The organism is Micropruina sp. (genome assembly GCF_047606665.1).
Classification (GTDB): Bacteria; Actinomycetota; Actinomycetes; order Propionibacteriales; family Propionibacteriaceae; genus Micropruina.
Genome location: NZ_JASGEF010000033.1, coordinates 1 through 85,473, shown reverse-complemented (window position 1 = coordinate 85,473; position 85,473 = coordinate 1). Strand labels below are relative to the sequence as shown.

The window sequence follows — 85,473 nt, the reverse complement described above, 5'->3', positions numbered from 1 at the left end:
CTTCCCCGGCTGCATCTTCCCCGGCTGCAACCGCCCAGCCGCTGATTGTGACGCCCACCACATCATCCCCTGGGCCGACGAAGGGCCGACAGCACTGCACAACCTGTGCTTGTTGTGCAAACACCACCACAATCTGCTCGAACCCGACAAGAAACGAGCACCCGAACTCCAATGGGAGATCAGAATCGCCACCGACGGTATTCCCGAGATCATCCCACCCCGCTACGTCGACCCACACCGACGACCTCGACGACACCAACGATTCCGACAACCTGCCGGATAGCGGCACCCGCCGGGACGAGTGGTGCCGGAATGAAGAGAAATGTCGTCATCACGGGCTTGTCCGGGATCTCGGTTGACGGTCGGGCGCGGGGAGATCCCGGCGCGATTCGCGCCTTCCGGCAGCGGACCGGTATCAGTCCAGGGATTCCGGGGTTGATCGCGATGCCGGGCGCAATGACTTGATCATCACCAGGGTTGGGCCCGCCCAATCCAACCCGTCGAACTCGTGCATCGGTGCGAATCCGACCGCGCGATAGAAGGCACGCGTCGCGGCATAGCCGGCATGCTCGAACGCCGGGCCGACCGTGTGTACCTCGAGGAAGTCGCAGCCGTCGGCGCGCAAGTGATCCTCAATCGTCGTGACGAGTGCGCGGCCCACACCGGTCGCGCGCAGCGGCGCACTCACCGCGATCAGCGCCAACTCAGCGGACTCCGGAAAGTGCCGCTCGACGAGCGCCACACCGGCGACCTCGCCGCCGGCGACGGCCAGGAACGACTCCAGATCTCCGCCTTCGCCACGTAACCGAGGATCGCCTCCTCGATGCCGAACCAGTCGGGCAGGGTCCGGAGCACTCGCTCGACGGCCAGCGGGTCGCGGCGGCGTTCGACAGTGACGGGCACGGGTGTTCAGCCGTCGACCCACAGGCAGAACGGGTGCCCGGCCGGATCGATGCAGACCCGGACGTTCGCCTGCGGCTGGTAGCGGGCCATCCGAGCGCCGCACTGCCGGGCGTGCTGCAGACCGGCCTGCAGATCGTCCACCTGAACCTCCAGATGCACCTGCATCTGCTGGTCGCCCGGCCCACCCGGCCAGTTCGGCCTGACGTGGTGCTTCTCCAGCTGGCAGGCGAGTCCGATGCCGCCGTCCGGGTTGCGCACGGTCACCCAGGTCGGGTCGTCGGTTGGCCCCAGCGTCCAGCCCAGCAAGCGGGCGTAGAACCGGGCCAGCGACACCGGGTCGGATGCCCCCAGCGTGACGGTGCTCAGACGGATTCCCTGCATGGGCCAACCTAATCACCGGGGTGCCTGATCCGTCGAGCGAGCACTCAGAATGCGGTGCCACGGGCAATCGGGGGCTGCCTGGTCCGCCTTCGGACGCGGGCAGATGAGCTTCATGCAAGCAGGAGGTGACCGATGACAGCCCAGAACGTCCGGCTCACTGAGCACGGCCAAGAGTTCGTTGATTCTGTCCTCAGGCGCGGCGAGCATAGCGGCGCCGAGTCAGATGATGACGTGTGATGGAAACCTACGACGGCTGAGCGAGCACTCAGAATGCGACGGCCGACGCTTCAATGATGCCCAACGAACTCCTGGCAATTCCAAGCTATAGCGCATGGGGGGTCTTGCCGCAAGGCCCCCCACCGGAGGCAGAATCGTCCGCCATGTCCCCTGTGCGCAGTGCTTTCAACCTTCCCGGACGCCTCGTCGCGAAGGCTGATCCCCGCCTGATCGGTGCCGACGAACGGCACCTGGCGGCGATCGCCGACTGTGTCGCCGAGCAACTGACCGAACTCTCCGAACGGCTGGACGAATTACGCAAAGAGCGTGCGGTCCGCGGCCGTCAAGCGCTCGACCGCGACCTGGAGATCCACCGGCTCAGCGCCCGGCAGCGGCTGCTCAGCAGGTTCACTCAGGACGCCTGCCTGGGCCGGATGGTGCCCGCCGACGGCAGCGAACCCACCTATATCGGACGGGTCGGGCTGGCCGACCGCTCCGGACGCCAACTGCTCGTCGACTGGCGCACCCCGGCCGCCGAGCCGTTCTTCGCCGCCACCCGGGCCCACCCGCTCGGACTGGCCAGCCGGCGCCGCTACCGCTGGACCGACCGCCGCGTCACCGACTACTGGGACGAGGTGTTCGCCGCCGACGGGCTCGACGACAACGCCGCGCTCGATGATCAGTCGTCCTTCCTGGCCAGCCTCGGCGAATCCCGCACGGCCCGGATGCGCGACGTGCTCGGCACCCTCGCCGCCGACCAGGACGCCATCATCCGGGCCGGTTCGGCCGGTGCCCTGGTGGTGGACGGCGGTCCCGGCACCGGCAAGACGGTGGTGGCGCTGCACCGGGCCGCCTACCTGGCCTACGCCGATCCGCGGCTCAACGGCCACCGCGGCGGGCTGCTGTTCGTCGGTCCGCACGAGGCCTACCTGGCCTACGTCGCCGACGTGCTGCCCGGCCTGGGCGAGGAGGGCGTCCGGACCTGCACGGTGCGCGACCTGCTGCCCGAGGGTGTGGACGCCGTCGCCGAGCCCGATCCGAAGGTGGCCCGGTTGAAGTCGTCGGTGCGGATGGTCGGGGCCGTCGATCCGGCGGTCGCCCTCTATGAGGAGCCGCCCACCACGGCCCTGCTGGTCGAGACGCCGTGGGGCGACGTCCGGTTGCGGCCGGCCGACTGGGCCGAGGCGTTCGAGGCTGTGGACGAGGGCGCGCCGCACAACGAGGCCCACGACCAGGTCTGGGAGGCGGTGCTGGAGATCCTGATCGACAACTTCCCCGACCCCGAGGTGCCCACCGAGACGCTGCGCGCCGCACTGGAACGGAACCCGAAGCTGCGCCGCGAGGTCCGCCGGGCCTGGCCGCTGCTGGAACCCACCGACCTGGTCGCCGATCTGTGGGCGGTGCCCGCCTACCTGCGCCGCTGCGCGCCCTGGCTGAGTCCGGACGAGGTGCGCGCATTGAAGAGACCCGAGGGCTCGCCGTGGACGGTCGCCGACCTGCCCCTGCTGGACGCCATGCGGCACCGGCTCGGCGACCCGGAGGCGTCCGACCGGAACCGGCGCCGTCGTGCCGAGGAGGCCGCCGACCGCTCCTACATGGACGACGTGGTCGAGGACATCCTGGCCGCCGACGACGATCCCGAATCGGGGCTGAAGCTGCTCAACCGGGACAGCATTCGCGACGCACTGGTGCACGATGACGCGTGGGCGTCCGACGACGGCGACCCGCTAGCCGGCCCGTTCGCGCACATCATCGTCGACGAGGCCCAAGAGTTGACCGACGCCGAATGGCAACTGCTGCTGCGTCGCTGTCCGTCCCGCAGCTTCACCGTGGTCGGCGACCGGGCGCAGGCCCGGCACGGCTTCACCGAATCGTGGACGGAACGTCTGCGGCGGGTCGGCTTCGACGACGTCACGGTCGCCACGCTGACCATCAATTACCGGACGCCGGCCGAGGTGATGGCGGCAGCCGAACCGGTGATCACCGCCGCGCTCCCGGACGTCGTGGTGCCGACCTCGATCCGCAGCACCGGCGTTCCGGTGCGGTATGCGCCGGCGTCCGAACGGGACGCCATCCTGCGGGATTGGCTGGACAGCCACGACAAAGGGATCGTCTGCGTCATCGGCGACCCGGAATTCCCCGGCACCGACCGAGTCATGTCGCTGAGCCCGCAGAACGCCAAGGGCCTCGAATTCGACCTGGTGCTGCTGTTCGAGGACGATTCGGAATCGGGCATCACTGCGGCGGTGGATCGGTATGTGGCGATGACCCGAGCGACACAAGAGTTGGTGGTGCTGCGCCCGTGATCGCAGCGTCCAGATCTGAACTCACCTGGCCGGATAGGAAACTGCGAAGTGGCCGCATAGGAGGTCCGAGCGTCTGCTCTGTGGTTCGATGGCAATGTCCCGGTCGCACGAAGGAGTGCACCCCCAAACACAGGAGACCGCATGAACACCCCCTCGACAGGCTTCCGCGCCCTCGATCACTGGCTGGTCGTGATCGATCCGCAGAACATCTTCGCTGCGCCCGATTCCGACTGGGCATCGCCGTTCTTCGACGATGCCGTGGCGAACATCCGGCGTCTTGCCCCGGCGTTCGGCGACCGAGTGCTGATCACCCGTTGGCTGCCGACCGCCGACCGCGACACCTCGTGGGGCGAGTACTTCGCCGACTGGCCGTTCGCCGACCGTCCGCCCACCGATCCGATCTTCGACCTGGTGCCCGCCGTCCAGGACCTGACCACGCGTCCGACCCTCGACCGACCCACGTTCGGCAAGTGGGGTCCGGAGATGGAAGCCATCGTCGGCCACGCCCCACGCGTCGTGCTGACCGGCGTCTCGACCGACTGCTGCGTACTCTCCACGGCCCTGGCTGCCGCGGACGCCGGGGCCTACGCGATCATCGCCGCGGACGCCTGCGCCGGCTCGACCGCCGAGAACAACGCGGCCGCCCTGCAGGTGATGGGCCTCTACCCGCCTCAGCTGACGATCTCGGACACGGCGTCCATCCTGGGCAGCTGACGCGCGGCGGCTCCCGCTCCGGGCAGCGACATGCCGACCCCCTGGACGAGTTCGACATAGCCGGGGTGCTCCCAGGGCGAACCGATCGCGCCCAACAGCACCACCAGTCCGAGGGCCGGGAGGATTCCCAGCAGGATGCGGCCGCCGACGCCCAGGGGGTTGGTGCTCGTCCACTCCACATATGAAATCCCCACTGGGCACACTTGAACTTCAAGTGTGCCCAGTGTGGCCGGTCTTGGCGGCGACTCGCCATGGACGAGTGGGCAAAAGTCCTAGTGAGCAAAGGGTTGTTGGTGTACTAGGTGGTGACGCTGAACCTTCCGAACCCCGTCACATATGAAAATCTGGGGCTTCACATCTCGTCGAGCGGCTCGTAGGCCTGCGGATCGGGCGGCGCCTGAGGGTCGGACGCCGTGACCCGCAGGTGGCGGCGCCACATCAGGTAGCCGATCGTGGTCAGCGCCAGCGCGGTGCCGGCCAGCATCGGCAGCGAGAACGCCACCGCCGGGGCCACCACGCCGGCGATCACCGCGTTCGACACCAGCGAGACGAAACTCTGCACCGAGGACGCCGCACCTCGGTTCGCCGGGAACAGGTCGAGCATCGCCAGGGTCAGGATCGGGAACGCCAGGGCGATGCCGAAGGTGTAGACCGGCAGCAGCAACACCGCCCAGGGCAGCGTCTGCGCCGCCGGCACCAACATCAGCACCAGATTGGCGGCACCGGCGGCCAGGCTGATCCAGTAGCCGGCGGTGGCCATCCGACGTCCGCTGACCCGGCCGGCCAGCCGTCCGGAGAACCAGGAGCCGAGCACCATGCCCGAGATCAGCGGCACGAACAGCATCCAGAAGTCCCGCTCGCCCTTGCCGAGCAGGTTCACCACGATCATCGGCGCGGCCGAGATGTAGACGAACATGCCGGCGAAATTGATCATCGCGGTCAGCGCCAGCCGGCGTCCGTCGCGGTCGATCCACACCGACCACAGCGAGTGGAACAGCGGGCCGACCCGCAGCGGCGTCCGTTGAGCGGCGGGATGGGTCTCGGGCAGGAACAGCCCGACCAGCACCAGCAGCACCACGCCGACGACGGTCAGGAACCAGAAGATGCCCCGCCAGTCGCCGTGCGCCAACAGCCAGCCGCCGACGATCGGGGCCAGCGCCGGCGCGAGGCCGAAGATCATCGCGATCTGCGACATCACCTTCTGTGCCCGATCTCCGGCGAAGATGTCCCGCACCATGGCGCGGCTGATGATCTGCCCGGCCCCGGCACTGAGGCCTTGCAGGGCGCGTCCGGCCAGCAGCAGACCCAGGTTCGGCGCCACCGCGCAGGCCAGCGACGACAACACGAACAGTCCGGTGCCGACCATGATCACCGGCTTGCGGCCCAGGGCGTCCGACAGCGGACCGTGGAACAGGCTCATCACCGCGAACGACAGCAGATAGACGCTGATCAACTGTTGCAGGGCCAGCGGCGTCGTGTTCAGGTCGATCGCCATCTGTGCGAACGCCGGAAACATGGTGTCGATCGAGAACGGTCCGACCATGCCCAGGCCGGCCAGGATGGTGAGCAGCAGCCACTGCGCGGGCAGCGGCCGCTCGGACGTCTTCAGCACCGGGTCATTGTCGCAGCCCGGTCAGACAGGCTGCTCAGGCAGATCGGACGCTGCTCAGACAGATCGGACGCCGGTGCGCAGCTGCACCGGCTCCCGCTGACCGCCGCAGTGGATCACGTCGCGTCCGTTCACGGTGAACTGGGACGCGTGGGCGCGCAACGCGGGCAGCAGGGCGTCGAGGCGGTCGGTCAGGTCGTACCAGGTGACCCCGTCGGAATCCGGCGGACTGCCGTCGCGGGGGATCGAGATCACCTCGGCGAACCGGACGCCGGCCAGCGCCGCCGCGGCGACCGCGACATGGTGGGCGTGCACATGGTCGGGATGTCCGTAGCCGCCGTCCGCCTGATAGCTGACCACCAGGTCGGCGTCCCACGCGGCCAGGAACGCGGCCAGATCGGCGGACGCCTCCGGGACGCTCGCCGAGGTGAAGGCGTCCGGACCGGCGTCCTCACCCGGACCGGCCACCGTCGGGGTCACCCAGCGCATCCCCGAGTCGACGTAGCGTCGCGGCGGCAGGCCGGACGCCCGTGCCGGCGGTTCGCCCAGAAAGAACGGCCCTTCCGCGCCGAGCGTCCGCAGTGCCGTTGTCAGCTCAGCCTCGCGGTGGACGTCCAACTCGGGGGTGCCGACCAGGTGGCTGAGCGGTCCGGGCACCACGTCGCCGCGCTCGCCGCGGGTCGCCGTCAGCACCGCGACCGTCACGCCCGCGCCGGTCAAGTGCTGGATCAGCGCCCCGGTCGCCAGCGTCTCGTCATCGGGATGGGCATGGGCGAACACGACCCGGCGAACCTCGGCGAACGGCGTAGTCACAGCAACTCCCGGTAGTGCAGGTCTAGCAGCCGGGCGGTCCAGTCCCAGTCGAACCGGCGGGCATGGATCTGCGCCACCACACCCATTCGGGCCAGCCGCTCGGGCTTGGCCAGCAGCCGGGTGATCGCCGTTCCCCAATCCTCGGGCTGCCGGGAATCCATCAGCTGCCCGGTCTCGCCGTGCACCACCGCCTCGCGCAGCCCGCCGGCGGCGGACGCGATCACCGGCGTCCCACACGATTCGGCCTCCAACGCGATCAGTCCGAAGGTCTCCGAATGGGACGGCACCAGCACGATCCGGGCGCCGCGCATCAGCCCGGCGAGCTGCTCCCGCGGTTGCGGGCCGATGAAATGGACGGCGTCGCCGAGACCCTGAGCGTCGACCAGGGCGTGCAGATCGGCCTCGTAGGCGGCGAAGTCGGCCGAGACGTCCCCGGCGATCAACAGGTCGGGACGCAGCTCGGCAGGCACCTCGGCAAGCGCCTTGATCGCCAGGTCGGGTCCCTTCAGCGGTTGCAGCCGGGCGGCGTAGAGCAGGTAGCCGCGGGGATTGGTCGACGGTGTCGACTCAGGGGTCTCGACAAGCTCGGCCAGCAGGCCCGTGGTCTGGGCACGCTCGACCGACGGGGTCGGAGCCTCCGCGTGGAAGATGGTCCGGTCGACGCCCGGCGGCACGATCATCACCCGGTCCGGGTCGGCGCCGCAGCGTTCCACCACGGTGCGGGCCTCGGCGGCGCTGATCGCGATCACGGCGTCCGATTCGCTGGCGACCAGCCGCTCACCCGGCACCCGTGCCGGCGACTCCGGCGGCTCGCCCTCCGACAGTGCCGAGCCGGGCAGCGCCGCCACCGAGTGGAAGCTCTGGATGTGCGGGACCTCCCGCAGCCGCGCCACCGGAAGGGCGGCGACCCCCGACATCCAGTGATGCGAATGCAGCACGTCATAGCCGGCGCTCAGCCCGGTCAGCCCCGCCGCGAACTCGCCGATATGGGCGTCGATCAGGCTCTTCGCCAGCCGCTCCGGCGGGCCGGCCGGCAGATGTATCAGCCGGACGGCGTCCGACAGCTCGACGACATCGGGTTGAGCCGGGTCGCTGCGCCGGGTGATCAGGTCGACCCCGTGACCCAGCCGGGCCAGTGCGAACGCCTGGTGATATTCGACGACGTTCATGCCGCCGGCGTCCCCGGAACCGGGCAGATCGGCGGGGGAGGTATGCATCGACACGAAGGCGATGTGAAGCGGATCGGGCACAGCTGAACCCTAGTCCCAGCCGCCGTCCCGATTCAGGCGCTGCGCCGCCGGACGGTGTCCAGCAGTTGCCGATGGAAGACTGGCTCGCCGGTGAGTTCCGGATGGAACGCGATCCCGGTCACCGTTCCTTGCCGGACGCCGACCACCTGGCCCTGGTGCTGGGCCAGCACCTCGACGTCCGGACCGACCCGGGTGACCACCGGCGCGCGGATGAACGCGACCCGCACCGCCCCGAGGGTGCTCTCCAATTCGACCTCGGCGGAATCGACCTGCGGACCCAGGCTGTTGCGCCGGACGGTGACGTCCAGCACGCCCAGCGACTGCTGGCCGGGTGCCCGGTCGTCCACCTCGGTGGCCAGCAGCACCAGTCCGGCGCAGGTGCCGAGCGCCGGCAGCCCGTCTGCGACCGACGTCCGCAGCGGCTCGAACAGGTCGAACATCCGCAGCAATTTGTCGATCGTGGACGACTCCCCGCCGGGCAGCAGCACCGCGTCGACCCGCGGTCCGTCCGGGCCGACCAGGTCGGTGGCGCTGCGCAGCGGCACGACCTGGGCACTGAGCGATTCCAGCATCAGCCGGTGCTCCCGGACGCCGCCCTGCAGCGCGACCAGCCCGACGGTGACCGGGCCGGCGAAAGGAGTCACCAGCCCCGCTCGGCCAGCCGGTGCGGCGCCGGCAGGTCGGCCACCGAGATGCCGACCATCGCCTCGCCGAGCCCACGGGACGCCTCGGCGATCACCGCGGCGTCGTCGAACCGGGCCGTCGCCTTGACGATCGCCGCGGCCCGCGCGGCCGGATCGCCGGACTTGAAGATGCCCGAGCCGACGAAGACGCCGTCCGCGCCCAGCTGCATCATCAGCGCGGCGTCGGCCGGGGTGGCGACGCCGCCGGCGGTGAACAGCACCACCGGCAGGGCGCCGGTCTCGGCCACCTCGCGGACCAGGTCGAGCGGCGCCTGCAGCTCCTTGGCCGCCAGGTACAGCTCGTCGGGGGACGCCTTCGCCAGCGCGCTAAGCTCGGCGATCTGCCGCCGGATGGTGCGAATGTGCTTGGTCGCCTCGGACACGTCGCCGGTGCCGGCCTCGCCCTTGGAGCGGATCATCGCCGCACCCTCGGCGATCCGCCGCAGCGCCTCGCCCAGATTGGTGGCGCCGCAGACGAACGGCACCGTGAACGCGTGCTTGTCGATGTGGTGGCTGTAGTCGGCGGGGGAGAGCACTTCGGATTCGTCGATGTAGTCGACCTTCAGGTATTCCAACACCTGGGCTTCCACGAAATGCCCGATCCGGGCCTTCGCCATCACCGGAATCGACACGGTGCCGATGATCGCCGCGATCAGATCGGGGTCGCTCATCCGGGCCACGCCACCCTGCGCCCGGATGTCGGCGGGCACCCGCTCCAAGGCCATCACGGCGACCGCGCCGGCGTCCTCGGCGATCCGCGCTTGTTCGGGGGTGACGACGTCCATGATGACGCCACCCTTGAGCATGTCAGCCAGGCCCCGCTTGACCAGGGGCGAACCGATCACTGTCGTCATCGCGCCATGGTCCGGCCGATCCGGCCATCCACCCGCCGAGTCTGAGGGGCGAGACGTCGGACGCCTCCGGCTCAGCCGTGCCCTTGGTCCGCGGGACGCGAGGAATAGCCGACGATGGTGGTTTCCAGAGTGAAGCCGAGGCCGCGGTAGAGCGCGACCGCCGGCGCCCGGTGATCTTGCACGGTCAGGTTCACGTCGCGGTTGGGCGCCGCGGCCATGATTCGGCGGCAGACCGTGACCATCAGGCCCAGTCCGGCACCGGTGCCGCGTGCCGCGGGCGGGACCGCGATGAAGTCGAGGTATCCCGCGCCGTCCGGCTGGACGCGTCCGCAGGCGTAGCCGAGCAGCTCGCCGTCCGATTCGCTGACCAGGGTGATCCGTTCGCCGGCGATGCCGTCGTCGATCATCTGCCGGGTGCTCAGGTAGGTGTCTGGGAACTCCTCGTCGTGCAGCGGGTCGATGGCCGCGAAGTCGTCCGGTGTGGCCGGACGCACCCGCCGATCGTCCGCCGGCCAACCTGCGGTGGCGTCCGCGGTCGCCACGAAGACGTGGTTCGGCACGGACGCCGTCCAGCCCAGTTCGGCGGCCAGAGCCGCCATGCGCCGGTTCGCGACATCGCCGGAGAACTCGTGATGCGTGACCCCTGCCGGACACGACGCCACCGCAGCCTCGAGCAACGGCCTGGCCAAAGCGTCCCAACGATCGCCGAGCACCCACGGGCCGTGAATCCAGCTGCGACCCAGTTCGGCGTCCACTTCGGACATGGACGCGGCGACGATCGTGCCGTCGCCGTCGGTGACGATCAGCGCGGAATCGGGCCAGGCGTCCAGCTCTTCGAGTTCCAGCCGCAGCGATTCGCGCTCGGTATCGAGATAGCAGGTGCCGGTGGCGGGATCGGCCTGACGGCCGGCGATGAAGTCCAACAGTGCGCCCACCTCACCCGCGCCCACGGGTCGGGGCACGGACGAGGTGGTGGTCATGCGCTCAGTGTGGCATTTCGAGCAGTGTGCCGCCGGTCTCCCAGGCGACCGCTCGCGCCACGTCGAGGCCCAGCGGCATCTGTTCGTCGTCCACGGCCAGCTCGGTGCGCCACATCGAGAATCGGGACGCCTGCCGCCCGTAGGACGAGTGTGTCGACGGTGTCGGATCGCCCAGCGGCGTCGACACCAGAACCCGGAGTACCGGCTGGTCGCAGTGTAGGACGGCGAGCTGATCGCCGTCGTTGGTCACCTGCCATGGCCGAACCTGATGGACCGCCGATACGCCGGCGGCCAGGTCGGATGCAGTGAGTGCGCGTTCGCTAACGATCAATAGATCGTGTGTCATGAAGTCCCCCATGCTTCAGATCACCCGAAAAAAGTCTTGCCCGCCCATTCTGGCAAATCGCAAGCAATTTAGAAAGCCCGCCCGGCCGGATGTTGACCGCATTGCACTCGATGATCCGACCGTGACCCGTGCCTTCTTCGCCGAGGTGCTGCGCTGGCCGTTCGTCTCCGAGGGTGAGTCCGGCGACAGCGGCGTGGGTGGCGCGGGTACCGGCGGCAGCGATCCGGCCGAGTGGCTGATCTTCCGCAGCGGACCCAGCGAGGTCGGCGTCCACCCCACCAGCGGCGTCCATCGCGGCGAGAGATGGACGGCACTCCGGCGACACACCATCGCGCTGATGTGCGACGACCTGGACGCCACCATCGCCGAATTGCGCGGATGCGGCGCCGAGTTCAGAGCGGGGAGCCCGCCGAGTTCGGTTTCGGCCGCGGTGTCCGGCTGAAAGTGCCGGGAGCCGACGATCTGCTGCTGTACCGGGCGCACCAAGCGATCGCCTATCGTCTGCCGGCCACGGATGCGACCGCCGAAGGCCCGAAGCGAGCGCAGTGTGATGATGCCCACGCCGGCGATCATGCCTCGTCGCACGGCTCCACGTGCTCCTCTCGCCCGGAGACGTCGACGGGGCTACGGCCTGGGACGAACGCGATCTTGCCGCCTTCGTCCAAGCTCTCTTGGCCCCAGCGAAGGTGCTTCTGACGGAGTCCGTGCTCGATGAGCACAGGGCAGCTGCGTACTGCCCAGCCGGGGCCCTGCTGCCGATCCGGCTGGAACGGTCGATCTGCATCACGGGGTCCCGTGCGGGTCTGCTGCCACCAAAGGTGCGGATCGCCAGATTTGTGCCGACACTATTGCGGTCGACTCGGCCTACCTCATCACGACTGGCGTCGGATGACTCTCCCAAGTTGATCTCGTTTCCGAGGAGGTCGCTCGAAATAGATCACGACATGATCGCTATGGCCCACCGGTTCCGGAGCCTTCCGCCGGAGTGGGAATTGCCATGTGTAGCAATGCCAGGAGATAGAACACGCTCACACCGATCGCCACACCAATCAGGAGCCAAGTCCCCCATCGCATCTGCCTGCTGACGCCGAGGAGAACGATGGACACGACCATCGCAATTGCTCCCACCATTAGCGCAACGATGGGTCGAAATTCGGCCAGAACCAGACCCGTGAGACCGCCGAGAACTACCATCAGCGCATTCTTGCGCGAATGACGCGACACGCTAGGCGAACTAGTCATCATCATGGAACATAGATGTAGTGATAGTGAAGCAGGTTCGCACATCCGCCCGATTTGCTCATGGTGTACGCCCAAATCGAATTTCCGGAGGTTCGCCCCTCGAGCCAAGTCTTAGAGTGGCTTGTGTAGGTAGTAGGTCCACCGGATATGATCCGGCAGAACGTTGAATTCTTGAAATTGGCCTTCGTGTCGCCCCAGACCTTAGTAGAACTCGTGCGTCCGCGTGTCGCCGATTCCCAGGTCTTTTCCCAACCAGTTCCGCTCAGCCACCAGACATCATGGTTGGTGGTGTAGCTCCCTACCGTCGAACTGTCCGCGTTCCACAGCAGCTGGACACCCGTCTCCGACGTGGCCAGGTTGATTGGGTCATGAATCCGCGCCCACATCCGCGCAACATGTTGGTAACTGGACTTTGGTGCAATGTCACCTTGGCCCTCCGGCGACGGTGTTGACGATTCCCCCCCTTTCACTCCTCTTTCCTCGATCATCCGAGTCACGCTGTCAGGCACAGCACCCGGCTTGTAGCTGGCTGTGGCGATCCTGTGCGTGCAGGTCGAGGGATCATACGACAACTCGGTGACAACTACGACCATGCCGTGCGATCCCTGACCGGTGCCGCGACTGCGACTAGAAGTTTGGAGTAGCGGCTGAGTTTCATGGGGCTGGACCTTCTACAATCTCAATCAGTAAGTGGGGGGCGACCGACGAACGGCGTGAGCCCTTGTCGCGGTGGTGAAGAGCGGCGGAGCCGCATGTCACATAGATTTACTTGTCCACGACGATTCACTCAGTCGCCGAACTCTGCATTGAGTCGCAACGGCGATGCGGATGAACGTCGCAACGGCGATGCGGATGAACCAAGTGGGGCTGACCGTACACTTGACCTCGAGGATCCGTCAAGAACCCCGCCCGGTTGATTCGGACGATGAGACAATGCGGCAATGGCCGAACGTGACATCGCTTGCGCGATCATCGAGGGCCGGCTGTCGTCCGAGATCGTGCTGCGCACCGACGAGGTGATCGCGTTCCTCGACCACCGGCCGGTCTTCAAGGGACATGTGCTGGTGTGCCCGGTCCGGCACGTCGACACCCTGCTCGACCTGCCCGACGAGTTGGTGCTGCCGCTGATCGGCGCCTGCCGCCGGATCGCCGCCGCGATGGGCCCCGCCCTGGGCGCGCAGGGCAGCTTCGTCGCGATCAACAACGTGATCAGCCAGTCCGTACCGCACCTGCACATCCACGTCGTGCCCCGCTCCAAGGGCGACGGACTGCGCGGCTTCTTCTGGCCCCGGACGACCTACGGCGCCGGCGAGCAGGCGGAGTACGCCGAGCGGCTGCGTCAGGAACTCGGGTAGGTCAGACCCGGCGCTCCCGGACGTCGGTGAGGGTGCTCAGGTCAGAGTCGGTGTCTTGGCCGAACTGCGCGTCCGGCTTCATGCCCTCGCCAGGGAGCGGGCGGTGATGAAAATCCCGCGCCGTCGGAATTCCTCGGGGCTCTCCTTGTCGGCGTCGGCGCGGAAGACCGCAGGAACGGCCGGGTACCACGCTTCAGTGCGCCGCGACGGGTCGGACACCCAGGCGGAAGCGGGCCAGCCGTCGCGGTTGGCGAGGTAGTCGGCGAGGGCTGCGAACGCCGCGTCGAGCTGTGCCGCCCCGGTGCGGGGTGGCTCGTCGGTGAACACGTCGGCGGCGAGGCCGGGGCCGCCGCGGCGCAGGACGGATGCGTAGTCGTCCAGGGTCTGGAGAATGCCGAACCGCCAGCACCCGCCCAACGACTCGCCGTCAGCCAGCAGGGCGCGGCATGCCTCGGCGTTCTGCGCCGCCGTATGACGCACGCCTACCTGGGTGCTCGGCGGCGTCTCGGGGGTGGCGCGGGCAGCATCCAGCAGCGCCGCAACCGAGAGCACTTCGCCCTGGAACACCATGGCCACGCCCTCCTTCCCGGCTTCTATTCTCGCAGGCCCTCCTGCGAGCGTCGCCAAGTCGTGGTCCAGCGCCTTTACATCGCTGAGGGTTTGGCAGGCACTCAGACGGTTCTGGCCTTGTCGGCCGCACGCAGCCGCTGCCACTCCTCGAAATCCCAGTCACGCGCCCGCTGTAGATAGCTGTCGAACTCGTCCGCACGGCGCAGCGTCGCCGAATGGTCCTGCGGGGCGTTCTGTGTGGTCGTCCTCCAGGGGATCCATCGGCAGCCTGCTAGGCGCTGACGGCGTCCGTTACGTTGGGTGCCGCCGAGCGGGCCTCGGCCGCGGTGGCGTCGTCCGGCTGGGTGGCGGCGGCGCGCTCGGCTTCGACCCGGGCGGTGTAGGCGGCGATCTCGGCGTCCCGGCGCTTCTCGTCCCAGCCCAGCTTGTCGGCCGCCAACTCGGCGATCTCGGGCAGGGCGGCCAGACCGGAGTCGGCGATCTCGTAGGTGAGCCGGGTCCGGTTCACCAGCAGATCTTCCAGGTGCAGCGCGCCCTCGTGGGTGCAGCCGTAGGCGAACTCGACCCGCAGGTAGTCGGGGGCATGCTCGACCGGATTCGCCAGGTCGGCCTGCTCCCGGCACTGCGCGATCAGGGTGTTGATCTCGCTGCCGTAGCGGTTCAGCAGGTGGTTCACCCGGGTCGTGTCCCAGCCGAATTCGCGGCCCAGCGTGTCGGCCTGCGCCGACAGCACCGAGTAGCCTGCGGCGCCCAGCAGCGGGGTCTTCTTGGTCAGCGACGGGCGGGCCTTCGCCTGCGCCTCGCCCAGCGCGAAGTCGACCGCGTCCTCGGCCATCACCCGGTAGGTGGTCAGCTTGCCGCCGGCGATGGTGACCAGGCCGGGGGCCGCCTCGGTGACGGTGTGCTCGCGGGACACCTTGGTGGACGCCGTCCCGTCACCCTTGGTGGCCGGCTGCAGCAGTGGCCGCAGCCCGGCCCAGGTGCCGATCACGTCGTCGCGGGTGATCGGCTTCTGCAGCACCACATTGGCGTGGTCGATCACGTAGTCGATGTCGGCCTGCGAGGCGACCGGATGGACGTAGTCCTGCTCGTAGGGGGTGTCGGTGGTGCCGATCACCCAGTAGCGCTCCCACGGAATGATGAACAGCACCGACTTCTCGGTCTGCAGAATGAAGCCCACCTCGCCGTTCAGCCGCTCCTTCGGCACCACGATGTGGATGCCCTTGGACGCCAGCACCTTCAACCCGCCCTGCGCCTCGGCGAGATCCTGGGTGGCCTCGGTCCACACGCCGGCGGCGGCGATCACGTGCTTGGCCTTGATGGTGAGGTTCTCGCCGGTCTCCAGGTCCGTGACCTCGGCGCCGCTGACTCGTCCGTTGGTCTTGACGAAGTCGGTGACCCGGACGCGGTTCGCGGCCAGCGCGCCGTACTCGACGGCGGTGCGGACCAGGGTCAGGGTGAGCCGGGCGTCATCGACGCGGCCGTCCCAGTACTGGATGGCGCCGACCATCACGTCCGGCCGGACGTCGGGGAACAGCTTCTGCACGCCGGCCAGCGTGTGGTGCCGGTGGAACGGCGAGGTGGCCTTGGCGCCCAGCCGGGCCATCACGTCATACAGCGTGATGCCGGCCGCCACGTAGGGCCGCTCGACGAACTTCTTGGTCAGCGGGTACAGGAACGAGACCGGCTTGCCCAGGTGCGGGGCGAGCGTCGCGAGCAGAAGTTCGCGCTCGTGCAGCGCCTCGTTGACCAGCTTGAAATCGAGCGCCTGCAGATAGCGCAGGCCACCGTGCAGTAGCTTGCTCGACCGGGACGACGTGCCGCTGGCCCAGTCCTGACCCTCGACGATGCCGACCCGCAGCCCGCGGGTCACCGCGTCCAGGACGATGCCGGCACCGGTGACACCGCCGCCGACCACCAGGACGTCCAACTCCTCGGCGGCCATTCGGCGCAGGGCGGCGGCGCGGGAGGACGGGTTCATGGCGGTTGCGGACATGGCGACTCCTTCGGGCTGGCGAACGTGTGACAGTCGCGATCTAACTGAAGGTCGGAGAATTTCGCAAGCGCTGCGTTCGGATAATCGGGCGACTCGCCGATGCGGTCGCGGGTGTTGCCCGCGGACGATGACCAATAGACTCCCCGGATCCCCCGCGACCCAGGGGGGTTGCCGAGGAGGATGCATGGTCGAGTTGGGCCCCACGAGCCTGGCCATTGTCTGGACGATCGCCGGTGTCGCGGCAATCAGCCTGCTCTACGCGGTGGTGCTGCGCCGCCAGGTGCTCGCCGAGGACGAGGGCACGACGCGGATGCGCGAGATCGCCAAGGCAGTCCAAGAGGGCGCCGCGGCCTACCTCAGCCGGCAGTTCCGCACCCTCGGCATCTTCGCCGCGATCGCCTTCTGTCTGCTCTTCCTGTTGCCCGGAGACACCTCGGTGCGGGTGGGCAGGTCGGTCTTCTTCCTGGTCGGCGCAGGTTTCTCGGCCGCCATCGGCTACCTCGGCATGTGGCTGGCGGTGCGGGCCAACGTCCGGGTGGCGGCGGCCGCGATGCGCGCCAACGGACGCGTCGAGGGCGCCAAGATCGCCTTCCGCACCGGCGGCGTGGTCGGCATGAGCGTGGTCGGGCTCGGCCTGCTCGGTGCCGCCGCCGTGGTGCTGCTTTACCGCGAACAGGCGCCGTCGGTGCTGGAGGGTTTCGGCTTCGGCGCCGCCCTGCTGGCCATGTTCATGCGGGTCGGCGGCGGCATCTTCACCAAGGCCGCGGACGTCGGGGCCGACCTGGTCGGCAAGGTCGAGCAGTCCATTCCCGAGGACGACCCGCGCAACGCCGCGACCATCGCCGACAACGTCGGCGACAACGTCGGCGACTGCGCCGGCATGGCCGCCGACCTGTTCGAGTCCTACGCGGTGACCCTGGTCGCGGCGCTGATCCTGGGCAAGGCCGCCTTCGGCGAGCAGGGCCTGGTCTTCCCGCTGCTGGTGCCGGCGATCGGCGCGCTGACCGCGGTGCTGGGCATCGTGATCACCCGGATCCGCGGCAACGAATCGGGCCTGACCGCGATCAACCGCGGCTTCTACACCTCGGCCGCCGCCGGCGCAGTGCTGGCCGCGATGGCCGCCTTCGTCTACCTGCCGGCCAACTTCGCCGACCTGCCCGCCGTCCCCGACCTGGTCCGTTCGCTGCCCGGCGATCCGCGGCTGATGGCGGCCTCGTCGGTGGCGATCGGGATCGTGCTGGCCGGCGTCATCCTGTGGTTGACCGGCTATTTCACCGGCACCGACGCGGCGCCCACCCGGCATGTAGCACGTACCTCGCTGACCGGCCCGGCCACCGTGGTGCTGTCCGGCATCGGGGTCGGCTTCGAATCGGCGGTCTACACCGCCGGCATCATCGCGGCCGCTGTCTGCGGCGTCTTCCTGATCTCCGGCGGCTCGATGATCCTGTCGCTGTTCATGATCGCGCTCGCCGGCTGCGGCCTGCTCACCACCGTCGGCGTGATCGTCGCGATGGACACCTTCGGCCCGGTCTCGGACAATGCCCAGGGCATCGCGGTGATGAGCAAGGACGTCGACGAGCAGGGCGAGATGATCCTGACCGCGCTGGACGCCGACGGCAACACCACCAAGGCGATCACCAAGGGCATCGCGATCGCCACCGCCGTGCTGGCGGCCACCGCCTTGTTCGGCTCGTACACCGACGCGGTCAACCATTCGCTGTCGTCGCTCACCCAGGACGCCGGCAACGCCATCACGACCGCCATGCTGACCTACGAGATCGTCTCGCCGATCACCCTGGTCGGGGTGATCCTGGGTGCCGCGACCGTCTTCCTGTTCTCCGGCCTGGCCATCGATGCGGTCACACGGGCCGCCGGTGCGATCGTCTTCGAGGTGCGCCGCCAGTTCGCCGAGATTCCCGGCATCATGACCGGCGAGGGGCGTCCCGAATATGGTCGGGTGGTCGACATCTGCACCAAGGACTCGCTGCGCGAGCTGGCCACACCGGGCCTGCTGGCGGCGTCCGCGCCGATCGCGGTCGGCTTCGGGCTGGGCGTCGGGCCGCTGGCCGGCTTCCTGGGCGGCGCGATCGTCGCGGGCGTGCTGATGGCGGTGTTCCTGGCCAACTCCGGCGGCGCCTGGGACAACGCCAAGAAGCTTGTCGAGGACGGCAACTACGGCGGCAAGAATTCCGACGCGCATGCCGCTACCGTGATCGGCGACACCGTCGGCGACCCGTTCAAGGACACCGCCGGGCCGGCGATCAACCCGCTGATCAAGGTGATGAACCTGGTGGCCGTGCTGATCGCCCCCGCCGTGGTGGCCGTCTCGGTGGGCGCGGGGGCCAATCCGACGCTGCGCATCGGCATCGGCACCGCCGCCGGACTGATCGCCATGGGCGGCGTGGTGCTCTCCCGGGTTCGGGCGCACAAGGCGGACGTCGAGGGCCGGCTGGAGCACGAGATGCACCTGGTCGATGACGATCCGACTCCTGAGGTAACAAACGGATAACGCCTCGCTCACGGCAGGTACGAAACAAGGCATTCGTGGTTTCCTACTGGTGGACAGCGACCAGGGGGGAAACATGTTCGACGAAGATTCTGCCGCCGTCACCGCGGCCATCCGGGCAGGAAACATCCAGCAGATCCAGGCCGAGCCGACGCACCGGCGTCCGTCCGCATCGAATGCGACGCCACGCGTCCTGATCGGCGCTCGTGCCGGTGCCGCGGGTGCGCGACGCTGACAATTCCGCAATTCCCGTCCGCAGATCAGCGGCACCGCCAGGCGTCCAGTTCGGCCTCGACATCGACCAGTCGGACGATGATCCGCGGCCCGGTGCCGGGCCGCAGGTAGTGCTCGCGGATCCGTGCCTTCAGGTCGTCCAGGATCTCCCGTGCGACCTCTTCGCGGGTCACGTCGGCGAGCGTGTCCTGGATGCGCTCGACCTCGCGCCGCAACTGCAGGGGGCCCGGTAGCAGCGCGCCGAGATCTTCGCGGGCCAGTTTCGCCTTGATCCACCAATCCTCGTCGGGGTCGAGGTTCAGCGGCTTGCCCGCGCCGGGCAGGTTGTCGAACGCTCCGCGCTCGGTCGCCTCACGGATCTGCCGGTCGATCCACGACTCGTACTGCATCCTGCGAATCTAGCCGCACCGGCGCTGCACGGACCCGCGGAGCCGGCTGCGGCCACGGTGTGCGGAACCGTTCCGCAGGAGTGGGGGCGCTAAGGTGCTGGCGAAAGCCCCGTCCACAGCGAGGAGAGTCATGGCCGAGCGATCCGCGCGCAAGCGGGTGCTGTTCCTGTTCTCCGACACCGGTGGCGGGCACCGTTCGGCAACGCTGGCGCTGATCGAAGCCCTGGGGCTGGAGTATCCCGACACCTTCGACTGCAAGATGGTGGACGTCTTCCGCGACTATCTGCCGGCCCCGCTGCGGTACGCGCCCGAGATGTACCCGCCGATGACCAAATTCCCCGAGACTTGGGCGATCTCGTACAAGGCGACCGACGGCAAACACCGCTCGCGCGCGGTGATCCGGGTGCTGTTCCCCTACGTGGCGCGGGCCATCCGGCGGCTCTACCGGGAGAACCCGGCCGACATCATCGTGTCGGTGCACCCCCTGGTGAACACCGGCGTGCTGCGCACCATGAAGTCGAACCCGACGCCGTTCATGACGGTGGTCACCGACATGGTCACCACGCACGCGTTCTGGTTCGACCGCCGCGCCGACCTGGTCGTGGTGCCCACCAAAGAGGCCCGCGAGGTAGCCGTCGAGTACGGCATTCCCGAGGGCAACGTCCGGGTGGTCGGTCTGCCGGTCGCCGAACGCTTCCGGGTGCCGCCCGCCGACCCGATGGCGTTCCGGGACGCCCAGGGCTGGCGCCGCGACCTGCCGGTGATCCTGGTGGTCGGCGGCGGCGACGGGATGGGGCCGATGGAGGCCGTCGTCCGCGCGATCAACGAGGCCCGGATGCCGGCCACCCTGGTCGCCATCTGCGGTCGCAACGAGGCCCTGCAGGAACGATTGCGGGCCCTGCCCTGGACCATGCCGCACCACATCTACGGCTTCACCACCCAGATGCCCGAGTTCATGGCGGCGTCCGACATGCTGGTCACCAAGGCGGGTCCGGGCACGATCAGCGAGGGCCTAATCGCCGGCCTGCCGCTGGTGCTGTACTCGCGGCTGCCCGGTCAAGAGGACGGCAACGTCGCCTACGTGGTGAAGAAGAAGGCCGGCGTCTGGGCGCCGCGTCCGCATCAGGTGGTGGAGGCGGTGCAGCGCTGGGTGAACGATCCGGCAGCCATGCGGGCCGCCGCCGAGGCCAGCCGCCGGGTGGCCAAGCCGGACGCCGCCCGGCAGATCGCCCGGATCATCGCCGACCGGGCCGGGGTCTACTCCTAGGCTCGTCACGAAACCCGATCCGGCTCGCGCCGGGATCCCGCGCCACGACCGTCGTCGTCACGGGGAACGTTGCACTCCGGCGTCATCCCGGCGAACGCCGGGATCTCTGGACGGATCCGAGCGCAGGAATGAGATCACGGATCAGGACGTGTCGGTCTGGAGCAAGTCGATCAGGTGCGGGATGACTACTACTCGTCGAAGCTGTTCACCATGAAGTGCGCCGCCCGGACCAGGTAGTCGCGGATCTCGGCATCTGCCTCGGGATCGAGGTCCAGGCCGTCCAGGGCGGCCAGCATGTGGTGCAGCCAGCGGTCCCGCTGGGTCGGCGTGACGGCGTAGGGGGCGTGCCGGATCCGCAGCCGCGGGTGGCCGCGCTGCTCGCCGTAGGTCTTCGGGCCGCCCCAGTACTGTTCCAGGAACATCCGCAGCCGATCGGCGGCCGGTCCGAGGTCTTCCTCCGGGTACAGCGCCCGCAACGGCGGGTCGTCGGCGACGCCGGCGTAGAAGGCGTCGACCAGGGCCACGAAGGTCGGGTGTCCGCCGACTCGCTCGTACATGCTCTGCGGGGCAGACTCCATCCCATCATGCTATCGGTCGACACGCCGGTCCTTGGGAATATTGGTGGAGTTGACTAGTCTGGTTTGCCGGGTTGTGTTGAGCCCATAGACGTAGACGAGTGACAAGTGACTGAGACGAAGACCGCAGAGAAGACCGAACCCAACAAGATCGATCCCACCAAGGCCGAACCGACCAAGACGGCCGCCGAGGCCGACGACAAGCCCAAGCTCTTCAACCTCACCCAGATCGCCGGGGGCGCGCTGGCCGCCATCACCACCGCGGCCGTCGGCTCCCGATTGGGCTACGGCGGCACCCTCGCCGGTGCCGGCATCGCCAGCGTGCTCGCGGCGTTGGCCAGCACCCTCTACACCAAGGGCCTGGAACGGACCCGCGACGGGGTCAAGAAGATCGTCCGCCGGGACGCCGACGGCGAGCCCGAGCCCGAGGTCGAGCTCGTGGCCAACGCGGAGCCGGCCGCGCGGAAGGCCCGCTGGGTGCGTCCGGTGGCCGTGGTCGGCGGAATGGTCGCCACCGCTGGAATCACCTTCGTGGTCGCGATGGGCGTCGTCACCGGCTGGGAGTTCGGCACCGGCAAGACGCTCGACGGCCGCACCGGCACCACGATCGGCCAGGTCAGCAACCGGCAGACCGCCAAGCCGACGCCGTCAGCGAGCGTCAAAGCGACCACAAAGCCCACGGTGAGCGCCACCCCGTCCGCGACCGAGACGCCCACGGCGGCCCCGTCCGCGACCAGCACGCCGACGGCCACCCCGACGCCGAGCGCCACCAGTTCCGCGTCTTCGCAGGCGCCGGCGGAGGCCGACAGCCTCCCCAGCAGCAACGACTGACACACTGACCGGGTGACCATTCACGACAGCCATCCGTTCGCCACCGGACAGCCTCGGCGTCCGCTGCGGCGGTTCCGCGGACGCCTCCCGGCGCCGGTCACCATCTGGGCGGCACGAGGCGGCGAGGGGCCGGCGGGGCTGACCGTGTCGTCAATGCTGGTCGCCGACGGCGAACCCGGCGAGGTGGTCGGGCTGATCGACCCTGCTTCGGAGCTCTTCCAGGCGTTGCTCGACAACCGGCGCTGGGCGGTCAGCCTGCTCTCCTACGGCGACCGGCGCCTCTCGGACGCGATGGCAGGCCTGACCCCCGCGCCCGGAGGGCCCTTCCGGCTCGCTCAATGGCGCGACACCGAATGGGGACCGGTGCTGGCCACGTCGCCCGGTTGGCTGGGTGCCCGGCTGCTCGACGAACCGGTCGAGTCGGGCTGGTCGATGCTGGTGCGAGGCGTGGTGGAGTCCGTCGAGATCGACGAATCGGTGGCTCCGGTGGCCTACCTGCGGGGGAGTTACCGGCAACTCTGAGTTTCCTCGCCCAAAGTGGTGTATTGCCTAGCAGGACTAATGTTCAGGCTCTTATGTCGCGCGCTCGGCAAATCCCGCGGATCCTGGTTTACTGGGCACTGATCGGATCCGGCGGACGACCAGAGGAGCGCGATGAGCCCCGGTTGGATGATTCTCGCCTCGTTGGCCGGAGTGCTCGGAGTGAGCGGGATCTTCGTCGTCCAGGACGCCCTGCGCCGGCACCGCTCCGCGCGTCGGCGCCGGCTTCGCGAGGCCGGACGGCTGGAGCCGCTGGAGGTCTTCGACGCCGCCGACTCACCACCTGGTGCGGCCCCGATCCAGGCTGTTCAGCGGCCCCTCGCCGGTGGTCGAGAAGGCGTCTGGGAGCCACAACAGGTAAAGGGCCACGGCGGTGATCAGGGCAACCACGCCGATGGGCGGCCCGGCAAGGGCGACCACCGCCGGTAGCGCGCCGTCACGGCGGATCGGCGAGCGGCTCAGATAGCCGGAGCCGGCCAGGAACGCCACCAATCCGACGAACGCGAGGAAGCCCGGCACGCCGACGCCGAACAGCGGACGAAGCGGAAGGGCCAGCCAGCCGGCCGCGATCAGCAGCAGGATCGCCGCGATCGCCAACCCCCTGACCACCCAGATGTCGCTGGCCCGGACCACCGGGGCCTGGCCTTCGGGGAGGAACGAGGCGTCCTGCGCACGGGGCGGGAGGGCCGTCGGATATGCCGGATCGGGTGCCACGCCATGCGGCTGCAGCCGGCTCAACCGGGTCGCGAGGACCCCGGCGACCCCGAGCACGACCAGGGCCATCGCCAGCACGATCCAGGCCGCCAGCGGAAACGGCCGCCCGCCGACGTTCTCGGCCAGCCAGCCCAGGGCGAGCCAGGCCCCCACGGTCGCCGCGGCCAATGCGGCGAAACCGGCTCGGCGGTGCCGGTAGTAGCGGGTCAGCGAGACACCTGCCCAGAGCACCAGCGACCGGAACCAGGGAGCGCGGTACTGGCCGGCCTCCGGGTCGCGCAGTGCGGCATAGAACACCTCGTCGGCGGCCGACGACCGGTCGAACCGCTCCGCCTCGGGGGCGGGATCGGCCAGCGAGGCGACGTGATCGTGAACCAGGACGGCCAGCGTGTGGCGTCCGTAGCTGGCCACCAGCCCCCACAGCACACCGGGGACGCTGGCCAGGTCCGTCGAACCGGACGGGATGTGCAGCCAGTGCTGCTCGCCGTCCGCGGGCTGCCCGGCCGGCCGCTGCTCTGCGCTGGGCAGCAGGGCGTCCAGTTGCGGCGGCAGCGGACGGAAGGGCGCGTACCAGAACGGCGTCGTCAGGGTGAACCGGCGTGGGGTGTCCACCCGCAGTTGGACGCCGGTCGTGCCAGGCCCGGCGCCGTCGGGAAGTGCGTACGGCATGCCCGACTATCGACCGGCGCCGCAGTCGGTGGCAAGTGCGGCGCTTGCTGTCGGACCCACCTGGCACTATGGGCGGATGAGTGACGACCCCGGCCCATCGGCGCTTGCCGTCGAGATCGCCGGGCTGTGCAAGAGCTACGGAGCGATCAAAGCCGTCGACCAGCTGACCATGACCGTGCCGTCCGGAGGCGTCCATGGCTTCCTCGGCCCGAACGGCTCCGGGAAGACCACCAGCATTCGCATGCTGCTCGGCCTGATTCCCGCCGATTCGGGGACGATGCGGCTGTTCGGCGAGCCGGTGCCGCAGCGGCTGCCGCAGGTGATCGACCAGGTGGGCGCCATCGTCGAGCAGCCGAAGTTCTTCGACACCTTCTCGGCGCGGAAGAACCTGGCCTTGCTGGCGCAGGCGATCGGTGCGCCGCTGTCGCGGGTCGGCGAGGTCCTCGAGCAGGTCGGTCTGGCCGGACGCGAGCGCGGGGATTTCCGCACCTACTCGCTGGGCATGAAGCAGCGGCTGGCGGTCGCCGCCACCCTGCTGAAGGATCCGCAGCTGCTGATCTTCGACGAGCCGACCAACGGCCTCGACCCGCAGGGCATCCACGATTTCCGCGCCACCATTCGCCAATTGGCCGACGGAGGCAAGACGGTGCTGGTCTCCAGCCACATCCTGGCCGAGGTGCAGCAGGTGGCCGACACGGTCACCATCATCGCCCGCGGCCGCACCCTCGCCGAGGGCCCGGTGGCCACCCTGTTGGCGGCCGGCAGCGACCCGGTCCGGGTGGTGGTGGCCGATCCGCAACGGGCGACCGGCGTGTTGCAGGCGGCCGGGCTCGGTGTGCAGCCGGCCGCCGGGGCGCTGCTGGTGACCAGGTCCGACGGCCCGCTCGACCCGGCCGTGGTGGCCCGGACGCTGGGCGAGCAAGGGCTGTGGGTGAGCGAGCTCGGCGTCCAGCGCCGCAACCTGGAACAGGTGTATCTGGAACTCACCGGAACGGTCGGGGGTGCGGCATGAACCGGCTGATCGGTGCCGAGCTGAACCGCTGGTTCAGCCGCCGGCTGGTCTGGGTGGTGCTGCTCAGCGGCGCGCTGCTGGCCGTCCTGATCGTGGCCGGGGCGGCCATCAGCACGCGTCCGATGCAGGGCGCGGAGCTCGCGGCGGCCGAACAGGAATATGCCGAAGCGCTGAAGGAAGCCGAGCAGATGCATGCGGAGTGCCTGAAGGAGGCGACCTTCCCACAGGAGTGCGACGGCATGTGGACGCCGGAGCGGGACGACTTCGTCCGGCAGCCGCCGGCGTACGCCGACCTGGCCGGCGGCATGGCACAGGCCGGCACGATGATCGCCGCCTACGCCGCGCTGCTGCTCGGGGCGTCCTTCATCGGTGCCGAGTTCAAGACCGGCAGCCTGGGCACCTGGCTGACCTTCGTACCGTCCCGGATACCGGTGCTGGTCAGTAAGGCGGTGGCGACGCTGGTCGGAGTGGTGACGCTCGGAGTGGTGGTGATCGGCCTCTTCCAGGCCGGGGCGGCCGGCATCGTGCTGGCCTGGTCGGGCGCGGACGCCTTGCAGCCGGCACCCGATGCCTGGGCTGTCGCCGGCCGGGGTGTGGTGCTGACGCTGCTCGCGGGCCTGACCGGTTTCGGCTTGGCCGCCCTGTTCGGCAGCACGGTCGGGCCGATCGGCGTGCTGCTCGGCGCGATGGTGTTCCAGTGGGTAGCGGTGCCGATCATCATGCTGTTGGGCCTGCCCGGCTACCTGCAGGCGGTGCTGCCCGACCCGAATATGCAGGCCTTCCTGAACGGCGGCATCGACATCGACTACAGCGAGCGCGGTCCCGACGGCATGACGATCGACCGCACCTTCGAACTCGGTCTGGGCCAGGCGTCCGCATACCTCGGCGGGCTGCTCGCCGTACTGCTGGCGCTGGCCGGCTTGCGGTTCGCCAAGCGCGAGATCCGCTAGTCTTCGCTGTCGCGATCAGCGCGCCGCCAGCCGGCGGGTGAGCAGAGTGCCGGCGGCGGTGGCGATCGGGAACACCAGCAGCGACACCACCGGCACCGACAGCAGCAGGAAGACCGGGACGCCGAAGCCCAGCGCCAGCCACGGGTCGCGGGCGAGCAGCCGGTGACGTGCCGCGAACGAGCGGATGCCGCGGCGCCCGGCCGGCGAGCCGGTCATCTCCAGAGTGATCGTCCAGCCGCCGAACAGAGCCGAGGCGATCGCGGCCAAGACGCCGCCGACGCCCGGAATCAAGCCGACCAGCAAGATTCCGGCGCCCGCCGGCAGGCTGATCGCCACGGTCTTGAGCAGATGGGTGAAGGCGGACCACAGGGCGCGCAGCAGACCCTCGTCCGGTGAGGACGCGTAGCTGCCGGCGTATGCGTCCACCTCTTCGGAGATTCGGTCGTACAGGGGCGCGCCCAGCGCCAGCGTGGTTGCGGTGAACAGCAGCACGAGCAGGACGCCGCTGACCGCGACGACCAGCACCGACACGACGGCACGCAGCGCGGCCACGCCCGGCCAGCCTTCCGCGAACGGGGTCAGCCAGACGGCGATCCCCGGAGAGAGGAAGCTGGCACTGGCGAACAGCACCAGGAACAGCACCGTGGTGATCAACGGCGGAATGAGTCCCAGGCCGAAGAGCCGGCGTCGGCGCAGCACGAGGCCGGCGCCGGTGACCACGAGCCCCAGGCCGGACAACAGTCCGGTCGTCGGCTTCGTCCGGGCGCGGGCGGTAGCCGTCGGATTGCCCACGGCCCCCCTCTCCTCAGGCCGAATGCTGCCTGTCACTGTAGGGCACGGTCGCCGATAGTTGTGCAGTCAACAAAAACTCACAGGGCGTTCACAAGCTCGGAGAGGGTCTCCGAGCAGCCGGCGTCCAGACGCAGCGCGGCCAGTTCGTCGGCTCGGGTTGCCCCGCGATTCACGATGGCCACCGGCGTGCCGGCCCGTGCGGCGTACCGGGCGAACCGTAGCCCGGACATCACGGTGAGCGACGAGCCGGCCACCAGCAGGACGTCGGCGGCGTCCACCGCCGCGTAGGCGTCGGCGACCCGCGGCGCCGGGACGGATTCGCCGAAGAACACCACGTCGGGCTTCAGCACCCCGCCGCACACCTCGCATGGCAACACCACGAAGTCACCCCAGTGCTCGACCACGGCGTCGCCGTCGGGACGCAGCCGTCCGTCGTCCATCTCGGCCCGGCCGGCCGGGAGCGAACCGTCGAGGTCGGGGTTGGCCGCCTCCAGCCGGCGCTGCAACGTCGTCCGGGACGACAGGGCGCCGCAGTCCAGGCAGAGCACCCGGTCGATCCGGCCGTGCAATTCGAGGACGTCGGGGGTGCCGGCGGCGGTGTGCAGCCCGTCCACGTTCTGGGTGATCACCGTGGTCAGGCCACGGTCGGCGAGCGCCGCCAGCGCCCGGTGGCCGGCGTTGGGCCGAGCCTGGCCGAAGCTGCGGAAGCCCAGCAGCGAGCGCGCCCAGTAGCGGCGCCGGACGTCCGCGGAACGCAGGAACTCGTCGTACTGGATCGGGCTGGTGGGACGCGACCCCGCCCCGCGATAGTCGGGAATGCCCGAATCGGTGCTGATCCCGGCACCGGTGAGCGCCACCCAGCGTCGCCCGCGCACCAGTGCCGCCAACTCGTCCACGCTCACGCCCGTATTATCGCCGCCCCCGCGACGGCGGCGGACGCGGCGCTAGTGTGGCCGGATGCCGGTACCTGACTTCATCCTCGACCTGCGCGCCAAGGTCGGCCACGACATGCTTTGGCTGTCCGGTGCGACCGCGGTGATCCTGCGCGACGGCACGGACGGTGCCGAGGTGCTCCTGGTGCGGCGCAGTGACGACGGGGCATGGTCGCCGGTGTGCGGCATCGTCGATCCGGGCGAGGACCCGCATGTCGCCGCGATCCGCGAAGCGGCCGAGGAGGCCGGTGTCCTAATCGCCGTGGAGCGGCTGGCCTGGCTGAACGTGACCGATCCGGTCGTCTACGCCAACGGGGACGTCACCCAGTACATCGATCACACCTTCCGCTGCCGGTGGCTGTCCGGAGAGCCGGTGCCGGTCGACGGCGAGGCCACCGAGGCGCGTTTCTTCCCGCTGGACGCGTTGCCCGATATGCCGCGCAACTACGCCGAACGCATTCAGGTCGTGCTCGCCGACCGCGCCGAGACGGTGCTCGGCCGCGACTGGCCGGCAGCGTCGACCGAGGTACCGACCGAGGTTCAGCGTCCGGGCCGCGCGATCTCCCAGCGGAACCCGACCACGGTGTGATCCAGCGCCGGATAGTTGCGGTGCACGGACTTCTCGGCGTCCAACTCGACGCTCTCGGAGTAGGCCGGCGGGGCGTCGAGGGCCGACCATTCGCTGCTCCAGACGCGTCGGGGCAGGCGCAGATGATGGAACTGCACCCGCATGTCGACGTTCGAGATGCGGTCGACGGTCGCCCGCCGGAACTCCGGGGGCGGTGGGGTGCGGTACCAGAAGGTCGTCTCGTACTCGACGAGGGTGGCCTGACCTGCCCGGAGCGGTTCGTTGAGCAGGATGTCGACCGCGTACAGGCCGTCGCCGACCGCGTACGGCTCGCCGCAGCGGCCGCCGCGAACCACCCGGAAGCTGGCGGCGTCGGTGTCGAAGACGCACGGGTAGCGGTCGAGGTCCTCCTCGGCGCGAATCACCTGGACGGTGCGGTGCGACTCGGGCAGGCCGTCCGGGCCGATCCTGTGGCAGTCCTTCAGTGAGACCGTCCGGTGCCGTCGCGGCGGCAGGACGCCGGGGCGGACCAGTGCGCGGCGGGCGCCGATCAGCGTGCCACCGGCCCCAGCCGAGCCGGTCAGGTGCAGCAGGGTGGCGGTGTCGCCCGGCTTCATCTCGAATGCCTCGGTGAACCAGCGCAGGGTGGCGAGGCTCAGCGAGTTGCCGCCCAGGGCGCGGTAGACCCGGTCTTTGAGCTTGCGAGGCAGTAGTTCGTCGTCGGCGGACTCCAGTCCGTTCGCCCACATGTACTCGGCGAGGACCTGGCAGATGCCGCTCTGATGCAGGGCATGCGCTTGCCGACGCCCGATCCGTGCCTGCCACCTGCACGCGTAGTCGGGTTCGAGCAGTAGTTCGCGGAGCTTCTGCGAGGTGTCCGCGAGAGCTTTCCTGTCCAACGGGACCTTCTTCTGGGGGTGGTTTTTAGGAGAATGTTAGTGACAGAAGGTTTGTTCGACTAACGATCTTCGGAGAAAACCTCAGGGCTGGCCGAACGGATAGCAGGACACGCCCGAGCCCACCCCGATGGGGGTGGTGCGCCTCACCCGTGCCGTCGCACACTCGGAACAGGACGACCGAAGGAGGCAGACCATGACCACGCAGCCACCCATTCCGCCCACCAACGCCGTGCCCGACCTGATCGCAGCCGTGCCAGAAGTGATCGGATCCGCGCCCAGTGCCGACTCCGCCGACTCTTTCGACGAGGGCCTGGTGATCATTCAGGACACCCCGGTGATCGACGCCACCAAGCTGAGCGAGTCGTCGTCCGACCAGGGCTGACTAGCAGGGAAGCGCTTCCCTAGAGTTCCGGCGTCAGTCTCCGGATGAACTGCTCGGACTCGGTGAAGATCAGTTCGGCGTCGTTGTCCATGGTGGCGACGTGGTAGGAGTTCTCCAACATCACCTGGGTGACGTCGGTGGAGCCGGCCCGCTTCAGGAAGGTCTGCCACGAGATCGGCGGAATGACGTGGTCTTCGCGCGAGGTGAACAGCAGCACCGGCAGCCGCAGTTGGGGCAGGTCCTCCACCACGATTCGCCAGAGCCGGGTCTGGCTGTACATCGACTGCAACGGGTTGCGGTCGTAGGCCAACTCGACCACGCCCGGCTTCTTGATGTCGCCGGCGATGCCGCCCAGCGACGGAATCACGTGCCGTAGCACCGGCAACACCTTCAGGGCGGGGCTGGTGTGCGCGAAGATCGGGTTGACCAGCACCAGGCCGGCCAGAGCCGGCTTCTCCTGAGCCAGCTTGGTGGCGAGCAGCCCGCCCATCGACAGCCCGCAGGCGAAGACCGTGCGGCACCGGCCGGCCAGTTGCTCGTAGGCGAGGGCGAGTTCGCCGTACCAGTCCTGCCAGCCGGTGGCATTCAGGTCGCGCCAATGCGTCCCCATGCCGGGCAGCAGCGGCACCCGCACCGAGTAGCCGGCGGACGCCAGATGCTCCGCCCAGCCGCGCATCGACTGCGGGGTGCTCGGGTAGCCGTGGCACAGCACCACCCCGACGTCCGAACCGTCCACGCTGATCGGTTCCGCTCCCGGCATGATCTTCATGGCGTCATCATGGCGCACCGGACGCGAAAGCCGGCGGCATCGACTCGATGCCGCCGGCTCGGCGTTCAGAAGACGAACGTGGCCTTCAGAGTGATCGGAATGCTGGCCAGTGCGCCGGACACCGGGCAGCCGGTCTTGGCGTTCTCGGCGAACGTGAGGAACTCCTCTTCGGTCAGGCCGGGCACCTTGGCCACCACGGTCAGGTCGCTGCCGGTGATGCCCTGGCCGGGCTGGAAGCCGACGACCGCCGTGGTGTCGACCGACTCGGCCGGGGTGCCGTTGCCGGCCAGTGCATGTGACAGCGCCATCGAATAGCAGGCTGCGTGGGCCGCTGCGATCAACTCTTCGGGATTGGTGGTTCCGGCACCGGCCTCGGCCCGCTTCGCCCACTTCAGGTCGAAGTGGGCGACGCCGGAGGTGACCAGATCGACGCTGCCGGCGCCCTCGATCAGGCTGCCTTCCCAGTGGGCCTGTGCAGTGCTCTGTGTTGCCATGAAGCTGCTCCTTCTGTGCGGAATCGGCGGACGGACGTCCCCCTTTGTCGTCCCGAGGCTGGCCTACCTCCTGACCTTCACAGTGCCCGTCGCGGCGGTCAGCCCGGTCACATCCGTCACAGTACCGCTGCCGTCGCGGGCGTCGGCCTTGAGCGTCCAGGTGTAGCTGCCGGCGGCTACCTTCTTGCCTTTGGCGTCGCAGCCTTCCCAGTTCGCTTTGCGGAGCCAGGGCGAATGCGGCAACCGGTTCGCGAGTTCTCATGAAACTTTCAGCTGGCCAGGAGATCGTCGATCTGGCCCATCGCGGCCGTCGCGCCCTCGATCATTCCCATGTCGAGCACCTGCTGCAGCGCCTCGGCGCTGCGATAGGTCGCCACGAAGGTGGCACGGGTGCCGCCCTCGTGCGGCGCGAACGAATAGACGTTCTGCGACTCGGGCAGGTCGGTGTTGGGGGTGAACTCCTGATCGGCGAAGCCGTCCGCGAAGGCGAAGAAGTCCGGTTCGGAGACCTCGGTGATGCGCCAGTAGCCGCAGAACTTCTCGCCCTCGGGGCTGGTCATGTAGTAGTTCATCACCCCGCCCGGGCGCAGATCGTGGTCGACGAAGGTGGCGGGATACCCGGGCGGCCCCCAGATTCGCTCGAGCTGGCGGGGGTCGGCATAGATCTGCCAGACCCGCTGCACGCCGGCGGCGAAATCGGCGACGATCGTCAGGGACAGGGCATCGAGGTCGGTGGTGACGTCGACAACAGGCATGGTCACTCCTTGAGTTGGTTGAGTAGGTCGTCGATCCGGGCGACTCGGGCGCGCCAGACCTCTTCGAGTTCGGCCAGCAGCCGGCCGGCCGAACGAACCATCTGCACGTCGCCGCTGGCCAGCGCCTCGCGGCCCTGCCGACGCTTGGTCAACAATCCCGCCCGCTCGAGGACGGCAACGTGCTTCTGCACGGCGGCAAAGCTCATCTGGTAGCTCGTCGCCAGCGTGCTGACCGAGTGTTCGCCGGCCAGCACGCGGCGCAGGATGTCGCGCCGGGTGCGGTCGGCGAGCGCATGGAACAGGGCGTCCGCCCGGTCGTCGTCGCTCTCGATCACGCAACAAACCTACAACCGAATGGTTGTAGATTGTCAACACCTGCCGCGTTTACCAGCCGTTTATGGATCGGCGGAAGCCTTGACCAGGCAGGACGCGAGTAGGGGGGCTTGCGAAGCCGCGCGGGGGTGCGGCCGTGGTGGGGAGCCGTACGGGGGTTCGGCTCCTCACCAGCGAGCGGACGCCGCACGTAGCATGGCGTCGATGAGAACGAGCCGGCTGCAGTGAGCGAGAACGACCCAGGCGAACCGCTGGACCCGATTCGCACCTTTGCATCGCTGGCGGTCCCGAACTACCGGCTGCTCTTCTTGGGCTCTCTTAACTCCAACGTCGGCACCTGGATGGCGCGGGTCGCCCAGGACTGGCTGGTGCTCACTCAGCTCACCGATCACTCCGCCACCGATCTGGGCTACATCACCGCGCTGCAGTTCGCGCCCGGCGTCCTGGTCGCGCCGTTCGCCGGGGTGGTGGCCGACCGCTTCGGCAAACGCCGGATCATGCTGGTCACCCAGTCCGGCACCGCGCTGGTCTTCGCCGTGCTGACCGCGCTGGTGGCCACCGGCGCCGTCCAGCTGTGGCACGTCTACGCCAGCGCGACCATCGCCGGAGTGCTGTGGGGTTTCGACGCGCCGGCGCGGCAGGCGTTCGTCTCGGAAGTGGTGCCCGACCACCTGCTCGGCAACGCCGTGGGACTGAACAGCGCCTCGTTCAACGGTGCCCGGCTGCTCGGCCCGGCCATCGCCGGGGTGATGATCGCCTGGATCGGCATCTGGCCGGTGTTCGCCGTCAACACGGTAAGTTTCGCCGCCGTGCTGCTCGGCCTTTTCCTGATGCGGACCGATCACCTGCATCCGGCGCCGATCCGTCGCGGACGCGGTGCGATCCGCGAGGGCATGGCGTACGTCGCGCGCCGACCCGACCTGCAGCTGGTGCTGTTCTGCATCTTCATGCTCGGCACCTTCGGGCTGAACTTCCAGATCACCAACGCGCTGATGGCCACCAAGGTGTTCGGCGTCGGCCCGGACGGCTACGGCCTGCTCGGCTCGGTGATGGCCTCCGGCACGCTCGCCGCCGCACTGCTCGCCGCCCGGCGGAGGCGTCCGCGACTGCGGCTGGTGGTCGGCGGCCTGGCCGCCTTCGCGGTGGTCACCACCGCGCTCGCCTTGGCCCCCGACTATTGGAGCTACGCCGTGCTGCTGGTGCCGACCGGACTCACCTCGCTGACCGTGATGACCGCCGCGAACACCACCGTGCAGCTGACCACCGCACCCGAGATGCGCGGCCGGGTGATGAGCCTCTACATGGCCATCTTCACCGGCGGGACGCCGCTGGGCGCCCCGCTGATCGGCTGGGTCGGGGACGCATGGGGGCCACGCTGGACGCTGCTGGTCGGGGCGATCGCCACCGGGCTGGCGGCGCTGGTCGCGGCCGGCTACCTGTGGAACCGGATGGGACGGCCCACCCGCCTGCCGGCCTGAGATTTTCGCCAGGTTTACGCCTGGTTTATCCACCGTCGAGACGCTGAGCCATGGCTGAGCACAAGGTCCCCAGGTCGCACCTGCCGTGGGCGGCTGGCGGGGGGCTAGGGTACGGATCGGCAGATTTCCTCGTCCCCCGGAGGTCAGATGGCTGCGGTCGACTTCCGTGTGCTCGGCCCGGTCGGCGTGACGGTGGACGCCGAGCCGCAGCGGCTGCGTCCGATGGAGGCGACGGTGCTCGCCGTGCTGCTGGCCGACCACAACCATCCGGTCACCCTCGACGTCCTGATCGACCGGGTCTGGCGCGGGCGTCCGCCGCGGACGGCGAGCACGGCGATCCGGGTGCACATCGACCGGTTGCGAGCGGCGATGCGGCGCCAGGAGGTGTCCAGGCTGGTGTCCACGGCCGGCGGGTACCGGCTGGTCGTCGAGCCCGACGAACTGGACGCCCAGCGCTTCGACGACGCGCTGCGCCGCGGCCGCGAACTGGCCGGGCTCGACCCGCGCGCGGCCGGGCAGCAGCTCCGCGACGCGTTGGTGCAGTGGCACGGGACGCCGTTCGGCGCGATCGAGGGAATCGAGTCGATCGATGTGATGCGTAGCTACCTGGAGAGCCGGCGGGCCGAGCTGCTGGTCGAACTGGCCGCGGTCGAACTGGCTGCCGGCCGGCACGCCGCGGCGGTCGCCGACCTGCGGCGTTGGTGCGTGGAGTTCCCCGAGTCGGAGGCGTTGGCGTCCAGCCTGGTGCTGGCGCTGTACCGCAGCGGCGACCAGGTCGCCGCGCTGGAGGAATGCCGAGCGTTCACCGAACGCTTCTCGGCCGACTACGGCCTGGACGCCGGACGCGCCTTCCGGCGGCTGGAGAACGATCTGCTCAACCAGCACCCACGGCTCGACCCACCGGTCCAGGCCGCCGTCACGGTGTCGTCCGCGCCGATCGGCCGGCAGCATCTGGTGGACGCCGTGACTCGCTTGCTGGCGGCCCCGCGGCCGCCGGCGCTGATCGCGCTGGGCGGACGCCCCGGCATCGGCGTGACCACCGTGCTGAACCACCTCGCCCGGGCGCTGCCCGGCGCCGTGCTGCTGCCGCCGGATCCAGGTGCGGTCGCCGGCCTGGCGGACGCCGTCGGCGTCCCCTTGACCGGAAGGTCGGCCGGCGACCACGCCACTGCGGTGGCGGGTGCCCTGAGTCGCCCGGGCCGGGTACTCATCGTCGATGACCTGGACACCCTGGCTCCGGACACACTGGGCCTGCTGCGGGCACTTGCCCGCTTCCTCGGCATCTGCCCTTTCGTCACCGGTGGGCCCACCCGTCCGCTGGTCGACCATCCGCTGCTCGCCGACGGCTCGATCGCCGCCACCGACTGCGTCGCGCTCGAGGTCCAGCCGCTGGATGACACCGCCGCCCGTGCGCTGGTCGAGTCGCTGGTCTCCGGCGTCCACCCCGGACGGGAGGCACTCATCGAGCGCGTGGTCGCGTCGGCCGGCGGCGACCCCTTCTTGCTGGCAGCGTTGGCGCGCGAGGCCGAGGCGACCGGACGCTGGGTCGACGCCCCGGCGAGCCTGGAGGAATTCGTCCGGCGGAGTGTGGCCAGATTGCCCGCCGGAGGCGCCGAACTGCTCGCTCTGGCCGCCTCGGACCGGCCTGCCTACCTCGATCTGCCGGTGCTGCGCGCGGCGCTGCAGCTGTCTGGCATGGAGTCCGCCGCGCTGGCCGAGGCGGCGCTGGAGGCGGGCCTGCTGATCGAATCGCCGCACGGCCTGGCCTTCCGGCATGCGGGGTTCCGTGAGGTGCTGGCCCGTGGTCCGGTGCCGACAGCCGCGCGCCGGCGGATGATCGATCTGCTCGCCGCCCGTCCCGACCCCGACATCGCGCGGATCGCCCACCAGGCTCGGCAACTCGGCGACACCGGCACCGAGGCGGCGCATTACACCGCCGCGGAGGCTGCCGCCCTGCTGACTGCGGGGTCGCCGCTGGCCGCCGCGGACCGCTATGCCCAGGCGGTCGACCTGGCCCAGCGGGCACACCTCGGGCCGGCACGCTGGCTGCCCTGGGCGCTGGACGCGACGACGGCGCTCACCCTCGGCGGACGCGTCGAGCAGGCGACGACTCGGGCCGGAGAGCTGGCCGCGGTGGCCCGCCGCGCCGGTGCCCCGGCCCTCTTCGCGCGGGCGGCACTGGCCGCGGCCGGACCGTGGGGGGTGCCGATGGGGGCGGACGCTCGGCGGGCCCAGCTGCTGCTCGGCGAGGCGCTGGAGTGGCTGCCTGCCGACCAGGCCGCGTTGCGCGTCCGGCTGATCGAGAGCTACCTGCGGGTCGGGATGACCGGCGACGCCACCATGTTGGCCGCCCTGGGCGAGGTGGAGCCCGAGATCGCCCAGCGAGCAACCGACCCCGACCCGGCGATCGCCCTGGATGCGCTGCGGGCATTGCACTCGTTGACTTGGCCGCGGCAGCAGCCGCCCCGGCGCCGTCTGGAACTAGCCCAGCGAATGGCCGTTGCCGGCGCTCGGGTCGACAGCGCCGGGGCCGAGTTGGAGGCCCTGCGCCTCGTGGTGGGCGCGCACGTCGCGCTCGCCGACCGGTTCGGGGCCTCTGCCGCCGTCCACGACTATGCCGGACGTGCCGAGGCAACAGGTTCGGTGCTGCACCGCTGGTGGGCCACGCTCCAGGCCGAGATGCTCGCCACTCTGGCCGGGCGCCGATCGTCCGCCGAGCGCCACGCCCGCCAGGCGCAGGCGCTGCAGGCGGGTGTCGACCCCGAGACGGTGGTGATCGCGAGCCACGAACGGATGCTCAGCGACGCCTTGCGCGACGGTCGGCTGGCCGACCTGGCGCCGGTCCTGGACACTCTCGACGACGAGATCTCCGGCTTCGATCCGCTGTACCAGATCGCAGCCGCCGCGATAGCCGCCGCAGTGGGGGAGCCGGTGTCCGTCGATCACCTCGAGCAGCTCTGGGGTGACGTCCGAGGCACCTTCCGGGCGGCTGCCGGTGCCGGTCTGATCGTGTCGGCACTCGGCCGCACCGAACCTCCGACCGGGTTCGCCGATGAACTGGCCGGCGAGCTGGCTGTCTACGGTGGCGGCTGGCTCGTCATCGGTGGGTCTGCGGGGATCGGTCCTGCGGACTTCCACCTGGCCCGGTTGCTGAGGCTGCGCGGGAGGCTCGACGAGAGCATCCGGCACGCCCGGTTGGCGACGTCCGTGGCCCACAAATTCGCACCCACCTGGGTTCGGTTCACACAGAAGGAGACCCCCGATGCCTAAAGGCGGACCGATCGAAGAGTACTTCGACGACGACACCACGCAATTCGTCCTGCAATGGAACGACTGGTCGACCGATGACGACCGACAGCAGGTCTATCGGGACGCCTGGGAGGAGGTCCGGCGTGGGCGCTCGGCGCTCGCCTTCATCACGGCGGTCGCGAACGTCAAGAACGTTCCCGTACCGGAGCACATCCAGCACTATCTGACCAGGCACCGGGACTTCTCCGACACCTTCCAGAAGGCATTCAAGAAGGTGCGCAAGCACAACTGGCGGCTGGGTGTCGTGGTCGATCAGACCAACGTCACCGAATTTCCACCGGAGGTGACGCTGCTGAAGGACCGCGCCGCGCAACTGGTGGTGCTCTACGTGGTCGGCGACGCCTCCCTCTGAACTCCGGCTCAGCCTCCGGACTTGCGCCGGAACTGCCGCTTGCCGCCCTGGGCGTGGGTGCTCTTGCCCGTGCCTCGGGCGGCATCGGTGTGGTCGGCGCCGGCGTGCTGGCTCTGCTGCTTGCGTTCCAGGGCGGCCTTGAAGGCGGCCTTGGTGTCGGCGTTCGGATCGGTTTCCGGCATCGTTGCCTCCTTGCTCTTTGGCCTTGCTCTTTGGCGCGAGGACACCACTGTAGGGGGTGAGTCGCGATAGCCTCGGGCCGTGCTGCTCTCCGACCGCGACATCCGCGCCCAAGTCGACGCGGGACGCGTGCGATTCGACCCGTGGGATCCGGCGATGATCCAGCCCAGCAGCGTCGACGTCCGGCTGGACAAGTACTTCCGGCTGTTCGACAACCACAAATACCCGGTGATCGACCCGTCCCAGGATCAGCCCGAGCTGACCCGGCTGGTCGAGGTGAACCCCGCCGAGGGGTTCGTGCTGCACCCCGGCGAGTTCGTGCTGGGCAGCACCTGGGAGACGGTGACGCTGCCCGACGACCTGGCCGCGCGGGTCGAGGGCAAGTCGAGTCTGGGACGCCTCGGGCTGCTCACCCACGCCACCGCCGGCTTCGTCGACCCCGGCTTCAGCGGCCACGTCACCCTCGAGCTGTCCAATGTGGCGACCCTGCCGATCATGCTGTGGCCCGGCATGAAGATCGGTCAGCTGGCCTTCTTCCAGCTGACCAGCCCGTCGGAGAATCCGTACGGCTCGGCGGTATACGGCTCGCACTACCAGAATCAGCGCGGCCCGACGTCCTCCCGGAGCTTCCAGAACTTCCACCGCGCCGACGTCTGAGGGCGCGATATCCGGCTGTGTCATCCCGGCTTGCCATTTCGTCATCCCGTGCTTGCCACGGGATCTCCGTTCGCCAGCGTGCGAACGGAGATCCTGGCGTTCGCCAGGATGACGACGTTCCGGTCAGCCGAGGACGTCCGGCAGCCCCGCGCTGGGTAGGTCGGCGAAGGCGTCCGTGACCCCGGCGCAGGTGATCGTGCCGGCCACCGTGTTCAACCCCAGCGCCAATGCCGGCGAGTCGACGCAGGCCTGCCGCCAACCCTTGCCGGCCAACTGCACCGCGTAGGGCAGGGTGGCGTTGGTCAACGCCCAAGTGGAGGTGTTCGGCACCGCCCCCGGCATATTCGCCACGCAGTAGAAGATCGAGTCGTGCACGGTGAAGGTGGGGTCGTCGTGCGTGGTGGGGTGCGAGTCCTCGAAGCAGCCGCCCTGGTCGATCGCCACGTCGACCAGCACCGATCCGGGCCGCATCTGCGCCACCATCTCGTTGGTGACCAGCTTCGGCGCACGAGCGCCGGGGATCAGCACGGTGCCGATCACCAGGTCGGCGGCCAACACCTGCTCGCGGACGCTCAGGCTGCTCGACACGATGCCCTGGACCCGGTTGTCGTAGCGCCAGAAGGTCATCCGGAGCTTCTCCAGGTCGGTGTCCAGGATGGTCACGTTGGCGCCCATGCCGAGCGCGATGTTCGCGGCGTTCTGGCCGGCCACACCGCCGCCGAGGACCACTACCTTGGCATTCGGGACGCCGCCGACCGCACCCATCAGCACGCCGCGGCCGCCCTGGGCCTTCATCATCGCGTGCGCCCCGACCTGCGGCGCCAGGCAGCCGGCCACCTCCGACATCGGGTAGAGCAGCGGCAGCATCCCGTTCGGCAACTGCACCGTCTCGTAGGCGAGCGCCGTGGTGCCGGCGGTCAGCAGCCGCTTGGTGAGCGGCCGGTCGGCGGCCAGATGCAGATAGGTGAACAGCACCAGGTCGTCGCGCAGATAGCCGTACTCGGACGCCACCGGCTCTTTCACCTTCATCACCAGCTCGCCGGCGGCCCAGATCGCGTCGGCGTCCGGCACGATGGTGGCGCCCTGGGCCGCGTACTCGGCATCGGCGATCGACGAGCCGAGCCCGGCACCGGCCTGGACGAACACCTGATGGCCGCGCCGGACGAGCTCATGGACCCCGACCGGCGTGATCGCCACCCGGTACTCGTTGTTCTTCACCTCGGTGGGGATGGCAATCCTCATGGCGCTCCTTCGGTCGGCGCTGATGGTGCCAGCAGTGTAGGACCGGCCGCCGACCAAAACCGGCCGCCCAGCAAAACGCCGTGCGCGACGCGCCCGGCGTCCGTCCCATCCCCCGAAGGGTCGGTCGGCCGGCGCGTCGCGCACCATGCGTCCCCCGAAGAAGTCAGACCGCCGAACTGCGCCCCCCAGCTGTTCGGGATCAGTGACTTACAACGACTAGGTAGGGCCGCCCACGGGCCTGATACATCATTCGGCGGGCAATTTCAGGAATTGTCAGCCGCGCAGCCAGACGGTGGTGTCCGATGGCAAGCTGCCATCGGCGTCCAGCTCGCCGGAGGCCAGCAACAGCTCGCCTTCCGGGAGTGCGACCGGGGCGCTGCCCAGGTTCGTCCAGCACTGGAACCTCGCGCCGTCGGCGCCTGCCGGACGGGCGAAGGCCAGCGTCCCGGCCGGGCTGGTCAGCCACTCCAGGGTGCCGTCGCCCAGCGCCGAGAGCTCACGCCGCTGCTGCAACGCCGCCTTGTACAGCTCCAGCGTCGAACCGGGGACGCCGTCCTGGGCGTCCGCGGCGAGCGGTGCCCAGTCGTCGGGCTGGGGCAGCCAGGGCGCGGCCGAACCATCCGGCGAGAAGCCATAGCTGTCGCCCTGTGACGTCCACGGCAGCGGGACGCGGCAGCCGTCGCGGCCCTTGTCGGTGCCGCCGGACTGCACCCAGGTCGGATCCTGCAGCGCCTCGGCGGGGATGTGCTCGGCCTCGGGCAGCCCGAGCTCCTCACCCTGGTAGACGTAGGCGCCGCCGGGCAGCGCGAGCATCAGCAGGGCGGCGGCGCGGGCGCGCCGACGTCCGAGATCGAAATCGGCGGGCAGGTCCTGGAAGTCGAACAGGTGCCGGTCCATCGGCTTCAACAGCCGCTGGTCGCGGGCGTAGCGGGACACCGGACGGCAGACGTCGTGGTTGCCCAGCACCCAGGTGGGCGGGGCGCCGACGGCGGCGTGCGAGGCGATGGTGGCGTCGATCACCGACCGCAGCTGACCGGGCAGCCAGGGCGCCATCAGGAAGTCGAAGTTGAACGCGGTGTGCAGCTCGTCGGGCCGCAGGTAGGCGGCCAGCCGCTGCGGGCGTCCGACCCAGATCTCGCCGCAGAACGCCCGGGCCGGGCTGTACTCGTCGGCGACAGCACGCCACTCGCGGAAGATCTCGTGCACGGCCGGCTGATCCCAGTGCGGATGGTCGTGCTCGGCGTCGTCGGCCAGCGGGAAGGCCAGGCCGTTCAGGTCGGGCAGCTCCCAGTCCTTCTCCAGGCCGTGCGCGACGTCGATCCGGAAGCCGTCGATGCCGCGGTCGAACCAGAACCGCAGGGTCTGCTCGAACTCGGCCCGGACCGCGGGGTGCCGCCAGTTGACGTCCGGCTGGGCGGGGGCGAACAGGTGCAGGTACCACTGGCCGTCCGGGACACGGGTCCAGGCCGGACCGCCGAAGTTGCTCTGCCAGTCGTTGGGCGGCAGTTCGCCGTCGCTGCCGCGGCCCTCGCGGAAGACGTACAGCTCACGTTCCGGGGAGCCCGGAGCGGCCGCCAGGGCGGCCTGGAACAGCGCGTGCTGGTCGGAGGTGTGGTTCGGGACGATGTCGATGATGACCTTGATCCCGGCGGCGTGCGCCTCGGCGATCAGCGCGTCGGCCTCGGCCAGTGTGCCGAAGACCGGCTCGATGTCGCGGTAGTCGCTGACGTCGTAGCCGGCGTCGGCCATCGGCGAGGGGTACCAGGGGCTGATCCAGATCGCGTCGACACCGAGCGCCGACAGGTGCGGCAGCTTGCTGCGGATGCCCGCGATGTCGCCGACCCCGTCGCCGTTGGCGTCGGCGAAGCTGCGCGGATAGATCTGATACACCACCGCATGCCGCCACCAGTCGTCGCCCGCGTTCCGCCCGTTCATGGATCCCCTTTACCGGTATAGTTCTGTATCGGTAAAGATAGTCAGCCGGACGGCCGGCGGCAAGTCGCGGAAGGGAGCCATGCCGAGAGTCACGCTGCAGTCCATCGCCGACCGGGTCGGGGTCAGCCGGATGACCGTGTCCAACGCCTTCTCCCGGCCCGATCAGCTGTCCGCCGACCTGCGTGAGCGGATCCTCGCCACAGCCGCCGAACTCGGCTACCACGGACCCGATCCGGCGGCCCGGTCGCTGGCCACCGGCACCACCGGCGTGATCGGGGTGCTCTGGACGCAGCCGCTGCGGCTGGCGCTGTCCGACGCGGTGACCGCCCGGTTCCTGGGCGCGGTGGCCGACGAGCTCAGTGCGGACGCCCTGGCGCTGACCATGCTGCCGCCCACGGTGCCCGCCCACGACGTCGCGATGGACGGCGCCATCGCCTACTCCTGCGACCTGGACGCCCCCAGCGTGGAGTGGCTGCGGCGCCGCGGGGTTCCGGTGGTGGGCGTCGACATGGCCTGGGACGACGGCGTCCGGGTGACCATCGACGACCGCGGCGGCGCCCGGCAGGCCGCCGCTCATGTCGCGTCGTTGGGCCACACGCGGGTGGCGATCCTGTCCCCGCCGGGCGGCGAACGGATGGCAGGATGGATCGAGGGGTTGGCCGGCATCAAACCGGTGATCAGCTTCGTGCAGGTGTTCGGCGACAACCGTGCCTCGATCGCCGAGCTGCTGCGTCGGCACCGGCCGACCGCGCTGCTGTGCTTCTCCGACCTGGTCGCCGCGGACGCCCTGGCGGCCGCTGGTGAGCTCGGCCTGCGGGTGCCCGAGGACCTCTCGGTGGTCGGGTTCGACGATCATCCGGTGGCGTCCGTCCTCGGCTTGACCACGATTGCCCAAGACCCGGACGCCAAGGGCCGCGCCGCTGCCCAGGCGATTCAGCAGACGCTGGCCCATCGGGCCGACCCCGCGGTGACCGCGCCGCGCGATGTCGAGCTGCCGGTGCGGCTGGTCGTCCGCGGCAGCACCGGAGTTGTCGGAGCCGCCGATTAGCATGCCGCTCATGAGCACGACAACCACCTCGCGGCGACCTGCGCTGTGGCTGGTCGTGCTGCTGGCGGTGCTGCTGGTCGGCGGCGGCTGTCTGGTGTGGCGCACGGTGACCGATCCATTGCCGGGGGCGAGTGCGGCGGCCCGGCGAGCGGCGGACGCGATCGCCGGCCGAACCATCGGCGACGGCGCCTTCGGCTCGACGGTCGGGCCGAAGGAGGCGGCCGATCTGGAGGCCACCCTGCGCGGCATGGGCACGCTGCGTCCGGCCATCGAGGTCGTCGATGTCCAGCTCAGCGACGATCAGCGGGAGGCCACCGCCCGGCTGCGCGCCGAATGGGTGATCCACGCCGGCAAATCGCCCTGGGTGCAGGACGCCTATCTGCGTCTGGTTCGCGGCACCGACGGCTGGACCGGGGTGTGGCAACGCGATCTGATCGCCTCGGGGCTTGATGCCGACGACCGGTTGCGCGCCGTCCGGCTGGCCCCGGAACGCGGCGAGATCCTCGGGCAGGACGACGAGCGGCTGGTCTGGAACCAGGACGCGAAACGCATCGGGCTGGACAAGACGCTGATTCCCGCAGACGCCCAACCCGCGGCGGCGGCCGCGCTGGCGAAGGCGGTCGGCGTCGATGTCGACAGCTTCGTGGCCAGGGTCGCCGCCAACGGCCCGAGGGCATACGTCGAGGCCGCGGTGATCCGTACCGTCGGGCAGGTCGAGTGGCGCATTCTGGACGCCGTCCGCCGCCTCGCCGGCGTCCGGGTGTTGGACGCCGTCCGGCCGCTGGCCCGCTCCGGCACCTTCGCGCGGCAGCTGCTGGGCAGTGTCGGCGAGGCCACCGACGACGCGATCCGGTCCGGCGGCGGCAGCATCCGGGCGGGCGACATGGTCGGTCTGGCCGGCCTGCAACGGGTCCACAACGCGTCGCTGATGGGTGTCACCGGGTTCGTCGTCCAGGCTTATCCGGATGGCCACCCGGAAGAGGCGCGCGACCTCTTCCAGGTGCCGGCCGTCGCCGGCCAGCCGCTGCGGACCACCCTCGACGCGGACCTGCAGACTCGCGCCGAGGCGCTGCTGACCCGATCGTCGGGCCGGGCTGCCGTGGTGGTGATCCGGCCGTCCGACGGCGCCCTGCTGGCGATCGCCAGCAAGCCGGGGGACACCACCGCCACCACCCAGCGGGTCTATCCGGACGACTTCGCCCCGGTCAGCGCGATCGCCGACGGCGACCAGGCGGAGGCGGTGCGGGCGCTGGGGCTGAACGGACCGTTCGGGCTCGGCATCGAAGTGTTCGGTGCCGAGACCGACGGCGGGACGTTGCGGCTGTCACCGTTCGCGATGGCGTTGGCCACCGCGTCCGTGGCCCGCGGCGGCACCATCGGTCCCTGGTTGATCGTGGACGCCCGCCCGGCGGCGCCGGCGTCCGGGATCAGTCCGGCCCAAGCCGAGACCGCTCGCCACGAACTGCGCCGCCGGGCCCGCGACGGTCTGCCGTCCGACAGCGACGGGAAGCTGTGGATGGTCGCGGTCAAAGCCGACCTGGTCGCGGTGACCTATGATTCCACCGGCGGCGCGGTCGCGCTGATGCAACGGCTCCTACACTGACCGCATGCGTCGCCTCGGCTGCCTGTTTGCGTTCGCCCTGGTCAGCGCCTGTTCGATGACCACACCGCCGACAACCCCAGAGCCGCGGCAGAGCGTGCCCAACCCGCAACCGGGCCGTTTCGCCTCCGCCGGGCCGCTGCCCACTCCGTCCGGCGGTCCGGCCACAGTGTCCGACGCGCGCCTGGACGCGATCCGCGCCGACCTGGACGGTCGTGGCGTCCCGACCGATTCATTGCGGATCGTCTCGGCCGAATCGCTCGCCTTCAACGACGGGTCGCTGGGATGCCCGCGACCCGGCGTCCACTACACACAGGCGCTGGTCCACGGCATGCGGATCGTCGTCGAGGCCGACGGACGCCGCTACGACTACCGTTTCGGCGGCAGCGACGTCGCCCGGCTGTGCGAGCGGTCCGGTCCTCGCGCGATCGGAAGCTGATCAGAACGTCGGCGTCGGCAGCAGTCGCGCCTCGTCCTTGCCCGACTTGTTGTCGAGCACGACCACCATCGTTCCGAGGGGCTTCTGGCTCTTCAGCGCGTCCTGGTCGAAGGTCAGCTGCACCGTGGTCGAGCCGTTAGCCGGCACGAAGGCGAAGTCGCCGTTGCTGATCGCCGGATTCCATGGGTTGTAGCGTGCCCAGCCGTCGATCTCGTCCTCGGCGGCATCCAGCTGCGAATAGCTGGCCACCGTGTAGTCGAAGGTTCCGGCCTTGCTGGTCAGCCCCAGGTCGGCGGCATTCACCGGGAGCAGAATGGTGCTGCTGTCGGTCGGGGCCTGCGCCATGAACCCGGCGGCGCTCAGCGTCTCCTCGGCGACGTCGTAGATGAAGACCTCGCTGATCCCGTTGACGGAATCGTCGCGGACCTGCCCCGAGTCGACCGCATACAGGACGTAATCGGGCTTGCCGTCGCGGTCGGTGTCGATGGCGACGTCGAATTCCTGCGCGGCGGCGTTCGACCAGCGGTCCCAGGTGTTGACCGCGAAGACCAGGAACTGCTTCCCGTCGTCCTCGAACGACTGGACGCCGGCGGCACGCAGGTCGATGCCACGCGGAGCGGACTTCTTCACGTCCTGCGGATCCTGCAACCCCCAGGTGTAGACGTCGGCACCGGCCCGCAGCGCGCCCTTGGGGTTGGTCAGCGTGACATTGGCATAGCGCAGCGGCGAAGCGACGTCCGACGATTCCGCCAGAGCCTTGGCTGGCGTCTCCTGCGTCGCCGTGGTGTTCGCGCTGATCAGTCCCGACTCCACCACTGTCTGCTTGGCTGACACCTTGGCCTGGGCACGCGGCACCATCAGGTAGGGCACCCGCAAGGTGCCTTTGCCGTTGGTGGTGATCGTGATGTTGCCGGACGCTTGGCGGAATCCGAACCGGTCGCTGCTGTCCAGCGACGAGCCGACGGTCTTCGCCGGCACGCTCAGGGTGACCTTGACCGTCTTGCTGCTCTTGGCGGCAACCGTCACCTTGGTGCGGCTGAGCGACACCTTTGCCGGCACCGACGCCGCGGTCGTGGCGTTCTTCAGCGTGAAGGCGACCTTCTTCGCTCCTTTGTTCACCAGCGTCAGCTTTTTCGCGGCGCTGTAGCTGCCGGTGAACTCGTGGAAGCCGAAGCTGAGCGTGCCATCGTAGACCGTGCCGGCCGAGGTCGAGTAGCGATCGCCGACGGCGTAGATGCTGGTGGAGGTGACCTGCTTGGCGTCCACCAGGCCGCCGCCCAGGGTCAGCCCGTACCCGGTCACCTTCGCAGGATCGGCCGTGGTGACCAGTGCCGCGCTGAGTTCGCGGGCCGACCACTTCTTGTGTGCCTGCTTGGCCAGTGCCGCGACGCCGGCCACATGCGGCGACGCCATCGAGGTGCCCGAGTTGACCGCCATGCCGTTGCCGGTGCCGACCGCGACGGACCGGATGTTGACCCCCGGCGCGGAGAGAGAGGGCTTCAGCCCGCTGTCGCCGGTGAGGGGCCCGGCAGAACTGAAGCTGGCGTATTTGCGGAAGTCCGCGTTGGCGACGGGGTCGCCTGCGGCAAGGGTGAGCGGCTTGCCGTCGGCAGCCTTCAGTGCCGCTGCGTCAGTGCTGCGGACGCCGACGAACGGAATGGTGACCGTGTAGTCCTCCTCGTCGTCCGGGTTGGTCAGGATCTCGCCCTCGTACGGCGGGTATGTGGCAGACGTGTTCACCATCACGACCGCCTTGGCGCCGGCCTTCTGTCCATACACGCCGCGGGCAACCCGTGCGCAGACGCCGCGGGTCGTCACCGCGATCTGGTTGCCGCTCTTCTTGATGCCGACCCGGGTGTAGTCGCTGACCTCGCAGCCGAGCGACTCGTCGTCCTCGGTCTTCGGGTCGTCGGTCAGGTTCACGATGGTCAGCGGCGTCGACGGCATCGTGGCGCCGTTGGCGTTCGTCGCCGCCATCGTGGTGCCGTTGAACGTCAGGGTGGCACCGGGGAAGGTGGCGGTGGAGTCGATGGCTCCCACGCTGATCACGCCCTGCCCGGCACCGGGGGATCCGGCCAAGTAGGGGTTGGGCCCTTCGTTGCCGGCCGCGGCGACCACGATCACACCGGCGGCCTGCGCGTTCCGGGCCGCGATGGCGTCCGCGTCGTCGGCCCGGCCAAAGGGCGCGCCCAGCGACATGTTGATGACGTCCATCCGGTTCTTCACCGCCCAGTCGATGGCCTCGGTGATCACATCGGTCGACACCTCGCCGCAGCCGAAGACCTTCAACGCGTACAGGTCCGCTTGCGGCGCGACGCCCGGTCCGACGGTGAAGCTTCGCTTCGAGGTCTCCTCGCCGTAGGGACCGGTGAAGGCCTTGCCGTCCGCGGTGACGCCGCCGCCGGCGGCAGTCCCGGCCACATGGCTGCCATGTCCCTGGCAGTCCAGCGGATTCGCGTCCGGTTCCGGCTTCGATCCTGCCTTGTCGGGGTCGTAAGCGTCGCCGACAAAGTCGTAGCCGCCCTTCACACGGGGGGCCTTCGGGCCGAACCACTTGGGGTTCGGGGTGTTGCTTGCCTTGGCCTTCTTGTACGAGGCCACGGTGCCCGGACCGCCGAAGTCGGCGTGGGTGTAGTCGATTCCGGTGTCGATGACCGCCACCTTGACCCCCTTGCCCCGGTATTTGCTGTTCTGCCAGACCTGCGGGACATCGAGGAACGGCACGCTGGTCGCGTTCTCGATGCGATAGGTCGGCACGGCCTGGACCGAGGCCACCCCCGGCAGTTGCGAGACCGCCGACAGCTGTTTGCGAGGCAGCGACACCCGCATGCCGTTGAAGGCCGACTGCATCTGCGAGAAGACCGTGCCGCCGCGGCTCTGGATCTCGGACTTCACCCGGTCCTGGGACTTCTTCAGCCCCGACCTGAGCTGCGCCGCGCGGGACGCCGTCAGCGGCTTCGCCGATCGGGCCTCGACCACCGCCACCGGATCGCCGGCCAGCTCGACCATCACGGTGACCGGGCTGTCCGAGTCGAGAAAGCCGGGGGTGAAGGAGCTGTCGATCTGCGACGAACTCGGTGCTTCCTCGAATCGATCGGCGCCGGGCTCGGCGTAGGCGACGGTGGGAACGGTCAGGGCCAGTGCGCCCGTGGCAATCAGGATTCTTCGGCGTAGCAAGGTCTGCCCGGCCTTTCTGGATGGGGGGCGACGGAGGGAACGGTAGGCCTCCTGTCGCGAGGCTACGGAGCACGTCGGGGAGAGTCAACGTGTCATTCAAGAGTGCGTGCGGCCAGTTGTGGTCGCGTGATGCAATGGTTGGGGCCTGCGATGCCGACCCTAGCTCGAATCCGCGCGACCTGAGGGAGTCCATGACGTATCCCACCGACACCTTTGCTCAGCAGACCCGCCGATTGGCCTCCGAGTTGCAGCGTATTCGCGACTGGGCGGGCGGCGATCCGGCGCGGTCGGGCGCCGTCGCCGACGCCCTGGTGGAGTTGACCGCCCACCGGCTGTCCGGGCATGCCTGGGCCGAGGCGGCGTCCGGCGTCCAAGAGGCGGTGACGCTGTCGGCCAGGGTTCTGGCGCAGCACGGCCCGCTCGGCCCCTACACGCCGCGGTCGGACGCCGTCCGATCGATCATCTCGCTGGTGCAGCTGGCGTCGATCCAGTCGGCGGCCGGGTTGCACCCGCAGGCCGAGCAGGCTCTGGACGCCGCCCTCGGCATCCGCGGACAGCTGAGCCGGCTCGATCTGGACGCCGCGCTCAGTCCGCAGACCGTGGCCTGGGCGTTGCTGGTCTGGGCCCGCGCCGGGCTCGCCGCCGGTGACGTCCCAGCCGCCAATGCCCGTGCCGACGTGGCGGTCGCGGTCGGCGCCGACGACGGCGAGTTCGTCCCGATCGACGTCGACCGGATGGCCTCGGACGCCCGCTGGGCCGCTGGCTGGCCGGAACCTGCCGTGGAGTACGTGCTGCGCGCCGTCGAACGGTACGAGGCGATGGCGCGGGAGTGGCTGGAGCAGCCGGCGCAGCTGCCGCCGGCGATGCTCGACCGGCTCAGCGAGCCCCTGTTCGGGTTGTACAGCGAGGCGGCCGACCGGACGCTGGCGGTCGGTGCGTCCGGGTTGGGGTTGACCCTGCGCCGCCGGCTGGTGGACCTGCTGGGAGCGGTCGCGGTGCGCAAGCCCGAGGTGCAGCAGGTGTTGGTGGTCGCGCTGTCCGATCTGTCGGACGATCTGCGCGGGCTGGGCCGCGCGGCCGAGGCCGACGATGTCGCCGAGCTGGCGGCGTCCCTCATCTCGGACGCCGACCGCGAGGCACTGCCGCGCCGAGAGCGGGCTGCGCTCGGGGCGCAGGTCTGGTGGACGGCGCTGCCGTCCGAGGACGTGTTCGGCGTGCGGACCGGGGGGCAGGGCGAGCCGTCCGGATGCCTGGCCGTGCAGCGCGACGCCGCGGATGCCGCTGAGGAGAACCGGCGCGCCGAGGCCGAGGCAGAGCTGGGACGCCGGGCTCGCGACGCGGCTGCCGAGGCGACGCGGCGGGCCGAGGAGACCGCGCGGCGGCGGGCCGACGAGGAGCGGAAGGCGGCCGAAGCCGCCGAGCGTGAGCAGCGGGAGGCCGCGGAGGCGGCCGAGCAGGAACGGCTGGAGCGGCGCCGCAAGCGCGCCGAGCGGATCGCCGAGCATGCGCTGCAGCTGGAACGCGAACGGGCCGAAGCCGAGGCCGCCCTGCGCGCCCGGGTCAGCGACGAGACCGACGCGGAACGCGCCGAACGCGAAGAGCTGGAGTGGCTGGCCGCCGAACTGGCCGCGTTGGAGGCCGCCGAGGCCGTGGAGGCGGTCGCCGAAGAAGAAGCCGAGGACGATCGTGCACCGGAGGGTCAGTCCCCACGGTCCACCGAAGAGGAAGCCGAGGAGGTTGCCGCGGACGAAGCGGAGCAGGCCCGGCTGGTCGAGTTTGTCGAGACCCGGCGGCGCGCCGCGGAGTTGGCCGAGGAGCAGCGCCGGGCCGAGGAGGAGCGGTTGGCCGAAGAGGAAAGGCTGGCCGCGGAACAGGCGGAGCGCGAGCAGGCAGAGCGGGCTCAGCAGGAGGCCGAGCGGGAAGCGGTCGAACGGGAGGAAGCTCAACGGGCAGCGGCCGAGGCGGAGGCCCTGGAGCGGGCCCGTGCGGAGGTTGAGCAGGCCGCCGCGAGCGGGAAGCGGCGCGACGTCCGGGAGGCCAGCGAGGCGCTGGTGGAGGAGCTGCGCGGACGCTATGAGGCCGACCCGGAGCGCTACCTGGACGAGTACCTGGAGGCGCTCGACCAGCTCGCGACGGCACGCTGGCAGGCCGGCGACTGGTGGGGGTCGCGAGGCCCCGCAAAGGAGGCGAAAGCGCTTCGCAAGAAGCACGGCCGCTGAGCTGCCGAGTCTGAGAACGACCCGGCCGGCGTTGTGGGATCCCGCCAAAGCTCGGACGGCCGAGTTGGCCTGTCCGCACAGCCCCGCCCGGCGTCAGCCGGCGAATCTGAGCTGTGTCGCTCGGGTCGCCTCGCCTTGACGGCGCAGAAGTGGAAGATTTCGGGGGCAAGATCGTCCAAGGTGAAGGAGGCGCCAGGTGTTCCAGCGCATCGCGATCGTCAATCGTGGCGAGGCCGCCATGCGGCTCATCCACGCCGTCCGGGACCTCAACGCCGAGCGTCCCGGTGACGAGCCGATCACCGTCATCGCGCTGTACACCGACGCCGAACGCACCGCGATGTTCGCCCGCGAGGCCGACGAGGCCTACCCGCTCGGGCCGGCGGCGGACCGTCCGTACCTGAACCACGAACTGCTGATCGACGTCCTGCTGCGGGCCCGCGCGGACGCCGTCTGGGTCGGCTGGGGCTTCGTCGCCGAGGACGCCGCCTTCGCCGACCTGGTCGAATCGCACGGCATCGCCTTCATCGGGCCGTCCGGCGAGGCGATGCGCAAACTGGGCGACAAGATCGGCTCCAAGCTGATTGCCGAAGAGGTCGGGGTGCCGGTGGCGCCGTGGTCGCGCGGCGGTGTCGACACTCTGGACGACGCGCTGGCGGCCGCCGAACGGGTCGGCTACCCGTTGATGCTGAAGGCCACCGCCGGTGGTGGCGGACGCGGCATCCGCAAGGTGACCAACGCCGACGAACTGACCGACGCCTACCAGCGCACCCGCGACGAGGCCGAGCGGGCGTTCGGATCGGGCGTGGTGTTCCTGGAGAAGCTGGTCACCGGCGCCCGGCACGTCGAGGTGCAGGTCATCGCCGACGGCCAGGGCGCGGCCTGGGCGCTCGGCGTCCGGGACTGCTCGGTGCAGCGCCGCAACCAGAAGGTGATCGAAGAGTCGGCCTCGCCGCTGCTGACCGCCGAGCAGACCGACGAGCTGAAGGCGTCCGCCGAACGGCTGGCGCTGGCCGTCGGCTACGCCGGCGCCGGCACCGTCGAGTTCCTCTACCATCCCGCTGACCAGGCCTTCGCCTTCCTCGAGGTGAACACCCGCCTGCAGGTGGAGCACCCGATCACCGAGGTGACCAACGACTTCGACCTGGTCAAGGCCCAGATTCGGGTCGCCTCCGGCCAGCCGCTCACCGAGCGTCCCACCGAGTTCGGCCATGCCGTCGAGGCCCGGCTGAACGCCGAGGATCCCGACCGTGACTTCGCGCCCGCTCCCGGACGGATCACCCGGCTCGACCTGCCGGCCGGGCCCGGCATCCGGGTCGACACCGGCGTCGCCGAGGGCGACCAGATTCCGGCCGACTTCGACTCGATGATCGCCAAGATCATCGCCTGCGGACGCGACCGCGACGAGGCGCTCGGACGGCTGCGCCGCGCCATGAACGAGACCACCGTGGTGATCGAGGGCGGTGCCACCAACAAGAGCTTCATCCTCGACCTGCTGGGCCGGCCCGAGGTGGTCGGCGGCTCCGGAGTGGAATTGGCCGACACTGGCTGGATCGACCGGGTCCGGGCCGAGGGCGGCCTGGTCGCCGACCGGCATTCCGGGATCGCGCTGGTGGCGTCCGCCATTCAGGCCTACCAGGACACCGAAGAGGTGGAGATCGCCAGGCTGTTGGAGACGGCGCACGGCGGACGCCCGCAGGTGCAGCATTCGGTCGGACGCCCCGTCGACCTGAAACTGCGCGGCGTCACCTATCAGGTGACGACGTTCCGGATCGGTCCGGAGCGTTATCGGGTGCGGGTGGCGCAGGGTGAGCAGTCCAGCACTGTCGAGGCGTCTCTGGAGCGGCTGGACGAGTTCCACAGCCGGCTGCAGGTGGGCGGCCAGCGGTATCGCCTGGTCACCGCCACGCACGGGCCGGTGCACCTGATCGAGGTGAACGGCGTCGCCCACCGGGTCAGCCGCGACGAGGGCGGCGTATTGCGCTCCCCGGCCCCGGCCCTGGTGGTCGCGACCCCGGCCGCGGTCGGCGAAGAGGTCGCCGCCGGGGCGCCGGTGCTGGTGCTGGAGTCGATGAAGATGGAGACCGTCCTGGTCGCCCCCTTCGCCTGCCGGGTCAAAGAGCTGTTGGTGATGACCGGCAGCCAGGTCGAGACCATGGCGCCGCTGCTGCGGCTGGAGCCGCTCTCCGACGCCGCCGACACCGACGAGGTGGTGGCGACCGGGCCGGGCCTGGAGCTGCCGGCGATCGAACCGATCGCCGACCCCAGCTCTCGCGCCCAACGCCTGCTGGCCGACCTGTCGGCTCTGCTGATGGGCTTCGACGCCGACCCCGACTACCGGCCGCTGGCCGGATACCTGGCCACCCGCGACGAGCTGTGCGCCGCCGGAGTGGACGTGATGACCGGCGAGATCGCCCTGATCGGCCTGTTCGCCGACCTGGCCGAACTGAGCCGCAATCGGCCGGCCGGCGAGGACGCCAGCGCCGAGCTGCGGGTGCACAGCGACCGCGAGCACTTCCACCGCTTTCTGCAGAGCCTGGACGTCGACCGCGCTGAGCTGCCGATGCAGTTCACCGAGCGGCTGGCCAAGGTGTTCGCGCACTACTGGATCACCGATCTGATCCGGACCCCGGCCGTCGAAGAGGCGGTCTTCCGGATCTTCCTCGCCCAGCAGCGCTTCGCGTCCGACCTGAAGGTGATCACCTCGCTGCTGGAGCGCTGGATCACCGAGCCCGCCCCGCAGCCGCAGGTGGCCAGCCATGCCCGCGCCGAACTGGAACGCCTGGTCAGGGCCACCCAGCGGCGCTTCCCGGTGGTCGGCGACCTGGCCCGGTCGATCCGGTTCCGCTGGTTCGATCAGCCGCAGGTGGACGCCGAACGCGACGCCGTGCTGGCCGGGGTGGCCGATGAGGTGGCGGCGCTGGTGGCCGACCCGCAGGCCCCCGATCGCGACCGGCGGATCGCCGCGCTGGCCGCCATTCCCGAGCCGACCGTCGGCTTCCTGTCCGAACGGCTGGCTGACGGCGTCCCGGCCGACGAGCCGATGCTCGAGGTGCTGATCCGCAAGCACTACTCCGACTTCGAGCTGACCGAATTGCGCCACCTCACCATCGACGACCGGGCGGCGGCGACCGCCGACTACCGGTTGGAGGGCCGTCCGACACGGGTGGTGTCGACGCTCGGACGCCTCGACGAACTGGCCGGCGACGGCCCGGTCAGCACCCTGGTCTCCGAACTGCTGCGGGCACGGGCCGGCGACGAGGCCGTCGTCGAGCTGTATGTGTCCTGGCCGGACGCGCCCGACTCCGACCGGGCCAGCGCCTACCTGGAGCAGGTGTTGGCGACCTGGTCGCTGAGCCAGAACGTCCGACGCGTCGTGGTGGCTGTCTGCGACCACCGCTCCGAGCCGCGCTACCTGACCTTCCGCTGGACGACGTCCGGCGAGATCGCCGAGGACCAGCGGATCCGCGGCGTCCATCCGATGGTGGCCCGGCGGCTCGACCTGTGGCGGCTGCGCGAGTTCGACGTGACCCGGCTGCCGGCCCCCGAGGATGTGCTGCTGTTCGACTGCGTCGCCAAATCGAACCCGGCCGATCGGCGCCTGGTGGCGATGGCGCAGGTGCGGCAACTGGCGCCGGTGCGCGACGCCAACGGCCGGATGCTCGGCCTGCCGCACGCCGAGCGGGCGGTGGAGAACTGCCTGGAGGCGATCCGGCGCACCCGCGCGGCGCGCGGCAGCGAGGGCAACCGGCTCGACATGAACCACGTCTGGGTGCACGTCTGGCCGGTGATCGACCTCGACCACAAAGACATCGTGTCGTTGCAGACCAAGATCACCCCGCTCGGCGACGGCGCCGGCATCGAGGAGGTGCTCGCCCAGGGCCGGTTCGATCAGCCCGGCCAGGGCATCATCCCGCTCGCCGTCCGGTTCCACTACCGGGCCGGCGCGGGCGTCACGGCGTCCATTCAGCCGCCGCCGACCGAGCCCCTGAAACCCCTCGACGACTACGCCGGACGCGTCTTGCGCGCGCGCCGTCGCGGGCTGGTCTACCCCTACGAGCTGAGCGACGTGCTGGCCGGACCGGGTGGCACCATCACTGAGCTCGACCTGGACGCCGACGGCCACCTGGTGCCCGTCCAGCGCGAGCGCGGGCTGAACGAGGCCGGCATCATCTGCGGCCTGGTCACCACCCCGACCCCGCTGCACCCCGAGGGGATGACCCGTGTCGTGCTCTCCGGCGACCCGACCCGCGGTCTGGGCGCGGTCGCCGAGCCGGAGTGCCGCCGGATCATCGCCGCCCTCGACCTGGCGGAACGGATGCGGGTGCCGGTGGAGTGGTTCACGCTGAGCTCGGGCGCCCGGATCTCGATGGATTCCGGCACCGAGAACATGGACTGGGTCGGTGCCGCGCTGCGCCGGATCATCGAGTTCACACAGGACGGCGGCGAGATCAACATCGTGGTCGCCGGCATCAACGTCGGTGCCCAGCCGTACTGGAACGCCGAGGCGACGATGCTGATGCACACCAAGGGCGTCCTGGTGATGACGCCCGACTCGGCGATGGTGCTGACCGGCAAGGACACCCTGGACTTCTCCGGCAGCGTCTCGGCCGAGGACAATTTCGGCATCGGCGGCTACGACCGGGTGATGGGACCGAACGGTCAGGCCCAGTACTGGGCGCCCGACCTGCCGGGTGCCTTCCGGATCCTGATGGGCCACTACGCCCAGACCTACGTGATGCCGGGCGAGGCCGGGCCGCGTCGCGCGCCGACGTCCGACCCTTGTGACCGGGACGTCTCCAGCTACCCGCACGGCGGCGAGTTCGCCACCGTCGGCGAGATCTTCACCGCCAACCCGGATCGGAAGAAGCCGTTCGACATTCGCACCGTGATGGCGGCCGTCGCCGACGCCGACCATCCGCACACCGAGCGCTGGGCCGGCATGGTGGACGCCGAGACCGCGGTGGTGATGGACGCACGGGTCGGCGGGCATTCGATCTGCCTGATCGGCATCGAGTCCAAGCCGGTGCCGCGGGCCGGGTTCCCGCCCACCGACGGTCCCGACACCTACACCGCGGGAACGCTGTTCCCGCGGTCGAGCAAAAAGGTGGCGCGGGCGATCAACGCGGCGTCCGGCAACCGTCCTGTGGTGGTGCTGGCGAATCTGTCCGGCTTCGACGGCTCCCCGGAGTCGATGCGCAACCTGCAGCTCGAATACGGCGCCGAGATCGGCCGGGCGGTGGTCAACTTCGACGGCCCGATCGTCTTCGTGGTGATCTCCCGCTACCACGGGGGCGCTTTCGTGGTGTTCTCCAAGAAACTCAACGAGAACATGACGGTGCTCGCCGTCGAGGGCTCGTTCGCGTCCGTCATCGGCGGCGCTCCGGCGGCTGCGGTGGTCTTCGCCAGGGACGTCGCGAAGCGCACCACCGCCGACCCTCGGGTCGCCGAGCTGGAAGGCCAGGTGCGGTCGGCGCTGCCGGCCGAACGTGCCCGGCTGCAGGCCCAGCTGGACGACGTCCGGGCCGTGGTGCGGGCGGAGAAGATCAGCGAGGTGGCCGCCGAGTTCGACGGCGTCCACAACATCCAGCGCGCCCGCGAGGTCGGTTCGGTGGACAAGGTGATCAGCCCCAGCCGGATCCGTCCCGAGATCATCGCGACCATCGAGGCCTATCAGTCCCGCTGACGGTTTCGTCATCCCGGCGGCGGCTTCCGTCATCCCGGCGAACGCCGGGATCTTGTCGTCGGCTGACCTGTGCTGCCGAGGTCCCGTGTCAAGCGCGGGATGACCAGACCTGGTCGGGCACCGGTTACGGGGATGCTCGCGGGGCCACTACGCTCCCGACATGGCCACCCTGGTGCTGACCGTGATCGGCGACGATCGCGCCGGACTCGTCAACGCGCTCGCCGATGTCGTCACCGCCCACGGTGGCAACTGGGAACGCAGTCAGCTCGCCGAACTGGCCGGCAAATTCGCCGGCATCGTGCTGGTCCGGGTGCCGGACGACCGGGCCGACGAGTTGGCGGCGGCGCTGAAGCCGCTGAGCGGGCTGCTCGAGGTGGCCCTGCACTCGGCGGACGACGATGCGGCACCGGCCGAGGCGGCGCAGCACATTCAGGTCGATCTGGTGGGCAACGACCACCCCGGCATCGTCCGCGACGTCTCCGGGGTGCTGAGCCGGCACGGCATCAGCATCGAGAAGCTGATCACCGAGACCAGGGACGCCCCGATGGCCGGCGGACGCCTCTTCGAGGCCCATCTGACCGCGCCGGTGGCCGCCGACCAGGATCTCGGTAGCCTCCAGGCCGACCTGGAGCGGCTGGCCGCCGAGATCGTGGTCGACATCACCGTCGCCGCGGGCTGACCTCGTCTCCGGGCGGCGCGGTAGCCTGCTTCGGTGCTGGTTCTGCTGTCGCCCGCGAAGTCGCTGGACTTCGACTCTCCGCTGCCCACCCGCAAGTACTCCGAGCCCAGGCTGCTCGATCGCTCGTCCGAGTTGATCGAGGTGATGCGGGGCAAGTCGACGTCCGAGATCGCCGGCCTGATGCACATCTCCGACGACCTGGCCGCCCTCAATGCGCAGCGCTACGCCGACTTCTCGCTGCCGTTCACCACCCGCAACGCGCGTGCCGCCGTGCTCGCCTTCGCCGGGGACGTCTACCAGGGCCTCGCGGTGCGTGAGCTATGGGACGCCCGCGACTACACCGAGGCGCAGAAGACGGTGCGGATCCTGTCCGGACTGTACGGGGTGCTGCGTCCGCTCGACCTGATTCAGCCGTATCGGCTGGAGATGGGTCTGCCGCTGGCGACCGAGCGCGGCAATAGCCTGTACGCCTACTGGGGCTCGACCGTCACCGACCTGCTGCGAAGCGACCTGGCGGAGTCGCCCGGTGCCGGGGCCGTGCTCAACCTGGCCTCCGAGGAGTACGCCAAGTCGGTCCGCTTCGGCGACCTCGACTGCCCGGTGATCTCGCCCCGGTTCGAGGACACCAACGCCCGCGGCACCCGCGGCGTGATCTCGTTCTACGCCAAACGGGCCCGGGGCGCGCTGGCCTCCTGGCTGGTCCGCGAACGCGTCCGGACGCCCGGCGCGGTGAAGCGGTTCGCCGAGCACGGCTACCGCTACGACCCGGACGCCTCGACCGCCCAGCAACCGGTGTTCGTCCGGAGCTTCGAGGACCGGCCCACCGTCGGACGCTGATCGGCCTCGCGGCTCAGCCGTGACAGACGGCCTCCACGTTGTTGCCATCGGGGTCGCGGACGAAGGCGCCGTAGTAGCCGGGGTGATACTCCGGCCACTCCCGCGGTGCGTGCAGTACCTCGGCACCCAGCTGGCTGGCGGCGTCGAAGAAGGCCTGCACGGCGTCTCGGTCGGACGCGGAGAACGCGATGTGGCTTTCCCGGTTGGAGGTGCCGCTGGCCGCCGAGCTCACCCAGAAATCCGGATGGCCCGGCGTGCCGTAGCCGATCGCCTCCCCGAAATCCATCTGGCGGGTGAAGCCGAGCGTGCCCAGCACGGTGTCATAGAAGCGGACGGAGGCGGCCATGTCGGCCACGTTGACGCCGAAGTGATCAATCATGCGACCAGTCTGTCGGCCGGCACTGACAGTTTTCGGGCCGGCGCTGGGCCGACGCGCTCGACGCCCTCGAGCTGCATCTCGATCGACAGGAGGAGGCATGACCACCGAACGGCTTGGCGAGGTTCTGCGCGAGGACGGTCGCTACGGCCTGCGCTACGAGCGCCGTTTGCGCCACCCTCCCGAGAAGGTGTGGCGCGCACTGACCGGATCGGAATCGCTGCGGCATTGGATGCCCGCCGACATGGTCGGCGAACGACGGACGGGCGCCGACCTGGTGTTCCCGTTCTGGCCGGCCCACGTCGAGCGCTTCGGCATTCCGGCCGAGCAGGTCGCACTCGCTGGCCGGATGCTGGCCTGGCAACCCCCGCGTCTGCTCGAGTACCGCTGGGACGCCGACCTGCTCCGCTTCGAACTCGAACCGGACGGCGACGGCACTCGGCTGGTCTTCACCACCTGGCTGGGCGATGTCGATCAATACCCGGCGCACGGCACGGCGGCCGGCTACCACGCCGCCCTCGACCAACTGGCTGAACTGCTCGACACCGGCTCCGTCGCTGTGCCGGTGATCGACATCCCGGTGGGAGACCTGGAGCAGCGCTACGCGGCCCTGCTTGCCGGCGACGGGAGGAGAGCATGATCTCGTCCGCTGCGGCTGATCACTGTGTGCCCAGGAGTTCCATATCCCTCAACACGCGCGCGGCTTCCCGACGATCGTCCGCAGTCGTACCCATCGGCGCTCGCGGAGGGTAGGCGGCCACGCTGCGGCCGGCCTGCCTTGCCGGAGATGCATTTCTTTAACTAGCCTGTTTCTCACGATGAGAAACGATGCTGTTAGAGAAACGCTGCTGGCGGACGTCGCCCTCCGCAGCATCGCCAAGCTGCTGCCTGCCTCGTGGAGCATCCGCCGACGCGACGAAGTGGCCTCTGGCGGCGCACCACGGGACACATTGATCGAGTTGCACGGACCTGCGGGCGGCAAGATCACGTTCCTCACGAACGCTCAACGCTCGGGCACTATGTCCAACGAGCTGCTGCTTCTCGCTTTGCGTACTCGGCTGTTGTCACGCGGCTGGCCGGTGCTGTTCCTATCGGACTATATCGGCCCGTCCCTTCGAGCAGCCTTGACCGAGGCGGGGATCAGCTACGCCGACGCCACCGGATGGGTGCGGTTGGCCACCGACAGTCCGCTGATCCTGCTCACCAGCGAGGGGGCCAAGAGATCACCACGAACCCCCGGCAGCAAAGCGGTCGTCCGACTCAACGGGCTCGCCGCATGCCGCATAATCCGCGCGCTCTCCACCACGAGCCTGCCCATCGGGGTCCGAGACCTGGCCGGTCGAGCCGAGGTCTCGCCTGGCTCTGTCTCCAAGCTGCTGACCACGCTGGCGCGCGAGGGTGTCGTCGACCGCGACGATCGTGGAGTGGTGACCGCCGTCCGTCGGCGCGCGCTGATCCAGCGATGGGTCCGGGACTACAACTTCACCAAGACCAACGCCTCCGTCGGCTACTGGATCGCCCCGCGAGGCCTAGAACGCACCCTCACCAACCTAGAGAGAACAGGCGCGGTGGCGCTCACCGGTTCGGCCGCGGCACGCAGACTTCTGCCTGATGGCGCCACACCAGTGGTGCCGCTGCGCCTGCTCGCTCTCTACACCGCAGTTCCCGACGTCCTGGCCCGCAGCCTCGGCCTGATCGAAGCAGACCCCGTGACGGCCAACGTGGTGATCGCCGTGCCGCAGGACAGCCAGATCCTCCCGAAAGCGGACGGCCCGCCTGTTTCGATCGCTCCAGTGGCGCTGGTGCTCGCCGACCTGCTCACCCTGCCCAACCGCTCAGACGCCGAGGCTGAACAGCTCATGGACTCACTCCAGCGCTCCGACCCGGCCTGGAAGGCATGACATGACCCAGCCCGCCCCCGAATACGTCGCCGCTCGCCGAGTCCTCCTCGACGTCCTCGCCGCGCTCGAAGAACACCTCGACAGCCTGGTCCTGGTCGGCGCCCAGGCCGTCTACCAGCACACCGGTGACACCGACCTCCGGGTACCACCGATGACCACCGACGCCGACCTCGCAGTCAACGCCACAGTGTTGGCCGACACCCCGGAGATCGCCGGGGCACTGCGAGGCGCCGGATTCAGTCCCGGATCGAACCCCGGACACTGGATCGCACGCAGTGACGTAGCCGTGGACCTTATGGTGGTCCCCCACCAAGCAGGCACGGCGAGAGCCTCTGCGCGCGCTGCCCGCCTTCCACCTCATGCCAAGTCCACGGCCCGCATCGCCCGTGGCCTCGAACCTGCACTCGTAGACAACACGCCCGTCACCATCACAGCCCTCGATGCCAACGACGCCAGAACCTTCAACCTTGCCGTCGCCGGGCCAGCCGCACTCCTGGCGGCCAAGATCATCAAGATCAGCGAACGCTTCAACCAAGCCAGCCGGCAACCCGAGCGTGTCAAGGAAAAGGACGCCCTCGACGCCTTCCGCCTCCTACAGGCCATCGACACACCCGAACTGGTCGAGGCTGCTGGGTGGGCTGATCGGCAGCGGTGCTGGCGTACTGGTGATCGTGGCCACCTGCGCAGCCAACGACTGGACACCCGTGCTCGACCTGCGCATCGTGGCGGCCGCGGTTGGGGTCGGGATGCTCGCCGGCGTCGGCTCCGGAATCCTGCCCGCACTCAAAGCCAGCCGCATCGAACCTGCGACCGCGCTCCAGTCCGGAACCTGAAGCGTTCGGTTGTCGGTGACCTCGGTTTGACAAGGCCGTCGGACGTGAGTTCGTTCAGGGCGCTCTGCGCCTCGTCGTCGATGCGGACGGTGATCAACATGGCGCCAATGTAGGGCGATGCGTCATTCGACTCGATATTCCTCGCCCCAGATCGCGGCGATCGGCATGGCCCAGATTCGGTCGTCGAGGGGATAGGTGGTCGTGCCGGTGTGAAACACGACACCCCGGTGAAAGGTCGCTCCGAGTTGATCGCGCAACCATGCCAGGTGCCGAGCGTCGCGAGGGTGTACCGCGTCGGCAGCCTTGATCTCAATCCCGACGACCTGACCCGCCGCCGATTCGAGCAACAGATCGATTTCACGGGTCTGGTTGGTGTCGCGAAGATGAAATGCGTTGATTGCAGGCGAGGACAACCCTAGGAGCGGTCGCAATTGAGCGGTCACGAAAGTATCGATGAGTCGTCCAAGCCGGTCTCCGTTGCGCAATGCCCCGGCCCGGCTATCACCCGCAAGATGCGTAGCCATCCCCGGATCGACGATGTAGTACTTCTGTCGCTTCACCATGCGGCTGAGGCGGTTGGCGGTCCAAGCAGGCAGGCGCTCGACGATGCGCAGATCTTCGAGCAGGTCGAGGTAAGCCCTCGTCGTGCGGTGATCTAGGCCGGCTGAGACTGATAGCGTGCCGATTTCCGGTTGGCCTGCGGAGTTGAATGCCAGCGCCCGCAGAAGCAACGCCAACCCGGTCGGGTTCCGGACGTCGGCGGCAGCTGGCACATCGTGGCGAACCAGTTGGTCGACATAGCCCTCGTACCAGTTCGAGCGAGCGAAATCACTGAGTCCGTAGGCGTCCGGAAATCCACCTCGGACGGCGTGGTCGACATAGTCCACGAGCGTGGGGGCGGGATCGAGTCTTGAGGTGGGAAAGGGCTGATCCGCGAAGAGCCGCTCGAGGAAATCCGCGGCGTGGCCACGCTGTTCCAGTTCGCCGACGGTGAGTCCGTACATCGGGAGAGGGACGACCCGGCCGGTTCCCGGCCACCCGGTCGACCCCAATCGTGCTCTGACGCTACCGGTGAGCAGAAAGCGTCCTGGGCCGGACTCGGCGTCGACGGCGCGCTTGACCGCCCCCATGGACTCAGGCTCAGACTGCCACTCGTCGATCAGGACCGGAGTGGGGTAGGTGGCCAGCACGGCATCGGGAGAGCCTCGGAAAGCCGAGGCCTGCTCGGGACGATCGAGCCGTAGTACCGACCGCGCACGTCGAAGTGCGGTTGTCGTCTTGCCGCAGCCGCGGGGGCCGACCAGCATCAAGGCCGGCAGTTCGTCCAGCAGCAGGTCCAGTGCTCGATCGACGTAGCGCGGAAGGTAGCCCCCTTCGTTCGTCATCCGGAAGCCTCTCTGATGCAGATCTAGCAGCAACTCTAATGTAGTTTTAGCACGGTATCTAATGCCGGTCTAGCACGGGTCGAGCATCCGATCCTGCTGTGGGCAGATCTGCTCAGGGCAGCGCGCACTGTTCTCACGGTCGCAGTGCCAGCAGGCTCGCGCCATGACCGACACCACCACCGAGCGACTCCGTCTCGACCACCTGTTGCATGACCGGCTCTTCGAACAACGCACCATCGTGCTCAGCGGTCCGTTGGAAGACGACAACACGCTGCGGCTGTGCAGTGCGCTGCTGGTGCTGGCCGCCGACGATCCGGACGCCGACATCCGGTTGCTGATCAACTCGCCGGGCGGCTCCGTCCCCGGCATGTTGGCGATCCGGGACTGCATGCGGACCATTCCCAACGACGTCGCCACCATCAACCTGGGCATGGCCTACAGCGCCGGGCAGTTCCTGCTGTCGTCCGGCACCAAGGGCAAGCGCTTCACGATGCCGCACGGACGCGTGCTGTTGCACCAGGGCTCGGCGGGCATCGGCGGCACCGCGATGGACATCGCCATTCAGGCTGACGATCTGCGGCAGACCCGTGACACTGTGCTGGCCTGCATCGCCGAGGACGCCGGTCAGCCGCTGCAGCGGATCGAGGCTGATTCCCGCCGGGACCGCTGGTTCTCGGCGTCCGAGGCGCTGGACTACGGATTTGTGGACGCCATTGTCGACGGGCCCGAACTGCTGCCGTCGCCGCGGACCCGGATCGGGCTGGGCCAGGCGGGAGGCCTTCGATGAGCAGCTATCCGATTCCCTACGTCACCACCCGCACCGACCGCGGCGAACGGACGGTGGACATCTACAGCCGGCTGCTGGCCGACCGGATCGTCTACCTCGGCACCGCCATCGACGACGGGGTCGCCAACACCGTGATCGCGCAGCTGCTGCACCTGGCCAACGACAACGGCGACACCCCGATCGCGCTCTACCTCAACTCGCCGGGCGGCTCGATCCCGGCCACCTTGGCGATCTACGACGCGATGCAGTTCGTCAAGCCGCGGGTGGAGACCACCTGCGTCGGGCAGGCGGCGGCCACCGCCGCGCTGCTGCTGGCCGGTGGGGCGTCCGGTGGCCGGCAGATCCTGCCGCACGGACGGGTGGTGATCCACGCTCCCGCCGCCGAGGGGCGCGGCACCATTCCCGACCTGATTCTCGAAGCGGACGAGGTCGCCCGCGTCCGTGCCCTGCAAGAGGAACTGCTGGCCCGGCACACCGGCCGGACGCCGGAACAGATCCGCGCCGACCTGGAACGCGACCTGATCCTGACACCGGCGGACGCCGTCCGCTACGGCGTGGTCGACCGGGTCCTGGGGGTGGTTCCGGCGTTAGGGTGAGACGTCGTCCCCTGGCCGGTGGATCGCGACGCGAGCCGGCAGTGAGGAGTTATGGGTATGAGCCAGACCACGGCGCCGGCCACGGCACGCGAACTCACCTTCCGAGGGATCGTTCTCGGCGGGCTGATCACCCTGGTGTTCACCGCCGCGAACGTCTATCTGGGCCTCAAGGTCGGCCTGACCTTCGCCACGGCGATTCCGGCCGCGGTGATCTCGATGAGCGTCCTGCGCTACTTCAAGGACCATTCGGTCGTCGAGAACAACATCGTCCAGACGATCGCGTCGGCGGCCGGCACCCTGTCGGCGATCATCTTCGTGCTGCCCGGCCTGGTGATGATCGGCTGGTGGCAGGGCTTCCCGTACTGGACCACCGCCGCTGTCTGCGCGATCGGCGGAACTCTCGGCGTGATGTACTCCATTCCGCTGCGTCGTGCCCTGGTGACCGGCTCGGACCTGCCCTACCCCGAGGGGGTCGCGGCGGCCGAAGTGCTGAAGGTGGGCGACAGCAGCGGCGGTGCTGCCGACAACCGCAGCGGCGTCCGGATCATCTCGCTGGGCGCCTTCGCCTCGGCCGGCTTCTCGCTGCTCGCCTCGCTGAAGGTGGTCGGCAGCTCGGTGGCAGGCGCCCTGCGGCTCGGCAGCGGCGGCACCATGTTCGGCGCCAGCCTCTCGTTGGCCCTGATCGGCGTCGGGCATCTGGTCGGCCTGACCGTCGGTGTCGCGATGCTGGTCGGCCTGCTCATCTCGTACGGCATCCTGCTGCCGATGCGGTCGGCGGGCCAGCTCGCCGCCGACGAACCGCTGCTCAGCGCGGTCGGCAGCATCTTCTCCTCCGAGGTCCGCTTCATCGGCGCCGGCACCATGGCGATCGCCGCGATCTGGACCCTGGTGAAGATCGCCGGCCCGGTGGTCAAGGGCATTCAAGGAGCGCTCGTCTCGGCCCGGACGCGGCGGCAGGGCACCGCTGTCGACGTGACCGAGCGGGACGTCCCGATCACCTGGGTGACCCTGGTCGTGGTGGTCTCGCTGATCCCGATCGGCTTCCTGCTCTGGGATTTCGCCAGCGGGACGGCCATCCACCACGGGCTGGCCGGCATCGTCACCGCCAGCATCGCGTTCGTCTTCGTGATCGGTCTGCTGGTCGCGGCGGTCTGTGGCTACATGGCCGGCCTGATCGGGTCGTCGAACAGCCCGATCTCGGGCGTCGGCATCATCGTGGTGATCGCGGCGGCGCTGCTGATCAAGATGACATTCGGCACCGCCGATCCCGAGGAGAGCCTGTCGCTGGTCGCCTACACGCTGTTCACGGCGGCGGTCGTCTTCGGTGTCGCCACCATCTCGAACGACAACCTGCAAGACCTGAAGACCGGCCAGCTGGTCGGCGCCACGCCGTGGAAGCAGCAGGTCGCGCTGATCATCGGCGTCGCCTTCGGATCGGCGATCATCCCGCCGGTGCTCGACCTGATGCAGAACGCGTTCGGTTTCGCCGGGGCGCCGGGCGCAGGTGAGAACGCACTGGCTGCACCGCAGGCGGCGCTGCTGTCGTCCCTTGCCACCGGCGTGTTCGGGGTGTCCATCGACTGGGGGCTGCTCGGTCTGGGCGCGTTGATCGGGGTCGTCGTCATCGTGGTGGACGAGGTGCTCGGCAAGACCACGAAGTCGTACCGGCTGCCGCCGCTGGCGGTCGGCATGGGCATGTACCTGCCGATGGCGCTGACCCTGATCATTCCGCTGGGCGCGGTGCTCGGGAAGCTGTACGACCGCTGGGCGGCGCGCGGCAAGGCGGACCGGGTCGAGCATCGCAAGCGTCTCGGCGTCCTGCTCGCCACCGGCCTGATCGTCGGCGAGAGCCTCTACGGCGTCGTGTTTGCCGGCATCGTGGGCGCCACCGGGAAGGACGAGCCGCTGGCCATCGTCGGCGACGGCTTCGAGAACTGGGCCAGCATCCTCGGCGTGCTGGTCTTCCTGGTGCTCACCGGCTGGATGTATCGGCGCACCGCCCGGACGGCCGAACGCGACAGCTGACGCCGGACAGATAACAAGGTGTCGCTGGCTTGGGGGTTCAGCCGAGCCAGCACATCAGGTTCCGCGCGCGGGTGCACTTGCTTCTGAGGCGAAATTGGCACCCGGAACAATCACTGCAGCGTGATTGGTTCTGCCGGTTCCGGGTCGCGTACCGCATCGAGAACGGCGATGTCCTCGTCGGTGAGTTCGAGGTCGCGGCCCAGCGCGGCCAAGGCATCGCCAAGTAAAGTCACGATTGTCATAGCCCCACCTCCGCATCTACGACAGCGCTCTAGCGACGTGCAGTCATAGTAGAGGCGGCGAGCCGGCCCGTGGTCCGTCAGGCGATGTCCACGATCTAGCGGCGGTCGTCGCCATGGTCCACGTCCAACCGCGAAGGGTCTTGCCGATGGTGTAGCACCGCGATGATCTCTACAACCTGGGCTTCATCCCTCACGCGATACCAAATTTGGTAGGGGAAGATGCGCAGGTTCACTCGTCGGGCAGCTCCCCGGACGGTCGGTGCTGAATGTGGGAACTCCTGGACGCGTCGGGCTACGGCAAAGAACTCGTCGGTGAAACGCTCTGTCTGTTCTGGCGCCTCGGTGTCGTAGTAGGCCTGAACTCGGTAAAAGTCGCGCTGAGCACTGGGACTGAGAGTGATGGCGAATGTCACACGTTCCGCCGCGCGTGTTTCTCGAACTCGTCGAGAGTCACGAAACCATCCGGGTTTGCGTCCGCCTCGGTGATGCGCTGATCGATGATCGCCGCGATCTCTGACGGCACCTCGCCGTCGTCGAGTGAGTTCTGCAGAGCGACAATGAGTTCTCGGCGAGCGGGCTCATCGAGCTGTAACGCCCGTTCGAGGAGAGCCTGATCGACCATGCGCCGATGGTACTCGCACGCCCTGACATTGACGATGGCCGACCTCAGGCAGCCAGGCAGACCGGTCCTCGGACCGCGCCGCCGGCGAGGCGTGAACTGATCCGCAACGTCAGTTCGGCGACGCTCAACTCCAGGGCGCCAGCCACGGCCGCGAGCAGTTCCGAGGACGGCTCCTTCAAGCCGCGCTCCAACTCGGAGAGGTACTGCGGGGACATTCCGGCGCGTCCGGCGACATCGACGATCCGGTCGGCCCGTTCCAGCCGTTCGGCGCGCAACTGTTCGCCGAGCGCCTGCCGCCACAGCGGCTCGACGGGCGCCGGCTCACGCTCCGGGCGCAGCGGTACGACGTCTCCCATAGGCACACCGTAGTCCCAGTCCTAGACTCCGGTCATGACACAGACGTCTGATCTGAAGCCCCGCAGCCGTGACGTCACCGACGGCCTGGAGAAGGCCGCCGCGCGGGGAATGCTGCGGGCGGTGGGCCTGGGCGACGAGGACTTCGCGAAGCCGCAGATCGGGGTGGCGTCGTCCTGGAACGAGATCACCCCGTGCAACCTGTCGCTGGACCGGCTGGCGAAGGCGGTCAAGGACGGCGTCCACGCCGCCGGCGGGTACCCGCTCGAGTTCGGCACCATCTCGGTCTCGGACGGCATCTCGATGGGCCATGAGGGCATGCATTTCTCGCTGGTCTCCCGCGAGGTGATCGCCGACTCGGTCGAAACCGTGATGAACGCCGAACGACTGGACGGCTCGGTGCTGCTCGCCGGCTGCGATAAGTCGCTGCCCGGCATGCTGATGGCGGCCGCCCGGCTCGACCTGGCGTCCGTCTTCCTCTACGCCGGCTCGATCCTGCCCGGCATCGCCCGGCTCTCGGACGGCACCGAGAAGACCGTCACCATCATCGACGCATTCGAGGCGGTCGGCGCCTGCGCGGCCGGGCTGATGTCACGGGCCGATGTGGACGCCATCGAACGCGCCATCTGCCCCGGCGAAGGTGCTTGTGGCGGCATGTACACGGCCAACACGATGGCTTCGGTGGCGGAGGCGATCGGCATGTCGCTGCCCGGCTCGGCAGCTCCCCCGGCCACCGACCGGCGCCGGGACGGCTTCGCCCGCCGTTCCGGCGAGGCGGTGGTCAACCTGTTGCGCCGCGGCATCACCGCCCGCGACATCATGACCAAGGAGGCGTTCGAGAACGCGATCGCCGTGGTGATGGCCTTCGGTGGCTCCACCAACGCCGTGCTGCACCTGCTGGCCATCGCCCACGAGGCCGAGGTCGAGCTGACCATCGACGACTTCCAGCGGGTCGGCGCGAAGGTGCCGCACCTGGCCGACGTAAAGCCGTTCGGCGCCTACGTGATGACCGATATCGACCGGGTCGGCGGCGTCCCGGTGGTGATGAAGCTGCTGCTCGACTCGGGCCTGCTGCACGGCGACTGCCTGACCGTCACCGGCAAGACGATGGCCGAGAACCTGGCGCACATCGCCCCGCCCGACCCGGACGGCAAGGTTATCCGGGCGATGCAGCAGCCGATCCACCACACCGGCGGCATCACCATCTTGAAGGGCTCGCTGGCCCCCGAGGGCGCGGTGGTGAAGAGCGCCGGCTTCGACGATTCGGTCTTCGAGGGCACCGCACGGGTCTTCGACGGCGAGCGGGCCGCGATGGACGCCGTCGAGGCCGGAACCCTCGGCAAGGGCGATGTCGTGGTGATCCGCTACGAGGGCCCAAAGGGCGGACCGGGCATGCGTGAGATGCTCGCCGTCACCGGCGCGATCAAGGGCGCCGGGCTCGGAAAGGACGTCCTGCTGCTCACCGACGGCAGGTTCTCCGGCGGCACCACCGGGTTGTGCGTCGGCCACGTCGCCCCCGAAGCCGTCGACCTCGGCCCGATCGCGTTCGTACAGGACGGTGACCCGATCCGGTTGGACGTCGCGAACGGACGCCTCGACCTGCTGGTCGACCCTGACGTGCTGCAGGCCAGGCGCGATGCCGGCGTCACCCACCCGGCACCCAAGTACACCCGCGGTGTGCTGGCCCGCTACCGCAAGTTGGTTACCTCCGCCAGCCGGGGAGCCGTCCTCGACTGAGTGTGTCGCTCTCGTCATCCCGACTTCTGTAATCCCGGCGAACGTTCTGTCATCACATTCCGTCATCCCGGCGAACGCCGGGATCTCCCTGAGGAGGTCAGAGATCCCAGGTCAGAGATCCCGTGCGTCCGCCGGGATGACGGTGGGTCGCCGGGATGACGGTGGCCGCCGCTGGTGGAGTGTGTGTCGCGGCCCTTGTCATCACGGGCGCGGTCTTTCGTCATCCCGTGCTCGCCACGGGATCTCGTCGCCGACGTGCGTGAGGAGATCCCGGCGTTCGCCGGGATGACGTTGGGATCGCCGCTCAATCGACGGCGAGCGGATTGCTTTGCCGGACGGCGGTGACGAGGTCGGTGAGCATCCGTTCCAGAAGTTCGCGATCGCGTGGCGGCAGGCGGTCCGTCAGGGCCCCGGTGGCCTCGATCATCGGCTGGTAGAGACGCCGCAGTTCGTCGAAACGGTCCGTCGAGCGCAGTTGGGCCGAGCGGCCGTCGGTGGGATGCCGTTCCCGAGCGACCCATTGCTGTTGTTCGAGGCGAGCAAGGACGCCGGTCAGGGTTGCCCGCGGCAGGCCCGTCCGGGTGGCGAGGTGCGAGGGGGTGCACGGACCTTCGCGATCGATGACGTCGAGAACGTCCAGATCGCGGGGGTTCAGCCCAGCGGTTACGGCGATCTTGTCGTTGACGATCTGGAGTTCGATCCGCAGTTGCCTGACGGCATCCCTGATCGAGGCGAGGTCGCTCATCGGGCCTTGCGGCGGTTCGTGGTGGGGGCGACCGCCCTGCGCAGGTGGTCGCGGCGACCCAGTTCGGCGACCATGGCGGCGGCGAGATCGGCGCGGGTGGTAGTGCCCTGCGTGGGGTGATCGAGGTCGACGCGGTAGTCCGAGACCTGGTCGGCATCGATCAGCCGGCCCGGTCGCATCACCGTCCAGTCGATCTCGTCGACGGTGTGGAGGTACTCCTCCATGGCGCGCATGTCGGCGTACAGGGTGCGGCCGAGCACGTTGCGGAGCAGTGGAAAGACCAGATGGTCGGCGAACCAGTTCCCTCGCGGCGGCGGATAGGTGAGCCCCGAACTGACCACGACCAGCCGACGGGCCGAGGGGCTCCGCCGCATCACCTCGACGATGTTCCGGGTTCCCACCGAGTAGATGCTGACCGGACGCCGGGTGTAGGCGCAGCCGAGGGTGGACAGCACGGCATCGGCACCGGCGACCGCATCGTCCAGGCCGTCCCCGGAGAGTGCATCGGCCTGCGCGACGGAGAGTTCAGGATTCGGATCAAGCGGCAGCGGATCCGGACGCCGGCTCACCGCGGTCACCGCATGGCCTGCTCGCAGGGCCTCCCGGCACAGCCACAGCCCGGTGGGTCCGGCCGCTCCGACGATGGTGACTCGCACGTTGTCCTCCGATGCTTTGGGCCCGCCCCATGCGGCAGATAGTACGGAAACCGTATCACCAGCCTCTTCGTCATCCCGGGCTTGCCCCGGGATCTCGTCGCCGGCGCGCGGGGGAGATCCCGGCGTTCGCCGGGATGACGGGAGGTCGCCTCAGCAGTCCCGGAGCCGCTGCAGCACGTCGTCCAGCATCTGCTCGGTGAGTTTGCCGGTGAAGGTGTTCTGCTGGCTGACGTGGTAGCTGCCGAACAGCCGCACCGTGTGATCGCCGGCGCCCAACTCAGCCTCGGCGCCGTGACCGAATCGTGGTTTGGGACGCGGCACCGCCCAGCCGAGCCGGCGCGCGGCGGCCAGGGTGGCGTCCCAGCCGATCAAACCGAGCGCCAGGATTCCCCGTAGTCGCGGCCCGATCAGCGTCAGTTCGCGATCGAGCCAGGCCGAGCAGGTCGCCTTCTCGATTGTGCTCGGCTTGTTGTCCGGCGGCGCGCAGCGGACGGTGGCGGTGATCCGCAGATCGCGCAGCGCCAGACCATCGCCGGCATGCGTCGCCGTCGGCTGATTGGCCACCCCGGCGCGGTGCAACGCGGCGTACAACCAGTCGCCGGACCGATCCCCGGTGAACATCCGACCGGTCCGGTTGGCCCCGTTCGCCGCCGGCGCCAGCCCGACGATCAGCAGGGTCGCGTCGTCGTCCCCGAAACTCGGCACCGGACGCCCCCAGTACGGCTGATCGGCGAACGACGCCCGGCGTCCCGTGGTCGCCACGCTCTCCCGCCAACTCACCAGACGGGGGCAGGCCCGGCATACCGACGAGCGTGCCTGGAGTTCGTGCAGATCGGCGTCCGCCGCAAGCCGAGCAACCTCGACGGCATCGTGAGCGACCGGCGTCCGAGCTGTCGCCGGGTCGCCCGGCCACCCGGTGCCCGGCGGCACCGGCGAACCAAACAGCTGCCCGGTGATCGGGTGCGGATCGGTTCGGCCAGGCACCGACTCTGTCTACGCCAGCCGGACAGCGCCGCGCAACCTTCCCCGGGCCTGACGTAGCCTGACCCGGTGCGGATCGCGACCTGGAATGTGAACTCGGCGAAGCAGCGGTTGCCGCGGCTGCTGCCCTGGCTGGACCAGCGGCGTCCGGACGTCGTCTGTCTGCAGGAGACCAAGCTGACTGAGGACGCCTTCGCCGAACTGTTCGCCGCACCGCTGGCCGAGCGCGGCTACGAGCTGGCCAGCAACGGCCAAGGCCAGTGGAACGGTGTGGCCCTGCTCTCCAAGGTGGGCCTGGCGGACGTCGAACGTGGCTTTCCCGGCATGCCGGGCTTCCCCGGCCCGGAGGCGCGGGCGATCAGCGCGACCTGCGCCGGCGTCCGGGTTCACAGCCTCTACGTGCCGAACGGACGGGTCCCGGACTCCGACCACTACCACTACAAGCTGGAATGGCTGGCGGCGTTGCGGGCCAGCGTCGCCGCCGGCCCGGAGCCGGTCGCGCTGTGCGGCGACATGAACATAGCCCCGGCCGACGCGGACGTCTTCGACCCGGCCGCCTACGCCGGCCACACCCACGTCACCGAACCCGAGCGGGCGGCGCTGCAATCCCTGCTCGACCTGGGGTTGCACGATGTGGTCCGCGACCACTGGCCCACCCAGCGGGTGTTCAGCTACTGGGACTACCGCGCCGGCATGTTCCATCAGGATCTCGGCATGCGGATCGATCTGATCCTCGCCGACGCCAGTACCGCGGCACGGGTGGCCTCGGCCTGGGTCGACCGGCAGGCCCGCAAGGGCACCGGTCCCAGCGATCACGCCCCGGTCATCGTCGACCTCGACGAGGCGCCGGACGGCGACATCGGTCCGGTCGTGCCTCCTCCTTCGGCACCTCGGACGCCGCGGCGCGGCACTCGGAAGCTGCCTCAGTCCGGCTGACCGGCGGGCGGTACGAGGGCTGTGCCAGAATCGGAAGACGCTTGTCCACCCCCGGATCGGAGAGCTCATGTTGGTATGCGAGGCCTGCGGCCAGCAGCTGTTCGAGCATGCGCTGCACTGCCCTCGCTGCGGAGCCGACGTGCCCGTCGCCGAAGTCGACCCGGATGCTGCCCAACCGCCTAGCCCTCCGAGCAGCCCGTCTGGTGATGACGATTGGGACCCCGACGAGACCAGCCGGTTCCTGCCTGCCTACGGTTGGCGGCGCGGGCTGCGCAACAGAGTGGCGCTGGTCAGTCTGACGGTGGCATTGATCGCTGCCGTGGCGAGCCTGGCTTGGCTGATCGGGCAGGCGGTCGGCGGCGGTCCGGCCGTTCCGGTGCCCGTCTCCAGCACGCCGAGCGTGACGCCGCGGAGCACCACGCCGCCTCGCAGCGCCGTCGTCTGCACCCCCGAGGTGGCCCGCAGCACGAACACCAGCTGCGCCGTCGCCACCCGTGTGCTGGCCGCCGTCCGCACCATCGGCACCGATCTGCCGGACAGGTTCCGGGTGACGATCGTCGATCCGCAGAGCAGCAAGAACGCCACCTACGTGTGCACGATCAAGTCATGGATCGAATGCACCGGCAGTCGGGACGCCCGGGTCTACGTCCAGCGCCAGGTCTAGGGCGCCAGATCCAGAGAAGCGCTCAGCCGGGTTCGGGCGCGATCCGGGCGGAGACCAGGGTGGCCGTCTTCAGCTTTGCCCATGACGTGTGCACCGTCAGCGTCGACAGTGTCGCCGGGGGATAGCGGTAGGCGATCAGCGCCCGTGCATCGGCGTTCGAGAAGTGATCGGCGAGGCTGTGCACCAGCGCCGGGATGCCTGGGGCATGTCCGACCACCAGCACGTTGAAGCAGCCGTCCCGCAGGGTCATCAACTCTTCGAGAATGTTGCTCGGGCCAGCGTTGTAGATGGTGTCGCACGACCGCACCGGCACGCCGAGACCGAGCGCCTCGGCGGTCTGCATCGTCCGGGTCGCCGACGACGCCAGGATCAGTTCGATCCCGGCGTCCCGCAGATCGGCACCCACTCCGCGCGCCTGCTGGACGCCGCGGGCGCTCAGCAGGCGCGCATGATCGCCGCCGGGCCCATGGGTCTGCCATGCGGCCTCGGCATGCCGGAGCAGGTGCAGCGTTCTCACTCGTCGGCGCTGCGGGTGAACTCGTTCTCGTAGTCGGTGCCCTTGGCCCGATCCCAGCTCTGGAAGATCTCGGCCTCGGCCTCGGAGCGACCGACCCAGACGGCGCCTTCGACCGACTTGCCGGGCTCCAGGTCCTTGTAGACCGCGAAGAAGTGCTCGATCTCAAGCAGGGTGAGTTGCGGCAGATCGCCGAGTTCGTTGAGGTAGTCCTGGCGATGGTCGGCGGTGGGGATGCACAGCACCTTGTCGTCGCCGCCCATTTCGTCGGTCATCCGGAACATGCCGATCGCCCGGCATTCGATCAGGGCGCCGGGGAAGGTGGCCTCGGGCACCAGCACCATGGCGTCCAGCGGATCTCCGTCCTGGCCCAGGGTGCCCTCGATGAAGCCGTAATCGTTGGGGTATTGGGTGGAGGTGAACAGGGTGCGGTCGAGGCGGATGCGACCGGTGTGGTGGTCCATCTCGTACTTGTTCTTGGTGCCCTTGGGAATCTCGATGGTGACATCGAAGTGCAGGGTCTGCGGGACGGTGGGGCGGCTGAACTCGGCCACTACGGTTCCCCTTTCGAAGGCTGTCATGATTGCGTGGATGTCTTCTCTGACCCTATCGCCAACCATACGGCGGGCAACATGCCGAAACAGCTAGCCCGGACGCCCGCACGGCGCGTCTGGACAGTCGTGCTGGCCGTGCTCGCCATCGTGGCGGTCGCCGCCGGCGCGCTGCTGGCCGTGCCCAGCTGGCGTGCGACGGTGCTGCCGTCCACCACTGTCACGATGCTGGCCGCTGCTCCGCAGGGGTACCGGGCGCCGGCTACCGCGAGCCCGCCCGCGCTGCCGTTGGAGGCCGTGACCGACACCCCGGCACCGACGGCAAAAGCGCTGCTCGGACGCCTGGCGAAGCTCCCCGAGGCCGCCGCGGGAAAGACCTCGATGGTGGTGATCGACCCGCAGACCGGCCGGACGCTGATCGACCGCGGCGACCGGCCGGCGATGCCGGCGTCCACGATGAAGCTGCTCAGCTCGGTGGCGGCCCTGGAAGCTCTGGGGGACGGCCGCACCTTCGCCACCACGACGGTGACCCCCCGCGACGGAGTCGTGATCCTGCGGGGCGGAGGCGATCCGCTGCTGAGCGACCGACGGGCCACCGGACGCGCGTCACTGCAGAATCTTGCCGCGGCCACCGCGACCGCGCTCAAACGGGCCGGTGTGACGAAGGTGACGCTCGGCTACGACACCACCCTGTTCAGCGGCGGCTCCTGGCATCGGCACTGGACCGACAACTACCGCTACTCGGTGGCGCCGATCACCGCGCTGACCGTGGACGGCGGCCGCACCCGCACCGGCGAGGCCGACAGGAATTCGTCCCGCACCGCCGCCAAGAAATTCGCCGCCAGGCTCGCCAAGGCCGGCATCGCGGTCACCGCAACCACATCGATGAAGGCACCGGACAGTGCCCGCCAGCTGGCTGCGGTCCAGTCGCCACGGGTCGAGGAACTGATCGCATACGCGCTCACGAATTCGGACAATACTGCCATCGAGACCCTCGCCCGGCAGGCGGCGCTGGTCGCCGGGCGTTCCGGTGACTTCGCCGGGGCGAGCCGGACGGTGCGTGCCACCCTGCAACGACTCGGCCTGTGGGACGCGGGTATGGCGATCGATGACACCTGCGGGCTGAGCCGGGAAAACCGGGTCACCGCCGGCGTCCTGGCCCGGACCATGCGGCTGGTGCTGACCGAGGGCCGTCTTCGATCGCTGCTCGCGGGGCTTCCGGTGGGCGGGGTCAGCGGCACGCTGGCCGACCGCTTCGACGACGCCCGCGAGCGCGCCGGACGCGGAGTGGTGCGGGCCAAGACCGGCAGCCTGCGTGACGTCATCACCCTGGCCGGCTACCTGGTCACCTCCGATGGTGCGCCGCTGGCCTTCGCGCTGATGGCCAACGAGGTGCGACGGGCCGACACGGTCCGCGACTGGATGGACACCAGCACGGCGCGCTGGGCGGCCTGCGGCTGTGGCTGAGTCCGCCGCCCCGGACGTGCCCGACGTGGACTGGCGGGTGGCGTCGGCGACCGGGCGGCTGCTGGTGCCGTCCGGTCCTGATCTGACCCGAGGTGAGGCGGCCGCGGTGGTCGCCGACCTGCGTGCCTGTGCCGACCGGGCCACCGAGGCGGTCGCTGCAGCGAGCGGCCTGGACGCCCCGGCCGCGGCGGATGTCCTGATCGTCGACCGGGCCGGCTGGGTGCGGGGCGCCGTCTCGATGACCGAGGCGATGTTCCGGGCCGCCGGCCAGCAGCCTCCGGCCACGATGCTTCGTCGAATCGGCGGCCGGTTCGCGGCGAGCCAGGTCGGCACCGGGTTGGCCTTCGTGGCTACCCGGATCCTCGGCCAATTCGATCCCTACTCGTCGACGCCCCGGCTGCTGCTGGTCGCCCCCAATGTGGTCGCCGCCGAGCGGGCGATGGCCGTCGAGCCGCACGGCTTCCGGCAATGGGTCTGCCTGCATGAACAGACCCACCGGTTCCAGTTCGGGGCGGCCCCTTGGCTGTCCGGGCGTCTGCTGGAGCTGCTCCGCCAGGTGTTCGCCGACGAGCCGGACGCCCTCGACCGCGTGACGGCGGTGATGTCGTTGCTGGAGGGGCACGCCGACGTGGTGATGGACGCCGCCGGTCAGCAGCTGGTGCCGCAGGTGGCGCGGCTGAGAGAGGTCTTCGAGGCCCGCCGGGACGCTGGAGGACTGATCCAGCTGATCTCCCGGCTGTTCGGCCTGCGCGCCAAGCGTGAGCAGTACCTGAGCGGCGCCCGGTTCTGCCGCGCGGTGATCGCCGAGGCCGGCGTCGACGGGCTCAACCTCGCCTTCCGGGCGCCCGAGCTGATGCCGACGTCCGACGAACTGCTGGCCCCGACCGACTGGCTGCGCCGGGTTCCGGAACGGATCGGCTGATGGCGCGGCGGGCACTTGGACCGGCGACGCTGGCGGTGGTCGCCGCGATCGAGGACGCCCACCGCGGCGAGGACGTGCTGGTCGCCTGCTCCGGGGGCGCCGATTCGGTGGCACTCGCCCACGGCGCCCGGCTGGCGGCCGGACGACGGGGCTTCGCCGCCCGTGCCGTGGTGGTCGACCATGGGCTGCAGGAAGGCTCGGCCGCGCAGGCGTCCAGGGTCGCCGCCGGGCTGACTGAGGCCGGCCTGCCCGCGGACGTGGTGCGGGTGCGGGTGACGCAGGACGGCTCGGGGCCGGAGGCCGCGGCCCGCACCGCTCGCTACCGGGCGCTCGCCGACGCCGGGCGTCCCGTGGAGCTGTGCTACCTGGGCCACACCCGCGACGATCAGGCCGAGACGGTGCTGTTGGGCCTGGCCCGCGGGTCCGGGCCGCGCTCGCTGGCCGGAATGGCGCGGCGCCGCGACGGCTTCGTCCGGCCCCTGCTCGACCTGACGCGGACGACCACCAGGCAGTGCTGCGACGAGCTGGGCCTGGACTGGTGGGAGGACCCGCACAACACCGAGCGCCGGTTCGCCCGGGTCCGGGTGCGCGAGGTCGTGCTGCCCGTGCTGGAGCGGGAGCTCGGTCCCGGCGTCGCGGCTGCGCTGGCCCGGACGGCGTCCCTGGCCCGCGAGGACGCCGACGCCCTCGACCAGCTCGCCGCCGCGATCGACGCCCCCGCCGAACTGCCGTGCGCCGTCCTCGAACCATTGCCGGCCGCGCTGCGGCAACGGGTGCTGCGCCGCTGGCTGCTGGCCCGCGGCGCCACCCAGGTCGGCCGTGCGCACACCCTGGCGGTGGCCGCACTGGTCACCGACTGGCATGGTCAGCGCTGGGTCGAAGTGCCCGGCCTGAAAGTCGTCCGTTCCAGTGGTGTGCTGGTTGCCGACTTTTCGCTCCGCCCACCGAGCCTCTAAGGTGCGCATGTGGACGCCAGCGACATCCGGTCCGACCTTACCGACGTGCTCTTCACCGCCGACCAGATCCAGGACCGACTGGACGCCTTGGCCGCCGAGATCGAGACCGACTACAACGGACGCGAGTTGTTGCTCGTCGGCGTCCTGAACGGCGCGTTGATGGTGATGGCCGACCTCTCCCGCACCCTGAGCCGGCATTGCGAGATGGACTGGATGGCGATCTCGTCCTACGGCTCGGGTACCCAGAGCTCCGGTGTGGTGCGCATCCTGAAGGACCTCAACACCGATCTGGTCGGACGCCACGTGCTGGTGGTCGAGGACATCGTCGACACCGGCCTCACCCTGGCCTACCTGATCCAGAACCTGAAGTCGCGCAACCCGGCCAGCCTCGAGGTGATGGCCATGTTCCGCAAACCGGACGCCCTGAGCAGCCCGGTGAAGGTGAAGTATGTCGGCTTCGACCTGCCCAACGAATTCGTCGTCGGCTACGGGCTCGACCACGCCGGTCGGTACCGGAACCTGCGCGACGTCGCCACGCTGTCCCCGCACGTCTACTCCTGACCTATTCTTGGGGGTCGGCGGCGGCTGCCGCGCTCAACAAAGGTAGGTAATGAAGGCTCAACGACTGTTTCGCGGACCGATCCTGTGGATCATCCTCGCGTTCCTCGGGATCGCGCTGCTGATCGACTACATCGGCAACGCCAACGGCTACCAGCAGAAACCCACCTCCGAAGTGGTCGCCCTGATCAACAGCGACACCCCGCTGAAGAGCGTCACCCTGGTCGAGGGCGAGCAGGACATCCGGGTCGAGCAGCAGGACGGCACCAAGATCCGGGCCAAGTGGATCGGCACCCAGAGCCAGCAGATCATCGACCGGCTGAACCAGCGGATGGCGAACAACACGCTGGGCACCTGGAGCGGCGACGTCCCGCAGCAGGGCATCTGGAGCATGCTGCTGTTCACCATCGGGCCGTTCATCGTGATCGGGCTGATCTTCTTCTTCCTGCTCAACCAGATGCAGGGCGGCGGCAACCGGGTGATGGGCTTCGGCAAATCGAAGGCGAAGCTGGCCACCAAGGACACCCCGCGCACCACCTTCGCCGACGTCGCCGGTTGTGAAGAGGCGATCGAGGAGCTCCAGGAGATTCGTGAGTTCCTCTCCGAGCCGGCCAAATTCCAAGCGGTCGGCGCCAAGATCCCCAAGGGGGTGCTGCTCTACGGCCCGCCCGGCACCGGCAAGACCCTGCTGGCCCGCGCGGTGGCCGGCGAGGCCGGCGTCCCGTTCTTCTCGATCTCCGGCTCCGACTTCGTGGAGATGTTCGTCGGGGTCGGCGCCTCCCGCGTCCGGGACCTGTTCGAGCAGGCCAAGGAGGCCGCGCCGGCGATCGTCTTCATCGACGAGATCGATGCCGTCGGACGCCATCGCGGGGCCGGCATGGGCGGCGGTCACGACGAGCGCGAGCAGACCCTGAACCAGCTGCTGGTCGAGATGGACGGCTTCGACGTCCGCGGCGGCGTGGTGCTGATCGCCGCCACCAACCGTCCGGACGTCCTCGACCCGGCCCTGCTGCGGCCCGGACGGTTCGACCGGCAGATCCCGGTCGAGGCACCCGACATGAAGGGCAGGCTGCAGATCCTGCGGGTGCACGCCGCCAACAAGCCGATGGCCCCGGACGCCGATCTGGAGTCGGTGGCCAAGCGCACCCCTGGCTTCACCGGCGCCGACCTGGCCAACGTGCTGAACGAGGCGGCGCTGCTGTGCGCCCGGCAGAACCAGCGCTACCTGACCAAGGAGCACCTGGACGAGGCCATCGACCGGGTGATCGCCGGCCCGCAGAAGCGCTCCCGGATCATGAACGAGCGCGAGTTGCTGATCACCGCCTACCACGAGGGCGGTCATGCTCTGGTCGCCGCGGCGATGCCGGGCACAGACCCGGTGCAGAAGGTGACCATCCTGCCGCGCGGTCGCGCGCTGGGCTACACGATGGTGATGCCCGATCAGGACAAGTACTCCAAGACCCGCGGCGAGCTTCTCGACCAGCTGGCCTACATGCTGGGTGGCCGGGCCGCCGAGGAACTGGTCTTCCACGACCCGACCACCGGCGCCGCCAATGACATCGAGAAGGCCACCAACGTGGCCCGCGCGATGGTCACCAAGTACGGCATGACCGAGCGGCTGGGTGCGGTGAAGCTGGGCAGCGACTCCGACGAGCCGTTCCTCGGCATGCAGGCCGGCATGGGCGGCGGCCACCGCGACTACTCCGATGCGATCGCCGCGGCGATCGACAGCGAGGTCTCCGGGCTGATCAACACCGCTCATCAAGAGGCGTTCGACTGTCTGGTCACCAACCGTGAGGTGCTCGACGAACTGGTCCGCCAGCTGTTCGAGAAGGAGACCCTGGACAAGGACCAGGTGGCCAAGATCTTCGAGCCGCTGGTGCGCTGGCCGAAGCGTCCGGCCTGGACCGGCTCCGACACACGGGTGCCGTCCGATCTGCCGCCGGTCGACCCGCCGCCCCCGGCGCCGAAGCCCGAGCCCACCTACGGCCCGCCGCTGGTCGGCCCCAACGGCAAGATCCAGGTGCCGGTGCCCACGTCCCAGCCGCCGCAGCCGCCCTGGCAGCCTCCCTACGGGCAACAGCCCCCGTACGGTCAGCAGCCGCCTGCTCAGCCGCCGTCCGGTTGGGCACCGCCGCCGGAGCGCTGAGGTGGCCGTCGATCAGCCGCGGGTGGCCGCGGCCGTTCGCGAGCTGCTCGCCGCCATCGGTGAGGATCCCGACCGCGAAGGGTTGCGCGAGACCCCGGCGCGGGTGGCCCGCGCCTACGCCGAGATCTTCGCCGGCCTGGACGACGACGCCGCCGATGTGCTCGGCACCACATTCGACATCGCCCACGACGAGCTGGTGCTGGTCAAGGACATCGAGATGTGGAGCACCTGCGAGCACCACCTGGTGCCGTTCACCGGGGTGGCGCACGTCGGCTACATTCCGGCCGTCGACGGCCGGATCACGGGGCTGAGCAAGCTGGCCCGGCTGGTCGATGTCTACGCCAAACGCCCGCAGGTGCAGGAACGGCTGACCACCCAGGTTGCGGACGCCCTAGTCGAGCACCTGCGACCCCGCGGCGTGATCGTGGTGATTGAATGCGAGCACCTGTGCATGACCATGCGCGGCGTCCGCAAGCCCGGTTCGAAGACCGTCACCTCGGCCGTCCGCGGCGTGCTGCGCAACCCGGCCACCCGCGCCGAGGCGATGAGCCTGATCATCGGCTGAGCCCCGGACCACCTTTTGATGGTTATGCCGGGAGGGCTTGCTCGCGCGGCGGCCTCGAACCACTTTCTGGTGGTTGTGGGCTGTCCTGGGAGGTCTCAGAACCACCAGAAGGTGGTTCGAGGGTCCCAGGCGGTCGGGCAGCCGCCCGATAACCATCAGAAACCGGTTCGGGAGGCTGGATAGGCTGCCGCGCGTGAAGCAGCTGCAGAAAGTCGGGCGCACCCTGGTGATGGGGATCGTCAACGTCACTCCGGATTCGTTCTCCGACGGCGGTGATTTCGCCACCCCGAGCGCCGCGATCGCCCGCGGCCGGCAGCTGCTGGCCGAGGGTGCCGATCTGGTCGACGTGGGCGGCGAGTCGACTCGGCCGGGCGCCGCGCGGGTTCCGGTCGACGAGGAGTTGCGCCGGGTCCTGCCGGTGGTCGCCGAACTGGCAGCCGAAGGCGCTGTGGTCAGCATCGACACCACCCGCGCCGATGTCGCGCGGGCCGCGGTGGACGCCGGCGCCAGCCTGGTCAACGACGTCTCCGGCGGCCTCGGCGATCCCGCGATGCTGATCACAGTCGCAGAGTTGGGCGTCCACTATGTCGCGATGCACTGGCGCGGCCAGTCCGACGTCATGCAGCAGCTGACCCACTACGACGACGTCGTGCGCGACGTGGCCCGAGAACTCGCCGGACGCCGCGTCGCGGCACTGGCGGCCGGCATCGCACCGGAAAGGCTGATCCTCGATCCGGGGCTGGGGTTCGCCAAGACCCCGGACGCCAACTGGACGCTGCTGGCCCACCTGGACCGGCTCGCCGCCTTGGGCCAGCCACTGCTGATCGGCGCCTCGCGCAAGCGTTTCCTCGGCGAACTGCTGGACGGCCGCGAGCCGGTGCTGCGCGACGACGCCTCGGTGGCGCTCACCGCGTTGCTGGCTCGGCAGGGCGTGTGGGCGGTGCGCACCCATACCGCACGGGCACACGCCGATGCGATCGCGGTGGCGTCCCGGCTTGCCCGAGAGGCTGTCGGTGGCGTGGAGTAGTGTCCTGGTCGGAGGTGAATGCATGGCTCAATCGACTCCCGACCGGGTCCGTCTGACCGGCATGCGGTTCCGGACGACCCACGGGGTGTACGACTTCGAACGGGTCGAACCGCAAGATTTCGTGATCGACGTGAGTTGTGAGTTGGCCCCCCGTCCGGCCTCGGACGACCTGGCCACCACCGTCGACTACGCCGAGCTTTCCCGGGCGATCGCGGCCGACGTCTGCGGGGAACCGGTGAACCTGATCGAGACCCTCGCCGAGCGCGTCGCGGCCACCTGTCTGAGCCGGCCGCCGGTAGCCGCGGTCGAGGTCACCGTGCACAAACCGGAGGCCCGCATGCCGGTCGAACTGGCCGACGTGGCGGTCACCATCACCAGGAGGCGCACTTCATGACCGACTTCAGCCCTAATGCCCACCTCGACTTCGACGTCGACACCCTGTCGGGCATGGTGCCGCTGCGGCAGGTGGTGTTCTCGCTGGGCTCCAATCTCGGCGACCGGCTCGCCCATCTGCAGGGCGCGGTCGATCTGTTGCGAATGACGCCCACGCTGACCATCGTCGACGTCTCCTCGGTGTACGAGACGGCGCCGGTTGGGACGGTGCTCGACCAGCCCGACTTCCTCAACATCGTGGTGCGGGCCGACAGCACGCTGGCGTCCCTGGTGCTGCTAGAACGCGCCCAGGCGATCGAGGAGAACTTCCAGCGCACCCGCGAGGTGCCTGGCGGGGCTCGCACGCTCGACGTCGACCTGGTCGTCGTCGGCAACCGGGTCAAGAACACCCCGGTGCTCACCCTGCCGCACCCGCGTGCGCACGAGCGGGCGTTCGTGCTGCTGCCTTGGCTCGAGATCGATCCGGCTGCGGTCGTCCCCGAGCGTGGCCCCGTGGCCGATCTGCTGCGTGACGTCGATACTTCCGGCGTGCGTCGCCGCGACGACCTCGCCATCGACCTCTGATGCCCGAGCCTCGGCCGAGCATCGAGCGCACCGGCCGCACCGTACTGGTGGTCGCCGGGGTGGTCGGTGCCGGGCTGGCGTGGATCACGCTGTCCGGAGCGGAGAGCTTCGGCTGGCCCATTCCCGCGGTGCCGCCATTCACCGCGGTCGCGGTCGCCGTTCTCGCCCTGGCCGCCTGGCTGGCCGCCCGCTGGATGCATCGCACCGTTCAGGTGCGGCATGCCACCGTTGAACCGGCGCGGGCGATCGCCCTGCTGCTGGCCGGCAAGGCGGCGCTGATCGGCGGCATCGCGCTGGCCGCCGGATACGCGGTGGTGGTGTTGCGCTATCTGCCCCACCTGGACGCCGCGCTCCCCCGCGAGCGGGTGCTGTCGGGCGGGGCTGCCGCAGTGCTCAGCGTGGTTCTGGCGCTTGCCGGCTGGGCGCTCGAGCGGGCCTGTCAGGTGCCCCCGGACGACGAATCCGGCGACGCGCCAGGCGCTGACGACTCCGCTGGAGGCAGCCCCGGTTAGGCTGCCGCCGTGAAGCTGCAACAGGGTCGTTCGCGTCGACCCACCCGTGCTCGGGTGGTGTCCTGGGCGGTGCTCGGCCTGGTCGGCTGCGTGGCCGCGCTCAGCTACCTTTTCGGCGATCAGCTCGGACGCGGCCTGGGTCTGCTCGCGTTGGTTGCGGGCGCCGGTTTGGCCTGCCTGCTGGCCTGGCGCGAGGATCGCGCCGCTCAGCGCCGTCGCGAGGCGCATGCGTTGCACTGCGAACTCGTTCATGGGGAGTGGATTCGCGCCGAGCGGGCTCGGCAGCGCACCGTTGTCGAGGTCCTTGGTCGCCGAGTGGCAGCCGTGCACCAACGGGCCGAACTGGCCGGACGCCGAGTCTCCGCACTGCAGCAGGAACTCTCCACGTTGCGCGGGAATTACGAGGCGCTGCGCGTCGAATTGGAACTCCAGGCCGCCCTGGAATCCGATGCGCAGCTAGTCGGACTGGCGCGCCGCGAACCGGTCATAGACGCGTGGGTCACCGCCCGCGAACTGTGGAGCCGCGATGATGCCGGCGTCCGTCGTCCCGCCTGAGCAGAACCCCTAATCAGATTTGGTGTCGGGCAAGAGCCGCGATTTGTCGGAAAGTCTTGTCCGGTTAATGTTTGCGATTGTAATGATTCGCTGTAGTGTGTAGCCAAGATCGGCCGCTCGGGGGAAGGTCGACGAAACCAAAGCACTCTATGGGAGGATTTACGGATGGCGCAACGTATCGTCTACCGACTTGTGGATGACTTAGACAGCACCGAAGCGGCCGAGAGCATCTCGTTCGGTCTCGATTCGGCGAGTTACGAGATCGACCTGTCGGAAGATAACGCCGCGAGGCTCCGGGACCTGCTGGCGCCCTTTGTGGCCGCCGGACGCCGGGTCGGCGGCAAGGGAAGGGTCGCCGGACGCCAGCGGTCCGGCAGCAACTCGGCCATGGAGATCCGGGCCTGGGCGTCCGAGAACGGCTACGTGGTCTCGACCCGCGGCCGGGTCGCCGCCGAGATCCGCGAGGCCTACGAGCGGGCTCACGCCTGAGCACGCGATTGGGAACGGCCCCGGGGAAAACCCGGGGCCGTTCGCCGTGGGCGAAGCAGGAACAGATCCCCGGACAGCCGGGTTGAATACACTGAGGGTGCCTGGGGCCTCCCCGGCGCCGACGTGAGGAGTGCGAAATGTTCGACCGGTTCACCGACCGAGCACGGCGAGTGATCGTCCTGGCCCAGGACGAGGCGCGCATGCTGAACCACAATTACATCGGCACCGAGCACATTCTGCTCGGCCTGATCCACGAGGGCGAAGGCGTCGCGGCCAAGGCCCTCGAGGCGCTCGGCATCTCGCTGGAGGCGGTTCGCGAGCAGGTCGAAGAGATCATCGGGCAGGGCCAGCAGGCGCCGACCGGGCACATCCCGTTCACGCCGCGGGCCAAGAAGGTGCTCGAGCTGTCGATGCGCGAGGCGCTGCAGATCAACCACCCCTACATCGGCACCGAGCACATTCTGCTCGGCCTGATCCGTGAGGGCGAGGGCGTCGCCGCCCAGGTGCTGATCAAGCTCGGCGCCGATCTCAACCGCGTCCGCAACCAGGTGTTGCAGCTGCTCAGCGGCTTCCAGGGCAAGGAGGCCGCGACGGCCGGTGCCCCCGAGGCCGGCCCGCAGCAGCAGGGCTCCTCGATCCTCGACCAGTTCGGTCGCAACCTGACCCAGGCCGCGCGAGAGAACAAGCTCGACCCGGTGATCGGGCGTGAGAAGGAGATCGAGCGGGTGATGACGGTGTTGTCCCGGCGCACCAAGAACAACCCGGTGCTGATCGGCGAGCCCGGCGTCGGCAAGACCGCCGTGGTCGAGGGCCTGTCTCAGGCGATCGTTCGTGGCGATGTCCCCGAGACGCTGCGTGACAAGCAGATATACACCCTCGACCTGGGCGCGCTGGTGGCTGGTTCACGCTATCGCGGCGATTTCGAAGAGCGTCTGAAGAAGGTGCTCAAAGAGATCAAGACCCGCGGTGACGTGGTGCTGTTCATCGACGAGATCCACACTCTGGTGGGTGCCGGTGCCGCCGAGGGAGCCATCGACGCGGCGTCCATCCTGAAGCCGATGCTGGCCCGCGGCGAACTGCAGACCATCGGTGCGACCACTCTCGACGAGTACCGCAAGTACATCGAGAAGGACGCGGCGTTGGAGCGCCGGTTCCAGCCGATCCAGGTGGCCGAGCCGTCCATCGCGCTGACCATTGACATTCTGCGGGGCCTGCGCGACCGGTACGAGGCGCACCACCGGATCACCATCACCGACGCGGCACTGACCGCGGCCGCTCAAATGGCCGACCGGTACATCTCCGACCGGTTCCTGCCCGACAAAGCGATCGATCTGATCGACGAGGCGGGCGCCCGGCTGCGGATCCGCCGGATGACCGCACCGCCCGACCTGCGCGAGTTCGACGAGCGGATCGCCAAGGTGCGGCTGGAGAAAGAGGCGGCGATCGACGCCCAAGACTTTGAGCGCGCCGCCCGGCTGCGCGACGACGAGCGCAAGCTGCTGATCGCCCGCTCCGAGAAGGAGGAGGCGTGGAAGGTCGGCGACTCCGACGTCCCGGCCGAGGTCGGCGAGGAAGAGATCGCCGAGGTGCTCAGTTCGGCCACCGGCATCCCGGTGTTCAAACTGACCGAGGAGGAGTCGTCCCGACTGCTGAAGATGGAAGACGAGATCGGCAAGCGCTACATCGGTCAGCACGACGCGGTGAAGGCGCTGTCGCGGTCCATCCGGCGCACCCGCGCCGGCCTGAAGGATCCGAAGCGGCCCAGTGGCTCATTCATCTTCGCCGGCCCTTCGGGCGTCGGTAAGACCGAGTTGACCAAGGCGCTCACAGAGTTCCTGTTCGGCGATGAAGACGCGCTGATCACTCTCGACATGAGCGAATACTCCGAGAAGCACACCGCGTCGCGGATGTTCGGCTCGCCTCCTGGTTACGTCGGCTACGAAGAGGGCGGCCAGCTCACTGAGAAGGTGCGCCGCAAGCCGTTCAGCGTGGTGCTTTTCGACGAGATCGAGAAGGCCCACCCCGACATCTTCAACTCGCTGCTGCAGATCTTGGACGAAGGCCGGTTGACCGACGCGCAGGGCCGTGTCGTGGACTTCAAGAACACGGTGATCGTGATGACCACGAACCTGGGCACCCGCGACATTTCCAAGTCGGTGAACCTAGGTTTCAGCCAGTCCTCCGACAGCGTGAGCAGCTACGAGAAGATGAAGGCGAAGGTGTCCGATGAACTCAAGCAGCACTTCCGTCCCGAGTTCCTGAACCGCGTCGACGAGATCGTGGTGTTCCACCAGTTGTCGCCGGCCGATATCGAGCGGATCGTCGACCTGATGGTCGCCGAGATCGAGACCCGGCTGCGCGACAAGGACATGGGCATCGAACTCACCCAGGCGGCCAAGGCGCTGATCGCCAAGCGTGGGTTCGACCCGGTGCTGGGCGCTCGTCCGCTGCGCCGCGCGATCCAGCGCGACATCGAGGACATCCTGGCCGAGAAGATCCTGTTCGCCGACATCCATCCGGGCGAGATCGTGGTGGTGGACGTGGCGCCCCAGGGTTCCGAGCTGCCGTTCACGTTCAACGGCGTCCCGAAGGCGCAGATGCCGGACGTCCCGGCCGAGTTGGGTCAGGCGAGCTGACCCGTCGCGACATACGGCAGGGGGCCCCCGGGCTCAAACCCCGGGGCCCCGGCCCGCTCGGCGTGGTGCACAGCGGCAGAAAGCGAAACACCCCACCCCCCTAACCAATAT

Annotated in this window: 86 protein-coding genes; 47 read left to right on the top strand and 39 right to left on the bottom strand. The window is 69.4% G+C overall.

What is annotated here, in order from left to right; genetic code table 11:
* Positions 1-13: 13 nt before the first annotated feature.
* Entirely contained in the window at positions 14-283 is a 270-nt protein-coding gene (locus tag QM619_RS07520) for an HNH endonuclease signature motif containing protein (RefSeq protein WP_415106267.1), read from the top strand.
* Positions 284-415: 132 nt separating this feature from the next.
* Here QM619_RS07520 and QM619_RS07515 read toward each other — a convergent pair whose 3' ends face one another.
* The 3 genes from QM619_RS07515 to QM619_RS07505 are packed head-to-tail and all read right to left on the bottom strand — an operon-like array spanning position 416 to position 1,284.
* Entirely contained in the window at positions 416-742 is a 327-nt protein-coding gene (locus QM619_RS07515) for a GNAT family N-acetyltransferase (protein WP_415106255.1), read from the bottom strand.
* The gene (locus tag QM619_RS07510) at positions 694-903 is read right to left on the bottom strand and encodes a hypothetical protein (protein WP_415106252.1); all 210 of its coding nucleotides are present in this window, start codon (positions 901-903) and stop codon (positions 694-696) included. Before QM619_RS07510 ends, QM619_RS07515 begins: the two co-directional genes overlap by 49 nt.
* A gap of 6 nt (positions 904-909) precedes the next feature.
* The gene (locus QM619_RS07505; RefSeq protein ID WP_415106249.1) at positions 910-1,284 is read right to left on the bottom strand and encodes a VOC family protein; all 375 of its coding nucleotides are present in this window, start codon (positions 1,282-1,284) and stop codon (positions 910-912) included.
* 380 nt (positions 1,285-1,664) lie between these two features.
* Here QM619_RS07505 and helR point away from each other — a divergent pair, with 380 nt between their 5' ends.
* Both helR and QM619_RS07495 read left to right on the top strand, forming a co-directional pair.
* Positions 1,665-3,806: an RNA polymerase recycling motor ATPase HelR gene (gene helR / locus QM619_RS07500; protein WP_415106246.1), complete on the top strand. Its 2,142-nt coding sequence runs from the start codon at positions 1,665-1,667 to the stop codon at positions 3,804-3,806.
* Positions 3,807-3,947: 141 nt separating this feature from the next.
* The gene (locus QM619_RS07495) at positions 3,948-4,520 is read left to right on the top strand and encodes a cysteine hydrolase family protein (RefSeq protein WP_415106243.1); all 573 of its coding nucleotides are present in this window, start codon (positions 3,948-3,950) and stop codon (positions 4,518-4,520) included.
* Here QM619_RS07495 and QM619_RS07490 read toward each other — a convergent pair.
* The 8 genes from QM619_RS07490 to QM619_RS07455 all read right to left on the bottom strand — a co-directional run bounded on the left by QM619_RS07490 (position 4,478) and on the right by QM619_RS07455 (position 11,055).
* Positions 4,478-4,699: a hypothetical protein gene (locus QM619_RS07490; RefSeq protein WP_415106241.1), complete on the bottom strand. Its 222-nt coding sequence runs from the start codon at positions 4,697-4,699 to the stop codon at positions 4,478-4,480. The two genes, QM619_RS07495 and QM619_RS07490, sit on opposite strands and share 43 nt — an antisense overlap.
* Positions 4,700-4,872: 173 nt before the next feature.
* On the bottom strand, positions 4,873-6,132 hold the full coding sequence (locus tag QM619_RS07485; protein WP_415106238.1) for a multidrug effflux MFS transporter: 1,260 nt from the start codon (positions 6,130-6,132) through the stop codon (positions 4,873-4,875).
* Positions 6,133-6,186: 54 nt separating this feature from the next.
* Positions 6,187-6,942, bottom strand: a complete 756-nt coding sequence (locus tag QM619_RS07480; RefSeq protein ID WP_415106235.1) for a PIG-L family deacetylase — start codon at positions 6,940-6,942, stop codon at positions 6,187-6,189.
* Positions 6,939-8,192 (bottom strand): glycosyltransferase, encoded by a 1,254-nt coding sequence (locus QM619_RS07475; protein WP_415106232.1) that lies wholly within the window; start codon positions 8,190-8,192, stop codon positions 6,939-6,941. Before QM619_RS07475 ends, QM619_RS07480 begins: the two co-directional genes overlap by 4 nt.
* A gap of 32 nt (positions 8,193-8,224) precedes the next feature.
* Positions 8,225-8,764: a pyridoxal 5'-phosphate synthase glutaminase subunit PdxT gene (pdxT, locus tag QM619_RS07470; protein WP_415106264.1), complete on the bottom strand. Its 540-nt coding sequence runs from the start codon at positions 8,762-8,764 to the stop codon at positions 8,225-8,227.
* A gap of 68 nt (positions 8,765-8,832) precedes the next feature.
* Positions 8,833-9,729 carry a pyridoxal 5'-phosphate synthase lyase subunit PdxS gene (gene pdxS / locus QM619_RS07465; protein WP_415106229.1) on the bottom strand — a complete coding sequence of 299 codons (897 nt, stop codon included), beginning with the start codon at positions 9,727-9,729 and terminating at the stop codon, positions 8,833-8,835.
* A 71-nt stretch (positions 9,730-9,800) separates the two neighbouring features.
* Positions 9,801-10,709, bottom strand: coding sequence for a GNAT family N-acetyltransferase (locus QM619_RS07460; RefSeq protein ID WP_415106226.1), 909 nt, complete (start codon positions 10,707-10,709; stop codon positions 9,801-9,803).
* 4 nt (positions 10,710-10,713) lie between these two features.
* On the bottom strand, positions 10,714-11,055 hold the full coding sequence (locus QM619_RS07455; protein ID WP_415106223.1) for a hypothetical protein: 342 nt from the start codon (positions 11,053-11,055) through the stop codon (positions 10,714-10,716).
* A 121-nt stretch (positions 11,056-11,176) separates the two neighbouring features.
* Between QM619_RS07455 and QM619_RS07450 the strand changes: the two genes are divergently transcribed.
* Complete coding sequence (locus QM619_RS07450) at positions 11,177-11,497, top strand: VOC family protein (RefSeq protein WP_415106220.1); 321 nt, start codon at positions 11,177-11,179, stop codon at positions 11,495-11,497.
* Positions 11,498-13,238: 1,741 nt separating this feature from the next.
* Positions 13,239-13,652 (top strand): HIT family protein, encoded by a 414-nt coding sequence (locus QM619_RS07445; RefSeq protein WP_415106217.1) that lies wholly within the window; start codon positions 13,239-13,241, stop codon positions 13,650-13,652.
* A gap of 78 nt (positions 13,653-13,730) precedes the next feature.
* On the opposite strand, the gene QM619_RS07440 is transcribed toward QM619_RS07445, so the two are convergent.
* Together QM619_RS07440 and QM619_RS07435 are read right to left on the bottom strand one after the other, a co-directional pair.
* Positions 13,731-14,222, bottom strand: a complete 492-nt coding sequence (locus tag QM619_RS07440) for a hypothetical protein (RefSeq protein WP_415106261.1) — start codon at positions 14,220-14,222, stop codon at positions 13,731-13,733.
* Positions 14,223-14,493: 271 nt separating this feature from the next.
* Positions 14,494-16,218 (bottom strand): glycerol-3-phosphate dehydrogenase/oxidase, encoded by a 1,725-nt coding sequence (locus tag QM619_RS07435; protein WP_415106214.1) that lies wholly within the window; start codon positions 16,216-16,218, stop codon positions 14,494-14,496.
* 184 nt (positions 16,219-16,402) lie between these two features.
* Between QM619_RS07435 and QM619_RS07430 the strand changes: the two genes are divergently transcribed.
* Together QM619_RS07430 and QM619_RS07425 are read left to right on the top strand one after the other, a co-directional pair.
* Entirely contained in the window at positions 16,403-18,727 is a 2,325-nt protein-coding gene (locus tag QM619_RS07430) for a sodium-translocating pyrophosphatase (RefSeq protein WP_415106212.1), read from the top strand.
* A gap of 73 nt (positions 18,728-18,800) precedes the next feature.
* The gene (locus QM619_RS07425; RefSeq protein ID WP_415106209.1) at positions 18,801-18,959 is read left to right on the top strand and encodes a hypothetical protein; all 159 of its coding nucleotides are present in this window, start codon (positions 18,801-18,803) and stop codon (positions 18,957-18,959) included.
* Positions 18,960-18,984: 25 nt separating this feature from the next.
* Here QM619_RS07425 and QM619_RS07420 read toward each other — a convergent pair whose 3' ends face one another.
* On the bottom strand, positions 18,985-19,347 hold the full coding sequence (locus QM619_RS07420; RefSeq protein ID WP_415106207.1) for a DUF1992 domain-containing protein: 363 nt from the start codon (positions 19,345-19,347) through the stop codon (positions 18,985-18,987).
* 130 nt (positions 19,348-19,477) lie between these two features.
* On the opposite strand from QM619_RS07420, the gene QM619_RS07415 reads away from it, so the two are divergent.
* A complete protein-coding gene (locus tag QM619_RS07415) occupies positions 19,478-20,614 on the top strand; it encodes an MGDG synthase family glycosyltransferase (RefSeq protein WP_415106204.1) in 1,137 nt (378 codons plus the stop codon).
* A 188-nt stretch (positions 20,615-20,802) separates the two neighbouring features.
* Here the strand turns inward: QM619_RS07415 and QM619_RS07410 are convergent, their stop codons facing one another.
* Positions 20,803-21,192 carry a globin gene (locus QM619_RS07410; protein ID WP_415106201.1) on the bottom strand — a complete coding sequence of 130 codons (390 nt, stop codon included), beginning with the start codon at positions 21,190-21,192 and terminating at the stop codon, positions 20,803-20,805.
* Between the two features lie 105 nt (positions 21,193-21,297).
* Here QM619_RS07410 and QM619_RS07405 point away from each other — a divergent pair, with 105 nt between their 5' ends.
* Both QM619_RS07405 and QM619_RS07400 read left to right on the top strand, forming a co-directional pair.
* Positions 21,298-22,020, top strand: a complete 723-nt coding sequence (locus QM619_RS07405; RefSeq protein WP_415106198.1) for a hypothetical protein — start codon at positions 21,298-21,300, stop codon at positions 22,018-22,020.
* A 12-nt stretch (positions 22,021-22,032) separates the two neighbouring features.
* On the top strand, positions 22,033-22,542 hold the full coding sequence (locus tag QM619_RS07400; RefSeq protein WP_415106195.1) for a flavin reductase family protein: 510 nt from the start codon (positions 22,033-22,035) through the stop codon (positions 22,540-22,542).
* 294 nt (positions 22,543-22,836) lie between these two features.
* Here the strand turns inward: QM619_RS07400 and QM619_RS07395 are convergent, their stop codons facing one another.
* Positions 22,837-23,943 (bottom strand): DUF1353 domain-containing protein, encoded by a 1,107-nt coding sequence (locus tag QM619_RS07395; RefSeq protein WP_415106193.1) that lies wholly within the window; start codon positions 23,941-23,943, stop codon positions 22,837-22,839.
* A gap of 76 nt (positions 23,944-24,019) precedes the next feature.
* On the opposite strand from QM619_RS07395, the gene QM619_RS07390 reads away from it, so the two are divergent.
* Together QM619_RS07390 and QM619_RS07385 are read left to right on the top strand one after the other, a co-directional pair.
* Positions 24,020-24,955 carry an ABC transporter ATP-binding protein gene (locus tag QM619_RS07390; RefSeq protein WP_415106190.1) on the top strand — a complete coding sequence of 312 codons (936 nt, stop codon included), beginning with the start codon at positions 24,020-24,022 and terminating at the stop codon, positions 24,953-24,955.
* A complete protein-coding gene (locus QM619_RS07385; protein WP_415106187.1) occupies positions 24,952-25,905 on the top strand; it encodes an ABC transporter permease subunit in 954 nt (317 codons plus the stop codon). The genes QM619_RS07390 and QM619_RS07385 overlap by 4 nt, the downstream gene beginning before the upstream one ends.
* A 15-nt stretch (positions 25,906-25,920) precedes the next feature.
* On the opposite strand, the gene QM619_RS07380 is transcribed toward QM619_RS07385, so the two are convergent.
* Both QM619_RS07380 and QM619_RS07375 read right to left on the bottom strand, forming a co-directional pair.
* Positions 25,921-26,697 (bottom strand): EI24 domain-containing protein, encoded by a 777-nt coding sequence (locus tag QM619_RS07380; protein WP_415106185.1) that lies wholly within the window; start codon positions 26,695-26,697, stop codon positions 25,921-25,923.
* Between the two features lie 77 nt (positions 26,698-26,774).
* The gene (locus QM619_RS07375; RefSeq protein WP_415106182.1) at positions 26,775-27,599 is read right to left on the bottom strand and encodes an NAD-dependent protein deacetylase; all 825 of its coding nucleotides are present in this window, start codon (positions 27,597-27,599) and stop codon (positions 26,775-26,777) included.
* Positions 27,600-27,654: 55 nt separating this feature from the next.
* Between QM619_RS07375 and QM619_RS07370 the strand changes: the two genes are divergently transcribed.
* Positions 27,655-28,218 carry an NUDIX hydrolase gene (locus QM619_RS07370; protein ID WP_415106179.1) on the top strand — a complete coding sequence of 188 codons (564 nt, stop codon included), beginning with the start codon at positions 27,655-27,657 and terminating at the stop codon, positions 28,216-28,218.
* Here the strand turns inward: QM619_RS07370 and QM619_RS07365 are convergent.
* Positions 28,170-29,096, bottom strand: coding sequence for a hypothetical protein (locus QM619_RS07365; RefSeq protein WP_415106176.1), 927 nt, complete (start codon positions 29,094-29,096; stop codon positions 28,170-28,172). The two genes, QM619_RS07370 and QM619_RS07365, sit on opposite strands and share 49 nt — an antisense overlap.
* A gap of 193 nt (positions 29,097-29,289) precedes the next feature.
* Here QM619_RS07365 and QM619_RS07360 point away from each other — a divergent pair, with 193 nt between their 5' ends.
* The gene (locus QM619_RS07360) at positions 29,290-29,478 is read left to right on the top strand and encodes a hypothetical protein (RefSeq protein ID WP_415106173.1); all 189 of its coding nucleotides are present in this window, start codon (positions 29,290-29,292) and stop codon (positions 29,476-29,478) included.
* 19 nt (positions 29,479-29,497) lie between these two features.
* On the opposite strand, the gene QM619_RS07355 is transcribed toward QM619_RS07360, so the two are convergent.
* The 5 genes from QM619_RS07355 to QM619_RS07335 form a co-directional block, all read right to left on the bottom strand.
* Positions 29,498-30,247 (bottom strand): alpha/beta hydrolase, encoded by a 750-nt coding sequence (locus QM619_RS07355; RefSeq protein WP_415106170.1) that lies wholly within the window; start codon positions 30,245-30,247, stop codon positions 29,498-29,500.
* 65 nt (positions 30,248-30,312) lie between these two features.
* Positions 30,313-30,741, bottom strand: a complete 429-nt coding sequence (locus QM619_RS07350; RefSeq protein WP_415106167.1) for an OsmC family peroxiredoxin — start codon at positions 30,739-30,741, stop codon at positions 30,313-30,315.
* 63 nt (positions 30,742-30,804) lie between these two features.
* The gene (locus QM619_RS07345; protein ID WP_415106164.1) at positions 30,805-30,984 is read right to left on the bottom strand and encodes a hypothetical protein; all 180 of its coding nucleotides are present in this window, start codon (positions 30,982-30,984) and stop codon (positions 30,805-30,807) included.
* Positions 30,985-31,010: 26 nt separating this feature from the next.
* A complete protein-coding gene (locus QM619_RS07340; RefSeq protein WP_415106162.1) occupies positions 31,011-31,496 on the bottom strand; it encodes an SRPBCC family protein in 486 nt (161 codons plus the stop codon).
* A gap of 2 nt (positions 31,497-31,498) precedes the next feature.
* Positions 31,499-31,831: an ArsR/SmtB family transcription factor gene (locus tag QM619_RS07335; protein WP_415106159.1), complete on the bottom strand. Its 333-nt coding sequence runs from the start codon at positions 31,829-31,831 to the stop codon at positions 31,499-31,501.
* Between the two features lie 222 nt (positions 31,832-32,053).
* Here QM619_RS07335 and QM619_RS07330 point away from each other — a divergent pair, with 222 nt between their 5' ends.
* From QM619_RS07330 to QM619_RS07320, 3 genes are all read left to right on the top strand, one after another.
* Complete coding sequence (locus tag QM619_RS07330; RefSeq protein ID WP_415106156.1) at positions 32,054-33,307, top strand: MFS transporter; 1,254 nt, start codon at positions 32,054-32,056, stop codon at positions 33,305-33,307.
* A 147-nt stretch (positions 33,308-33,454) separates the two neighbouring features.
* On the top strand, positions 33,455-36,577 hold the full coding sequence (locus QM619_RS07325; RefSeq protein WP_415106153.1) for a BTAD domain-containing putative transcriptional regulator: 3,123 nt from the start codon (positions 33,455-33,457) through the stop codon (positions 36,575-36,577).
* The gene (locus QM619_RS07320) at positions 36,570-36,968 is read left to right on the top strand and encodes a hypothetical protein (protein ID WP_415106151.1); all 399 of its coding nucleotides are present in this window, start codon (positions 36,570-36,572) and stop codon (positions 36,966-36,968) included. Before QM619_RS07325 ends, QM619_RS07320 begins: the two co-directional genes overlap by 8 nt.
* An 8-nt stretch (positions 36,969-36,976) precedes the next feature.
* On the opposite strand, the gene QM619_RS07315 is transcribed toward QM619_RS07320, so the two are convergent.
* Complete coding sequence (locus tag QM619_RS07315; RefSeq protein ID WP_415106148.1) at positions 36,977-37,150, bottom strand: DUF5302 domain-containing protein; 174 nt, start codon at positions 37,148-37,150, stop codon at positions 36,977-36,979.
* Positions 37,151-37,229: 79 nt separating this feature from the next.
* Here QM619_RS07315 and dcd point away from each other — a divergent pair, with 79 nt between their 5' ends.
* Positions 37,230-37,805, top strand: coding sequence for a dCTP deaminase (dcd, locus tag QM619_RS07310; protein ID WP_415106145.1), 576 nt, complete (start codon positions 37,230-37,232; stop codon positions 37,803-37,805).
* A 123-nt stretch (positions 37,806-37,928) separates the two neighbouring features.
* On the opposite strand, the gene ald is transcribed toward dcd, so the two are convergent.
* A complete protein-coding gene (gene ald / locus QM619_RS07305; protein ID WP_415106142.1) occupies positions 37,929-39,047 on the bottom strand; it encodes an alanine dehydrogenase in 1,119 nt (372 codons plus the stop codon).
* 273 nt (positions 39,048-39,320) lie between these two features.
* A complete protein-coding gene (locus QM619_RS07300) occupies positions 39,321-40,982 on the bottom strand; it encodes an alpha-amylase family glycosyl hydrolase (protein ID WP_415106139.1) in 1,662 nt (553 codons plus the stop codon).
* A gap of 79 nt (positions 40,983-41,061) precedes the next feature.
* Between QM619_RS07300 and QM619_RS07295 the strand changes: the two genes are divergently transcribed.
* The 3 genes from QM619_RS07295 to QM619_RS07285 are packed head-to-tail and all read left to right on the top strand — an operon-like array spanning position 41,062 to position 44,069.
* A complete protein-coding gene (locus QM619_RS07295) occupies positions 41,062-42,030 on the top strand; it encodes a LacI family DNA-binding transcriptional regulator (RefSeq protein ID WP_415106136.1) in 969 nt (322 codons plus the stop codon).
* A 10-nt stretch (positions 42,031-42,040) separates the two neighbouring features.
* Positions 42,041-43,633, top strand: coding sequence for a hypothetical protein (locus QM619_RS07290; protein ID WP_415106133.1), 1,593 nt, complete (start codon positions 42,041-42,043; stop codon positions 43,631-43,633).
* A 4-nt stretch (positions 43,634-43,637) separates the two neighbouring features.
* Positions 43,638-44,069: a hypothetical protein gene (locus QM619_RS07285; RefSeq protein ID WP_415106130.1), complete on the top strand. Its 432-nt coding sequence runs from the start codon at positions 43,638-43,640 to the stop codon at positions 44,067-44,069.
* On the opposite strand, the gene QM619_RS07280 is transcribed toward QM619_RS07285, so the two are convergent.
* Complete coding sequence (locus QM619_RS07280; RefSeq protein ID WP_415106127.1) at positions 44,070-47,246, bottom strand: S8 family serine peptidase; 3,177 nt, start codon at positions 47,244-47,246, stop codon at positions 44,070-44,072.
* Between the two features lie 191 nt (positions 47,247-47,437).
* Here QM619_RS07280 and QM619_RS07275 point away from each other — a divergent pair, with 191 nt between their 5' ends.
* The 4 genes from QM619_RS07275 to yaaA all read left to right on the top strand — a co-directional run bounded on the left by QM619_RS07275 (position 47,438) and on the right by yaaA (position 56,664).
* On the top strand, positions 47,438-49,465 hold the full coding sequence (locus QM619_RS07275; protein WP_415106124.1) for a hypothetical protein: 2,028 nt from the start codon (positions 47,438-47,440) through the stop codon (positions 49,463-49,465).
* 196 nt (positions 49,466-49,661) lie between these two features.
* Positions 49,662-55,148: a carboxyl transferase domain-containing protein gene (locus tag QM619_RS07270; RefSeq protein ID WP_415106121.1), complete on the top strand. Its 5,487-nt coding sequence runs from the start codon at positions 49,662-49,664 to the stop codon at positions 55,146-55,148.
* A 160-nt stretch (positions 55,149-55,308) separates the two neighbouring features.
* Positions 55,309-55,827, top strand: coding sequence for a glycine cleavage system protein R (locus QM619_RS07265; protein ID WP_415106118.1), 519 nt, complete (start codon positions 55,309-55,311; stop codon positions 55,825-55,827).
* Positions 55,828-55,860: 33 nt separating this feature from the next.
* Positions 55,861-56,664: a peroxide stress protein YaaA gene (yaaA, locus tag QM619_RS07260; RefSeq protein ID WP_415106115.1), complete on the top strand. Its 804-nt coding sequence runs from the start codon at positions 55,861-55,863 to the stop codon at positions 56,662-56,664.
* 13 nt (positions 56,665-56,677) lie between these two features.
* On the opposite strand, the gene QM619_RS07255 is transcribed toward yaaA, so the two are convergent.
* A complete protein-coding gene (locus QM619_RS07255; protein WP_415106112.1) occupies positions 56,678-57,043 on the bottom strand; it encodes a VOC family protein in 366 nt (121 codons plus the stop codon).
* Between the two features lie 97 nt (positions 57,044-57,140).
* Between QM619_RS07255 and QM619_RS07250 the strand changes: the two genes are divergently transcribed.
* The 3 genes from QM619_RS07250 (at position 57,141) to QM619_RS07240 (ending at position 59,887) form a co-directional block, all read left to right on the top strand.
* On the top strand, positions 57,141-57,680 hold the full coding sequence (locus tag QM619_RS07250) for an SRPBCC domain-containing protein (RefSeq protein ID WP_415106109.1): 540 nt from the start codon (positions 57,141-57,143) through the stop codon (positions 57,678-57,680).
* A 178-nt stretch (positions 57,681-57,858) separates the two neighbouring features.
* Positions 57,859-58,941, top strand: a complete 1,083-nt coding sequence (locus QM619_RS07245; RefSeq protein ID WP_415106106.1) for a helix-turn-helix domain-containing protein — start codon at positions 57,859-57,861, stop codon at positions 58,939-58,941.
* Between the two features lies 1 nt (position 58,942).
* The gene (locus QM619_RS07240; RefSeq protein WP_415106103.1) at positions 58,943-59,887 is read left to right on the top strand and encodes a hypothetical protein; all 945 of its coding nucleotides are present in this window, start codon (positions 58,943-58,945) and stop codon (positions 59,885-59,887) included.
* Positions 59,888-59,896: 9 nt separating this feature from the next.
* Here QM619_RS07240 and QM619_RS07235 read toward each other — a convergent pair whose 3' ends face one another.
* Positions 59,897-61,159: an ATP-binding protein gene (locus QM619_RS07235; protein ID WP_415106100.1), complete on the bottom strand. Its 1,263-nt coding sequence runs from the start codon at positions 61,157-61,159 to the stop codon at positions 59,897-59,899.
* A 163-nt stretch (positions 61,160-61,322) separates the two neighbouring features.
* On the opposite strand from QM619_RS07235, the gene QM619_RS07230 reads away from it, so the two are divergent.
* From QM619_RS07230 to QM619_RS07220, 3 genes are read left to right on the top strand one after another with little or no spacing between them, the layout of a single operon-like run.
* Complete coding sequence (locus tag QM619_RS07230) at positions 61,323-61,946, top strand: ClpP family protease (RefSeq protein WP_415106097.1); 624 nt, start codon at positions 61,323-61,325, stop codon at positions 61,944-61,946.
* Positions 61,943-62,542, top strand: coding sequence for a ClpP family protease (locus QM619_RS07225; RefSeq protein ID WP_415106094.1), 600 nt, complete (start codon positions 61,943-61,945; stop codon positions 62,540-62,542). Before QM619_RS07230 ends, QM619_RS07225 begins: the two co-directional genes overlap by 4 nt.
* Positions 62,543-62,599: 57 nt before the next feature.
* The gene (locus QM619_RS07220; protein ID WP_415106091.1) at positions 62,600-64,567 is read left to right on the top strand and encodes an OPT family oligopeptide transporter; all 1,968 of its coding nucleotides are present in this window, start codon (positions 62,600-62,602) and stop codon (positions 64,565-64,567) included.
* A 110-nt stretch (positions 64,568-64,677) separates the two neighbouring features.
* Here the strand turns inward: QM619_RS07220 and QM619_RS07215 are convergent, their stop codons facing one another.
* The 4 genes from QM619_RS07215 to QM619_RS07200 all read right to left on the bottom strand — a co-directional run bounded on the left by QM619_RS07215 (position 64,678) and on the right by QM619_RS07200 (position 65,787).
* On the bottom strand, positions 64,678-64,809 hold the full coding sequence (locus tag QM619_RS07215) for a hypothetical protein (RefSeq protein ID WP_415106088.1): 132 nt from the start codon (positions 64,807-64,809) through the stop codon (positions 64,678-64,680).
* Positions 64,810-64,904: 95 nt separating this feature from the next.
* Complete coding sequence (locus QM619_RS07210; RefSeq protein WP_415106085.1) at positions 64,905-65,222, bottom strand: type II toxin-antitoxin system RelE/ParE family toxin; 318 nt, start codon at positions 65,220-65,222, stop codon at positions 64,905-64,907.
* Positions 65,219-65,431 carry a hypothetical protein gene (locus QM619_RS07205; RefSeq protein WP_415106082.1) on the bottom strand — a complete coding sequence of 71 codons (213 nt, stop codon included), beginning with the start codon at positions 65,429-65,431 and terminating at the stop codon, positions 65,219-65,221. The genes QM619_RS07210 and QM619_RS07205 overlap by 4 nt, the downstream gene beginning before the upstream one ends.
* Positions 65,432-65,475: 44 nt before the next feature.
* A complete protein-coding gene (locus QM619_RS07200) occupies positions 65,476-65,787 on the bottom strand; it encodes a helix-turn-helix domain-containing protein (RefSeq protein ID WP_415106079.1) in 312 nt (103 codons plus the stop codon).
* Positions 65,788-65,821: 34 nt separating this feature from the next.
* Between QM619_RS07200 and ilvD the strand changes: the two genes are divergently transcribed.
* The gene (gene ilvD / locus QM619_RS07195; protein WP_415106076.1) at positions 65,822-67,522 is read left to right on the top strand and encodes a dihydroxy-acid dehydratase; all 1,701 of its coding nucleotides are present in this window, start codon (positions 65,822-65,824) and stop codon (positions 67,520-67,522) included.
* A gap of 304 nt (positions 67,523-67,826) precedes the next feature.
* Here ilvD and QM619_RS07190 read toward each other — a convergent pair whose 3' ends face one another.
* From QM619_RS07190 to QM619_RS07180, 3 genes are all read right to left on the bottom strand, one after another.
* Positions 67,827-68,267, bottom strand: a complete 441-nt coding sequence (locus QM619_RS07190) for a MarR family winged helix-turn-helix transcriptional regulator (RefSeq protein WP_415106073.1) — start codon at positions 68,265-68,267, stop codon at positions 67,827-67,829.
* A complete protein-coding gene (locus QM619_RS07185; protein WP_415106070.1) occupies positions 68,264-68,923 on the bottom strand; it encodes an NAD(P)-dependent oxidoreductase in 660 nt (219 codons plus the stop codon). Before QM619_RS07185 ends, QM619_RS07190 begins: the two co-directional genes overlap by 4 nt.
* A 150-nt stretch (positions 68,924-69,073) precedes the next feature.
* The gene (locus QM619_RS07180) at positions 69,074-69,907 is read right to left on the bottom strand and encodes a uracil-DNA glycosylase (RefSeq protein WP_415106067.1); all 834 of its coding nucleotides are present in this window, start codon (positions 69,905-69,907) and stop codon (positions 69,074-69,076) included.
* Between the two features lie 66 nt (positions 69,908-69,973).
* Here QM619_RS07180 and QM619_RS07175 point away from each other — a divergent pair, with 66 nt between their 5' ends.
* Together QM619_RS07175 and QM619_RS07170 are read left to right on the top strand one after the other, a co-directional pair.
* Positions 69,974-70,840 (top strand): exodeoxyribonuclease III, encoded by an 867-nt coding sequence (locus QM619_RS07175; protein ID WP_415106064.1) that lies wholly within the window; start codon positions 69,974-69,976, stop codon positions 70,838-70,840.
* Positions 70,841-70,907: 67 nt separating this feature from the next.
* Entirely contained in the window at positions 70,908-71,504 is a 597-nt protein-coding gene (locus tag QM619_RS07170; protein WP_415106061.1) for a hypothetical protein, read from the top strand.
* Positions 71,505-71,526: 22 nt separating this feature from the next.
* Here the strand turns inward: QM619_RS07170 and QM619_RS07165 are convergent, their stop codons facing one another.
* Both QM619_RS07165 and QM619_RS07160 read right to left on the bottom strand, forming a co-directional pair.
* Positions 71,527-72,021 (bottom strand): SixA phosphatase family protein, encoded by a 495-nt coding sequence (locus tag QM619_RS07165; RefSeq protein WP_415106058.1) that lies wholly within the window; start codon positions 72,019-72,021, stop codon positions 71,527-71,529.
* Positions 72,018-72,572, bottom strand: coding sequence for an inorganic diphosphatase (locus tag QM619_RS07160; RefSeq protein WP_415106055.1), 555 nt, complete (start codon positions 72,570-72,572; stop codon positions 72,018-72,020). The genes QM619_RS07165 and QM619_RS07160 overlap by 4 nt, the downstream gene beginning before the upstream one ends.
* Positions 72,573-72,650: 78 nt before the next feature.
* On the opposite strand from QM619_RS07160, the gene dacB reads away from it, so the two are divergent.
* From dacB to QM619_RS07095, 13 genes are all read left to right on the top strand, one after another.
* Complete coding sequence (gene dacB, locus QM619_RS07155; protein WP_415106052.1) at positions 72,651-74,036, top strand: D-alanyl-D-alanine carboxypeptidase/D-alanyl-D-alanine-endopeptidase; 1,386 nt, start codon at positions 72,651-72,653, stop codon at positions 74,034-74,036.
* Positions 74,029-74,958: a zinc-dependent metalloprotease gene (locus QM619_RS07150; protein ID WP_415106049.1), complete on the top strand. Its 930-nt coding sequence runs from the start codon at positions 74,029-74,031 to the stop codon at positions 74,956-74,958. The genes dacB and QM619_RS07150 overlap by 8 nt, the downstream gene beginning before the upstream one ends.
* A complete protein-coding gene (gene tilS, locus QM619_RS07145; protein WP_415106046.1) occupies positions 74,958-75,914 on the top strand; it encodes a tRNA lysidine(34) synthetase TilS in 957 nt (318 codons plus the stop codon). The genes QM619_RS07150 and tilS overlap by 1 nt, the downstream gene beginning before the upstream one ends.
* Positions 75,915-75,923: 9 nt before the next feature.
* Positions 75,924-76,475 (top strand): hypoxanthine phosphoribosyltransferase, encoded by a 552-nt coding sequence (gene hpt / locus QM619_RS07140; protein WP_415106043.1) that lies wholly within the window; start codon positions 75,924-75,926, stop codon positions 76,473-76,475.
* A 49-nt stretch (positions 76,476-76,524) separates the two neighbouring features.
* Entirely contained in the window at positions 76,525-78,621 is a 2,097-nt protein-coding gene (ftsH, locus tag QM619_RS07135) for an ATP-dependent zinc metalloprotease FtsH (RefSeq protein WP_415106040.1), read from the top strand.
* Complete coding sequence (gene folE / locus QM619_RS07130) at positions 78,578-79,186, top strand: GTP cyclohydrolase I FolE (RefSeq protein WP_415106258.1); 609 nt, start codon at positions 78,578-78,580, stop codon at positions 79,184-79,186. Before ftsH ends, folE begins: the two co-directional genes overlap by 44 nt.
* A 193-nt stretch (positions 79,187-79,379) precedes the next feature.
* Positions 79,380-80,213, top strand: a complete 834-nt coding sequence (folP, locus tag QM619_RS07125; protein WP_415106037.1) for a dihydropteroate synthase — start codon at positions 79,380-79,382, stop codon at positions 80,211-80,213.
* A gap of 22 nt (positions 80,214-80,235) precedes the next feature.
* Positions 80,236-80,607: a dihydroneopterin aldolase gene (folB, locus tag QM619_RS07120; RefSeq protein WP_415106034.1), complete on the top strand. Its 372-nt coding sequence runs from the start codon at positions 80,236-80,238 to the stop codon at positions 80,605-80,607.
* Positions 80,604-81,170 (top strand): 2-amino-4-hydroxy-6-hydroxymethyldihydropteridine diphosphokinase, encoded by a 567-nt coding sequence (gene folK, locus QM619_RS07115; RefSeq protein ID WP_415106031.1) that lies wholly within the window; start codon positions 80,604-80,606, stop codon positions 81,168-81,170. The genes folB and folK overlap by 4 nt, the downstream gene beginning before the upstream one ends.
* A complete protein-coding gene (locus QM619_RS07110; protein ID WP_415106028.1) occupies positions 81,170-81,682 on the top strand; it encodes a DUF3180 family protein in 513 nt (170 codons plus the stop codon). Before folK ends, QM619_RS07110 begins: the two co-directional genes overlap by 1 nt.
* 9 nt (positions 81,683-81,691) lie before the next feature.
* Entirely contained in the window at positions 81,692-82,237 is a 546-nt protein-coding gene (locus tag QM619_RS07105; RefSeq protein WP_415106025.1) for a hypothetical protein, read from the top strand.
* A 165-nt stretch (positions 82,238-82,402) separates the two neighbouring features.
* Positions 82,403-82,726: a histone-like nucleoid-structuring protein Lsr2 gene (locus tag QM619_RS07100; protein ID WP_415106022.1), complete on the top strand. Its 324-nt coding sequence runs from the start codon at positions 82,403-82,405 to the stop codon at positions 82,724-82,726.
* Between the two features lie 137 nt (positions 82,727-82,863).
* Positions 82,864-85,362, top strand: coding sequence for an ATP-dependent Clp protease ATP-binding subunit (locus QM619_RS07095; protein ID WP_415106019.1), 2,499 nt, complete (start codon positions 82,864-82,866; stop codon positions 85,360-85,362).
* Positions 85,363-85,473 lie beyond the last annotated feature (111 nt).

Excerpts from the sequence above, each read along its gene's own strand:
- QM619_RS07505 (WP_415106249.1), bottom strand. The coding sequence starts at position 1,284 with ATGCAGGGAATCCGTCTGAGCACCGTCACGCTGGGGGCATCCGACCCG.
- helR (WP_415106246.1), top strand. The coding sequence starts at position 1,665 with ATGTCCCCTGTGCGCAGTGCTTTCAACCTTCCCGGACGCCTCGTCGCG.
- QM619_RS07495 (WP_415106243.1), top strand. The coding sequence starts at position 3,948 with ATGAACACCCCCTCGACAGGCTTCCGCGCCCTCGATCACTGGCTGGTC.
- pdxT (WP_415106264.1), bottom strand. The coding sequence starts at position 8,764 with ATGCTGGAATCGCTCAGTGCCCAGGTCGTGCCGCTGCGCAGCGCCACC.
- pdxS (WP_415106229.1), bottom strand. The coding sequence starts at position 9,729 with ATGACGACAGTGATCGGTTCGCCCCTGGTCAAGCGGGGCCTGGCTGAC.
- QM619_RS07460 (WP_415106226.1), bottom strand. The coding sequence starts at position 10,709 with ATGACCACCACCTCGTCCGTGCCCCGACCCGTGGGCGCGGGTGAGGTG.
- QM619_RS07455 (WP_415106223.1), bottom strand. The coding sequence starts at position 11,055 with ATGACACACGATCTATTGATCGTTAGCGAACGCGCACTCACTGCATCC.
- QM619_RS07445 (WP_415106217.1), top strand. The coding sequence starts at position 13,239 with ATGGCCGAACGTGACATCGCTTGCGCGATCATCGAGGGCCGGCTGTCG.
- QM619_RS07440 (WP_415106261.1), bottom strand. The coding sequence starts at position 14,222 with ATGGTGTTCCAGGGCGAAGTGCTCTCGGTTGCGGCGCTGCTGGATGCT.
- QM619_RS07435 (WP_415106214.1), bottom strand. The coding sequence starts at position 16,218 with ATGTCCGCAACCGCCATGAACCCGTCCTCCCGCGCCGCCGCCCTGCGC.
- QM619_RS07430 (WP_415106212.1), top strand. The coding sequence starts at position 16,403 with ATGGTCGAGTTGGGCCCCACGAGCCTGGCCATTGTCTGGACGATCGCC.
- QM619_RS07425 (WP_415106209.1), top strand. The coding sequence starts at position 18,801 with ATGTTCGACGAAGATTCTGCCGCCGTCACCGCGGCCATCCGGGCAGGA.
- QM619_RS07420 (WP_415106207.1), bottom strand. The coding sequence starts at position 19,347 with ATGCAGTACGAGTCGTGGATCGACCGGCAGATCCGTGAGGCGACCGAG.
- QM619_RS07415 (WP_415106204.1), top strand. The coding sequence starts at position 19,478 with ATGGCCGAGCGATCCGCGCGCAAGCGGGTGCTGTTCCTGTTCTCCGAC.
- QM619_RS07410 (WP_415106201.1), bottom strand. The coding sequence starts at position 21,192 with ATGGAGTCTGCCCCGCAGAGCATGTACGAGCGAGTCGGCGGACACCCG.
- QM619_RS07395 (WP_415106193.1), bottom strand. The coding sequence starts at position 23,943 with ATGCCGTACGCACTTCCCGACGGCGCCGGGCCTGGCACGACCGGCGTC.
- QM619_RS07390 (WP_415106190.1), top strand. The coding sequence starts at position 24,020 with ATGAGTGACGACCCCGGCCCATCGGCGCTTGCCGTCGAGATCGCCGGG.
- QM619_RS07385 (WP_415106187.1), top strand. The coding sequence starts at position 24,952 with ATGAACCGGCTGATCGGTGCCGAGCTGAACCGCTGGTTCAGCCGCCGG.
- QM619_RS07370 (WP_415106179.1), top strand. The coding sequence starts at position 27,655 with ATGCCGGTACCTGACTTCATCCTCGACCTGCGCGCCAAGGTCGGCCAC.
- QM619_RS07360 (WP_415106173.1), top strand. The coding sequence starts at position 29,290 with ATGACCACGCAGCCACCCATTCCGCCCACCAACGCCGTGCCCGACCTG.
- QM619_RS07355 (WP_415106170.1), bottom strand. The coding sequence starts at position 30,247 with ATGAAGATCATGCCGGGAGCGGAACCGATCAGCGTGGACGGTTCGGAC.
- QM619_RS07350 (WP_415106167.1), bottom strand. The coding sequence starts at position 30,741 with ATGGCAACACAGAGCACTGCACAGGCCCACTGGGAAGGCAGCCTGATC.
- QM619_RS07340 (WP_415106162.1), bottom strand. The coding sequence starts at position 31,496 with ATGCCTGTTGTCGACGTCACCACCGACCTCGATGCCCTGTCCCTGACG.
- QM619_RS07325 (WP_415106153.1), top strand. The coding sequence starts at position 33,455 with ATGGCTGCGGTCGACTTCCGTGTGCTCGGCCCGGTCGGCGTGACGGTG.
- QM619_RS07320 (WP_415106151.1), top strand. The coding sequence starts at position 36,570 with ATGCCTAAAGGCGGACCGATCGAAGAGTACTTCGACGACGACACCACG.
- QM619_RS07315 (WP_415106148.1), bottom strand. The coding sequence starts at position 37,150 with ATGCCGGAAACCGATCCGAACGCCGACACCAAGGCCGCCTTCAAGGCC.
- ald (WP_415106142.1), bottom strand. The coding sequence starts at position 39,047 with ATGAGGATTGCCATCCCCACCGAGGTGAAGAACAACGAGTACCGGGTG.
- QM619_RS07300 (WP_415106139.1), bottom strand. The coding sequence starts at position 40,982 with ATGAACGGGCGGAACGCGGGCGACGACTGGTGGCGGCATGCGGTGGTG.
- QM619_RS07295 (WP_415106136.1), top strand. The coding sequence starts at position 41,062 with ATGCCGAGAGTCACGCTGCAGTCCATCGCCGACCGGGTCGGGGTCAGC.
- QM619_RS07290 (WP_415106133.1), top strand. The coding sequence starts at position 42,041 with ATGAGCACGACAACCACCTCGCGGCGACCTGCGCTGTGGCTGGTCGTG.
- QM619_RS07285 (WP_415106130.1), top strand. The coding sequence starts at position 43,638 with ATGCGTCGCCTCGGCTGCCTGTTTGCGTTCGCCCTGGTCAGCGCCTGT.
- QM619_RS07275 (WP_415106124.1), top strand. The coding sequence starts at position 47,438 with ATGACGTATCCCACCGACACCTTTGCTCAGCAGACCCGCCGATTGGCC.
- QM619_RS07265 (WP_415106118.1), top strand. The coding sequence starts at position 55,309 with ATGGCCACCCTGGTGCTGACCGTGATCGGCGACGATCGCGCCGGACTC.
- QM619_RS07255 (WP_415106112.1), bottom strand. The coding sequence starts at position 57,043 with ATGATTGATCACTTCGGCGTCAACGTGGCCGACATGGCCGCCTCCGTC.
- QM619_RS07250 (WP_415106109.1), top strand. The coding sequence starts at position 57,141 with ATGACCACCGAACGGCTTGGCGAGGTTCTGCGCGAGGACGGTCGCTAC.
- QM619_RS07245 (WP_415106106.1), top strand. The coding sequence starts at position 57,859 with ATGAGAAACGATGCTGTTAGAGAAACGCTGCTGGCGGACGTCGCCCTC.
- QM619_RS07240 (WP_415106103.1), top strand. The coding sequence starts at position 58,943 with ATGACCCAGCCCGCCCCCGAATACGTCGCCGCTCGCCGAGTCCTCCTC.
- QM619_RS07235 (WP_415106100.1), bottom strand. The coding sequence starts at position 61,159 with ATGACGAACGAAGGGGGCTACCTTCCGCGCTACGTCGATCGAGCACTG.
- QM619_RS07230 (WP_415106097.1), top strand. The coding sequence starts at position 61,323 with ATGACCGACACCACCACCGAGCGACTCCGTCTCGACCACCTGTTGCAT.
- QM619_RS07225 (WP_415106094.1), top strand. The coding sequence starts at position 61,943 with ATGAGCAGCTATCCGATTCCCTACGTCACCACCCGCACCGACCGCGGC.
- QM619_RS07220 (WP_415106091.1), top strand. The coding sequence starts at position 62,600 with ATGAGCCAGACCACGGCGCCGGCCACGGCACGCGAACTCACCTTCCGA.
- QM619_RS07215 (WP_415106088.1), bottom strand. The coding sequence starts at position 64,809 with ATGACAATCGTGACTTTACTTGGCGATGCCTTGGCCGCGCTGGGCCGC.
- QM619_RS07205 (WP_415106082.1), bottom strand. The coding sequence starts at position 65,431 with ATGGTCGATCAGGCTCTCCTCGAACGGGCGTTACAGCTCGATGAGCCC.
- QM619_RS07200 (WP_415106079.1), bottom strand. The coding sequence starts at position 65,787 with ATGGGAGACGTCGTACCGCTGCGCCCGGAGCGTGAGCCGGCGCCCGTC.
- ilvD (WP_415106076.1), top strand. The coding sequence starts at position 65,822 with ATGACACAGACGTCTGATCTGAAGCCCCGCAGCCGTGACGTCACCGAC.
- QM619_RS07190 (WP_415106073.1), bottom strand. The coding sequence starts at position 68,267 with ATGAGCGACCTCGCCTCGATCAGGGATGCCGTCAGGCAACTGCGGATC.
- QM619_RS07170 (WP_415106061.1), top strand. The coding sequence starts at position 70,908 with ATGTTGGTATGCGAGGCCTGCGGCCAGCAGCTGTTCGAGCATGCGCTG.
- dacB (WP_415106052.1), top strand. The coding sequence starts at position 72,651 with ATGCCGAAACAGCTAGCCCGGACGCCCGCACGGCGCGTCTGGACAGTC.
- tilS (WP_415106046.1), top strand. The coding sequence starts at position 74,958 with ATGGCGCGGCGGGCACTTGGACCGGCGACGCTGGCGGTGGTCGCCGCG.
- ftsH (WP_415106040.1), top strand. The coding sequence starts at position 76,525 with ATGAAGGCTCAACGACTGTTTCGCGGACCGATCCTGTGGATCATCCTC.
- folB (WP_415106034.1), top strand. The coding sequence starts at position 80,236 with ATGGCTCAATCGACTCCCGACCGGGTCCGTCTGACCGGCATGCGGTTC.
- folK (WP_415106031.1), top strand. The coding sequence starts at position 80,604 with ATGACCGACTTCAGCCCTAATGCCCACCTCGACTTCGACGTCGACACC.
- QM619_RS07110 (WP_415106028.1), top strand. The coding sequence starts at position 81,170 with ATGCCCGAGCCTCGGCCGAGCATCGAGCGCACCGGCCGCACCGTACTG.
- QM619_RS07100 (WP_415106022.1), top strand. The coding sequence starts at position 82,403 with ATGGCGCAACGTATCGTCTACCGACTTGTGGATGACTTAGACAGCACC.
- QM619_RS07095 (WP_415106019.1), top strand. The coding sequence starts at position 82,864 with ATGTTCGACCGGTTCACCGACCGAGCACGGCGAGTGATCGTCCTGGCC.